Below are 110614 nucleotides of genomic sequence, written 5' to 3'. Positions count from 1 at the left end.
TGGTTTTAACGAGAAAACAATGAGAAAAATACTTGCTGCACTCCTAATTTCACTAATAACCGTAGGTGAATCCTTCGGAGCTCCCGTCAAAGAGATAAAAGTTGAGGGACTAAAGTGGACTAAAAAGCGGTTCGTTTTAAGGGAGCTCCTCTTAAAATCGGGAGATGAGTTCTCAGAGAAAAAGCTGAAGGAGTCTATAAGAAACCTGCTCAACACCCACCTGTTCTACAGGGTTGAACCGGTAGTCTTAAAGAAGGAAGAAGGCGTAGTCGTTGTCCTAAAGGTGAAGGAGAAATTTCCAATAGTTCCTCTTCCCAAACTTAGACTGAAGAGTAACGGCAGCTACCGAGCCGGCTTAGAGGTAAGAGACTATAACCTTTTAGGCATGGGACACAGACTCTACATAGGCTACGTAAAATGGTTCAAAACAGACAGCGAAAGCTACAGCTACTACACTTACTTTAACCTCTACCGGATAGTAAAAAACTCCATTAACATTTACGGTGGGGCAAGTTACTCGTCAAACAGAGAAGATTATATAGTAAACGGCACAAAAAAGGGAGAGTATAGAGTAAAGAGGAAGGAACTCCTATTAGGGACTCACCTCTACTTAGACAACAGGAAGATAAACCGTTTAAGCGTCGGAGTAAGGCCTATATTTACAGACTACTCATCCTTCCTCAAAGACAGGAAGATATACTACGGAGAGCTCTCCTACACAAAAGACTCCTCAACTGACATGGTCTACTACCAAGTGGGAAGCCGATTAACAGTCTCCCTTTCCCAGTCGCTTCCTCAGTTTTCAGACCTGACGACGGGAAACCTTAACGTCACCTACAAGAACTCTGTAAAGTTTGGAGACCAGAGAACGAGGATATACTCAGTCGGGTTCGGAACAAAACTTGGCTACTCAGGAGGGGGGTATCAGCTGACAGCCCCCATACCTGGATACAGCGCCGAGAGAATAACGGGAAAAAGGTTCTTCTTCGGAAGTTTCAGCCTGAGAAGGCCGGTAGTAGACAAGTCTGTTTACGTAAAGCCTACAATCATCTTAGGAGATGCTTTTAGGTGGTGGAAGCCGGACGACCTGCTGGTTTCAACGGGCATTGAGGTAACGGCGTTCTGGGTCAGGTTAGCTGATGGTATCATAAGGTTTAAACTTTTTAGAGGTATTGGACGGGGAGCAGATACGCAGAGCTCCCTTAAACTCACCTTCAGGTGGTAGAAATGAAAGTAGCTGTCGTCCAGTTCAAGTCCGTTTTGGGAGACTTTGAGAAAAACCTACAGAAAACTCTTGAGTTCTCACAGGAAGCAAAAAGTAAAGGTGCAGCGGTCTGCGTCTTTCCGGAGTTAAACCTTACAGGCTACAACGTATGGGACATAACCTTTGAGGTAGCACTCCCGTTAGACAGCCCCAAACTCTCACCTCTCCTTGAGATGAGCAGAGAGATTGACCTAATAGTAGGTTTAGTTGAGGAGAGTTCCCAGCACATCTTCTACAACAGCGCCCTCTACATCAGTCAGGGAAAAGTAAAACACGTCCACAGGAAGGTCTACCTTCCCACATACGGAATGTTTGACGAGGGAAGGTTCTTCGGCTATGGGAACCGTGTAGAAACCTTTGAGTCGGCTTTAGGAAGGAGCTCCATCCTTATCTGCGAAGACCTGTGGCACATGTCAACGGTCTACCTCTCTTTCGTTCAGGGAGCAAAATACCTATTTGCCCTCTCATCAAGCCCCGGAAGGGGATACAGGGAGAGGGGAATGTTTGGAAACGCCGAAGTCTGGATGAACATGGGGGAGTTCTACGCCAGAATGACCGGAAGTTACTTTATCTATGCCAACAGGGTAGGCTGTGAGGACGGATTTGTCTTCTCAGGAAAATCCTTAGTTGTAAACCCTTACGGTGAAATCATTGCAGAAGCCTCACCTTTTGAGGAGGAGTTCTTAGTAGTAGAGATAAAAGAGGAGCTCGTTAGGTCTGCAAGGGCGAACCTGCCCCTTTTAAGGGACGAAAGGCCTGAATTGGTAATTAAAAACCTCAGGAGAGTTTTAGATGAGGAGTAGGCTTGAGAGGGAGCTCCACATAAAAGACAAGGGTTTCATAGAAGAAACCCTAACCTACTTCATAAGGGAAGAAGTCCAAAAAGCCGGGTTTCAGAAAGTTGTCGTCGGTATTTCAGGAGGAGTAGACTCGGCACTTACAGCCTTTTTGGCGGTTAAAGCTTTAGGTAGAGAAAACGTAATAGGGATTTCAATGCCCTACAAAACCTCGTCAAGGAGATCCGTAGAAGACGCAAGATTAGTTGCAGAGAAGCTTCAGATAGAGTTTCACGAGATAGACATAACCCCCCAGATAGACGCCTACTTTCAACTGTTTCCCGACGCCGACAACGTCCGGCGGGGGAACAAAATGGCAAGGGAAAGGATGAGCATACTCTACGACTTTGCCCACTGGAAAAGAGCTTTAGTCATAGGAACGAGCAACAAAAGTGAGCTCCTCATCGGTTACTCAACCCGCTGGGGAGACAGCGCCCACGACATCAACCCGATAGGCGACCTCTACAAAACTCAAGTTTGGGAAATGGCTCAGTTTGTTGGAGTTCCTGAGAGAATAGTAAAGAAAAAACCCTCTGCCGACCTCTGGCCTGGTCAGACAGACGAGGGAGAGATAGGCCTCTCCTACCAAACACTTGACCAGATACTGATAGGATACGTTGACCTAAGGCTGAGAAGGGAAGAACTGATAGAGTGGGGATTTGAACCACAAGTTGTTGATAGAGTTTTAGCGCTCGTTAGAAACTCACAGTATAAGAGGAAACTGCCGATTGTGTGTAAAATTGCCCAGCGCACAGTTGATAAAGACTTCCTCTACCTGAGAGATTGGGGGCTGTAAATGGTTCAGGACTTTAAAGAGTTGGGAATTTTCGGAGCAATAGAGTTAAAAAAGAGAGGTGCAGACTTTGGAGACCTTTTCTTTGAGAGGCGGCTTACCTTTAGTGCCAAGTGTGAGGACAACAGAGTGGAAAACCTCAACTGCGGAATAGAAGTAGGAGTCGGAATCCGGTTTATAAAGAACTTTAAAACATTCTACGGGTTTACAAACAAGCTTACCGAAGCTTCTATCAGAGAGGTAATTGAAAGGCTTGCAGCAGCCTCAAAAAAAGAATACGAAGTGGTTTTAGACTTCACAGAGAAGGAGCTCCGCTACAGGGACATAGTAGAAGGAGAAGAGTTAAACACCTCCGTTAAGGAGAAGGTAGAGCTCCTTAAAAGGGCAAACGAAAAGGCAAGAAGCTACGGAGACAGGATAAAGCAGGTAACTGTAGTTCTAAGAGACCAGCTTCAAGAAATCTGCATAGTAAACACAGACGAAAAAATAGTTGAAGACGTAAGGCCGAGAGTTGTTTTCTACACCCTTGTAGTAGCCTCAGATGGGGTGGAGCTCCAAACCGGATACGAACCGGTAGGCCACCTCGGTAACTACTCCCTCTTTGAGAGAGTAACTCCTGAGGAGATAGCCTCTAAAGCGGCAGAAAGAGCCCTAAAGATGCTGAAGGCAAAACCGGCTCCTGCCGGAACCTTTACGGTTGTGATAAGCTCAGAAGCAGGCGGAACGATGATTCACGAGGCCGTTGGCCACGGACTTGAAGCTGACCTTGCAAACCAAGGGCTATCGGTTTACTCTGGAAAAATCGGAGAGAAGGTAGCCTCAGAGCTCATAACAGTTGTTGACAACGGCTATATGAAGGGGATGTATGGAAGCTCCGGCTACGACGACGAAGGAACCCCTACGGGAAAAAACGTTCTAATAGAAAAGGGAGTTCTAAAGGGCTACATGTATGACCTTACAGAGGCAATGAAAACCGGCAAAGGCCTTCCTACCGGAAACGGAAGGAGGCAGTCCTACAAGCACGTTCCCATTCCAAGAATGACAAACACCTACATAGCCCCCGGAGAAACCGACCCTAAGGAGATAATTGCAGATACGAAAGAGGGCATCCTAGTAGTAAAGATGGGAGGAGGACAGGTAAACACCGTTAACGGAGACTTCATATTTGAAGTCTCTGAAGGTTATCTGATTGAAAACGGAGAGGTTACAGAGCCCATAAGAGGAGTCTCCCTCATAGGAAACGGTCCCAAAGTTCTACAGGAGATAGACGCCGTCGGAAACGACCTGGGCTTCTCAATAGGAACTTGCGGAAAAGACGGTCAAGGCGTTCCCGTCTCAGACGGGCTACCTACCATAAGAATCCCCAAAATAACCGTAGGGGGAACAAGTTGAAACTAATAGCCCTGAAAAACGTTGATATAGAAGACCTCGGAACGTTTAGAGAGGCATTCAAAAGAAGAGGATTAGAGGTAGAGGAGCTGAAAGCTTACGAGGGAGAAATCCCTGAAACCGACAGGTTTGACATATTAGTGATTTTAGGCGGACCGATGGGAGTTTACGAAGAGGATAAGTATCCTTTTTTAAAAGAGGAAAAAGAGCTCATAAGGAAGTCTCTCTCCGAAGGGAAAAAAGTCTTAGGAATCTGTCTTGGAGCCCAGCTCATAGCAGATGTCTTAGGAGGAAAAGTTTACAGGGAAGAGTGGGGGAAAGAGATTGGCTGGAAACCGGTATACCCACAAGATCACTTAGAGATGATCTACAGAGACGAAATAAACGTATTCCACTGGCACGGGGACACTTTTGAACTTCCAGAGGGCGCCGTAAGAATGGCCTCGTCTGCAATGTATAAAAACCAAGCTTTTAGGGTTGGGAACCAAGCCGTTGGACTTCAGTTCCACCTTGAAGTTGAACCGGAAGGGATAGAAAGGTGGATTGACGCTTACAGGGAAGAGCTCTCTTCAGAAAACATATCCCCCGACGAGATAAGGTCAAAACCGGAAAACTGGAAGAAGCTGAAGATATACGGTGACGTCTTTGCTGAATACTTCCTGAAGTTATAATAGACAGGTTGACATCATACTAAATTCTAATAAGATAATGAAAGTCAAAATTTAAGGAGAGGTTTACTATGGCAAAAAGGGCTGCATTAGCTCTAACGCTTTTACTCCTTACAGCATCCTGCGGAACAGAAGAAAAAGCAGAGCCTGTGAAAGTTAAAACAGTAGAAGGAGTTAAAGTTGAACCTGCCCAAGTTATTTCGTTTATTAAAAGTGACACCTTCTCTGGAACTGTAATTCCAGACAAAGAAATCTTTCTATCTCCCAAAGTTGTCGGTTACCTGATAAAGGTCAACGTTGACGCCGGCGAAAGGGTCAAAAAAGGACAAGTCTTAGGGTTAATTGACAGCTCAGACATAAAACCGGACGTTGAAAAGGCGAAAGCCGGCCTTAAAGAGATAGCAGCCGCTCTTAAAGAACTTGATAGAGCTCTCTCAGAGGTTGAAGCGAGAAAACAGGCAGCAGAGGCCAACTACCGGTTAGCCGAGAAAACTTACATAAGGTTTAAAAACCTACTAAAGGCAGACGCCGTATCAAAACAGAAGTTTGACGAAGTTGAAGCCCAGTATAAAGCTGCAAAAGCAAACCTTGAGGCCGTAAAGGCAAAAGAAGAGCAAATCCTTGCGAAGAAAAAGGTTCTTCTGGCGAGGAAACAGCAGGTAGAGGCATCACTTAAAAAAGCAGAAGCTTTCCTGTCATACACTGAACTTCGCTCTCCGGTAGACGGAGTAGTTCTCCAGAAGCTGGTAGATAAAGGAAACCTCGTCTCTCCACAAACTCCCGTATTTAAGTTGGGCTCTTTCCCCCTCAAAGTAAGGGCGTTTATTGACGACACATACGCCGAAAAAGTAGAGAGAGGAACTACCGTTAAAGTAAAAGTTCAGGGAAGGGAATACACGGGAAAAGTTGTTGAGGTTGATAGGAGCTCTGACCCCGTAACCCACAAGTTTGGAGTTAAAGTTTTAGTAAAAGGACTAAACGCAATTCCCGGAACTTACGCCGTTGTTGAAATACCTTCGTTAAAAGGGGAATCCGTTGCCGTTCCCAAATCGGCCATTTACAGGGTCGGAGCAGTTGAATATGTTTTCGTCGTAAAGGACGGCACTGCACATCTAAGAATCGTTAAAACCGGAGAAGAGGTAGGAAACATGGTAATAGTCCTCTCCGGCCTTCATCCGGGAGAGAAGGTTGCAGTAACAAAAGTTGAAGACCTTGTAGACGGAGCAAGAGTAGAGGGGTAATGATGAAGAATGTCAACCTTGGAATAGCTGGGAACATAGCAAAGAGGTTTATCACCTCAAAGATAACGCCTCTTCTCCTCTTGGCCTCGATCCTTATAGGTGTTGCAGCTGCAATTCTCACCCCAAAAGAAGAAGACCCCCAGATAGTCGTTCCTATGGTTGACATATTCATTCCTTATCCGGGAGCTCCTGCAAAAGAGGTAGAGAGAAAAGTAACAACCCGCTTTGAGAAGCTCATCTGGGAAATAAAAGGGATAGACTACGTCTACTCCGTTACAAAACCGGGAATGTCCCTCATAATCGCCCGCTTTAAAGTGGGCGAAGACATGGAAGACTCCCTCGTTAAACTCTACAACAAACTCATGTCAAACATGGACAAACTTCCGCCGGGAGCTCTCCAGCCTTTAGTTAAACCGAAAGACATAAACGACGTTCCAATAGTTACCTTAACGGTATGGAGCGAAGACAAGACCCCCTATGAGCTGAGGGAAATTGCAAAGGAGCTTTGCCTCCAGCTAAAACAGATAGATAACGTCTCAAAAACCTGGATAATAGGAGGAGATACAAGACGATTTAAAGTAATCGTTGACAGAGACAAACTGAAAAACTACCACCTTTCTCTACTTCAAATAGCCCAAGCGATAAAATCTGCAAACGTCAAACTCAACGCTGGAACAATAACGGAAAACAACACAGAGTTCCCGGTTGAGGCTGGAGAGTTCATAAAAACGATAGACGACCTTAAAAACATAGTTGTAGGCGTTTATAGAGGAAAACCTATATACCTTAAAAACGTAGCAGAAGTAACAGACGCTCCTATAGACCCTGAAAACTACGTCTACATAGGCTTTGGTTCCTATTCAGAAGAGAAAGGAGTAAGTAAAGAGTTTATAAAAGAGCACGGGAACCAGTTCCCTGCCGTAACAGTAGCCGTAGCTAAGAAAAAAGGAACAAACGCAGTAACTGTAGCCCAAGAAATCCTTAAAAAGCTTAACGAGATAAAACCCCACATACTCCCTAAAGATGTCCATGTAACTGTAACGAGAAACTACGGAAAAACTGCAGAAGACAAGTTTGACGAGCTTATGTTCCACCTCGGAGTTGCCATCTTCGCAGTCGTTATTTTCATAGGCCTAACGTTAGGCGTAAAGGAAGCATTAGTAGTCTCTCTGGCAATCCCAACAACCCTTGCCCTTACCCTATTTATAGACCTCCTTACCGGTTACACACTTAACAGAGTTACCCTCTTTGCTCTTATTTTCACTTTAGGTTTACTTGTTGACGACGCCATCGTTGTTGTTGAAAACATCCACAGACACTTGAAGTTAAAAGAGATGCCTCCACTTCAGGCTGCCATTTACGCCGTTGCTGAAGTAGGTAACCCGACGATCCTGGCAACCTTTACCGTTATAGCTGCCCTCCTCCCCATGGCATTCGTTAGGGGTCTCATGGGTCCATACATGAGACCTATACCTGTTAACTCTTCTGTAGCCATGTTCTTCTCCCTCTTAGTAGCGTTTATCATCTCCCCTTGGGCAGCCTACTATCTACTGAGAAAAGAAGCTGAAAAGGAAGAGAAGAAGGTTGTTTTAGAGGAAACGAGAACTTACAAAATCTACAACAAACTCATCAGATCTCTACTTGACTCTGCACTTAAAAGGTGGGCATTCTTAGGAGTTATCCTCTTTTTGATGGTAGGCTCTGTCGCTCTATTCTTCACAAAAACTGTTGTCGTAAAGCTTTTACCTTTTGACAACAAAAGCGAATTCCAAGTTGTTGTAGATATGCCAGAAGGAACCTCTTTAGAGGAAACAGCAAGAGTAGTTAAGGCAATAACTAACTACATTCAGACAATACCGGAAGTAACAGACTACGAAGCCTACATAGGAACGGCTTCTCCTTTTGACTTTAACGGTCTTGTAAGACACTACTACTTAAGAAGGGGCGGAAACGTAGCAGACATAAGGATAAACCTAATAGACAAACATAAGAGAAAGAGACAGTCCCACGACATAGCAAAAGAGGAAAGGCCTAAAATAGAGGCTGTGGCAAGAGCCGTAAATCCAAACGCGAACGTTAAAATTGTAGAAGTTCCTCCAGGCCCTCCTGTTCTTGATACCTTAGTTGCAGAAATATACGGTAAAGACAACAGCGTAAGAAGGAGAATAGCCAAAGAGGTTGAAGAGGTATTCAAGAAAACCCCCGGTGTAGTTGACGTAGATACACTTGTAGATGCAGACCACTACAAGTATGAGGTTGTAGTAAATAGGAAGAAAGCGAGGGAATCGGGAGTTACCGAAGCTCAGATAGCACAAACTGTTAGGATTGCTCTTCAGGGAGCGACAGTATCCGTTGCCCATACCCTTCACGATTCCGATCCGGTTTCTATCTTTGTAAGACTTCCGAGAACCCAGAGGGACGATATCAACAAGATTTTAGACCTGACTGTAATGAACAATCAGGGTAAACTCGTTCCACTGAGAGAGTTGGTTGAAGTTAAAAAAGTCCTTGCAGATAAAACTATTTACCACAAAAACCTACATCCTGTTTCTTACGTGATTGGAGATGTGGCTGGAAAATACGAGGCCCCAATTTACCCAATTTTAGCGATAAACGACTACCTGAAAAAACATCCGCTACCGGACGGTTACAAGATTAAGTATAGCTTCATTCCTCCTTCAATACCGAAAACAGACTTTAAGCCGATGATGAAGTGGGACGGAGAGTGGCAGATAACCTACGAAACATTCAGGGATATGGGAGCAGCGTTTATAGTTGCACTAATCCTCATTTACCTACTCATCGTAGGTCAGTTCCAGTCGTTCGTTATACCGATGATAATCATGGCACCTATTCCTCTCACAATGATAGGAATAATCCCAGGACACTGGGTAATGAGCCAGATAATTGGAAAAACCGCTTACTTTACTGCTACATCTATGATTGGATTCATTGCCCTTGCAGGTATTGTAGTTAGGAACTCAATCATTCTGGTTGACTTTATTCTGATGAGGAAGAGGGAGGGAGCTCCCCTCAAAGACTCCATAATAGAGGCAGGAGCCGTAAGGTTTAGACCTATCGTTCTAACGGCAGCTGCAGCAATGGTTGGTTCTGCCGTTATCCTATTAGACCCAATATTCCAAGGTCTGGCAATATCCATACTCTTTGGCGTTTTTGCATCAACAACGCTAACCCTCGGAGTTATTCCTGTGCTATATTATATGATAGAGAAACGAAACTGGAAGAAAGAGTAGTTTAATAAAACTTTAATCAGCAAAAGAGTATAATAGCTTAAAATCAGGCTTAGGGAGGCATGAGATGAAAAATAAACTACTACTGCTAACTGCAGTGGGGGTGTTAACCTACGGCGGGATAGCCTCTGCTGACGTGTGTAAGGTTAAGCCGGAAGCTGAATCTGTAAAAAACCCTCTTCCTGTTAAATATCAAAAGCTCAAAAAGGAAAACGCGGAATTGAAGGCAAAACTACAGGAGTGCTGTTCTTCAAAAGCTCAGATTAAAGAAGAGATAGAAAACCTCAACGCTCAAATATCACAGCTTGAAACAGAAAAAGTCCAGCTCCAGAATAAGCTTAATCTCCTGCCCAGCAAGGAGAGTTTAGAAGCCCAAATTCAAGAGCTGGAAAATAGAGTAGGGAGGTAGGAAATGAGAAAATTAATAGCAGCTTTTTCAATAGCTCTCCTTGGAGGAATAGGCATAGCTCAAGCCTGTCCTACACCAACAGAGAAGTATGTTCTCTACTCTCCGGACTTTGCCTTCTATCCAGAATCCTTAATAAAGGCCTACAAAGAGGCTAAGAAGGAAAACCAAGAGTTAAAGGCAAAGCTTGAAGCGTGCCAGAAAGAGCTTACCCTGTTAAAGGCAAAAGAGAGTGAGTTGAAGGCTCGTTATGGGGAGCTCTCCCAAGAAGTCCAAAGATTAAAGGATCAGATAGCCGAAATAGAAGCCCTACAGAAAAGGCTTGAAGAGCTTAAAGCACAAGCAGAAGGAAAACTTTCTAAGTGTGAAGAGATGCTAAAAAGGTGGGAATCCCTTCCCAAGAGCTATACGGTTAAGAAGGGAGATACTCTTTGGGGCATCTCTTCAAAAGACTACATCTACGGAGATCCATGGCAGTGGCCACTTATCTACAAAGCCAACAGAGATAAGATTAAGAACCCTCACCTCATTTACCCTAAAGAAGTTCTCAAAATCCCAAGGGATATTAACTGTAAAGATATAATAGAGGCAAGGAAGAAGGCCCTTAAAACTCCACCACCTACAGGCGTTAAGCCTAAAAAGGTTGGTCCTGTTAAAGCTGAAGAAATTCCAAAGACAGCTACAGACTACTTCCTCTGCACACAGTGTTCAAAATAGCTTTTTCAGGGGGCTATCAGCCCCTTTCTTCTATTTATTTCTAAAATTCCAAAATGTTTTTAGCATTTCTATTTGGAGGGAGAGATGAGAGTAAAAGAGAGTCATGAACTGAGAATTCAAAAGGTTGTAACAAAAACAGGAGTTGAGCTTTGGAGAATTGTTGTTGCTCCCAACCACTTCTTCCTTGAACAGAACCCAAACAAATCCAGCAAGTATGGGGTTGCCTACAGACAGATAAAAGAAAAATACCCCGACTTTTACATGTTCTGGGAGATAAAAAACAACAAATATACAGGTAGACTCCTAACGGGAACATTCCTCGACAGGGATGACATTGATAAATTCATAGACTCCATACTCCAAAATGAGGAGTATAAGACCTACGAAGACGTTAGAGATGAGATAGTAAAGTAACAACATAGGGGACTCTTGCTTTTTTTAATCTAAAACATCTCTATTCTTCCCTGAATTCTTTGCTCTATAGAGTCTTTCGTCTGCAATCCTTATCAATTCATCTAATTCACCAGGAACAGAGATATCAGTAGGAAAGTCTGCTAAACCTGAGCTAAAAGTTACAGGTCTTCCTATTCCAAAATCTTCTCTAATTAACTTTTCCCTCATCCGCCTAATAGCCTTTACAGCTTCATTCTTTGTTGAAGATGGAAAAATTATAAGAATTTCTTCGCCGCCAAACCTTATAGGAATATCACTTCCTCTAACAGAACTCTTAACTATCTGACCAAATTTACGGAGAATCTCATCTCCTTTTTGATGACCATAAACATCGTTAATTGACTTAAAGTTATCAATGTCTAAAAGAGCTACAGTCAAAGGGAACTCCTGCCTTTTCCACAGAGGAATGTAGTTCTTCTCAACAACAAGGTTTAAATAGTTCCTGTTGTACAGGCCGGTAAGTGGATCGGTTATTGCAAGCTTTTTTATATATTCATTAAGGTGAGAAACCTCTTGAGTTAGCTTTACAATAAGCTCAGCTACACCTTTAAACTCCTTAACCTTAAAGCCCTGTAACTTTTTATCATGAGAAACAAAAATTCTATTAGGATCTTTTAGCTCATCAATAAAACTTTTAAGTTTATTAAAATCAACACTTATATCTATCCAAATTGAGGTTATAACAACAGCTGCAATAACAATGAAGAAAATAGCAATGAGAATAGATTCTAAAGTCCAGTAGTTCCTTACTTGATCAATGTAGCTTTTATCAAAAATGGCTAAAAAATAGCCTTTCTTTCTCCTCTCAAGGAATACAGATGCATACTCTTCATATATGGGAAAACAGACGATAATCTCTTTTTCAGTGTATAGAATTTCACTGTTAGAACAGCTATATTTTACTTGTAACTCTTCTGGATAGCAGTATTTTTTTTGTCCTAAAGAGAGACACATACCATTAAGTGAAGGAATATCTTCAACTGCCCTTCTCATACTCTCTTCAATCAGGTATCTATCGGGATAAATTTCAGTAATTAGCTTCAGATTTTCTGATAAAATAGAAGAAATTTGCTTTACATACATATTTTCAAACTCAAATGAAAGCTTGGCCGAGAAAAAGCTAGAAAGAGCAACGAAAAGTATCATGCTTAAAATTAAGAACAAATAGTTTAAAAAAAGAACTCTTTTAAAACTTTTCATCTTTCTCTACATGGACAGGGAAGTATTTTCTCCTTTGGTCTTTCCTCTTCTACTAAAAGAACTATATTCTGGGCCAGTTTATTAAAATCAATTTCATCTACATAGTCAAGGTTAAACTTAGAAAGGTCAGAAAGACCAGAAAAAACAAGTATTTTATTGTCTCTACAGAAGTTAATAAGTGTTACTAAGTTAATAAGCTTTAATAATTTTGGGTCTGGGAATACATAAACATACTTATACTGGAGGAGTTTACTAAATACCTCTAAAGGAGAGTTTTTAAAGGGAATTGGAACGAAGTGAGGTCCTTTAAGGTAGATACGAGCAATAGGGAGCATTTCATAACTAATAGGAACTGCAACTTTCCTTCTTTTTAAACAAAGACTCTTTAAGAACCTTTCATAAGTTCTCTCCGGCAGAGGGAAAATTCTTATTCCGTAGAAGTTCTCTTTCTTCTTGAGACTTAACTCTTCTGGAAAAAGGACAAAGGTGTAAACCCGCTTACACTCGTCGTTACTGCTTAATTCTTTAACAACTGCAGGAGTTCCTATTAGAACTTTTACACTACAGCTAGATTTTACAATTCTGTAGTGATGTTCTTTAAGGAGCTCCCTCACTTTTGACTCCACCATTTTTGCAGGCGGAATAGGATAGCTGTTAACTATACACACATCTGCAGCATGAACAGATATTTCCAATACAAAGACTAATAGGAATACCGCCACTCTAACCATAAGGTTCTCTCTACTCCCGGAACGCGACTTTCGTAGTATATCTTTTTATTCAGAAGGTTATTAACGGAAAGAGAAACTCTCTGACGTCTATCTATACTCCAAGAAAGGTTAAGGTTAAGCTCCCCGTATCTGGGTATATTTGAAGAAGCTTTTGAGTAAGCAACCAAAGAAATGTTTCCTGAAAGGGAATTTCCCATGTATGAAAGATCGGCTGTCAGCTTCTTCTTAGGAAAGTTAAAATACTCTCCAGAAATCCCTTCAACTCCAAAAACCCTTGCTCCTGAGAGCTCTAACTCACATTTATCGAAAAGGAGTTTTTTTAGGGTTAAAACTACTCCTCTAATCCTTACAGTTGAATCTGCATTGCTCCACTTATAAGTGGAAGGGGATACAGATTTTTTGTAGATAAAGTCTTTAAACCAGTAGACATATCCCATTCCAGAAATTGAGAACTTATCCCCTTTATACTCAAAAGAGGGCATAACAGAATCTGCTTTCTCCCCTTTTAGATTAGGGTTTCCCTCAAGAATGGGGTTATTCTTTACATACATCTCCTCAAAAGAGGGGATCCTTACAGCCCTACCTACATTTAACTTGAAGTTCCATCTGTCTATTTTCTTTAAAAGGGAAATAGAATAACTCCAGTAGTTCCCAACGTCGTTGTTCTTGTTCCACCTGCTGTTTAAAAGAACCGTATACGTATTAAGCTTTAGTAAATACTGAAAGTAAGGAGAGAAAGTAGTCCTTAAGTGGGGAGTTAAAATCTCCTCACTTTCAGGCAGTTTCCTCCCTTTTTTGTAGACTACAATTTTAGACGGGTCTTTCAAGTTAAAAGATGAAGGAAGGAAAGTTGAGTAGAGTTCCGTTCTGTAAAGGTCTGCCTCGTTATACTCTGCACCTAAAAAGAACTCCCCATAAGAGCCTAAATTTCCAGAGACTAAGATTCCAACTCCTGGGTTTTTGACGTAGCGTTTCTCAACAGCTTTAGGTTCAATACCCTTTAAAGGAGGAAGGTTCCTACAGATACTGTGGTTGAAGGGACAGAGGTTGTATCCCCTCTCTAAGAAGAAGTAGTTGTAGTTTGCAAAGAGGTCAACCCTATAGTTGCCGAAACGCTCTTTAAAACCGATCCTGTTTACAAAGCCTCTTCTGTCTGCATACGTATTTCCATCTGTTATCAGGTAGGTAAGCGTAAGGGGGAAGTGATGATCCCTGTCGACTCCGTAGCTTTTAAAGTAAAAACCTGAAGAGTGTTTAAGGTTAAGGTAGTAAACGGAGCTCTTTCTAAACGAGGAATAAGGAGCAGATTCTCCTAGAAAGTCTGTATATCCACGGTGGGGAGACCTCTCCTCAGAGTAGTTTAGAGAAAACAGACCGGAAAAACCATTTTTCTTAAAGCTTTTAAGGAAAGAAATGTATGAGTCATGGCCTGTGCTAATTGATGATTCAACGCTCAAAGACTTTTCACCTGGGGAGTAGGTAACAAGGTTAATAACGGCCAAAGAGGCGTTAAAGCCGTAAAGTGAAGTCATGGGGCCGTAAATAATCTCTACCTGCTTAACGTTTGAGAGGGAGAAAATATCGTCAACGCTAAAAGAGGAGCCGTTAGAAGGGTCTGAAACGGGCATACCGTCTACAAGGACTTGAACTTTTTCGGAAAAGTAGCTTTGTCGGAGTCCTAAAGCTCCAACGGCGTTTAGACCAAAGTAGCTCCTCCAGTAGTAGAACTCTGGAAGCCTATCAAGGAGCTCAAAAAGGTTCCTAACACCCCAGCGGTCTATCTGATCTCTCGTTATTACCCTCGTGTAACGGGGAACTTCTGAAAGGGGCAATCTCTCCTTCGTTGCAGAGAGAACCTGAAGCTCACGGCTGAGTAGGTAGTAGGAGTAGAGCTCCTGAGACGACGCTGCTATAGGAACCAAAAGAAATATCAAGAAGAACAGTAAAACCATTACCTCTCCAGCTTTAGGATATGACCGGCAACTTCGGGAATCTCACTTTCAAAAACTGTAAACATGTCTAAAAGGTAATTCCCGTCTTTTATCCTTCCAACCACCGGAGGGTAGAAACCCCTCATCTTCCTATCAATTTCTGAAGCTGAAAGCCCCTCTACTTTTACCTCCACACAGTAGGTCGGTAAAGTTTGAAGGGGGAGAGCTCCTCCTCCAACTTCACTCCTATCTTCTACTATTTTAGTACTTCCCTTAAAACCTTCCTTCTTAAGAATTCTAACGAGCTCCTTCGCCTTAAACTTAACCTGTTCCGGTTTCTGTGATAGAAGCTTCCAAACGGGGATCTCTTTGAAAGTCAAAGACTCGTCTAAGTAGTAAGCAAGAGTCGCCTCAAGAACAGCCAATGTCATTTTGTCTATACGGAGAGCCCTGTTAAGGGGATGCCTCTTTATCCTCTGAAGGAGTTCCTTCTTTCCCAAAATTATTCCCGCCTGGGCGCCTCCAAGGAGCTTATCTCCGCTAAAAGAGACAACGTCAACGCCGCTCCTCAGAACGTCCTGAACCGTAGGTTCGTAGGAAAGGCCAAGCTTCGTTACATCTATAAAACTGCCGCTTCCAAGGTCTTCGTAAACGTGAATTCCATACCTCCTGCCGATTTCAACGAGATCTTTCGTTGATACAGATTCGGTAAACCCCAAAACCTTGTAGTTGCTTGTGTGAACCTTCATAAGGAGAGCCGTATTCTCGTTTATGGCGTTCTCGTAGTCCCACAGGTGGGTCTTATTCGTCGTTCCAACTTCCCTGAGAATAGCTCCACTCTGCTCCATAACGTCGGGAATTCTGAAAGAACCTCCTATCTCTATGAGCTCTCCCCTTGAAACGACAACCTCTTTCCCTTTGGCAAGGGCAGAGAGAACTAGAAGAACAGCACCTGCATTGTTGTTAACAACGCAAACGTCTTCAGCACCTGTTAGCTCCTTCAAAACCCACTCAAGGTTTCTGTAACGAAGCCCCCTTCTACCCTCTTCAAGGTCGTATTCAAGGTTTGAGTATCCAGTAATTACCTCCTTTAAGTGATCTGCAACGGCAGGGGAGATGGGAGCTCTCCCCAAGTTCGTGTGAAGAACAACCCCTGTTGCATTTATGACCCTATGAAGCCTTGGCTTTAACAGAACCTGGAGTTCCTCTTTTACCTGTTCCTTTAACTCATCGTAGGAGAAGTCCTCTACTTTCCCCTGAGAGATGTCTCTCCTCAACCGGCCTAAAACTGAATCAACAGCCCTTTTGAGGAAGAAAAGGGGCTTCCCATCAAGGATCTCAAGGAGTTCTTTATCTTGAAGGAACCTGTCAACTTTTGGGATTTTACGGTAGAGCTCCCTCAAATTATCCCCCTGAGGAAAGAGCCGAGGGCAAAGATGGAGGCTTGAGAGATAAGCTCAGGGAACAGGCCGAAGATTATTAGGAAAAGAACGGTAACTGCAACCGCTCCAAACTCAAAGGGCTCAACCGGAGGAAGGACAGCTTCACCCTCTTTCATGAAGGCGTAAACAACAGGCCTTAGGTAGAAGTACAAGGAGATTACGCTGGCAATAAGAACTGCAACGGCAATTCCTACCTTACCAGCCTTAATTAGAGCAAAGAGGACGTAAAACTTAGCCCAGAAGCCAAAGAGAGGCGGAATTCCAGCTAAAGACATGAAAATAACGACCAGTGAAAGGGCAAGGAACGGAGACTTTCCGTAGAGGTTCCTCCAATCTGAAAGGTTCTCCCCTCTAAAGCCCTTTTCTGTTAGAAGGGATATAAAACCGAAAGCTGCAACCGTCATAAAGGCGTAGGCAAATAGGTAAAAGAGGACGGAGAAAACAGCAACGGCAGGAACGGAAACAAGAGCCGTTAGGACTACTCCAGTGTGGGAAATTGCAGAGTAGGCAAGCATTCTCTTAACGTTATCCTGACGGAGAGCTATAAGAGATCCCACAAACGCAGAAACAACGCCTACAACGGCAAAAACCTCTCCCCAATCCTGTGTAAAGGGTAGGAAAACCGGGTAAAAGAGCTTTAGGAGTGCAACAAAGGCGGCAACCTTAACGACGGCTCCCATAAAGAGAGTTGCAGGAGTGGGAGCTCCGTGGTAAACGTCAGGCGTCCAGCCGTGGAACGGAACGGCTCCGAGTTTAAACAGGAAACCCGAAATAACCAGCGCAAGGGAGAGGAGAACCGGAAAAGAAAGGTCGGAAATTGCTTTAGCCACCTCACCGTAAACTGTAGAACCTGAAAGGCCGTAGAGAACTGCAAAGCCGTAAACGATAACGGCAGCCCCTACAGAACCCATTATGAAGTATTTAAGGGCGGCCTCTTTCCCTCTGTAATCTTTCCTAAACAGTGCAGACATGATGTAGAGAGAGATAGACGTAACCTCTAACGATACAAAGAGAGTAGCAAGCTCGTTCGCAGAGACCATCAGCATTGCACCGAAAACGGCAAAGAGAAGGGTGTAGTAAAACTCAGCGATGTAATCAGTATCAAACTTTTTAAGGAAGCCGTAGCTAACAAAAACTGCAATGAGGGAAGAGAACAGAATTAAAATTTGAGAGAAACCCGTTAACAAATCTTTCTTTATAAAACCGTTAAAAGCTGTTTCCGGAACAAACGGAGAGGAGAAGACAACCAAGAAGACTGAAACAAATAAAACTAAAACAGAAAAGGTTGCGAAGAATCCGTTTTTTATCCGTTTGGGAAGAAGAAGGTCAACAAGTATCCCCAAAATAGCCGCAGAGAGTATAAAGAGTTCAGGAAAGAGTAGCTTTAAGTTTAGCTCCATTTAAACTCCCCCAAGAAGTGAAGCTGTATAGCCGTGAACAAACTTCAGTATAAACTCCGGGTTAAATCCCCACCATATAACGAGAACTGCCAAGAATCCAAGGGCTAAGAACTCTCTCAATTCAAGATCTTTAAATGAAAGAACTTTCGTCTCAAGGAAGAAGACGTTTCTATACATGTAGAGCATGTATGCTGCTCCGAAGATAACCCCGAGGGCCATCAGGTAGCCTACCCAGTGGGCTGCCCTGTATCCTCCTAAAACCGTTAGGAACTCCCCTATAAACGAGCTGGTTCCCGGAAGGCCTACAGACGCCATAGTAAAGAGCATTGCAAGTGTTGCAAGCTTCGGAGCAAAAGAGGCCAAACCTCCCATTCTTTCAACGCTCCTGGTGTGAAGCCTTTCGTAGATAGCCCCTACGATGAAGAAGAGGGCGGCAGAGACGAGGCCGTGGTTGAGCATCTGGAAAATCGCACCCTCAATTCCCTGAACGTTGAGGGAGAAAAGGCCAATCATGACGAAGCCCATGTGGGAAACGGAACTGTATGCAACTATCTTTTTAACGTCCTCCTGAACGAGAGCAACGAGGGCTGTATAGATAATGGCAACAACCCCAAGAACGAAAACGATTGGGGCGTAGAGCTTGTATGCGTCGGGGAAAAATGGAAGTGAAAACCTTAAGAATCCGTAAGTTCCCATTTTAAGGAGAACTCCGGCAAGAATAACACTGCCGGGAGTAGGAGCTTCAACGTGAGCATCTGGAAGCCAAGTGTGGAAAGGAAATACGGGAACTTTAACGGCAAAGGCAATGAAAAAAGCCCAGAAGAGCCATTTCTGGAGCTCCAGTGGTAGCTTTAACTGGGATAGTTCCCCAATGTCAAAGGTAAAGTGACCGGTAACAGAGCCGTAAACGATTACTAAAACAATCATTCCGACTAAGAGGAAGATGCTTCCAGCAAAAGTATAGATAAAGAACTTTAAGGCCGAGTAGATTCTCCTCTCACCTCCCCAAACACCGATTATGAGGCTCATAGGGATAAGCATCGCTTCCCAGAAGATGTAGAAGAGGAGAAGGTCTAAAGAGACGAAAACTCCTATCATTGCAGTTTCAAGAAGAAGCAGAAGGCCGTAGAAAAGCTTTTTCCTCCTGTCTATATACTTCCAGGCAGAAGGAACAGATATGAATGAGATGAGAGTCGTCATTATGAGCATTATGAGGCTGAGGCCGTCAACTCCGACCTTATACCTTATGGAAAAGCTTGGAAGCCACGAACCGTAGTCTATGAACTGGAAACCGCCCTTTGAGATGTTGTAGTTAAGGAGAATGTACAGTGATAGAAGAAAGGTTAAGCCGGTTGTGAAAAGGGCTATCCACTTTACCCTCTCCTCGCTCCTACAGAAGGCCACAAGGAGAGCTCCCAACAGCGGCAGAAGCAGTATAACGCTAACCATCTACACACCCCTAAAAGAGCAGTAAAAGTAAGATAACTGTAACAATACCTATACCGAAATAGGCAACGTAGTTGTTGACAACTCCCGTTTGAGTAAGCCTCAAAACCTCTCCACACCAAGAGGTAAGGTAGGCTACGCCGTTGACTACCCCGTCTATTACGAACCTGTCAAAGAAGGCGTAAACCTTTCCAAGGCCAAAGCCAAGACCTTTCACAAAGAGGAAGTTGTAAATCTCGTCAAAGTAGTACTTGTTGTAGAGAAGAAGGTAAACAGGCCTGATAACGGGATTTTTTGTAAAAACTTCTGGAGAAATTTTTCTCCAGTAGTAAACCAGTGCAGAGATGAAAAGACCCAGAAATGCAAGTGAAACGGTAATGGTTATGAGTAAGAGCTCTGTTGAATGTGGGAACTCTCTCACGTGGTTGGGAACAGAAGTCTTCAGAAACTCCTCAAACCAACCTCCGAAGAAACCTGCAAAAATGGAAGGAACTGCAAGGAAAATAAGAGGAACCGTCATAACGGCCGGAGATTCGTGAAGGTGCTTCATTTCACGGACGTCAAACCTCTCCTCGCCAAAGAAGACCATAAAGACCAACCTTCCCATGTAGAGGGCTGTAAGGAGAGCTCCGGCAACCAAGAAGAACCAGAAAAAGAGATGGCCGTTTGAAAAAGCAGAAGAGATGATTTTATCCTTGCTGAAAAACCCCGCAAAGGGTGGAATACCGACAAGTGCAAGTGTTCCTATGATAAAGCAAGTAGCCGTTATCTTCATGTACTTGTAAAGCCCACCCATCTTCCTTATGTCCTGCTCACCATTCATGGCGTGGATAACGTTTCCAGAACCCAAAAAGAGGAGAGCTTTAAAGAAAGCGTGGGTGAAAAGGTGAAACATTGCGTAAACGTAAGCTCCGACACCTAAGGCTGCAAACATATAGCCAAGCTGAGAGAGGGTTGAGTAGGCAAGAATTCTTTTAATGTCAAACTGGGTTAAGCCAACAGTTGCAGCTCCAAATGCGGTTATAACCCCTATAGCACCAACTAAGGGAAGGATATATCCACCGTCAAAGATGGGAGAACACCTTGCAACCATAAACACACCGGCAGCAACCATCGTGGCTGCGTGAATTAGTGCAGATATGGGCGTCGGACCTTCCATAGCGTCAGGAAGCCAGGTATGGAGAGGAAACTGGGCAGACTTACCAACTGCACCTCCTAAGAGGAGAAAGCTGATTAAAGAGAGGGTTGCAGCGCTTACCGTTCCAACCTGAGAGAAGACCTTGTGAAAGTCAAGGCTTCCAAAAACCCAGAAGACAGCAACGACGCCTAAAATAAACAGGAAATCGCCTATTCTGTTCATTATGAAGGCCTTTATTGCGGCGTCTGCAGCTCTCTTCCTCTTAAACCAGAAGCCGATTAATAGGTATGAAGAGAGACCAACGGCTTCCCAGCCGAAAAAAAGCTGAAGGAAGTTGGGAGAGAGGACTAAAACCAACATTGAGAAGGTAAAAAGGCCAAGGTAGGAGAAGAACCTGTCGTATCCCGGGTCGTCGTGCATGTAACCTATTGAGTACATGTGAACAAAGAAAGAGACAAAACAGACAACAACGATCATTATCGCCGTTAAAGAGTCTATGTAAGCCCCGAAGGTGGCAGAAAGAGCTCCGGATATTACCCAGTTAAACCAAGTTTCACTTATAACCGCCCCTTTCATCACCTTAAAGAGAACGTAGAAGGAAAGAAGAAGAGAAGTTCCGACGGTTACAAGGCCGAAGTAGTGGGAACGGCGTTTAAATGAACTCCAACCAAAGAGGACCCCAAAACCGGCAAGGAGAAAAGAGACTAAAGGCAGAACGGCTATTAAAAATCCCACTCCCATACTACCACCTCAAGACGGAGAAATCTTCAGTATTAACGCTCTTTCTATACCTGTAGAGGGCAACAACTATGGCAAGGCCAACGGCAGCCTCAGCCGCAGCAACGGCTAAAACGAAGAAGACAAAAACCTCTCCAAACAGGTTCCCGTGGAGTTTAGAAAAGCCAACGAGGAGAACGTTTGCACTGTTTAAGAGGAGCTCCAAAGAGAAGAAGAGGGATATCACGTTCTTCCTTACCACTACTCCGAAAAGCCCAACGGCAAATAAAAGCCCGCTTAAAACGAAAAAGTCAAAAGGTGTCATTCCTCCCTCCTTCCAACTGCAACTGCTCCGACGGTTGCCACGAGGAGAAGAACGGAGACAACCTCAAAGGGTAGAAGGAACCTGTAAAAGAGCGGTAGAGCTATCTCCTTAGCCCCCGAAATCTTTGCCGGAAGTGAGCCACCGTAAAACTTGTAACCTGCGTAGAGAACGGAAATAAAGAGGGCAAGAGAAACTGCTCCTCCGACGGTTAAAGAGAGAGCTCTAATAGGTTCTTTTCCGAAGCTCTTTAAGTCCATAGTCATAAGGGCAAACAGGTAAAGAACGACAATTGCCCCGCCGTAAACTATAACCTGAACTATACCTATAAACTCAGCTCCTGCTGTAAAGTAAACGGCACCGAGGGCTACAAAGGACGCAAGGAGAGAAACTCCTCCCTTAATAACGTTCCTATGGGTAACTGAAACAACGGCAAAGGCAACAGAAAGAGTTGCAAACAGGTAGAAGAAAACCTCCCTCATCTCCTCTTCCTCTCCCACTCCTGATAGTAGCGCCCCAACTCCATCAAGTCTTCCTTGTGAAGGATAAGTTTATCAACAGCATACTGTGAAAACTCGTAAACGTCGGTCATAACTATTGCATCCCTGGGGCAGGCCTCAACACACAAGCCGCAGAAGAGACATCTGGTCAAGTCTACGGTAAAGTCCACAAGCTCCTTCTTCCCGTCTTTACCCTCAGTCATCTCCATGTCTATAACATTACTCGGACACATCTCGGCACAGAGGTAGCAGGCTTCACACCTGTAAGTTCCGTCTGGGTTGAGCTTAAGGGCGTGAATTCCCCTAAATCGCTCTCTGGGAGGAACTTTCTCAAACGGGTAGTGTACTGTAACGGTGGGCTTAAACATTGTCTTCAGGGTTATTGACATACCTTTAAGCAGGTCAACCAAAGCAACTTTCTTCAAAACACCCATTCTTTACCCCACAAGTAGAGCTTCTGCCGCAGCAAGGAACAGGTTGAGTATGGATACGGGAAGAAGAACTTTCCACATAATAGAGAGCATCTGGTCAAACCTGTAACGGGGGAACGTAGCCCTTAACCAGAACGTCAGGAAGATAAAGAACGCAGCCTTACCCAAGTGATAAATGACGCCCAAAACCGGGTATTTGTCGGCAAAAGGACCTCTCCAGCCGCCAAGGAACAGAAGGGAAACCACTAAAGATAGGATAATAATATTGATGTATTCGCCGAAGAAGAAAGCAGCAAACCTCATCCCGGAATACTCCGTGTGGAAACCGCCGACGAGCTCACTCTCACCCTCTGGAAGGTCAAAAGGCGGTCTTCCTACCTCTGCAACCATAACGAAGAGGAATAGGAGAAAGGCTACAGGCTGGTAGAGGATTCCCCACCCATGTTGGGACTGCCACTTAACTATCTCGTTAAAGTCAAAACTTCCATACAGAATAACGGCAGCCATCAAGGCAAAACCCATAGGAAGTTCGTAGCCAAGGACTTGTGCTGCTGCCCTCATTCCGGCTAAGAAGGAATACTTGTCGTTTGACGAGTAACCTGCAAGTATCAGGGCGTAGATGGAGATTGCACTCATCGCCATAACAAAGAGAAGTCCAGACTTTATTGGAACTGCCTGAATAAATCCTATGGGAACGACCGAAGCTGCAAGAAGAGCAGCAAAGACGCTAAAAGACGGAGCAAACATAAAGATGAGCTTGTCTGCGCCTTTGGGAATAATATCTTCCTTGAAGATGAGTTTTACCGCGTCTGCCAAAGGCTGGAGGATACCGTGGAAGCCAACAACCATAGGTCCTGGTCTTTGCTGCATATGACCAAGAACTTTCCTCTCTAAGTAGGTAATCGGCGGAACAGCAACCAACATAAGGCCTACTATAAAAGCCATACTGAGAAGGTTAGCTATCACTTCTTAGGTCCTCCCCAGATGAAACAGGTTGTATCAACGAACTTCTTATTCATCTCTTTGAGCCTTTCAGCTATCACCTTAGCCATCTCCTCAAGGAGCTTTACGGCCAGCTTCGGGTCTTCTTCCTTTAGCTTCTCGTAGCCTTCACGGGTAAGAATGAGGGCATGGGTCTCTTTCTGGGCAACTCCTTTAGAGGAGTGGAACCGGTTGCTGAAGAATGAGAGCTCTCCCAGCGGCGTTCCTTCTTCACTAACTGCAACCTTAACGGGGTTTCCAAAGGGGTCTGGTCTGTAAAGGCCTACCCTTCCCTTAACTATGAAAAATATCTTGTCTCCCGGGTCTCCTTCCTCAAACAGAACTTCACCTTTAGGGTAGACTTTATAGTCAAGGTATTGGGATATCTCCTGAAGCTCTTTTTCAGTAAAACTCTCAAAGAGTGGAAACTGTTTTGCAAGTTCAACTTTTACCATCTAGGCCTCCGCTATCTGACATCTTATTCCTGTAAGGTTTGGAAACTGCCCTTTAAGGAGTTCCGAAACGTCCCTCGTAAACCTCTCAACCCTTAAAAGAACATGCCCCTTAGGAACTTTTTCGTCCTTTCTACAGGAGACGAGGAATTCCCTCTCTCCAACTTTCAGTTTCACCAATTCGGCTTTGGGAAAGTCTTCAGGGTTTAGAAGGAGAACCCTTTCTCCTGCAACTCTCATAACGTTTTCAGAATAGTAGCTCACAGAGTTCCAGCCCGTTCTGTTTAAGAGGACGGTTAAGAGGAGCTCTCCTTTACCCTTCTCAATGAGCCTCTGCCCTGGCTCGTTAACCCTTTCAACCTTTAGTTCCTTATTTACCGCAGGAGTAGTTCTAACAGGAAGTTGAGAGAGAGTATCGGTAAGTGAAAACTCTTTCTCTAAAACTGTTTTAACCTCAAGGGTTCCGTCTATACCGTCAACCGTTCCGTTCTTCTCAAGCCACACCTCTGTAGGGATAACAAGGTCTGCAAGGGAAATGTCTGGAGTGTAGAACGAAGTAAAGAGAACGGTAAACTCTGCCTTTGGGAGCTCCACTCCAGGAAAGTCCCTCTCAAGCTCTCCGTTGACGATAACGTTTACATCTCCGTCAAGCTCACTGGGATGCTTCAGTTTAAAGAGTTTTGTAACCCTTAACGAGTTTGCCTTTGGCGGAACTGCAACGACTTTACCACCGACGACCCTTTCTGAAAGGTAAGCTACAGTTTTCCCTATCTCTTCAGCCTCTGGAGAGAAGAAGGGAAGGCCTGCGACAACAAAGGTAACTTTTTTACCCCTTAGAGACTTTATAAAGGAGTCAACGTTTCTACTACCTGATGAATAGGAGGTATCAATCGTTCCGAGGATTACGTGTTTGAGGGTATCTATCACCTCTGTTTGGTCTACTAAAAGAGTTGAGAACGATACAGAATCAAGTTTTTTAGAGGGGAATACTCCAACCCTTAAAAGTCTTTTTCCTTTCTGAATTACTGAAAGCCTTAAAAGGTTTGAAACGACAGGGTTTATCTCCTCAATAAAGTCCCCAATAACAAAAACAACGTCTGCCTCGTAAATTGAAGAGAACTTGTCTGTTTCAGCTGTTCCTTTAACCTTCTCAAAGCCCTTCAGAAAACTGTAAAAACCTAAAGAGTCTGAGGTTACATTGCCTGTTCCGAAAACGGCTGCGACTTTTTCTAACTCTTCGTTTGTAAGGGAGCTCTCCACGAAGAGGTTTACCCTTTTACCTTCAGTCTTTTCTTTGAGAACCTGAACGGCCTCGTCAAGGGAAACTCTACGGAGCTCCCCGTTTACCCTTAAAAGGGGTTCTCTTAACCTTCTGTCCGAGTAGATAACGTCCCAGCCCCACTTACCCCTAATGCAGAGGTATCCCCTGTTGTGGCCGTCGTTTATTCCGATCCTTCCGACAGCCCTCTTTACCTTCCCGTGGTAGGAGTCTATCTCAACCTTACAGCCGGAGCCACAGAACAGGCAGGTAGTCCAAGTTTTATCCATCCTCCAAGGGCGGTCTTTATACTTAAATGCCCTGTCTAAGAGAGAACCTACAGGGCAAACGTCAACGCAGCTTCCGCAGTGCTCACAGCCACTCTCCACAAAGTCGCCGTTGAAGGGGGAGATGTAGGCCTTATAGCCTCTGTTTAGAATTCCCAAAACTCTGTTTCCCATGTTCTCGCCGCACATCCTTATACAGCGGCGGCACAAGATACACCTATCGTTGTCTATCTCAATGAGAGGCCCTTGAACGACGATGTCCTTCTCCCTTCTCGGCTCCCTGTAACGGGACTTCTTTGGGCCGTGGCGGAAGCCAGTCATCTGAAGTTCACACTCACCAGACTTGTCGCAGATAGGACACTCAAGTGTGTGGTTGTTGAGGATAAGCTCAATAACTCCGGCCCTTGCCCGCCTTACTCTTTCTGTATCTGTCTTTACAACCATGTCAGGCATGGCCTTAAGCGTGCAGGCGGTAACCAGGCGGGGAGCTCCCTCAACCTCAACCAAGCATACCCTACACGCCCCTTCGGGGCGGAGCTCTTTATGGTAGCAGAAAACGGGAATCGTTATTCCGTTCCTCTCTGCAACCTCTAAAACGGTCTCTCCCGGGTATGCTTCACACTCCTTTCCATCTATGACAATCTTGAAACTCTCCATCTACCCTCTCCTGTAAGGGCATCTTCCAAGCTTAATGTGGGTAAGGAACTCCTCTCTAAACTTCCTTACAGACGATGCAACCGGGTTGTGAGCCGCCATTCCAAGTCCGCAGAAAGAGTTCTCCATCGTCTCAGAAATAGAGAGGATTACGTCTAAGTCCTCTTCGCTCCCTTCCCCTTCCTCAATCCTCCTTACAATTCTCACCAGCCAGTCGGTCCCCTCCCTACAGGGGGTGCACTTACCGCAGGACTCGTGTCTAAAGAACTCTATAAGCCTTAAAGCAGCCTTAACTATACAGTCTGTTTCGTCTAAAACCATAACGGCTCCGGAACCAAGCATCGTTCCTGCCTTTGCAAGTGACGGAAAGTCCATAGGAACGTCCACTTCGTCAGCAGTTAGAACGGAGCTTGAAGCTCCACCTGGAAATACAGCTTTTAGCTTCCTGTCCTGAACTATCCCACCTGCATGCTCATAGATTATCTCCGAAAGAGGGGTACCCATTGGAAGCTCGTAAACTCCGGGTCTTTTCACTTTGCCGCTAACGGGGTAGAGTTTGGGACCGGGGCAGTCTGGAGAACCTATACCCGAATACCACTTTCCTCCCCTCTCAATTATGAGGGGAACGTTTGCAAGTGTCTCAACGTTATTAACTACTGTGGGCTTCCACAGGTAACCGGCATTTACCGGGAAGGGCGGCTTAATTCTGGGCTCTCCCCTCTTCCCTTCTAAGGATTCAATAAGAGCAGTCTCCTCACCGCAAATGTAGGCACCTGCACCGCTATGGACGTAGAGGTCAAAGGAGAAGTCCGTTCCGAGGATGTTTTCCCCTAAGAAACCCTTCTCGTAGGCCTCAGCTATTGCCCTCTCTAAAATTCTCTTTCCTATCGGGTATTCACCCCTTAAGTAGATATATCCGTAACGGCAACCAGTTGCATAGGCTCCAATTAACATCCCTTCAATGAGGGCATGGGGGTCTTTCTCTATGATTACTCTATCTTTAAAGGTACAGGGTTCACCTTCGTCGGCGTTGCAGACGAAGAACTTGGGCTCCTTAAGGTCTGCAGCCGCAAACTCCCACTTCATTCCCGTTGGAAAACCTGCACCACCGCGCCCCCTGAGGCCGCTGAGCTTAACCTCCTCTATAACATCCTCAGGGGACATCTCCTTTAAGACTTTCTTAAAGGCCTGATAACCGCCTCCCTTCAGGTAAACCTCTATCGTGTGGGAGTTCTCTTTATCAACGTTCCTAAGAAGCAGTTTCTCCATTCTAACCCTTCCAGCCGTATTTCTTGAGGATTTGGGGAATCTCTTCTAATGAAACGTTTGTATACCTGTCCTCGTTTACGGTTACGGCGGGAGCTCCGTCACAGAGCCCCATACACTCATACTCCTCTACTGTAAAGAGGCCGTCGGGAGTGGTTTCCCCTGGCTTTACCCCAAGGAGCCTACAGATTTCAGAGAGAACTTCCTCTCCACCCCTTAACATACACGAAAGGTTCGTGCAGACCCTTATGACGAACTTTCCCTTCTTCTCCGTGTGGAACATTGCATAAAACCTTGCAACCTCCTCAACCTCTACTAAAGGAACGGATAACTCTTGAGCAATAACTCTCATAATATCGTGGGTTATTGCCGGAAAGTTCTTCTCGGCTATCCAGAGGGCAGGAAGCAGGTAAGACTTCAACTCAGGGTATTTTCCACTCTCTTTTAGTCTCCTCAACTCTTCTCTGAACTCTTCAAGGGTCATCTATCAACCTCTCCCATGAGGGGATCTAAACTACCGATGATAGAGATAACGTCGGCAACGTAGTGGCCTTTGAGGAGCTCCGGTAGAATCGCAATGTTTATAAGTGAAGGTGGCCTAATCCTGAGTCTGTAGGGCTTGTTTGAACCGTCGCTAACTATGTAGTAACCCAACTCTCCCCTCGGCCCCTCAACAGCAGCGTAGACCTCACCCGAAGGGGGAGTTAAGCCGTGGATTACAAGCTCAAAGTGCTGAATTAGACCGACCATCGTATTGTAAACCTCTTCCTTGGGAGGAAGAATAACGGTAGTGTCCTCTATCTGAACAGGGCCTTCAGGCATCATCTCAAGGCACTGTTTTATTATCCTTACAGACTCCCTCATCTCGTCCATTCTAACCCTGTAACGGGCGTAGACGTCCCCTTCCTCGTAGACGGGCACATTGAAGTCTATTCGGTCGTAAACGCAGTAGGGGTAGTATTTCCTGACGTCGTAATCACAGCCTGCAGCCCTCAAGGTTGGCCCTGTAATTCCCCAGTTTATGGCAGTTTCTTTATCTATAACTCCTACTCCTTTAGTTCTTGAGATCCAGATTCTGTTTTCCGTTAAGAGGTCCTCATACTCGTTGAGCTTTTCGGGAAAAACCTCTAAGAATTCGTTGAGCTCGTCTAAAAACCTTTCAGTCGTATCGTAGGCGACTCCCCCGATTCTCATGTAGCCCGTGTGGAGCCTTCCTCCGGCAATTTCCTCAAACAGATCTAAAACCTTCTCCCTCTCCCTGAAGGCGTAGAGGAAGACGCTCATTGCTCCGAGCTCAAGGGCGTGAGTTCCGAGCCAGATAAGGTGGGAGGAGATACGGGTCAGCTCTGCCATTATGACCCTGAGGAACTGAGCCCTTTCGGGTATTTTGTCCTCTATTCCGAGGAGTTTCTCAACGGCAAGGACAAACCCCAGCTCATTTGTGTTGGCAGAAACGTAGTCAACCCTATCAAAGACGGGTAGTATCTGCATGTACTTCCTTGTCTCGGCTAACTTCTCAACTCCCCTGTGAACGTAACCGATTATGGCGTCTGAACCGACTATTTTCTCCCCTTTAAGCTCTAAAACGAGCCTCAAAACGCCGTGTGTAGACGGGTGCTGAGGTCCCATGTTTAGTATTAAGTCAACCTTTTCCCTCTCCATCAACTACTCCCAGTCCCAAACTTCACAGGGCTCTTCATAACCTTCAAGGGGAAAGTCTTTGCGCAAAGGGTAATACGGATACTTCTGAGGGAGGAGAAGTTTTCGGAGCTCCCTGCCAGAAAACTTTATACCGAACATCTCGTAAACTTCCCTCTCCGTCCACTCTGCAGTCTTCCACAGATCTAAAACTGTAGGAACTTCATCGTTTTCAGCCCAGCACTTTACCCTAAGGTTGTGTTTTAGTGGAATTGACCTTAAGTGGTAGACAACCTGAAAACGGGGATTGTGTTCAGGATAGTCAACGGCGGTAACGTCAACCAACATATCCATCTGAAACCGGTCATCGTATTTTAAAAACCCCATAAGCTCCTTTAGGGCAGATTTCTTAACAACTACTGTAACTTCACATCTAAAAACTCCTATCTCCTCTATCTTACCTCTAAAGTGCTCTTTTAAGAGTTTTATCAGACTTTCATCAATATACTTCATCACTCCTCACCCACTATTATGGGTCTGTCCCTTTTTATCTTCTCCTGGAGCATTATGAGTGCCTCGTAAAACGCCTCAGGCTTTGGAGCACAGCCGGGAACGTAAACGTCTACCGGAACTATACAGTCAAGTCCCCTTAGGGTTGAATAGGTCTGAAAGATGTTTCCGCTGATAGCACAGCTACCTATTGCTATTGCCCACTTGGGATCCGGCATCTGGTCCCAAAGCCTCTTTATAATGGGAGCCATCTTCCGGCTTATCGTTCCACACATAATCAAGAGGTCACACTGCCTCGGAGTGTTCCTAAAGATTACGCCAAACCTGTCAAAGTCGTAGCGGGAAGCAGCAGCTGCCATCATCTCTATCCCACAACAAGCAGTAGCAAAGGCTAAAGGCCATAGAGCTCCTTTCCTTCCCCAGTTTATTAAGTCCTGAAGTTTTGTAAGAAAAACGCCGTTCTTTACTCCCATTTGAGAGCTCCTTTAAAGATGGCGTAGACGAACCCGACTAAAAGAATTCCCACAAAGAGAAAAGCCTCAACTATGCCTAAAACTCCAAGCTCTCTAAAGGCAACAGCCCAAGGAAAGAGGAACACGGTTTCAAGGTCAAAAAGGAGAAAAACGAGGGCAACGATGTAGAAGAAGGCAAAGTAGTGGCCTGTTAAGGGTTTAATCTTAGGAATTCCACATTCGTAGGGCTCATACTTTTCTGGGTTGTTCCTGTCAATTTTTAAAAACCTGTTTGTTATAAGGTTAACATTTGGAACTAAAAGTGCCACGGCAAGAGCGACAAGAAAGAAGAGGAAGAGGACAACGTAGAGCTCCAATCGGCTACTCCTTATAGAGAAATTTTTAATATTTGCAAAACAGCAGAGCTATTGTAACAAATTTTTAACATTTGTAGAGCTCAGGGTCGTTAATCTCCATATACTGGCACCTACCCATTCTGTAGAGGTCGTTTCCGTGAACATCATTTACAACAAAGGCAGGAAAATCCTCAACTACAAGTCTTCTTACGGCCTCGGGTCCCAAATCCTCGTAGGCTATTACTTTTGCTTCCTTCACACACCTTGCAAGGTAAGCAGCTGCTCCACCAACAGCTCCAAAGTAAACTCCCTTATACTTAACTATTGCGTCAATTACCTCTTTACTCCTGGTTCCCTTCCCTATCATTCCCTTAAGGCCAACCTCTAAAAGCTTAGGAGCATAAGGATCCATCCTGTAGCTGGTCGTCGGTCCAACTGAACCTATAGGCCTTCCCGGTTTAGCAGGAGCAGGACCTGCGTAGTAGATTATCTGACCCTTTAGGTCAAAAGGCGGTTCCTCTCCCCTTTCAAGGGCTTCTACGATTCTCTTGTGGGCTGCGTCCCTTGCGGTATAGATAACTCCTGAAATAAGGACAAGGTCTCCTGCTTTTAAGTCCTCCCATACGGAGTCATCGGTTATTGGAGCAGTAATCCTTATTGCAGACATGCAAAACCTCCAATCCCTTATTTAGGCAAAGTATAACAAACGGAATAAATTTGCAGCGGGAAAAATTAGGAGGCACTAATGGTAAAGAGCGTAAGAAGGCTATCAGTTCTATTTATAGCTCTATTTATAGCTTTCTTATGTGGAGTGATTACAAATACGCTGTTTAAGATAGAGAAGCCTGCGGAAAGCTTTACTTCACCTTCACTCTACGAAGCTCCTTTTATAAAGCTTATAAGGTATCCTAGCCACATTAGTTTAAAGGGACTGCCCGTTGAGGAAAGGAAACAGAAGTTTATAGAGCTCCTAGTCCCCCTAATAAGAGAGGCAAACAGAGAAGTCCTTTCAGAGAGAAAATTTATACTGAAAGTAAAGAATAAGAAAGCGCTAACCGACAGCGAAAAGGCAGAACTTCAACACCTTATGAAAAAGTATAGGGCAAAAAGTATAGAGGAGCTCCTTTTAAAGGTTAACACAGTTCCAGCAAGCCTAATCTTAGCGCAGGGAGCCATTGAGAGCGGTTGGGGGACTTCAAGGTTTTTCACAGAGGCTAACAACATCTTCGGTATCTACTCGTTTAAAGGAACAAAGTGTCTAAAAGCGAAAAGATCAAAAGCTTGCCTTAAGGTTTATGACAACCTTTACAGCTCGGTAAAGGATTACATCTACAACCTCAACGTAGGATGGGCTTACAGGAAGTTTAGGGAGCTCCGGGCTAAAGGAGCAGATATCTATACACTTTTAGAGAGTTTAGAGCTATACTCAACGAAGAAAAAAGAATACGTGGGGCTTGTGAAAAATGTGGTTAAGAAGAATAATCTTGAGCGTTTTGACGAGCCTGAGCTTGCTTCAAACATCTGTAGCACAGGACAGTAACGGCTACGCCACAGTTTTTATCTTCCACAGGTTTGGAGATAACCGCTATCCCACCACCTCAGTAAGCATGGAAGACTTTAGAAGGGAGATGTTCTACCTGAAGAAAAATAGATATAACGTAATAAGCCTAAAAAAACTCTACCAGTTAATTGAAAAGAAAAAGCCCATTCCTCCTAAAACTGTTGTGATCACGATAGACGACGGCTATAAAACAACAATGAAAGCATACAGAATTCTCAAAGAGATGAACTTCCCCTTTACCGTTTTCCTCTACATGGAGGCCGTTGACAGCTATCCGGACTTCTTAACTAAAGAGCAAATAAAAGAACTGGAATCATCTGGCTTTGTCGACTTTGAGAACCACCTTTACAGCCATCCCAACTTAGCAAAGTGGAGACTTAAACTTACAAAAAAGGAATACATAGAGAAATTAACCAAGGAAAAGGAGTTATCAGAGAGAAAATTTGAGAAACTGTTTGGAAGAAAACCGGAATTTTTAGCCTTCCCATATGGAAACTACGACAAGATAAGCGTAAAGTTCTTTAAAGATAGTGGATACAAACTCCTTATGACACAGGACAGAGGAAACTACAACGGAAAAGGAATTTTAGTCCCCCGAATGGCCGTCGTCGGCAGTCAGTCAAGCTTTAGGAAGTTCGTTTCAGATCTAAACATTGAGCCGCTACCGGTAGTTAAACATGAGCCAGACTACGGAGTTTACTTGAAAGATACCGTCAAACCTGTTTTCTATATAGAAAACCCTGAGAAGTATAAAAACTGCTGGATATATACCACTAAAAACGGTTGGGTTAAAGGAATAAAGAAGGGAAACAGGGTAGAGAGCTCCAGTCAATTTAGGATTAAGAACTCAGCAACAAGAATTGGAATAAAGTGTTGGAACACAGAAACCAAACGGAAAGCGGAGTTCTTCTTCCTCCTCCTCCATTAGAATCATTAAAGAGATTTGAAAGATTAAGAAAATAAGGGGGCATAAAGCCCCCTGTTTAAGAAAGGATTTCGTCTATTGTAATAACCTCGCCAACCCTTCCTGTAATGTCAGGACCCGGTTTGAGGGTCTTCTTGCCAGGTCTCCAGTTTGCAGGGCAGGCTTCGTCTGGATGCTCGTAAACGTACTTCCAAGCGTCAAGCTGACGGAGTAGCTCGTTAACGTTCCTTCCAACAGGCGGGTTAAGAACTTCCTCTGCTACTATAACCCCGTCTGGATTGATGATGAACCTTCCCCTTCTGGCAATTCCTGCTTCCTCAATGTAGACGCCGTAAGTCCTTGAAACAGCTCCTGTTGGGTCTGCTCCAAGTAGGAACTTTACATCCTTCATCAGAGGCTCTACTTCACAGAAAATCTGGTGGCTGAAGACGGTATCCGTTGAGATAGCAAGAACTTCTGCTCCCCTTGCTTTTATCTCGTCATACTTAGCTGCGACCGCAGCTAACTCCGTTGGTCAGACGTAGGTAAAGTCTGCCGGGTAGAAGCAGAGAACTAAGAACTTACCCTCGTTGTTTGGAACGTAATCTGAAAGCTGAACATCCACATAAGCTTTCTTTACAGGGTCGTAAGCTTGCACCTTAAAATCGGGTGCTTTCTGACCTACAAGTGCCATCTCTTCCCTCCTTCAAATTGTTTTCACTAACTTCATTACTATATTAAAGTCTAAGTGTTTTAAGGGTCAACTATACTTTAAATTGAGGTTATCTATGTTAAAATTCTGGAAAATAGATGTAACAAAAGAGTGTCAGTTGATAAGTGCCGTAGCTTCTGTTACAGAGTCAAAAAAGAAAGCTAAAAGGCTTATAGACGAAGGTCTCGTCTCTGTCTCAGGAGTAAAAGAGCTCCGCTACAGACAGACTGTTAAAAGGGGAAAAAGCGTTGAGTTCTGTATAAATCCACTTCTCTTTAAGCCGAAAAAACCGGAGCTCCTTTACAGAAAAGACGGCATTTTAGTGGTCAACAAGCCTCCATTTATCAACAGCAACGTAGATAAGCCCAACCTTGAAGAGCTCCTCTGGAAAACTTACGGAAAAGGGGTTAAAGTTGTTCACAGACTTGATAAACAGACATCCGGGGCAATTGTAGCAGTTGAAACAAAAGAGTTGTTTGAAAAGTTTAAGGAGCTCTTTAGGAGAAAGCAAATTAAGAAGGAGTATTTACTTATAGTTCCATCAACTCCTAAATGGGATAGAAAGAAGATTGAGTTCAGACTTGACGGAAAAGAGGCAATAACCGAAGTTACCGTTCTAAAGCGGTTTAGGAAGGGAGCTCTCCTCCTTGCAGAAATTCCCACTGGAAGGAAACACCAGATAAGGAGACATCTGTCTAAAATAGGCATTCCTGTAGCTGGAGAGTTTCTATACTACAAAGGCCCCTACTCTTTCCCTTTTAACTTCTCTCCAAGGATACTCCTCCACAGCTACAGTCTGGAGTTTAAACACCCGGTTTCTGGGGAAATGTTAAAAGTAAAAGCCCCCCTTCCGGGGGACTTTAAGGAGTTTTTAGAATCTTTAGAGGAAATCCATTTTGACGTTAAAGAGCTAACGCTCTAAGAATATTGACAGGTCAATATCAAGACCGGAATTTCTCAGCTTCCTCAAGGCTTTAGACTCTATCTGCCTAATTCTCTCCCTCGTAACTTTTAACTCTTTACCTACCTGTTCCAATGTGTGTTCAGGGTAACCGTCTAAACCGAAGCGGAGCTTTATAACAAGAGCTTCCCTCTCGCTGAGCTGAGAGAGAAGCTGAGCAACTTTTTCCTGAAGGTCTTTCTTGATTACTTCGTACTCCGGAATGGGACTCTTTGTATCCTCTATAAAGTCCCTTAAAGTGCTGTCCTCATCGTCTCCTACTGGAGTTTCAAGGGAAACGGGCTCTTGAGCCAGCTGAAGGATAGAGCGGACTTTGCTTGACGGCATCTTTAAACGCTCTGCTATCTCTTCAGGTCTAGGCTCCCTACCCATTTCAAGAAACATCTGACGGGAGACTTTAATAACCTTGTTTATCGTCTCTATCATGTGAACAGGTATTCTTATCGTTCTGGCCTGATCTGCTATCGCCCTCGTTATGGCTTGCCTTATCCACCAAGTTGCGTAGGTGCTGAACTTATAACCTCTTCTATACTCAAACTTATCAACGGCCTTCATGAGGCCGATGTTTCCCTCCTGAATAAGGTCTAAGAAGTGGAGCCCCCTGTTTATATACTTTTTTGCTATACTGACAACAAGCCTAAGGTTTGAGCGAACCAAAATCTGCTTTGCTTCCTGAGAGTCCTTCTTGTAGAAGTGAATCTTCTCTGCCAACTTGTAAAAGGCATTTCTGGGCATCTTTATGGAATCAAGGGTCTGCTTGTAGGTCTGTTTCGTGTCCAAATACTTCTTAACCATCTTCCTTATTTCTCTGGTAGTGTAAGGGGAAGCGTCTATCTTTTCCCTTATCTCGTCATCGTCAAGGCGGCTACAGATCTCGTCAATGGGGATTCCAAGGAAAGAGAGCTTACCGCTCAGCTTCTGAATACTCTTCTCGCTTCGCTTTAAAACCGAGTATTTCCTGTAAATGTCCTCTGCAAGCCTTTCGTAAATAGAGTAAGAAAGGGGAAGCTGCCTCAGAAGACCGTTAATTTTTGCCCAAGTCTTTAAAAACTCCCTCTTAACCTCTTTATCCTTTTTGTTCCTCTGATACTGCTTCTGAAGCTTCTCAAGCGTGGGAAGGAGCTCCCTCAGCTCATCTACTATTGCAAAGAACTTTTTCCTCCTCTGACTCTCTCCTCCCTCGGCAAACTCATCCGGAGAACGCATAATGTCCCTTACTTTTAAATTACCGCTCTTAATCTTCTCCTCAACTTCCAAAACGTAGTCAAGAATAGCTCTGGTTTTAAGAAGGTACCTAACGAGGGCTTTTCTCCCGAGCTCAACTCTCTTTGCAAGGGCTATCTCCTCGTGACGTTTAAGGAGCGAAATATCGCTCATTTCCCTCAAGTAGAGCCTAATGGGGTCGTCGGAACGGGGAAGAGTATCGGGGGCTATAGTTATCTGGAGTTTAGAGAGGTCTACATGTGCCTCTCCCTCTTTTGGTATAATTTGGATGTCATACTCATCTAACTGGGTTATGAGCTCTTCTATCAGTTCTGGTGTGAGCACCTCCTCGTCAAGGTGCTCCATCAGTTCGTCAAAGGTGATGTAGCCCTTGTCCTTTCCCAAGGCTATGATCTCATCAAAGTTCAGCCGCTCCAAGGCCGCCTCCTTCTAATTTATGGTTTGGAGTTGCTCAACTATCTCAAAGTTTCCTTTTTTCAGCTCAAATATCAGCTTTTTCATCCCAACCCTTTCGTGGAAGTTCTCAGCTCTTTTTATCCTTCTCTCAAGCTCTTTCACAATAACTCTACAGACGTAACGGCGGAGCTCCTGCTCAGAAATCTCCATGAATAGAACGTCTGATATAAGGGAGGAGAGCTCCGGGTAGAGAGACTGTAGAGCTGTAACATCCCTCTCTCCGGTTTGGGAAATTAAGAAGTATAGCTTTGCCACTTTTTGAGAAACGAAAATGTTAGGGGAGATGTCTATCGGGAGTTCCATTCCTTCAAAGAGAGCTCTAAGGAAAGCCTTCTCGTAAATCGGAATTGGGTCTTCAGAGAGAAAAGTTTCCTCTCTCCTGCGGAACTTGGGAATCTGAGACCTTAACCAGGATTCATCTACTCCAAACTCGGCAGAGAGCCTTGAGAAATATTCCTTAAAGAGAAAAGGATTTTTTTCTCGGAGGTTGGCGACGGCAAGGGCAACCTGTTTGAGGAGCTCCGGCTGGTCAACGGAAGGGACAGACTTCACCGTTTTAACAGCCCACTCAATAAAGGGAACGGGAGATAAAAGGAGCTCCCTCAAAACTTCCGTAGAGTTCCTTACCATAGAGTCCGGGTCTTCACCTTCCGGCAGCTGAACGACAAGCGGTTCACATCCAAACTTATAGAGAAGCCCCGCAGCCCTTATTGTCGCCTTCCTACCTGCTGAATCACCGTCAAAAATGAGAATGGGAGACTGGGTATAACGTCTTAGGAACTTTACGTGGTTTTCCGTCAGGGAAGTTCCCATAGGAGCAACAGCTCCGTAGATACCTACCTTATAGAGGGAAATAACGTCAAAGTAACCCTCAACGATAATTGCCCTTCTCTCTTTGAGGATAAATTCCTTTGACTGGTAGAAACCGTAAAGGGTTGAATTCTTCTTAAAAAACGAACTTTCAGGGCTGTTGATATATTTAGGCTCCTGTCCCTCTTTAAGAGCTCTTCCTGCGAAGGCAACAACCTTACCAGACTGGTTAAATATGGGAATTATCAGTCTCTCCCTGAAAAACTCTTTGCCCTTTGAGCTCTTTAAACCTAACTGAACGAGTGCTTCACCTTTAACCTTAAGGTCTTTCAAGTAACCGGCAGGAGCATACCCCAAGAGGAATTTCTCTGCCGTTTTCCCGTCAACTCCCCTCTCAGTCAGGTAATCCTCAATCTCTTTTAAACAGCTGTGGAAATATTTGGCAGCCTTAAGGCCTGCTTCCTCTACCTCTAAAGCTGAACTGTCTTCTTCAAAGGCATCTTGAGGGAGCTCCACCCCTGCAATCTCTGCAACCCTCTTTACAGCCTCAAAGAAAGAGAGGTTTTCATACTGCTGAACGAAAGTTATTACGTTTCCACCTACACCGCAGCCGAAACACTTAAATATCTGCTTTTCAGGGCTTACAACGAAGGAAGGAGTCTTTTCAGGGTGGAAGGGGCACAGGGCGACGAAGTTCCTTCCGGACTGTTTAAGAGTTATGTAGTGTGATATGATATCTACGATGTCTACCTGTGACAGTAGCTCCTGAACGAAAGAGCGGGAGACCCTGGAGCTCCCCAATTATATCACCTCATTTTCTCTTTATATGGCCTTTCTAAAATTATTCGGGTAAAAAACAAAGTCAACTTTTTCTGTAGGAAACCAGAAGCAGAAGTGTTCCTATAAAAACCCCTACATCTGCAACGTTAAACGTGGGGTAGTGGTAGCTCCTAAAGTGAAAATCTATAAAGTCAATTACCCTTCCGTTAAAAATTCTCTCGTAGAGGTTACCTAAAGCACCTCCGGCTATAAGTCCTAAAGAGAGTGAAAGCTTGTAGTTCAAATCTTTTTTTCTGAAGACGTAGTAGAAAATGAAAACAACTACAGCTGCAGGAATAAACAGGAGAAACAGCTTTCTCACAACCTCATTTCCGCCGGAAAAGAGGCTAAAGGCTGCCCCTCTGTTCTCTGCGAGTCTCAGTGAAAAGAAACCGGGAATAACTGAAATCGGGTGGTGGAGCTCCTTAACAGCCCATACCTTCGTAACCCTGTCTAATAGGAAAGTTAAAAACAGTGTTAAAAGGAAAGTCCACCTCATTAAACCCTCGCAAACAGGAATGTTAAATCTGAAAGAAAGTGGAAGATAATGGAAGCTCCGATAGAGCCGCTCTTCTCATAAAGAAACCCCATAACCAAAGAGGGAAAGAAGACGATAAACCGTGAAGGGTCGTAGTAGACAAGGGCGTGTGCAATCCCAAAGAGGACGCTTGAGATAAGGTTGTTCTTAGTAAGAGGGCCGACGAGCTTCTCATTCTCAAAAACGGAGTAGAAAAACCCCCTAAAAAACGTCTCCTCTCCCACTGCAACATCAAGGTAAAAAGGAACTGCAGAAACTAACCTATCAAAGTCAAAGGGGAGCTTGTTGGGAGCTCCCAAGTAGTAAACGGGAAGGATAATCAGAGAAGCTCCCAATCCCCAAAGAATACCCCTTAAAAAGTTCCTGTATCCCAGGTCAAAAGGAGTTCTTCCAAACAGAAACATAGGGACTCCAACAAGGACAAGAGGAAGGAAAAGGCCTGTTAAGTTCGGGAAAAAACTAACGGAGACGGCAGTAAAGATGACAACTCCAAAGTATGCCCTGAAAAAAGAGCAAGATTTACAGTTAAGCATACTACTCCCTATCGTCTATAATTCAACTGTTACAAAATTATGCCAGGAGAGAGAAATGGCGACCTACTTCGTAAAAGTGTTTATAACTTACAGGAAAGGCGTTTTAGACCCTCAGGGAGTAGCCGTTGAAAAAGCTGCCCACCAGTTAGGGTTCACAAAGGTTAAGAACGTAAGAGTGGGTAAATACATAACGATGGAAATTGATGCAGAAACTCCCGACGAGGTAAAGAGGGAAATTGAAGAAATGGCTAAGAAGTTCTTAGTCAATCCGGTAATTGAGGAGTATACCTACGAAATTGAAGAGGTTGAAAGATGAAGTTCGGAATACCCGTTTACCCCGGAAGCAACTGCGATAGAGACGTAGGATGGGTGGTTGAAAAGGTTTTAGGCCACGAGGCCGTTTACCTGTGGCACGCCGAAAAAGACCTAAAGGGAGTTGACTGCGTTATAGTTCCCGGAGGTTTCTCCTACGGAGACTACCTAAGGGCTGGAGCAATGGCGAAGCTCTCCCCCGTTACAGAGGCCATCTGTGAGTTTGCAGAGAGAGGCGGCCTTGTTATGGGAATCTGTAACGGTTTTCAGATACTCCTTGAGGCAGGGCTACTTCCGGGAGCTATGCTTCCCAACAAAACCCTCTCGTTTATCTGTAAGTTTGTCCACCTAAGGGTAGAGAATAACCAAACGCCCTTTACTCACCTGTATAAAAAGGGAGAAGTCGTAAGAATCCCCATAGCCCACGCAGAGGGGAACTACACCTGCCCGTCGGAAACTTTAAAGGAGATAGAGGATAATGGGCAGGTTGTTGTCAGGTATTCCTCTCCGGAAGGGGAAGTTTCTGAAGAGTTTAACCCAAACGGTTCACTGAACAACATAGCAGGAATCTGTAACAAGAGAGGTAACGTCTTCGGCCTTATGCCCCACCCTGAGAGGGCTTCAGAGGTGATTTTAGGCTCCGTAGATGGCCTCAGAATGTTTCAGTCAATAGTTGAAAGCGTTGTAAGGGCTTAAAATGGAAGACCTTATAGTTGTAATCCCTGCAAGGATGGGCTCAACCCGACTTCCCGGGAAACCTCTTAGGGAGCTCTCCGGAAAACCCCTAATAGCGTGGGTTGTTGAAGCAGTTAAAAAGGTCGTTCCCAACGTTGCCGTTGCAACAGACAGTGAAGAGGTTGTAGAGGTCTCTGAGAGGGCAGGAGCAAAAGGGATTCTTACGCCATCGGAACTCCCCAGCGGAACCGACAGGGTCTACCACGCAGCAAAAAATTTACCCTTTAAATACATCATAAACGTTCAGGGAGACGAGCCTTTTATAAAGAGAGAACACATAGTCCCTGTATACGAAGGTTTAAAAAGAGGATATAAGTTTACAACCGTCGCAACTCCTTTTAAAAAGGCAAAAGAGGTAAAAGACCCGTCAAAGGTAAAGGTTGTTTTGGATAAAGAGGGGAGAGCTCTCTACTTCTCCCGCAGCCTCATCCCCTTTACGAGGGACGGAGAGATTAAGCCGGAAAACTATCTTAAACACATAGGAATATACGGTTTTACGAAAGAGTCTTTAAAAGAGTTTGTCAGCTGGGAAACGGGAAAACTGGAGAAACTTGAGAAATTGGAACAGCTGAGGATTTTGGAAAACGGCGGTGAGATTTTCGTCTCGGTTGTTGAACACGACAGCTTCGGAGTTGACACAGAAGAAGACCTTAAACTTGCCGAGAAATTGGTTAAGGGAGAGGTGTAGATGGCTTCAAAACTGATATTTGTAACCGGCGGAGTCCTTTCATCAATCGGAAAAGGCATAACGGCATCTTCAATCGGAACGCTCCTTGAGAGTAGAGGTTTAAAAGTAACAATCCAGAAGCTTGACCCTTACCTAAACGTTGATGCAGGAACGATGAACCCATACCAGCACGGAGAGGTCTACGTAACGGAGGACGGAGCTGAGACAGACCTTGACCTCGGCCACTACGAAAGGTTCACCTCTGCCACTATGAAGAGGATTAACAACGTCACCTCAGGGCAGATATACCAAGAGATAATCCAGAAGGAGAGGAAGGGAGAGTTCTTAGGAGGAACTGTTCAGGTTATCCCCCACGTTACGAACCTCATAAAGGAAAAGATAAGACAACTTATGTCTTCAGACGTTGACGTTGTTATAGTTGAAGTCGGAGGAACGGTCGGAGACATTGAGGGCTTACCCTTTTTAGAGGCCATAAGACAGCTTGGAACGGAAGTCGGAAAGAGCAACGCCATTTACATCCACGTAACTTACGTTCCATACGTTAAGGCTGCAGGGGAGCTGAAAACAAAACCTACACAGCACTCTGTTAAGGAGCTCCGGGCAATCGGTATCCAGCCCGACATAATTGTTTGCAGGGCTGAACGCTCAATCCCTTCATCAGTTAAGAGGAAAATCGCCCTCTTTGCAAACTTAAAAGAGCACGAAATAATAACGGCAAAAGACCTTCCAACCATCTATGAAGTTCCTTTAGTTCTCCGGAAGGAGAGAATTGACGATCTGATAATAGAGAAACTCCAACTCCCTGTAACCAGTGAACCAGACCTCTCTGACTGGAAGGAGGTCGTAAACAGAATTAAGAAACCTTCTCAGGGAAGCGTAAACGTTGCAGTTGTCGGGAAATACGTAGAGCTCCCCGATGCCTACAAAAGCATAATTGAGTCTTTTGTTCATTCTGGAGCGGCAAACGACGTCAAAGTTGAAATAAAGTGGGTAAACGCCGAGGAGTTAGAAAACAGAGAGAGAACTCCGGAGGAGCTCCTATCAGACGTTCACGGCATTTTAGTTCCCGGAGGGTTTGGAGAGAGGGGAGTTGAGGGAAAGATAAAGGCCATACAGTTTGCAAGGGAAAACAGAATTCCTTTCTTCGGCATCTGTTTAGGAATGCAGTGTGCTGTAATAGAGTTTGCTCGGAACGTTGCAGGCCTTGAAGGAGCCCACAGTGCAGAGTTTAGCTCAACAACTCCCTATCCCGTAATAGACTTGATGGAAGAACAAAAAGGGATAGAGGAGAAAGGGGGAACTATGAGGTTGGGGGCATACCCGTGTATTCTTAAAGAGGGGACTTTCAGCTACGAGGCTTACGGAAAACGAGAAATCTCAGAAAGGCACAGACACCGTTACGAGTTCAACAACAGGTTTAGAGAAACTTTAAAGAAGGCAGGGCTTGTAATAGCCGGGACCTCTCCAGACGGCAAGTTAGTTGAAATCGTAGAAATAAAGAACCATCCCTGGTTTGTTGCCGTTCAGTTTCACCCGGAGTTTAAGTCAAGGCCAAAAAGCCCCCACCCTCTCTTTGTAAACTTTGTGAAGGCGGCAAAAGAGTTAAAGGAAGAAGTTGAAGGTTAGGATACTTACACCTGAAGAGCTGACGACTATCGGAATAGGAGTTCCCCGGAAGGTCTACTTCCCCGAAAATTTAGGGGAGCTCCGCTCGCTCCTCAGAGAGAACTTTCCCATATTAGGAGGGGGATCAAACACAGTTCTCTCAGACAGCAAAACGCCTCTCATATCAACAGCCTTCCTAAACGAAATAAAGCTTGAAAACGGAAAAATAACGTTAGGGGCGGGGGTAAAACTCTCTCAAGTCCTAAAGCTTCAGCAAAGGAAAAAGTTTTCACTCTTTGAATTTTTAGCCGGAGTGCCGAGGGCTACCGTAGGAGGGTTGATTGCACAGAACGCAGGAGCTTTCGGCAGTGAAGTAAAGGATTTCCTTGAATCTGTTAGATACTTGGATAGAGAGACCGGAGAAGTTATAGAACTGACAGAAAAAGAGATAAAAAAACTGTTTAAATACAGAGAAACACCATTTCCGAAAATAGGAGCGGTTCTCTTTGCAACTTTCAGAATTAAACGCTGTGAAAATGTAAAAACGAGAATAGAGAAGTTTGTTAAACTAAGGCTCTCCAAACAGCCACATTTCTTTACAAAAACAGCAGGTTCAACGTTTAAAAACCCACCAAAAGACTCTGCCGGAAGGCTTTTAGATTTAGCAGGACTTAAAGGTTTCTCTGTAGGTAGAGTTTACTTTTCGGAGCTCCATGCAAACTTCACAGTAAACAGAGGAGGAGCAGAGTTCTCAGAGTTCTTAGAGTTAATAACCGTTGCAAGAGACAAGGTTAAAAGTCTATTTCAGGTTAAACTTGAACTTGAAGTTAGGATTCTTTAATATTAATATTTAGGTATGAATACTGTAATCATCAGTTCAAAAGACCCTATACTCAGGTTTGCAGTAGAGGAACTGAAAAAGCAAGCTCCTAAAGGTTTTGACTTTGCCCTTTTCTCTATTTCTCCCAACTACCCCTATCAGGACGTTCCTGCAACGATAGAGAAGGAGTTCGGAAGCCTAAACTACGTAGCTTTCACTTCATCTTCAGCTTTTGAGAACATAAGAGTAATAAACGACGGGATTGTAGGCTGCTTTTTTAAGTTCAGCAGTGCTAAAACGAAAGTTTGCACATTCGTAAAGAAGAACATCTCTAAAGAGAACAGGGAACAAACAGTAGAAGAGGTAAAGAAATACCTATCTCAGAAAAGCGACAATCTAAACATAATCATCGGAGACTTTATAGACGGAGAATTTCTCCTTCTCATTGAGGAGCTTGGGAAAGAACTCCTCAGAAACAGGCTGGGAGCTCCCCTTATGGGAGGTATCTTAGCAACGCCTTTAAAGGGAAATAAGAGGGAGAAGGGATACCTGTTCCACAAAGGCGCCGTAGTAGAAAATGGGTTCATAATAATAAGCTTTTCAAACTTAGACTTTCAGTATCAACTATCCTCTGGAGTTTTTAAAAAGGGACCTGTCTACACCGTTACAAAAACAGACGCTTTCAGGATATACGAACTCAACGGGAAATCAGCAGGATACCTTCCTAAAAGGCTACTTAAAGACATTAACCACTCAGATGAGAATCAGTTTCTACTCTGGTATACACCTTTTGGAATAGTTAACGAGGAAAACGAAATAGAAGCGCTGAGGTTAATAAGGGGCTTTTCGGACGACTACATAGAACTCTGGGGACCTGTAAAGGAGGGAGATAAGCTAAAACTCTCTATCGTTTTAAGCACAGAGTTAATAAGAGATGCTGAAGAGACGGTAAGAAAACTAAAGGAATCCTTCGGAATGGCCGACTTCTGCTTCAACTTTTCCTGCTTAGCCCGGAGGAAGATTTTAGAGCAGTTTGAAGGTGAAGAAAGAAAACTTTACGGAAGGCTCCTCAACGCTCCCCTCTTCGGTTTTTTTACCCACGGAGAGATAGCTGCGAAAAATGGAAGATTGAGAACACACAACCTGACATCTGTAACCGTAACTGTAAGGGAAAGGGATGGACTTTAAAGACAAAAAACTAAAACTCTTTCTCAACTACATAGAGGAGCTTAGAGACCAGTATGAGGAGCTCCTTGCTCAGAAAAGAAAGCTCCTTGTAGAGCTTGAGAAGAAAGCACTTTACGACCCATTAACAGGACTTTTCAACAGACACGCCCTTATAGGGTTCATCGCAAAAGAGATAGAGAGAATAAAGAGGGAAAAGGAAGAGAAGTTATTCATCATTTTCTTAGATTTAGACAACTTTAAGCAGGTTAACGACCTTTACGGCCACAAAAAGGGCGATATAGTTCTTAAACAGGTCGCTCAACTACTGAAAAAACACTTTAGAAAGTATGACATCGTTGCCAGATTTGGCGGAGACGAGTTTATGGTTGTCGTCAGGAACAGAGAAAAAGGAGAGGTAGAGAATATCCTTAGGAAACTGCAGGAGAGGATAGAGAAAATTTTTAAAAACTTTAAAATCTCTGTAAGCTACGGGATAACAGTTACTCCAGATGATGGAACAGATTTAGACAAACTAATAACATTAGCTGATAAAAGAATGTATAAGATGAAAGAGAAGAAAAAAAACACAGAAACTTGACAAATAATTACCCATGTCTATATTATTCAGCGTCTCAAGTGGGCCCGTAGCTCAGCTGGTAGAGCAACGGACTTTTAATCCGTAGGTCGGAGGTTCGAATCCTCCCGGGCTCACCATTAGCGTCCCCGTCGTCTAGCCAGGCCTAGGACACCGGCCTTTCACGCCGGCGACGCGGGTTCGAATCCCGCCGGGGACGCCAAACTGGGGCCGTAGCTCAGCTGGGAGAGCGTCAGGCTGGCAGTCTGAAGGTCGCGGGTTCGAATCCCGCCGGCTCCACCAATAGGGGCCCGTAGCTCAGTTGGTTAGAGCATCCGGCTCATAACCGGACGGTCGGTGGTTCGAGTCCACCCGGGCCCACCACTAATCCCTCCTTTCTCAATTCCAAACCGGAGAATAAAATGGCCGTGGAGCTCCTAAAAAAACTGATCTCCATCCCCTCTGTTTACGGAAACGAAAAAGAGATTGCCGACTTCTGTGAAGACCTCCTCTTAAAAGAAAAATATCTAGTTAAAAGAAACAGCAATACGCTGTTAGCCTATAAGGGTATAAACACCTCAAAACCTACCGTGGCGTTAGTAGGCCACTTAGATACAGTTCCCGGTGAAAACGACTACACAGGAAAACTGATTGACGGAAGGCTCTACGGCCTCGGTGCAAGCGATATGAAAGCTGGAGACGCGGTTATACTGAAGTTAGCACAGGATTTCTCAAAAGAAGAAAGCAGGTTTAACCCGATTTACATACTCTACGAAAAAGAGGAAGGGCCTTACGAAGAAAACGGCCTAAAACCTCTGTTTGAAAAACGGGAATTTAGAGAAATTTTAGAAAAAGTTAACTTCGCATTTGTTTTAGAGCCTACAGACAACGTCGTTCAGGTAGGCTGTTTAGGAGTTATCCACGCTTGGTTTAGGTTTACCGGAAAACGTGCCCACTCTGCAAGGCCTTGGGAAGGAGAAAACGCAATACACAAAGGGTGGAAGCTTTTAAGGGAGCTCTCTAAGCTGAAACCGAAACCCTACACAGTTAACGGCCTTACATACTACGAAGTTATGAACGCAACAATGACAGACTTTAAAGGTGGAAGGAACATAATTCCTGAGGAGTTCAGAGTTAACGTTAACTACAGGTTTTCCCCGACAAAATCGGTAGAGGAAGCAAAGAGCGACTTAGAAAAGCTAAAAAAACTGGTTGAAGCCGACAGACTTGAGTTTACAGACATCTCTCCCGCTGCAAGACCCTGTTTAGACAACCCGATTCTCTCTGAATTCGTTAACAGATTCAACGTAAAAGTTGAGACGAAACAGGCGTGGACGGACGTTGCTCAGCTATCGGCAAACGGGATAGACGCAGTAAATTTCGGTCCCGGTCAACCCTACCAAGCCCACCAGAAAAACGAATACGTAGAGGTTGACAAAGTAGAAGAGTGCTACAGAATGCTTAAAAACTTTCTCTCATATTAACCTTTCAAGGTCTGTAATTGTAAACTCACTGTGCTTTCTAAACTCTGCCCTCTCGTAGGGAAAGTCTGAACGGAAGTGTCCTCCTCTACTCTCTTCCCGCCTCATGGCGCTTACGGCTATGGCAAGGCCTAAGAGAGCTCCATTCCTCACTTCCCAAGGTGAAGAAGAAGAGGCAATCTCCGAAAGCTTATCTATGACCTTCGTCAATGACTGAGCACTCCTAACAATTCCTACGTTTTCCCACATAACACTTTTTATATCGTGGAGGGAGTAACTCTTCTCCACCTTCGGAGGAAAGGCCTCTTTTTTGATTCTGATTTCCTGAAAATCTAGGCGAAGATATCGCCAATCCCTGTACATTCCGTATGCCACACGGTTTCCAAAAACCAGACACTCTAAAAGCGAGTTGCTGGCGAGCCTATTAGCACCGTGAACTCCCGTGCAGGAAGCTTCCCCTACGGCAAATAATCCTTCTATAGATGTCCTGCCGAAAGTATCTACCTTAATTCCCCCTATGTAGTAGTGGGCAACGGGAGTTATAGGTATTAGGTCCTTCTTCGGGTCAAGTCCCTTCTCTTTCAGCTTCTTAACTATTGTGGGGAACCTCTCTTCAATGTCTATTCCCTTCTCCTCAATAGGCCTGAAGTCAAGGTAAACTTCACCGCCGGTTATCCTCTTCTGGCTCTCTATGGCTCTCGTAACAACGTCCCTCGGCGCCAACTCCCACAGGTGGTGGTAGTCTCCCATAAACCGGCGGCCAAACCTGTCTATGAGGAGAGCTCCTTCTCCTCTAACAGCCTCTGAGATGAGGAAACACTCTGAGTCGTCGCAAAAGGCAGTAGGGTGGAACTGAACGAACTCAAGGTCTTGAAGCGTTGCCCCGTACCTTAGGGCTATACCTATTCCGTCTCCCGTTGAGGTTGGAGGGTTTGTGTTCTTCAGGTATAGTCCGGCTGCCCCACCTGTAGCAATGGCCACTACCGGAGCGTAGAAAACTTTCAGTTTACCATCAACATTGGCCAGAACCCCGTAACATCTGTTGTTTTCTACGAGGAGCTCCCTCACCTGAGCCTTCTCAACAATAACTCCTCTGTAGTTCTCAAGAAGGGTTCTCTCAACCTCTTCACCAGTTTTATCCTTGTAGTAGACTATCCTCGCAACTGAGTGGGCTGCCTCCTTTGTAAACTTAAGGAGCCCCCTTCCATTGGTCTCAAAGCGGGCTCCCATCTTTATTAGATCTATAACCCTCTTAACTCCTTCCTCAACCAAAATCCTCGCCGTCTTAGGTTTAACAAGTCCTGCTCCAGCTCTCAAGGTGTCGTTAAAGTGGAGGTCCGGAGAGTCTTCCTTCGGAAGGGCTACGGCTATTCCCCCTTGGGCAAGGTTTGTGGAGCTCTCTTCAGGAGTTCCCTTGGTGAGGAGGCAGACGTTCAGACCTATCTCCTGGAGGGCTATTCCACAGGTCAAACCGGCTGCACCGCTGCCGACGACAACGGCATCGTAGGTTTCGGAAGGGAGCTCCAGAACGTCAAAATCGGTAAGGCTTTTCAAGTCAACCTCCCAAGCGAATAATGAAAGAGCCTTTTAACCCCATTCTTCTCAATTTCTCCCTGTAAAGAAGAGCTTTACTGTAAGTTCCAACAGGCCCTACAAGGACTCGGTAGTAGCCCTTCAAGTTTACAACTTTTGCCCTTAAGTTCAATCTCCTTGAAAGATTCCACCTATACCTGTAAGCGTTAAGTTTGTTTTTGAAAGCTCCCACCTGAACGTAAAAGTCTCCTGTAGCGGTGTTAACAGGCAAATAAGTGTGGTCAATCCTTTTTCCAAGGGCAATTATCTTTACCTTTGCCGTCCCCTTCTTTAACATTCCCAACTTTTTAGCAGCTGCGTAAGAGAGGTCTATTATCCTTCCGGGGACAAAAGGCCCCCTGTCGTTTACCTTCACAACAACGCTTCTGCCGTTCTCAAGGTTTATCACCTTAACGTAAGTCCCTAAAGGAAGGGTTTTATGGGCGGCGGTGAGCTTATACATGTTGTAGATCTCGCCGCTGGCAGTTCTACTTCCGTGAAATCCGGGACCATACCAGGAAGCTATTCCGACTTGAACAAAACCCTTTGAGCTCTTTCTTACACAGTAAGTCTTTCCGTCTACCCTGTAAGTATATTTACACTTTTTCTTGTAAACCTTTCCGGTATAAGCAGGGTAAACGACCAGAGGCCTTGAACCCCCGCAGCTAAAGAGAAAAAACACTGTGAATAAAAGACCTAACCATCTCATGGCAGTTAGATTTTAACCTAAGGAAACTATAAAATTGAAAAAACAAATCCGAAACGGAGGGAAAGAATGAGAGAACTCTCCTACCAGCAGGTCCTTGATGCCGTTAAAGATGCTGTGGAGATTGAACAGGATAGAGTAACGGTTAAAGACGAAGCCAAAGTTAAACAGGTTATTGACGACCTCATCTACACGGCCGTATTCGGCGAAGATAGGGCAAAAGAGCTCTCAAGGTGGCTCATAAGGGCAATCGCTTTAGATCTTGGAATCTTTCCTTCTTCAATCCACGACCTCTACACAAAAGGAATGGCAAACGAGGAAATTCCCTTCTGGTTTACAGTTCCTGCAATGAACATAAGGGGAATGACCTACGACGTTATGAGGCAGATATTTCAGGTTGCAGTTGAAAACAACGTAGGAGCCTTCATACTTGAGATTGCAAAGTCTGAAATTGGCTACACAGACCAAAGGCCTGCTGAGTATACGGCATGTGCCTTAGCAGCAGCAATAAAGGAGGGATTCAGAGGTCCCGTCTTTATTCAGGGAGACCACTTCCAGTTCAACGCAAAGAGCTACGCAGAAGACCCGGAAGCCGAGCTTGAGAAGATCAAAGCCCTTACAAAAGAGGCTATTGAAGCAGACTTCTACAACATAGACATAGACCCTTCAACGCTCGTTGACTACAGCAAACCGACACTTAAAGAACAGCAGTTCCACAACTACGTTAACACGGCAAAGATGACCGCCTACATAAGGGAGATTGAACCTGAAGGAGTTACCGTTTCCGTAGGGGGAGAGATAGGTCACATCGGCGGAAAGAACTCAACTCCGGAGGAGTTTGAGGCATTTATGGAAGGTTACTTGGAGGAGCTCCGTAAATACGGAGAAAACATTCCCCACATCAGCAAGATCTCCGTCCAGACAGGAACGGAGCACGGAGGCATTCCACTTCCCGACGGTAGAGTGGCAAAAGTTAAACTTGACTTCTCCGTCCTTGAGAAGATTGGAGATGTTGCCAGAAAGAAATACTCAATGGCAGGGGCCGTTCAACACGGTGCTTCAACCCTTCCAGACGAGCTGTTCCACAAGTTCCCCGAAGTTAAAACTGCAGAGATTCACCTTGCAACAGGGTTTCAGAACATCATATACGATCACCTACCAGAAGACTTTAAAAACAAAATCTACCAGTGGCTCAAAACAGAGCTGAAGAACGAGTGGAAAGAAGGCTGGACGGAACAGCAGTTTATCTACAAAACGAGGAAAAAAGCCTTCGGGAAGTTTAAAAAGGAGTTCTGGGATTTACCTGAAGAAGTTAAATCTCCAATGATGAAAGCTCTTAAAGAGAAGTTTCACTTCCTCTTTGACCAGCTTAAGGTTTTCAACACAAAGGAGATAGTAGAGAAATACGTTAAACCTGTGAAGATTTACAAGCCCAAACCGGAATAAATCCTTCAGCCCCCTCCATCGTGGAGGGGGATATTTCTGATTAAACAATTCTATGGAAACTCTCTTGAAAAAGAACCAGCCTTGTCAAGTTTAGTCCCGCAGACGTAGATAACACCTTCTTTACCTACTTTAGCCCAGTGTCTCGTTCCTGCCGGAACTCTCATCACGTCTCCCGGCTTTAGCGTTACAACTCCGCCTTCTGTCCCTATGTTTATCTCCCCCTCAAGAACCCACCTGACCTCATCGTAAGGGTGGGTATGCCAGTCGTAGAACGCTCCCGGAACATCTCTCCAGACGTAGAGGTTACCGTAGCCCATTTTACGGAGCTCTCTCAAAACTTCATCTCTGTCGGTAATTCCCCTCCTCTCTACCAAGACAGGCCTCCTTTCCAAAAATCTGAAACACTATAATAAGCAACAAACCAAGAAACGGGAGACCTTAATGCCGGAAGGATTGGTTGTAGAGAGGTCGGGACAGAAGATAACAGTTTACGTTCCAGAGGAAAGAAAGAACTACAGGGGTATACCCTTAGGAAAGGTAAAGAAGAAAGACAGGATTTACGCCGGAGACAGGGTTAAGGGAAAGGTTGTTGACAGCCAGACCTTTGCAATTGAGGAGATAGAGGAGAGGAAAAACTTACTAATTAGACCGCCGATATCAAACGTTGACAAGGCTGTAGTGGTTTCAACGATAAAGAACCCTCCTTTTCAGAACTTCCTCCTTGACAACCTGTTGGTCGTTTACGACCACCTTGGAGTTGAGCCGGTAGTTGTATTCAACAAGGTTGACCTGTTAAACGAGGAGGAGAGAAGGGAGCTTGAAAAGTGGAAGAGGATTTATGAAAACGCAGGTTATAGGGTTATAGAGACGAGCTCTGAAACGGGAGAGGGTCTTGATGAGTTAGGTAGGGAGCTCTCAGGAGTGGTTTCCATATTTGCAGGGCCTTCGGGAGTCGGTAAGAGCTCCCTCATATCCCGGCTGACAGGGGTAGAGCTCCAAACAGGAGAGGTGAGCAGGAAAACAGAAAGGGGAAGGAACACAACGAGGGAAGTAAGGCTAATTCCCTTCAAGGGAGGGTTTATAGGAGATGCCCCGGGGTTTTCAAGGGTTGAGGCCTTGAACTTTATGGATAGAGAGGAAGTTAGACTCCACTTCCCCGAGTTTCGAAAGTTCAGCTGTAAGTTCTCAAATTGTATGCACCTTGAAGAGACTGGCTGTGAAGTCAGAGAGGCCGTTCTTAGGGGAGAAATTCCCTGTGAAAGGTTTAAAAGCTACTTGAAGATGATTAAGGCCTTCGTCCCCTGGTTAAAAGAGACCTGCAGAGAGGGAGATTGATGAAAAAGGTAACTACGGCAACGTTTTTAGAAAAGAAGCAGAAGGGAGAGAAGATAACCGTTCTGACTGCCTACGACTACCTTACTGCAAAAATCGTAGACAGTGCCGGAGTTGACGCCATTTTAGTGGGAGATTCACTTGGAATGGTTGTTTTAGGATACCCTTCAACGGTTCCCGTAACTATGGAGGAGATGATCCACCACACGAAAGCGGTAGTCCGGGGAAGAGAGAGGGCAATGGTAATCTTTGACATGCCCTTCCTTTCCTACCAAACTGGAATAAGAGACGCAATTCTGAACGCCGGGAGAGCCCTAAAGGAAACCGGCTGCGACGCCGTAAAAATTGAGGGGGGGATAGAGCAGTCTGAAACGATAAGAGCCCTCGTTAACGCCGGAATTCCTGTAATGGGACACATAGGGCTTCAGCCACAGAGCGTTAACGTTTACGGCGGCTACAAACTGAGAGGAAAGAGCGAAGAGGAGAGGGAAAGACTGCTGAAAGACGCAAAGGCGGTTGAAGAGGCAGGAGCTTTTGCCGTCGTCCTTGAGAAAATCCCCTCAGAACTTGCAAAAAAGATAACGGAGAGCCTCTCAATACCGACGATAGGGATAGGGGCAGGTAGGTTCTGTGACGGTCAGGTTCTTGTTTTCCACGACATGGTAGGTCTTTTTGAAGACTTTAAGCCAAAGTTTGTAAAGCGGTATGCAGAGCTTGGAAAGGAGGCTAAGAGAGCCGTTAAGGAGTTTATAGAAGAGGTTAAAAAAGGAGAGTTCCCATCTGATGAGCACTCCTACTGAAATAATAAGAACAGAACAGGTCAGTAAACTCTACCCCGTTGAGAGAGGAACTTTCGGAAGGGTCAAAAGGTGGTTTAGGGCTCTAAACCGGGTAAGTGTAAAGCTCTTTCAGGGAGAGACATTAGGGCTAATTGGAGAGAGTGGAAGCGGAAAGACAACACTGGGGAAAATCATACTTGACATTGAGAAACCGTCGGAAGGTAAAGCCCTCTACAGAGGAAAGGATTTAAGAGAACTTAAAGGAGAAGCGTACAGACAATACAGGGTAAACGTTCAGACCGTTTTTCAAAACCCTCAGAGCTCCCTCAACCCCCGCTGGCGGATCTGGAAAATAGTAACGGAGGGGCTGAGGATAAACAACATCCTTAAGAGTAAAGAGGAACTGATAGAGAGAGGAAGGGAGCTCCTCTCTTTAGTCCACTTATCTGAAGAAACCCTGTTTAAGTATCCTCACCAGCTCTCGGGAGGTCAGAAACAGAGGGTAGCAATCGCCAGAGCTATTGCACTGAAACCGGAAGTAATAGTCGCAGACGAGCCTACGTCTGCCTTGGACGTCTCTGTTCAGGCTCAGATTGTAAACCTATTTTTGGAGCTCCAAAAGAAATTCTCAATCTCATACCTCTTCATCTCCCACTCAATCCCCGTTGTTGAGGCAGTAAGCGATAAGGTAGCTGTTATGTATAAGGGATACATCGTTGAAGAGGGGAAAACTGAAGAGGTTTTGGGAAAACCTGTACACCCTTACACGGAGCTCCTTCTTAACTCCCTTCCAGGAAAGAGGATTGAAGGGAAAGCTGCCGAACTTGTTGAAGCGTCAGAGTTTGCCGAGACAGGCTGCCCTTTCTACCCGAGATGCCCGAAGAGAAAGAAGGAGTGTCTGAACTTTAATGTAGAGCTGAGAAAAATAACGGAAACACACAGGGCTGCCTGTATTTTAATCTGACTTAATTAAAAAGAGGAGTGTAGCAGATAGTATAGACGTAAACTCTGTTAGCTCCGTAGCGCTTTAAAAGTCCGGCTACCTCGTTGACCGTCGCTCCGGTTGTAAAGACGTCGTCAAAAACGAGAACAGTTTTTCCGAAAATCTCTTTTCTAAACTCCGGTTTAACCTGAAAAACGCCTCGGACGTTCTCAGAGCGTTTTTTGAAAGAGAGGGTAAACTGTTTCTCAGGAGTGTAGGGTTTTTCAAGAAAGGGTGTATAGTGAACTTGTGCTCCTTTGAGTATTTCTTCGGTCTGGTTAAAGCCCCTCTCACGAAGGATTTCCCTTGAGACAGGAACGGGAACAACTAAGTCAACTTCAAGTTCTTTCAGAACTCCCAAAAGATGGTTAGAGATAGTCTTTCCTATGACCTCGGCAACAGGTTTTAGCCTACTGAACTTAAGCTCCCTTATGGCAAACTCAGGTAAGCCTCGGTAGAGAGTAAAGTAGAAAACGGAGTCAAAGTTAAAACGCCTCTGTTTCTCTAAACAGCGCTTGCAGATGCCAGGAGCTCCTGGTAAAAACTCCAAAGGGTGGCCGCAAACTGAACACCTCTCCTTGGTATAGGGAGTAAAGCCCTCCTCCCAACACTCCTTACAGGCTACAAAGTAGTGTTCTTTAAAGAGAAAACTTCCACAGACGCCGCAGAAGTTGGGGTAGAGAACGTCTAAGACAGCATTAACCAAGTTCTTCAGAGAACCTCTTAAACTCCTCAAAGAATTCTCCAAGCTCTCCCTTTAAGAAATTCTCAACCAGATGGGGAACCTCTTCAGAGCTCCCCTTTACAACCTCACTTCCTAAAAGAACCGCTTTCTTTGGAAGTTTCTGTTCTTTGGCGTAATCTTTAAAAATCTCTACGTAATCTTTTACTTCAATAGAGGCATCACCATCTCCTTTCAAACCTCTGTGTTCGTAAACCCTCAAGTAGAGAGAACTCTTTTCCAGTTGAGAGAGAATTTCAGAGAAAGCCGTAACTTCCAAGTTTGAGTATGAGTAATCAATGAGAACCACCGGCGGGAGGGAAGAGTCCTTGACCTTTTCAAGGAGCTCTTTCAAACTCTCAGGGGCCTTTTCCTCATCTGTTTCTAAAACGAAAAACGGTCTTAATCCTTCAAGCTCAACCCTTTCAAGCTCTTTAGTTTCAGTATCAAAGATGTTAAAGCCCCGTCTTCCTACCTTTGCCTCTCTCTTAGAGTGAAACTCGGTAGCCCCGGGGTAGGAGAAGACTCCCCCCTTTACATTTGAAACGTGATAGGTGTGAATGTGGCCACCGGCGTAGTAGGTGAAGTTTTCGGGGAGCTCCGAAACCGTAATCTCGTAGGCCATCTCGTAGGGTAAATACTGGTCTAAAGCCTGATGGAACATAAATACTGAAACTCCAGCCCTTTCAGCCTCCCGTGAAAACTCCTCAAAGAACTCCTTTTTCACTGCGGGAATGAGACTCTTGGGAAAATACCTGAAACCGGCAATAAACAGGTCTTTGTAGTATGTAGAACCAGCAGGATCTATAAACTCTATAAGCTCAAGGTCTGAAAGAACTTTCTGTGGAGAGAGAAACCCCTTTCTTAAAACCCTGTCGTGGTTTCCGGCTATTGCAACAACTTTTACCCCTCTTTTCTTTATCTCTGTAAAGAGCTTTATGGCCTGAGAAAGGGTTGCCATGTCTGGGTGGTAGCTCTCAAACAGGTCTCCCGTATGAATGATTAGCTCAGCTCCCCTTTCAGTAGCCTCATCAACGGCCTTTTTAAAGGCACGGAAAAAGTCCTCTCTTCTCCGAACTAACCTGTACTGGTTATACCCAAGGTGGCTGTCTGAAATGTGGGCAACCCTCAAGATTCCCTCCTACTGATACTCTACTATAACGACTCCTCCAAAAGCTCCAACCCTTACAATGTGGCCGTTTTCGTCCTTAAAGGTAACAACTCCAGTATGGCGCTTGTTCTGGCTCCTCTCAAACCAAACGTATCCATCTCCCCTATACTGGGCTACCAGCTTCCCACCGTTGTAAACTTTAACAACAAACTTTCCACCTTTAACCTTTAGAACCTGCTTTTCCATCTTCGTCTGAAATTTACAAGAACACCCTAAACCGGAAAGCAGAAAGGGAAGGAATGAAAGCAGAATTAACTTTCTCATAACTCCTCGTCCTTCAGCTCTTCAAGAACTTCTTTTAATTTGTTTATGAAAAATACGTTCTCCCTCATCGTTCCAACGGTAACCCTGATGTGGTCGGGAAAACCGTATCCGTCCATAGCTCTAACGATAACTCCTTTCCTCAAGAGCCTGTTGAACACTTCACGGCTCGGGTATCCCACCTTGACGAGGATAAAGTTTGCGTAAGTAGGGACGTATTCAAGTCCTAACTTCTCAAACTCGTTGTATAGGTATTTCTTCCCCTCTTCGTTTACGACCTGAGAGTGTTTTATGAACATCTTATCGTCTAAAGCAGCAGTTCCACCGACTTGGGCAGGCCTTGTAACGTTAAAGGGCTGCCTGATTCTGTTCATGTCCTGAATTATCTCCTCTCTGGCAACGGCGTAGCCTAAACGAAGTCCTGCAAGACCGTAAATCTTTGAGAAAGTTCGGGTTACGACAATGCTCTTCTCGTATATGTACTCAACGCCGTTCTCTATGTCAAATCCCGCCCCTACGGCATACTCGTAGTAGGCCTCATCTAAGACCAATAGAACATCGTCAGGAAAGTCCTTCAAGAAGGATTCAAACTCGGCTCTCGTAAAGGCCGTTCCGGTGGGGTTGTTGGGGTTTGCAAGGAAAACAACGGCAGTGTTCTCGTCTATTGCGTCAAGGTGGGCTTTTAAGTCCATGTAGTAGTTATCCTTAGCCTTAACGACCTTGTGGTCTGCTCCTGCAAGCTGAACAACTATCGGATAAACTGCAAAGGACTTCTCGCTGTAAACGGCGTTTAACCCCGGTCTTAAGTAAGCCCTTGAAACTATATCTAAAGCTTCGTTTGAACCAAGGCCGACAAAGAGGTTTTCAGGCTTTACTCCAAGGTGTTCTGAGAGCTTCTTCTTCAGGTAGTAAGAATTTCCGTCGGGATAGCGGTTGAGGTTTTTCAAGTCTTCAATTATTGCCCTAACGGCAGAAGGGCAGGGGCCTAAGGGGTTCTCGTTTGAGGCAAGTTTAACAATCTCCTTTAAGCCTAACTCTCTCTTTAACTCCTCTTCAGGTTTTCCCGGCTCGTAGACGTGGACTTTCTTTATGTGTTCTGGAAGTGAGAACATTAAGAACCTCCGGCTCTCTTTTTAGTGTGATTATAATTTTTTTTTAGGAGGGAAAAATGAGGGTTGAGTTTCAGTTAAAAGAGCTTATGCTGAAAAAGGGTTTAAAGCTTGCTACTGCAGAGAGCTGCACGGGGGGAATGGTTGCCGCAAGGATTGTGAACGTTCCTGGGAGCTCTGAGTACTTCATGGGCGGAGTTGTTGCCTACGATAACTCTGTAAAGATGAAGGTTTTAAGCGTTAGGGCTGAAACGCTCCTAAAGTATGGAGCTGTAAGCGAAGAGACTGCCAAAGAGATGGTTTTGGGGGTTAAGGAGCTCCTTGGAACGGAGTGCGGAATATCAACAACTGGGATAGCTGGGCCAACAGGGGGAACTCCTGAGAAACCAGAAGGTTTAACTTACATTGGAGTTTCAGTTGGAAACAGGGTTGAGGTCTTCAGGTTTATTTTTGAGGATGGGAACCCAGATCCCGTAAGGAGAAGGAACAACAGGCGCAGGAAGGCAGCAAAGAAGGCAATTCAGATCCTTGTAAAGATGTTAGAGGGTAAGATTTGAGAGCTCTTCTCATCTTAGGAAGCAACCTCGGAAACAGGCTTGAGAACCTAAAGAGGGCAGAAGAGCTGATTGAGAAGTTCTGTGGGAAGGTTTTAAAGAGGAGCTCCATAGTTGAAACGGCTCCATTTGGAGTCCTGAACCAGCCCTACTTTTTAAACTACGGGCTACTGGTGGAAACTCCCCACCCTCCGTTGGAGCTCCTTAAACTCCTAAAGTGGATTGAACAGAGGGTTGGAAGGTTTCCAACATTCAGATGGGGGCCGAGGGTAGTTGACGTTGACGTAGTTCTTTACGGAGAGGTGAAGATAGAAACCCCTGCCCTTACTGTTCCACACAGGGGGCTGAAGGACAGGGACTTCTTTAAAGATATAGCAAAGGAGCTCTTAGACGAGAGCTCCCTCCCTTTCCTTAACAGGTTTTAAGTCATCTAACCAGCCGGCCTTGGGCGTTAACAACCTCTTAAAGAGCTTACCTACCTTCTTCGGGTCTTTACACTGGTGGTACTTGAGGTAAATCTCGTTCTCTATTATTCCAACTATCTCAATCTTTCCGGTTTTATGGGACATTATAAACCTGAACCTCTTAGCGTGGCCGTCAAGCTTCTGCTTTGCCCTTTCAACTATCCAGTAGGCTTCTTTTAGGGGAACTTGGAAGTGGGATTTAACCCTCTTAACAGGCCTACACTGAAAAACGTAGTAGGGAATAACTCCGGCAGAGGTAATCTCTTTCATAAGCGTTGCAAGTGTTTCGGGGGCGTCATTAATACCCCTTAAAAGAACGGCCTGATTGCTTACAGGAACGCCGCTCCTTATAAGGGAGTCTACTGCCTTCCTTGCCTCTTCGGTAACCTCCTTAGGGTGGTTAAAGTGTGTGACTAAGTAAATCCTCCTTTCAGGGGTTGAATACTTTGAGAAAACCGCTAGGAGTTTCTTATCCTCGTAAATTCTCATAGGGTAGAAAACGGGAACTCTGCTTCCGAACCTTATGAACTTGAGGTGGGGGATTTTGGAGAGCTCCGAAAGGAAATACTCAATAACGTCTGTAGGTAGAACTAACGGGTCACCCCCTGAAATGAGGACGTTTGTAATCTCCGGGTGCTCCTTTATGTACTCTACTGCCTGGTCAAAGAGCTTTAGAGTCTCGTTTGTGGGAATTCCGACCAACCTCTTCCTGAAACAGTAGCGGCAGTAGCCTGCGCACCTGTTCGTAACCAGAAGCAGAGCAGTCTCCCTATACTTGTGCTGAAGCCCCGTTAAAACGGTGTTTTCCTTCTCACCGCTGGTATCGTAAGAGCCAGAAACATCAAGCTCAGCTACGCTCGGGAAGATTATCTTTTTAATGGGATCGTTTGGATCTTCCCAGTTGATTAGCTGGGCGTAGTATTCAGGAATAAACATAGGGTGTCTTTTAATCACCTTTTTGAGCTTTTCCTTCTCTTCTTTTGGAATGGAAACGTTAAAGGCCTTTTCTACCTCCTCAAGTGTAGAAAAGCCAGGAATTTGCATAGTAAATCTCCCCTATTTGGTTAAACTGAGTTTTGTTAGAAGTTAGAAAAGAAATTTCAGCTAACCTAAATCTAAAGCAGTTCAAGAGTTCCGTCAACTTTAAAGCGAACCGACTGAAACAACGTAAACGGGGAGTTCCTCTACCTTCAAATCAAGGAAGCGCTGAAGGTCAAAGTCGTAAAAAGCACCTATACCGCAAGCCCCAAGCCCTAAAGACTCGGCAGAGAGGTAGAGATTTTCGCCGAGAGCTCCTGCTTCTAAAACGGCTCCTCTGTATCGGCGGCAGGAGGAGTCTCTAAAGTCGTAGGTAAAGATTACGTTAACGTTTGCCCTTGAAACGAAATCCTGCCCTAAACAGAGGTAGGCCATTTCACCACTATAGTCTCCACTGTAAACAACAGTCAACTGGCTGTCTATAACCGTATAAATCCCGTCTGACATACCCTCCACGTTCTTTACTTGAATGTAGAAAGAGGTAAGCGGGAAACTCCAGTCTCCAGGGAAACAGAGGAGGGAAGACTCAACTAAGAATCTAAACTGGTCAAAAGTGATGCTCTTTCCAGTAAACTCCCTTCTTGAACGCCTCTTTAAGAGAACTTTACTGAGGGGAAGGGAGGAAACTTCAGGGAAGTAGTCTGGAGACTCAGGCAAGTTTCTGTAGAACTCACAAGTTCCAAGGTTCCCAAGAGCGTGAACCTCTTCAATCTCCTCGTAAGTAATCGGTTTTCTAACAACAGGAAGGCTCTCCGGGAAATTTTCAGGAGGGTTAAATTCCTCTCCCCAGAAGAGAGCAGGCCTTTGGGGAACAACGGCACAGAGGGAGAACTCACTCTTTCCGTCTAAACCTAAAAGAGCGTTGAGAAGAATGTCTTTAAATAGTGAAACGGCTGTAACCTCAAGGCCAACGCTCCTAAGGTACGCAACCCCGTTTCCCACCATGTGGCCAGCGTCTAAAAGGCAGTAACGGTAAGCCCTTGTTCTATACTTCCAGGCGCTCCTTGAGTAGATAGCCGTAACAACTGCAACGACGTTTGTCTCTAAAGACGAGCAAAGGGCGGTCTGTAGGCTTTTAAAGTAGTCACCCTCTGAAAGGAGCTCCAAAGAGTGGTCGTAGGGCTGATAGTGGTAGATGCCGTTTGGGAGCTCCGGGATGTCCCTAATAAAGAAGTAAAGCTCAAAGGGGTAGAGAGCTCCTGCAGAAGGGGTAGCCCTAAACCCAAACTTCTCCCCGTGGAAGTTCTCAACCTTTGTAATTCCGTTCATAGAAAAGGCAAGGTTTGAGAGCTCCTGAATGTCTAAGTTCTCGGGAGCTCCCTCAGAACAGAGCCTGTAGAGGGTGTCAACGGTTTCCTGAGTTAAAGCCTTAAAGGGTAAGAGCCTAAACCTTCTAACCCCTGTGTAAAACTTGTAAGGGTTTGGGTAGTTTGACCAGTCAAGGTAGTGGGGCCTCCTTACGCTCTCAAAGGTATGGGCTGTAGCCCTATGGTATTCAAGGCAGTTTTCCATCTTTTACCTCCGATTCAATTCTAACACAGGAGATAAATTAAAATTCTCTTTTAGAAAACTTGACACTAACTTTTACAAAACATAAATTGAAATTTAGTGAAATTAGAAATCGCGGAGGAGTGGAGATGAATTTACTTGAGTTAAGGGAAATTCAGGCTTTAAATACTCTGGTATTTGAAACCTTAGGACAGCCTGAGAAAGAGAGAGAGTTCAAGTTTAAGTCCCTCAAGAGGTGGGGTTTAGACCTCATTTTAGGAAAAAAGGGAGGAGAGGAGACTTATTTTGTCGCCGAATACGGGAAGAGGCAGAAGGGAGATGTCTACGAAGAGGGAGGAATTCAGTACGAGGTTAGCGAGGTTCTTGAGGAGCTCCCAAAGAACAAAAAGCTCTTTGCCCACATAGAGATGGAGAACGGTAGGGCTTACTTGGTAGGGGAGCTCCGAGAGGGAGACCACAACATAGAGATACTCAGGCTTCCTGCTGCATCACTTCTGCTTGCCTACTTCAAGAAACACAGGTTACACCACCTAATTGAGGCCTTAAGGAACGTCGGAACTGCAACGGAGCTTGTAAAACAGAGGGGACAGGAGGGAAAACCTTATCCTTTTGAGAAACTCCCCAACGTTGCAAGGCGTTTTCTCAGGGAAGCTAAAAAAGTTGAAAAAGAAGCAGGTTTCGGAAGGGTTGCCCTTGCCTACTTCGGGGAAAACAAAGACGGAGATGCCAGGTTTAGAGTCTCTTGGCTGCTGCCGACCATAGCGTTGTTTGAAATAGACATAGCAGAAAAAGCAGACAAGATACTGGCAGCCTTTAAATAGGAGGGAGAGAAATGGAGCTCTTAACCTGGTCGCCCGTTATCTTCTCAAGGAACGGCTTTCCCCGGGACGGTGAGGGTAAGCCCTTCCTCCCCGGAAACGCCGTAAGGGAAGCGATAACGAGTGCCGTTATCTACTACTACTTAAAAAAAGACAGAGAAGTTGAGAACCGGGTAAAGAATTACTTACTGAAGAGGGGATTAAAGGCAGATGAAGTTGTAGACAGGGTTAAGGAAATAATTCTTGATAAGTATCCCGTTCTTAACAGGCTTGAAGTCCCTGAAAGGCTTTACCTAACAAATGGAGAGCTTTACGAAACCAAAGCTGAAGTCTTTGACCTTAAAAAGTGGAAAGGAGTTGAAGAGTTCAGAGTTGAAGTTTTTAAGGGGATAGTAGAGCTCCCCATTTCTTCACCTCAAATAGACAAGATAAAGGCTGCAGGCCATTCCTTCTGTGAAGCTTTGGCAAAGATGGAAATGAAGATGTTAGGCGACCACCCGTTGGCCGAGAACTTCTACAAACCCTTACTGAACGAGATGAAAAGGTGGGAAATTCCCCTGCGGGTCGGTATGTGGACTGAGGTTAGGTTCAAGGGGCACTTACTCTTCTTCTGGAGGATAAAAGAGGTAAGGGACAAGCTCTTTGAGGAACTAAAGACAGACATAAGGCCTAAAAGAGTCATCTACCTACCCAGGGAAAAGTCCACGACAGGATGGTGTGAACTGAAGATATAAAACCCTAATTAAAGGAGGTGTCCATGGCTGTGAAGAGAGATGAAAAGAGGATGACAGACCTTACAAGGCAGCTCAGGAGCATCATCGCCCAGATTGAAGCCCTGAGGGTAGAGATTGCCCAGCTTGACGTTCTTGTAGGGGAGTACAGGCAGACAATCACAACCTTAAGGAACCTGAAAGACCTTGGGGCAGGTAAGGAGGTTCTCCTTCCGGTAGGAAGGATTGCTCAAGTGGGAGCAAAGCTTGAAGAGGTTGACAAGATCGTCATCAACATCGGAAGTGGAATTGCCGTAGAGCTCCCCTTTGACGAAGCCATCAAGCAGATTGAGAAGGAAATTGTTGCTGCATTAGCTCTGAGGGAAGCCCTTGAAAGAGCAATGGTAGAGCTCTACGAGAAGGTTGAGGAACTCTCCCAGAAAATAAGAGAACACGGCCACGCAGAGGCCGGGGAGGGAGAGAATGAAGGAGAAAAGGGAAAGAACAAATAAGGAACTGATTGAGTTCTTAGAGCGCCTTCCCGAAGGGAGGCGCATCTATCTTAATTTAGGTTCAGTTATGGTAGAGGTATCTAAGGAAGAGGCGTTAGAGTTTCTGAAAGAGAAAGAAGAAAGCGGGGAATAGACTGGGAGAGGGATAGGGGGTAAACCTATAAATCACAAAGGAGGGAAGAGATGAAAAGACCGGCAAGTATTCTCATTTTAATTTCCATCGTAGCCCTGATTCTCGGCTGGGGAATTGGAAGTTTCTTTACAGAGAGAACAGTTGCAAAACTTGTATCATCAATTCCAGCCTCTCCAATAATTGTTGATGCCCACTACAACACAGAAAAACACTCCATCACCTACTCAATTCTGAATCCGGGAGGAACTCCTATTACAATAGTTGACGAATCTTTCGTATTCACTCCCGGAAAGAACAGTCAAGAGAAAGCTTACATCGTTTCACACGTTCCCATTCATCAGGTTCTACCGCCCGGAGTTGTTACAAAAGTTGAGCTTAAGCTCAAGGCCGGAACTGAAAAGCTTCAGATTGGAGACGCAGTTTTAGCCACATTTACCTACATACACCCGCTCTCTTCAGACCTATACACAGTTGCCCATTCGTTTAAACAGGGAGTGGGTGGAAAAAACGTAGCTCAGAAGCAGAAGAAAAACGAAAAGGGAGGTAAGTAATGCAGCGGTTTCTGTGGTGGATAGCCTTCGGAATTTTTATAGCCGTAATCGTTTTAGGAATTTTCCTGTTTAGCCTCGTAATCGCAGCACATCCGGAGGCAGCAGCCTTTGTTATAGGATTCCTCGGATCTTGGCTCTTTGCAAACAGGCTGATATTTGGTTACGGTGGAATAGCAAACAGTGCTAAAGCCTTTTTAGACGGAGAAGTTCCAGACAAGTCTGAGATTGCACAGAAAGTAGCCAAAAGCCAAGAGGCCGTACAGCTCCAAAAGCTTGAGGATTTAAGCGTTGCAGCACTACTCTCTATGTGGTTAAGCTCTTTAGAACCGTTTAAGTATGCCTACTACATTGGGTTTTTCTTGGTGTTCCTCATCTCTATTCTATTTAAGCTTAACATTCTCTCCTCGCTGGTTGTTGGTCCAGTAGCCGAGGCAGTAACACTTGGGGCAGCAATTCCGACACTCTTGGTTTGGGGACTGGAGCTCCTTGCCAGCTACTACGTAGGTCAAGCTCTTGCAAAGGCCGTTAAAGAGGCTGAGGAAAAGACTTCAAAGTCAGGTTCAGAAAACGATCAAGAGTCTCAATAACTCTGAAACTTTTAAACTCTTGGGGAAGGACTAGTAGCCTTTCCCCTTTTCTTTTTGTGGTTAAATTTTCTGTGAAAACGTTAAAAGGGAGGAGAGATGGAGGACTTTATCAGCAGAAACTACAGGTACGACTTTTCAATGTGCAACGAGCCTGTAGAGTTGGTAGCAGACGACTACGACATGGCAGAGTTCTTTGAGAGGCTAATTGGACTTTTAGAGCCTGTAGCAGATGATGGGGAAAGAGTTGAGTGTCCCTACTGCGGAGCTCCCCTAATGGTCATTTACCCAGATAGGATAGAGGAGACGGAACAGGAAGTCTACTTGGGAGAGGAGGAAGAGCCCCTCGTAGACCTGATTGAAATGGTTGAGGAGCTCGTGAAGGAAAGGAAGTTTAGAACAGTTATTGACGCAAGGGAGCTCTACGGAGAGTGCAGAAAGTGCGGAAATACCTACGCAGCTTTAAGGTTTTTAGTTCCAACTACAAAAAACTTTGAGTCTGTTGATGAGCTCAGAGAGTTTTTATCAAGGGCAAAGAAAGAAGGAGATAAGGAGTACTACTTTAGGGAACTCCCAGACGTTGCATTCATAGGGGTAAGGTACCTTTACGACGGAGAAGAAGTTTGGGAAGTGGAAACGTTACCCTTTGCCTTTGACGAAAACATTGAATTCACCTGCGTATTCCAGAAACTCTACGACATGGTAATGGCGGAGGAGGTATGAAGAGGCTCCCCGTCGTTGCAATAGTTGGAAGGCCAAACGTTGGAAAATCATCGCTCTTTAACAGGCTCCTTGGAAAGAAGGTCGCAATAATTGACGACACTGCAGGAGTTACGAGAGACAGGATAGTCCAGGAGGCGGACTTAGACGACCATACAGTTCTCTTAGTTGATACAGGAGGAGTAGACACAACAGGAAGAGTTCACGAGTTTGCAAAGGAAACGACTGAACAGGCAAAGAGAGCTATGGAGGAAGCCGACGTCATAGTCTTCGTCGTTGACGGAAAGGAGGGGGTTACTCCTTTAGACGAAGAGGTTGCAAGGATACTAAGGAAGTGGGATAAGCCCGTAATCGTTGCAGTAAACAAGGTTGACGAACCGTTTATGGAAGACCTTATCTACGACTTCTACCGCTTGGGCTTTGATGAGGTCATTCCAATTTCTGCCATCCACAAGATTGGAATTCCGTCGCTTAAGGAAAAAATCATTGAGAAGCTCCCAGAGGAGTTAAAAGAGGCTGCAAGGAGAGAGCATGAGAAAAAGGAGAGGAGGGAAAAGGCTGAGAGGCTAATCTCAGGAGAGGAGGGGGAGGAGCTCCAAAAGCTCTCAGAAGACCTTGCAGCAGGGAAGGAGTACGAGATAGAGGAAGAGGAGAAGGAACCTATAAAGGTTGCCATAGTCGGAAGGCCGAACATGGGTAAGTCTACCCTCCTAAACGCCTTAGTAGGGGAGGAGAGGGCAATCGTAAGCGACGTTCCCGGAACGACGAGGGACGCGATAGACACATACGTGAAGATTGGAGACGACGAGTTTATCTTCATAGACACTGCAGGTATTAGGAGAAGGGGAAAGATAAAGGACATTGAGTACTACTCCTACCTAAGGGCTTTAGACGCAATAGACAGGGCAGACGTCGTCGTTCTCTTGGTTGACGCAGAGGAGGGGCCAACAGACAGGGACGCAAAGATTGCAGGAATAGCCCTTGAGAAGTTTAAGCCGATAATCATCACAGTTAACAAGATAGACAAGCTTAAGAGCGAAAAGGACTGGGAGAGGATTCACAGGGAACTTGATTTAACTTTTGACTTTATCCCTTACGCTCCAAGGGTTTTCATATCCGCAAAGGAGAGGAAGGGATTAAAGGAGCTCCTCAAGCAGATAAAGGACGTCTACAGACAGTACACGAAGAAAGTAAGGACTGGAGAGTTCAACAGAGTTCTCCAGAAACTTATGGAAATTCACCAACCACCGGTCTATAAGAATAAGATAGTGAAAATCTACTACGGAACACAGGTTAAGACCAAGCCGCCGACGTTCCTACTCTTCTCAAACTACCCAGAGGGAATACCGAAGTCCTTTAGGAGGTTCTTGGAGAACAGGCTAAGGGAGGCATTCGGATTTAACAAGATTCCAATTAGAATTGTCTTTAAGAAGAGGCAGTAGGAGGGAAGATGAAGGTATTGGGGATAAACGGCTCACACAGGAAAGGCTCTACTCTGATTCTCCTTGAGGAGACCTTTAAGGAGCTTGAAGAGTTTGATACTGAAATAATTTCCCTCTCAGACTATGTTTTAGAGTACTGTAAGGTCTGCAACGCCTGTAAGAGGAACGGGGGAATCTGTATCGTTAAGGACGGCTACGAGGAGATTGCCCAGAAGATGAAAGAGGCAGACGCAATAGTTGTTGGCTCTCCGGTCTACTTTGGCTCAATTACAGGAATGCTAAAGACCCTCTTTGACAGGTCAAGGACGCTAAGGGTTAACTGGGAGCTTAAGGACAAGGTATGTGCAGCCATTGTAGTTGGAGCTACAAAGCACGGCGGACAGGAACACACCCTCCAAACAATCCACGCTTGGGCGTTAATTCACGGGATGATTTTAGTTGCAGACTCAGACCCAACGGCACACTTCGGATGTGCGGCAGTTTCAAAACAGGTAGACGACCAGTTTGAAATTGACGAGTGGGGACTGAAAACTGCAAGAAGCGTAGGGAAGAGGGTAAGGGAAGTTTTAAACCTTATTAAAGGAAACCGTTGATAGTTTTGGGAACCAGCGGTTTTTTCTACAGGGAGTGGAAAGGGGTTTTCTACCCTGAAGGGCTGCCTATGGGCAGCTGGCTCTCTTTCTACGCCCGCCACTTCAACGGTTTGGAGGTAAACTCAACCTTTTACAGGCTTCCTGTTAAGTCTTCCATCAGGAACTACCGGAAAGTTTCCCTTAACTATGTTTTTAAACTTTACAGGGGAATAACCCACTACAGGGAGCTGACTGAGGAGAACGTTAAACCGTTTTTGATGGCTAAAGAAATCTTAGGGGAAAACCTCATTTGCCTCTTGGGACAGTTTCCGAAGAGCTTCCACTACAGCGAGGAAAACCTTGAGTTTCTAAACTCTTCTGTTGAAACCTTCAGAAAGGAGGGAATTAAATTAGCTGTTGAGCTGAGAAGTCCAACTTGGAAGGAAAACCTCAGCAGAGTTGAAACAACGGTTGTCTGCTCAGACTTCCCAAAAAGTTTAGGTTGGCTCAAAGAGTGTAAGGAAACTAAGGAACTCTCTTATTATAGGCTCCACGGGATGGAAAAACTCTACAGGAGCAGCTACACAGAAGAGGAGTTAGAGGAAGTTGCAAAGAGGGTAATAGGGAGCTTTGCAAGGGTAAAGTGCGTCTTTTTCAACAACACTGCCGGCGGAGCAGCAGTTGAGAACGCCCTTAAACTGATGGAACTATTGGGACTTAAGGGAGGAAAATAAGAATATTAAGAAGGAAATTAGAGTGATGGTAGCTCCAGAAGGGGCGTCTAACGTAAATGAAGCAATCATCCCAAAGAGGCCTGAAAGGACTCCAAAGACCACAGAGAGAAAGAAATACTGGGTGTAGCTCTTTGAGAGTTTAAACGCAGAGGCGGCAGGGACTACGAGGAGTGAGAAGACGAGGAGAGCTCCGACAGACTTTAGAGAGAAGGTAACGACAGAGGCAATGAGGAGGTTCATAAGAAACGTTATCAGCTCAACCCTGTACCCTGAGGCCTTTGCAATCTCAGAGCTAAAAGAAATTAAGTAGATTTCCCTCCAGAAGAAGGCAAGGAAGAGAGAGACAATCACGGAAAGGACAAACAAGGTTAATAGGTCTTTATCATCAACGGCAAGAGGGCTACCGAAAAGGTAAGAGAGAACAGAAGCTCCGTATGTGTTTGAAAGGCTCAAAAAAAGGACTGCCAGTGCCATACTGGTTGCAAAGAGAACTCCCATTCCAACGTCAAAGTGGAGCCCCTTTTGGCTCAAGAACCAGATGATAGAGGCGGCAATTAGTGTAAAGAGAAGCGCAGAGAGAAGAGGTGAAATTCCAACCAAGAAGCCAAAGGCAACTCCTGCAAAAGCAACGTGTGAAAGCCCAGCCCCTGCAAAGCTCATCTTCCTGAGAACCACGTAAGAGCCGACAGCAGAGCAGACAAATCCGCTTAAAAGAGAAGCAAGGAGGGCTCTAACTCCGAAATCGTAGCCCAAAAAGATGAGGGGATTTGAGAGCATCACTCCCCTTTCTCTTCTTTCTCTTTCAACTTCTTAAGGTATTCCTGGGCCTTCTTGTGCTTAACAACGTCTCCGGTTTTATAGTAGATTGCGTATTCTGCAATGTTCGTTGCGTGGTCTCCTACCCTCTCTAAGGATTTAACAACGAGAATCAATCTCACTGCTACGGCGCCGTTTTCCGGGTTCTTCTGAGAGATTTCTACAAGCTCTTCAAATAGTCTCTCGTAGAAGCTGTCAACTATGTCGTCCCTGTCTATAACCTCTTTTGCAAGTTCAACGTCTCCACGGAGTAGAGACATTACGGAATCCTTCAGCATCTCCGAAACGATTTTCAGCATTCTCGGGAGGTCAACGTAAGGTTTAATGGGAGGAACTTCAGCAAGCCTTATTGCCGTTTCACAGATATCTCTTGCAAGGTCTCCAACCCTTTCAAGGTCAACGATGCTCTTCAGGATTGATACAACGAACCTCAGGTCTGCAGCCTCTGGAGAGTAGAGGGCAAGGATACGAACGCACCTCTCCTCAATCTCAAGCTCTTTTAGGTCTATAAGCCTGTCAAACTGGTAAGTTGCCTTTGCTTTCTCAACGTCCCTCTCCATGAGGGATTCCATTGCGTCGTTGATTATTTTCTTGGCCATGTCGGCCATCTCAATAAAGCTCTTCTTAAGCTCATCAAGGTCTGCTATATAGCGCTCTATCATCTACCCCTCCGTTTGCCCATAAAGTGCAGAGATTAAAACATCTAAGGCCAATTCTACCCTTTCCTCCCTTAACACTTTCTTAAAAGTTGAGAGCTCTTTCAGAACCTCGTCGGCTAAAAGGAGGAGCTCCTCTAAACCCTCTGGCTCGTTTGCCCTGTAGTAAACGAGCCTTTTAAGAAAAGGAATCAGGTAGTTTTCAGCTACATAGAAGAAAACTTCCCTTTTCTCCTCTGGAACCGGCCTGTCAAGTAAGTTTTCAAGGTAGGCAAGTTTCCCCTCTTCAGGGTAACCGAGGAGTGAGTTTTTAACGGATGAAACGAACTCCTTTAGCTCTTCCTTCTTCGTCTTAACAGAAAATTCCCTGTTTAACTTCCACTGGGGAAGAATTCCCTCTATAAACTTTTCAGCCTCTTCCTGAAAGGGAAAAAGATCATCCTCTCTACCGAAGTTGCAGCAGCCCATTAAAGACTCTCCTCTTTTACCGGCCTTTTAAGGAGCTCCTCCATAACCTCCTTTGGCCTTTTGTCCCCGTAGATAATCTTATAGACAGCTTCAGAGATTGGCATATCTAAGGAGAGCTCCCTTGCTATCTGAACAACCGCTTTTACCGTGTAAACTCCCTCAACAACCTCTCTTCCTGCAAGCCTCTCACCTTTCGCAAGAGAAAGGCCAAACCGCCTGTTCCTTGAAAGGTCTCCAGTGCAGGTTAAAACAAGGTCTCCGAGCCCCGAAAGGCCGTAAAAGGTCTCCTCCTTAGCTCCAAGAACTCTCCCCAACCTCTTTATCTCGTGGAGCCCCCTCGTAATCAGGGCAGCCCTTGCGTTGTTCCCAAGTCCCATTCCGTCTGAGATGCCGGCGGCTATTGCTATGACGTTCTTTAGAGCTCCACCAAGCTCAACTCCTAAAACGTCTGAAGAGGCGTAAAGTCTGAAGGAAGAAGTGTTTAAAAGTTTTACCATTCTTAGAGCTCTCTCCGAACTCCCGTTTGCAACAACGGCAGCGGTAGGAAGACCTTTTGCAACCTCTTTTGCGAAAGTAGGGCCGGACAGGACGTAGTAGTTTTTGTCATCTCCAAATATCTCGCGGTAGCGCTGTGAGAGTGTTTTAAGGGACTCAACCTCTATTCCCTTACTTGCACAGATTAAGGGCTTACCTGAAAGGAGCTCCCTGTTTCCCTCCCAGAAGGAAGGAGTGAACTGAACGGGAATTACAGAGAAGATTAAATTTGCCGAGGAGAGAGCTCCCTCAACGCTGGTCGTTGCAGAAACAGAATTGGGATATTTAAATCCTTTAAGATAAACGGGATTTTCCCTATTCTCGTTTATTGAGGCTGCAACATCTTCCTCTCTGCACCACTGAACAACCTCAAAACCGCTTCTTCCAAAGTGGATAGAGAGAGCAGAACCCCAGCTGCCTGAACCTAAAACAGCTATTCTCACCTCTTCACCTCAACGAACCTGTCTCCTTCCCTCTTAAAGACTCCAGAAACCAAAACGCCCTTCTCTTTTAGGTAGGTTAGAAGTTCCTCTAAATCCTCTTCTCTAACTAAAACTCCAACTCCGCACCCCTCAAATATCTCGTCAGGAATGGGAACAGAAACGGCCTTAAACCCTTTCAAGTGCTTTTCAGCCTTCAGCCCCTCAGGAATTGAGGGGAAAGATATGCAGTATTCATACCTTCTAAACAGGCCGGTAGCCCTTAGAAAAAACTCCTTTGCGTGAAGTCTTACCCCCGTTGCAATAAAAAAGAGCTTCTCGCCTAAACTTTTAGCCTCAGCCATTCCTTTCCTCTTTAAGCTTTTTAAGGGCCAAAATTCCCTCGTAAAAAATCCAGAGGGCTAAAACTACCTGAATTATGGCAGCTATCCCTATAACAGTGAACTTCCACTTAACAAATAGCATAATTAGAGCCCAAACGGTAATAATGGCCATAAAGAATGAAGGAATTCCCGGAATAAACCAGTACTTCCCTTTTCCCGTCTTTATAAGCCAAACCATAACGACAAAGAGAGAAAGTGCAGCAATTAACTGGTTCGTTGCACCAAAGACAGGCCACAGGGCTTTCCAGACCGGTAGGACCTTCCCCGTTGCAGGGTCTTTATACTTCATGAAAACCAGAACCGCAGGGATGATAAGTGAAACTCCGGTAGCAACAAAACGGTTTGTTATACCTGTAAGCTCGGTAAAAACGTACCTTGCAAGCCTTGTTCCCGTATCTGTGCTCGTTAAAACGAACGACGAGAGGGCAAGCATTCCGAAGGCAACGCCTACGCTCTCGGGAATTCCTAAAACGGACATAAACCTGCCGACTCCCGTTCCGTAGATTGCAGCAACGTTCTTTTTGAGAACCTGAAACTCGGGAACGGTCAGAATCAGAACGAAGATAATTGACATAACCGCAACCAAACCTTCAAGGAGCATTGCACCGTAACCGACCGTAAGGGCATCCGTCTCTTTGTCAAGCTGTTTAGAGGTAGTTCCAGAGCCTACGAGTGAGTGGAATCCAGAAATTGAACCGCAGGCAATAACTACAAAAAGGAGTGGAATAAGTGGACCTATGTCGCTATTAAATCCCAAGAAAGCAGGAATGTGGGGCTGAAACTTACCAAAGGAGAGGAGTATTCCAAGGCCTGCTCCAAGAACTGCACCGTACAGGAGGAAGCTTGAGAGGTAGTCCCTTGGCTGGAGGAGTATCCAAACTGGGGTCACTGAAGCAACGGCAACGTAGATGAGGAGAATAGCGTTCCAAACGTTTGGCGGTAGGTTTATGGGGAAGAGCTGCCCAACGTAAACGGCAATGTAGACTAAAACTACGAATAATAGAGTTGCCCACTTTAACGGAAGGTTAAACCTATAAACGGAAATTCCAAAGAGAATTGCCAAAACTATGTAAATGACTGCAGATGTTGCAACTCCACCACCGATAGGAAGGAAAGAGACAACTTTTCCACCTTCAACTAAAGGAACCTTGGCGTTGAAGGTTATCTGAGCAACGTTTATGAAGACTGCAACGACGTAGAGGAGTGCTAACCAGATAAAGAGCTTAAAGAGGAAACCTGCCCTCTTTGAAAGGTATCTACCTCCTATTTCGGCAATTGACTTTGCCATGTTCCGAACAGAGGCTACGATTGAGCTCATGTCGTGAACGCCGCCTATGAAGACGTTCCCGATAAGAACCCAGAGGTAGGCAGGAAGCCATCCCCAGGAGGAAGCAGCGGTAATTGGACCAACGATAGGTCCTGCACCTGCAATTGAAGAGAAGTGATGCCCCAAGAGAACTGGAGCAGGGGCTGGAACGTAGTCAACACCGTCGTTTAACTCGTGGGCTGGAGTTTTGGCGTCCCTTTTCAGGCCAAAAACTTTATCCCTTAAGAACTTACCGTATGTGAAATAGGCAACCAGCAGAACGAGTGCAGCAAAAACAAAGAGGAGAGTAATCATTACTTCCCTCCGCCTTAATCCGCCTAAAGTTGAGTTAATTATCCTACAAAACGGCAGGAGTTTGAGAAGGGCTATTGGAGGGGAGCTCCCCTCCAATCAGTAAATCAGCAGTTTACGGGAACAATGTTTCTGTGAAGTCCCAACTTCTTCGGCTCAATACCAAGGGCTAAACCAACAAGCTGAGGAACGTGAAGAACAGGAATCTGGAAGTTTTCCCCGACCTCCTTCAGAGCTCTTCCCTGGTTTGCGTCAAGATTCATATGGCAGAGGGGACAAGGAGTTGTAATACAGTCTGCTCCGCGAGTTTTAGCGTCTAACAGGTTAAGCCCCGTCAACCTCATGCTCATCTTAGAGTTGGGCCAGAATGCGTGGAAACCGCAACACTCAAGTCTCCTCTCACCTTCAACCGGCTCCGCTCCAAGGGCCCTTATGATTTTCTCTAAAGACTGGGGGTTCTCTGATGGCTCAAAACCTAAAACATTTTCCGGCCTTACTGTGTGGCACCCGTAATATGGATAAACCTTTAACCCTGAAAGGGGTTTAACAACCTTTCCCTTTAGCCCTTCCTCTCCAAACTCTTCCAGCAAAACCCAGTGGAAGTGTTTAACGTCAACAGTTCCCCTATACTCAAGGCCCGCTTCTCTAAGGATTTCGTTTACCTCTTCCCTTAAATCGTCGTCATTGTCTAACAGGTACTTGGTCTTCCTTAGAACCAAAAGGCATGTGCTACAGACCGTTACTATGTCTAAACCTTCCCTCTCTGCGTAGGCCAGGTTCCTTGCGTTTACTGCAAGGTCAACCGCTTCCTTTACTTCCTCTAAAACACCTGCACCGCAACAGCTAAACTGGGGGAGCTCTATAAGCTCTATTCCAAGCTTCTCAGAAACTGCAACTGTTGACTCGTAGAGCTCCTTAGAAGCCCCCTTAGCGGCACAACCTGGATAAAAGGCGTATCTACCCATCATTCCACCTCCATAGCTGCCTTCATCACCTTAATTAGTGTTTCGTGCTCTGCAATCGGCTTCATAACCGGCGAGTGGGCTTTACCTTTAAGGATCATCTTAACTCCAACTGGAAGGTTCTCAAGAATCCCCTTAATTCCCTTCGTTCTCAACGGTAGAAGGACCTCATTAAGCATTCCAGACTCAAGCAAGGACTTGTAGAAGGCCATAACGTGTCTTGCTCCCGGGTTGTCCTTCAGGCCAACCTCTATTGAAAGTCCCCTGAGCTTCATAATCCCGTCAACAGGAGAAATGTGTTTGGGACAGACATCTGCACACTTGTTACATCTAACGCAAAACCACATGTCAAAAGCGTAGCCAACCTTAGACCTCTCTACCTTTAAGGCGTCCCTCGGGTCAACGGCAAACCTGTAAACCCTTGCAAGCTGGAAGGGACCACCGTAGTTCTCGTCAAGTTGAGTAGCAGTGCAGGAAGAGAAACATGAAGTGCACAGGATACAGTCTGTAAAGGAGTCAAACTTCTTAAGCTCCCTGGGATAGACTCTACTCTCCTCGTCTAAAGCCTCAGGAACAACCTCCGGATCTGGAATGAGCCAGGTCTTCATCTCTTTTAAAGGATCTAAAGGTCTATCCCAATCAACTATCAGGTCTCTGATAACTTCCATGTTATCTAAAGGCTCAAGGATCAGAGTGTCTGTCCCGAACTTATCAAGTTCATCAAAGACCTGAGTTTTACAGGCAAGCTTTGGAAAACTGTTGACTTTAACAGCACAGGAACCGCAGATAGCACTCCTACAGAAAGCTCTAAAGGAAAGGGTTGGGTCAAGGTTGTCCTTTATCTGCTGAAGGGCTTCAAGAATCGTCATTCCCTTTGAAACGGTTATTTTGAAGTCCTGGTAGTAGGGTTTTTCGTCCTTTTTTGGGTTAAAACGCTTTATCCTAAAAATTACCTCTCTCTTCTCCATTCTATCCCCCTTAGTACTTCCTCTCTTCAGGCTGGTACTTGGTTATCACTACTGGCTTCCAGGAGAGGCGGAGCTCCCCGTCCTCTCCCATCTCAACGATGGAGTGTTTGAGAAAGTTATCATCATCCCTCTTCGGGTAATCAGTCCTGTAGTGGGCTCCCCTACTCTCCTTCCTCTCTATCGCCGGTAGAACAATCGTTTCGGCAATGTCAACGAGGTTTAGGAACTCTAAGGTCTGCTGAAGGTTTGTGTTAAACGTTCTCTCAGTGTCGTAAACCTTGACGTGTTTAGCCCTCTCTTTAATCTCCCTAACCTTCTCAAGGGCCTCCTTCATCTTACTCTCTTCCCTAAAGATTCCGGCCCCGTAACTCATTACGTTACTGAGCTCGTTTCGGAGCTCTACCAGTTTCTCCTTACCGTCGTTTTTGAAGAGTGAGTTAATTCTTTCCTCTTCCCTTTTAACTTCAGACTCTTCAAACTGGGAAAAGCTCACCTCAGAAGCGTAGTTAACGGCATCTTCGCCGGCCAACTTCCCAAAAACAACTATGTCAAGTAGGGAATTACCGCCTAACCTGTTTGCCCCGTGGACGGAGATACATGCACACTCACCTGCAGCGTATAATCCCTTAATTGAAGTTCTTCCAAACTTATCGGCATCTATTCCACCCATCGAGTAGTGGGCTGTCGGCCTTACAGGAATAGGCTCCTCAATAGGGTCAACTCCTTCAAAGTCAATTGCAAGCTCCCTAATCTGAGGAAGCCTCTCAAGGATCTTTTTCCTTCCCAAGTGCCTTAAGTCCAAGTAGACGAACTCGTTACCCTCTTCGTCCTTAAACCCTCTTCCCTCCAATATCTCAGTCTCTATAGCCCTTGATACCATATCCCTCGGGGCAAGCTCCATCTTCTCGGGAGCATACCTCTTCATAAAACGCTCACCTTTATTGTTTATGAGGTACCCCCCTTCTCCTCTTGCACCTTCAGTAACTAAGATTCCAGTTCTCCTTAAGCCCGTTGGGTGAAACTGAACAAACTCCATGTCCTTCAGCGGAAGCCCTGCCCTCAGTGCTGCAGCAGTTCCGTCTCCGGTATTTCCGAGGGCATTAGAAGTTCTATTCCAGTAGACCCTTGCGTGCCCACCTGTTGCAAGGATTACTGCTTTAGCTTTAATTCCGTGAACCTCGCCGTTCCTTAAGTCCATCGCAACAACGCCGCTTACCCTCTCTCCGTTGTGGATTATTGAGAGGAGGAACCACTCGTTCAAGAACGTAACGTTGTTCCTCAAACACTGCTCGTAGAGGGTTTGAAGCATAACGTGGCCGGTTTTGTCTGCAGCGTAGCAGGTTCTTGGAAAAGAAGCTCCACCAAAAGGCCTCTGAGCTATCCTTCCATCCTCAAGTCTTGAAAACGGAAGCCCCATGTGCTCCATTTCCCTGATAATCTTCGGGGCCATACTACACATAAGCTCTACTGCATCTTGATCGGCTAAAAAGTCACTTCCTTTAACCGTATCGTAAGCGTGTTTCTCCGGGCTATCGGGAGCAACGTTTCCAAGGGCGGCATTAACACCTCCCTGAGCAGCTCCTGTGTGAGAACGGGTAGGAAAGACCTTTGAAAGGACAGCAACAGACAAGCCTTTTCTCTTACTGGTCTCAAGGGCAGCGTAAAGACCTGCACCTCCAGCCCCAACTATTAAAATGTCAAACTGAAGCATAGACCCTCCTGAAAGCTGAAGTTTCATTAATTTTTCTTTGAAACTTGATTAATTATAGAAAAGCCTTAAAAACAAAGTAGCAGAACTGTTAAGCAGCTCAATTTTAAAGTTTTGTAAAAATTTTGTAAAATTTTACTTAACCCGATTCTTTATAAAATGCGCATAATTTTATTCTTTGGAGGTCGTATTAATGGTTGAGCTTGACTACGACATAGTTATTGTAGGAGGCGGCGGAGCAGGGCTTTATGCAGCCCTCTGGGCAGCAGAAAACACTATTTTGAAAGTTGCCGTCATGACAAAAGTTTACCCTACCCGCTCCCATACTGGAGCAGCAGAAGGGGGAATAAACGCCGTTCTAACCCACTCAGTTGGAGACAGCCCAGAAGCCCATGCCTACGATACGGTGAAAGGTAGCGACTTCTTGGCCGACCAGGACGCAGTTGACATAATGTGCAAGATGGGAGCCGCAGTTATATACGACATAGCCCACAGAGGAGTTCCATTCTCAAGGAGGCCCGACGGAAGAATAGCCCAGAGGCCTTTTGGAGGAGCTTCTTTTCCAAGGACCTGCTATGCTGCAGATAAAACCGGCTTCTACATACTTCAGACCCTCTATGAACAGTGTCTGAAGAACAACGTTACGTTCCTGAACGAGTGGTTCCTCCTCTCAATAATCCATAACGGAGAGAGGGTTGAGGGAATAACCGCCTGGGACATAAAAAACGGAGGGGTTCACCTGATTAAAACGAAGGCTGTAATCCTTGCAACCGGAGGACACGCAAGGGTCTACTGGAATAGAACTTCTAATGCCCTTGGAAATACTGGAGACGGAACTGCTGCAGCACTGAGGGCAGGGCTACCCCTAAAGGACATGGAGTTTATTCAGTTCCACCCAACAGGCCTTGCAAAAACTGGAATTTTAGTTACTGAAGGTGCAAGAGGAGAAGGGGGTTACTTGAGAAATAAGGATGGAGAAAGGTTTATGAAACGGTATGCCCCCGAGAAGATGGAGCTTGCCCCGAGGGACATAGTGGCAAGGGCAATTCAGACAGAGATAGACGAAGGGAGAGGCTGCGGCCCTAACGGGGACTACATATGCTTAGACCTTACTCACCTTGGAGGAGAGAAGATAAACGAGAGACTTCCACAGACGAGGGAGCACGCAATACTCTACGAGGGAGTTGATCCTGTAAAGGAACCTATTCCAATTGCCCCAACTGCCCACTATTCAATGGGTGGGATTGACACTGACAGATTCGGAAGAACTCCTATAAAAGGACTTTACGCCGCAGGAGAGTGTGCCTGCATCTCCGTCCACGGAGCAAACAGGCTTGGAGGAAACTCACTGCTTGACGTTCTGGTCTACGGAAGGCTGACTGCTTTAGAGGCGGTTAAGTATGCAGATGAAGCTCCCGAAACGAACCCGTCTATGGCAAAGGCCAAAGATGACGAGAAGAGGATTTTAGAGCTTATGGAGGCTGACGGAAAGGAGAAGCTTGCCGACCTAAGAAGGAAGCTCGGAAACGTAATGATGAAACACTTCGGAGTCTTTAGGGAAGAGAAGAGTATGAAAGAAGGCCTTGAAAAATTGATGGAGATTAAGGAGAGGGCTAAACACGTTAAGGTTTACGATACGAGCAAGAAGTACAACACAGATCTCATTACGGCGTTAGAGTTTTTAAACCTTGTTGACTTGGCACCGGCAATAGCCGTTCCGGCAATAGAGAGGAAGGAAAGTAGGGGAGCTCACGCAAGGAAGGACTACCCGCAGAGGGACGACAAGAACTTCTTAAAACACTCGGTTGTTAAACTCAAAGAGGACGGAACGTACGAGCTCTCCTGGAAGCCAGTAGTAATAACCAAGTTCCCGCCAGAGGAAAGGAAGTATTAAGGAGGAGATGATGGAAACCGCTGTTTTACAGGTTTTTAGATACGACCCTGAAAAAGACCAGGCACCTTACTACAAAGAGTACGAGGTTCCCGTTGAAGGGACCCTTTTAAACGCTCTCCTCTACATAAAGGATAACATTGACCCAACGCTCGCCTTTAGGGCTTTCTGCAGAAGCGAAGTCTGCGGTTCATGTTCAATGAAGGTAAACGGAAAAACAAAACTTGCCTGTAAAACTCCAATGAAAGAGCTGGTAGAAACTTGGAAGGGAAAACCTCTAAGGATAGAACCCCTAAATCACATGAAGGTAATAAAGGACTTGGTTGTTGACATAGATAAACCGATAGAGAAGATGAAAACTCTCATCCCTTGGCTCGTTCCAGACCCGAGGGTCGTCCCAACAGACCCTATGCACGAGAGCATCATCTACCCAGAAGAAATGGAAGCTTACAAGGATCAGATCCACTGTATGCTTTGCTTCTCCTGTTACTCCGCCTGTGAAGCTGTAGCTGATAACGAGAGGTATAGAGGACCCTTTGCTTTTTCTAAAGCTTACAGGTTTCAGGTTGATAGAAGGGACATTGAGACGGCAAAAGAGAAAAGGATAAGGTATGCAATCTCAGGAGGGCTCTGGAGCTGCGTTCAGTGTCAGAAGTGTCTCTACGTCTGCCCTAAAGGTGTAAAACCTGCTGAGGATATACAGAACTTGAGAGGACAGGCGGTTAAGAAAGGGTTTACAGATAAGCCAGGAGCCAAAAAGCTCAAGCACTTTGTTGACTGGATTTACGCTACAGGTCAAATCAACAGGCTCTACCTTCCTGAAGAAGTCTACGGAAATAAAGAGGCAAGGGAGAAGCTCACGAAGGCTTACACAGAGATGGGCGTTGAGGTTTGGGAAGTTCCAAAGCCTACAAAGGGCCTAATGAAGTTCAGGGACATTTACCTTGAGATACTCTCTAAGGAAGATAAGGCCTTAGACCTTGATTTCTCACACGTAAGGAAGATCGACAGGATGGTCAGCGAAATATTTAAAGCCGATATCTGCACTATAGTTGATAAGGCTCACGAGGAAGGGAGGAGCTCCAAGGGGTTAATCTCCAAACTTAAAGGGCTCTTAGGAGGTAATAATGGTTAAAGTTGGTTTTTACCAGGGCTGTTGTTTTCAGGGGCAAGATGCCCACATGTTTGAGACGATGAAAGAAATGTTTAAGAAAATAGACGTTGACGTTGTCCTTTTAGAGGAAACTACCTGCTGCGGTGGGAACACGATTGACGAGGAGAACAGAAAGCTCTCTTACGCCATAAACGCAAGGAACATTGCCCTTGCGGAGAGAGAGGGTTTGGATATCCTTGTTTCCTGTAACACCTGCTACATGGTAATAGCAAAGGCCAAAAGGGCCTTGGATACGAACAAGAAGCTGAAGGAAGAGATTAACTCCCTCCTGAAGGAAGAGGGCTTAGAGTACAGGGGAACAAGTAGGGTTTTCCACCTACTTGATTTCTTCAGGGACGTTGTCGGCTACGAGAAGATAAGAAAGGCTGTAAAGAGGCCTTTAAAGGGCTGGAAGGTTGCCGCCTACTACGGCTGCCACGTACTCTACCCTAAAGAAATTGCCATTGACAATAGCGATAACCCATCTTCACTTCAGGAGATACTGAAGGCTTTAGGAGCAGAGGTTATTGACGACTACGAGGGGAAAGACGCCTGCTGCGGTTACCACTCCTTCTTTACAGATAAGTATATGACTCTAAAGAAGCTCAACAGAATTTTGGGAGGAGTTAAGAAGGTAGGTGCAGACATCGTTGCAACTCCTTGTCCACTATGTTTTAAATCCTTTGATATCTATCAGACAAACATGGAAAATCCACCAAATGTTCCCTCTTCTTTTCTCCCTGAGATTATGGCCTACGCTTTCGGTATAGATAAGGAAAAATCTGGACTTGCTCACCACCTCATTAAGGTTGAGAAGGAGTAGGAGGGAGTTCCTGCTCCCTTTACTCTGCCTTTTTGTTCTCCCTGTAATACCTGCAGAGGTCCTTCAGTGGGCATTTATCACACTCAGGATTTTTAGCTTTACAGATCTTTCTTCCGAGCCTTATGAAGTTGTAGTGGAGCTCCCTGTTAAACTCACCGTCAAAGTGTTCCTCCATAAACCGAGAGATTTCATCTAAACTCCAGCTCTCTGGGAAAACTCCCAACCTTTTTAAGACTCTCCTGCAGTGGGTGTCTATTGGAAAGGTGTTCTTACCAAAACCGAAGGTGAGGATAACCCTTGCAGTTTTTGAGCCGATGTAAGGAAACGACATTAGGTAGCTGATGGCCTCTTTTTCTGGGAGCTCCCTCAGTTTTTCCTCAACTTTTTCCCACATTGAAATCAAAGTTTTCAGAGCCTTTAACTTTTGGTTGAACATTCCACAGGGCTTGATTGCCAAAAGGAGCTCCTCACCACCTAACTTAGGAATTTTCAGAAGATTATTTCCGGTTAATTCTTTCAGGTTCTCAAGACACCTCTCTGCGTTTCTGTCGGTTGTGTTCTGGCTGAGGACTGTAAAGACAGCCTGTTCTAAACGAGTTCTGTTAGGTTTGTAGGGAGTTGGGAAGAGCTCCTTTAACCTTCTATAAATCTCTTCTATTAATTTAACCCTTTCCATCAGGTAAGACCGGCAATCCTCAGCGCGTTCTCAAGATCTTTTTGAAACTCTGGTTCTCCCCTTCTATTTCTGAGAAGATAGGCAGGGTGGAAGGTTGGAATGACGACTACCTCCCTACCTCCTATTTGAACCTTTTGCTCTTTCCCCCTAATTTTTGAAATTGGAGTCTTCTCCGGAAGGTTCAAAACTGTTCTTGCAGCAAAGGCTCCCAAGCAGAGAATAACCTCTGGAGAGATGAGCTCAATCTGTCTCTCTAAGAACGGATAGCAGGCGGCTATCTCGTCAGGAGCCGGATTTCTGTTTCCCGGAGGTCTGCACTTCACAACGTTGGTTATGTAAACCTTGTCCCTTGAGACTCCGTAGAGGTTTAGGAACCTCGTTAAAAGCTGACCAGCCCTCCCTACAAAAGGCCTTCCCTGAAGATCTTCCTGCTCTCCCGGAGCCTCCCCTACAAACATTAGGTTCGTACTTGGGTCACCTTCACCAAAAACGACATTGGTTCTGGTTTTACACAGCCTACACTTGCAGCACTTTTTCGCTTCCTCTTCAAGTTTTTTCAGTTCCTCTAAAGGGTTAACCTCAGCCATCTCAAGAACCTCTTTGGTTTTAGGAACTCTTACCTCTTCATAGCCTAAAAGGTTTAAAAACTCAACGAACTTTTTAAGCTCGTCCACTTAAAACCTCTTCCCTCAGTTCTCCGTCGTAAACCCAAGTAGTAGGTCCTTCAAGGTAGACATTTTTAAACTTCTCGTCAAAGTAGACCTTCAACCTTTCGCCAGTTGAAACCTCAACTTCAACGGGAGACTTTAAGCCGAAAACCTTAGCAGAAATTAGAGCAGAAGCTGTCGCCCCGGTTCCGCAGGCAAGAGTCTCTCCCTCAACCCCTCTTTCGTAAGTTCTTACGAGAACTTTGTTAAGCTGAACTTCAACGAAGTTTACGTTTGCTCCCCTTGGGACAAAGAGCTCCGAAAAGCGAATCTTCCTACCAACCTCGTTAACGTTAACGTCTTTCAACCTATCAACAAAGACTACAACATGAGGAACTCCGGTATCTATAAAGTGAACCGTTAAGCCGTTAAGTTTCAGGTTTAACTGAAGGTCTTTGGGAGGAGTAAGCTTTACTCTTACGTCCCTTCCTTTTACTTCAGCTTCAACAACTCCGGCCTCAGTCTCAACGGCCATCCTTTCGGGGGCAAGTCCCTCTTCGTAGGCAAAACGGGCAACGCACCTCATTCCGTTTCCACACATTTCTGCAGTTGAGCCATCGGAGTTGAAGAACCTCCACTTGAAGTTGGCAACGGAGGAATCCTCTATAAGGATAAGCCCGTCTGCGCCGACTCCAGTTCTCCTTGAACAGAGAATTCTTACAACCTGCTCCTGAGGAATACTGCCACAGAATTTGTCAAAACATCCGGAAAGGTTGTTGATTACGATAAAGTCGTTTCCCGTCCCCTGAATTTTTGAAAACTTTAACTTCACCTCGCTCTCCAAAACTATTCAATCTCTTCCCAAAGGCTTGGAAGAAGGAATCTTCTCAGCTTACCTATTCTCGTTCGAGGGAGCTCCCTGTCAACTATCTTAAACTCCTTAACCTTCTTGTAGGGCTGAAATCCCTTCATGAGCCTGTTCATCTCTTTCTTTATGAAGCTCCTAACGTCTTCAACTCCCTCTTCAACTAAGAGTTCAAAGTCCGGCCTAACAATGGCCTTTAACTTCCCCTCGTGGAAGAAGACTCCCACCTCTAAAATGTAGGGACTTTTAAGGAGCTCTATCTCAATGTCTTCTGGGTAAACGTTTTTTCCACTCTCAAGAACTATAACCTCTTTTGCTCTTCCAGTAATGTGGATAAAGCCTTCCTCGTCAAGGAAACCCAAATCTCCGGTGTGGAACCAGCCGTCCTTTATTACTTTTCCAGTCTCTTCCGGTTTATTGTAATACCCTTTCATAACGTTATCACCCTTTACAACTATCTCTCCCGAATCAATAACCCTTACTTCAACGCCGTCAACAGGAATCCCCGCAGTGCCTATCTTTTTCTTATCAGGTCTGTTTACGGAGATAAGGGGAGAGGTCTCTGTAAGGCCGTAACCTTCCAAAATGTTAAACCCCATTGCCTCCATATCTCTCCAAACCTCTTCACTGAGCTTTGCTCCACCGCTTATCATAAACCTCAAGTGTTGTCCGACTTTCCTGTGAACCTCAGAGAAGAACTTCTTCTTGACGGAACGGGGAACTCCCTTTCTGAAAGCCTTTAGAGCTCCCTCAACAAGTTTCCTCTTTAAAGTTGGAAGCTTCTTAATCTCAGCCATTATGTTATGGTGAATAACGTGATAGAGCTTTGGGACTCCAACCATTATGGTTACTCTCTGTTCGTTAACCGTTGAGAGGATATCTGTCGGAGTGAGCTTCTCTATAAAAACAAGAGGAAGCCTTAAGGTGATCGGAAGAACTGCCGTAGCCATTAGAGGATAGGTGTGGTGGAAGGGTAGTATGGCAACAAACCTGTCGTTTTCGTTTAAAAACCCTAAGTTCTCAACGGCTTTTATGTTGTGGTTAAGGTTCTTGAGGGTAAGCATTACCCCTTTTGGGTTTCCAGTTGTTCCGGATGTGTAGAGGATGAGGATAACGTCTTCCAAATCCCTCTTTTTAAAGGTTATCTTCCCTTCGCCTTTTAGGTCCTGGGAATCAACGTTTAAAATCTTAACGTGATAACCAAGTTTTGATACAGCCCTTTCCGCAACCTCTCTGTTCTTGCTATCGGTAACGAGAAATCTTGGCTGGGAGTCTTTCAGTATGTTAAAGAGCTCTTCCTCTGTTAGAAGGTAATCTACAGGAACCGCTATTCCGCCTAAGAAGAGAACTGCAAAGAGGGAGCTTATCCACTCAGGCCTGTTTTCCATAAAAATTACAACCCTATCTTCAAGAGAGAGCTCCCTCATTAAGTCCTGAATTTGGGAAATCTGACTTCCAAAATCTCTGTAAGTAAGAGGAATATACCTCCCTTCTTTCTTGTTTATCATTATCTCTCTGTCGGGAAGCTCCTGAACATTTTCAAAAACCCTCTCTAAGAACGTCTCCATTTTCTTTCCCTCAGATAAGGTCTATTATGTCTCTAATGTCCTTCTTACTGTCCTCAAGGATAAGACAGAGTTCTCTTGCATCCTTCTTTGAAACGTTTTTGGCAGTAGGAACCTTCAGAACTTTTACCTTTAGGAAACGGGTCAGCGTGTCAACCTCAATAACGTCCCCTTCCTTTACCTCTCTTGAAGGCTTAACAGATTGGCCGTTAACCTTAACAGCTCCCGAATCGCAGAGCTCCTTAGCTACGCTCCTCCTCTTTACCACCCTTGCTAACTTCAGGAACTGGTCTATTCTCAACTTTCTTCTCCTTCTTAAACTTTGAGGGTAAAGAGAATATCTGAAGAATAAGGGAAATAAAACCGGCAGCAAGAAAACCTGCAAAGAAAGAGAAAACTATAACGACAAACAGTTTCGTCTTAAACTCCCCTACAAAAGGAATAGTAACGACAACATCCTGAAAGTTCTGAAGTGCAAACAGGGTTACTCCAATTACGATTACTGCCACCAAAGTGGCATAGAAATTCTGCTTCAGAGTCATTTTAAACCTCTAAAAGGTTAAATAAAGAGAGGTTATTCCTACAACCATAAGACCCAAAACGACTGTTATTCCGTTTAACGCCATAGAAACCGCATGAAGTTTTAAAAATTTATCGTAGTAAGAACGGTCATTACTTCTGTAAAACTCGGCTTTTAAAATTCCCGCTTTTGGAACAATAACGAGGCCGTTTATAAAGTTAAAGATGTTCATACCGAGAAGCAGAAAGAGGTTTACCGAAGAGATAAGGGTCATACTATTTTTTGTAAGCAGGTAAAAGGAGATAAGAGAAAGAAGGCCAAATATGTAGCCTAAACCAAAATACTTGGGAAACACCGCTCCTGTATATTTACCCGCCTCTTCTTTACTCAAAACCTTAAAGGCAAGGGGAGCTCCGACGGCTGTGAAGAAAAAGAGAGCTCCCACCCAGAGTGAAACAGAATACAGGTAGAGAGACTTCAGTATTAAAAGCATTTCGTCTCCTCCGCTGAACTGGATAAGGATTTTATCCGAAAGGTTACAGGTCTGTCCACTTGAGGGTTATAACGTCAACGGGACAGTTCTCAACGCAGATTCCACACCCGTTACAGAGTTCAGGATACATAACAACGGCCTTATCCCCGCTCATTACAAAAACACCATTAGGACAGACGTCTAAACAGATACCACAACCGATACACTTTTCCTGGTCAATGTAGGGAATGACTTTCAAACACCCATCCTCATCTTAAAAGCTTTCACCGTGTTGTAGAGAAGCATCGTTATAGTCATAGGTCCAACCCCTCCGGGAACGGGGGTTATGGCTGACGCCTTCTCCTTTACAGCATCAAAGTCCACATCTCCAACTATCTTACCATTTACTCTGCTAATTCCGATGTCTATAACTACAGCCCCTTCCTTAACCATATCTGCCTTTATAAGGTGGGGAACTCCAGTTGCAACGCAAAGGATGTCGGCATGGCGGGTGTAGTGGGGGAGGTCTTGCGTATAGACGTGGCAGACAGAAACAGTAGCGTTTGCGTTAAGTAGCATGTTAGCAAGGGGTTTCCCTACAATGTTACTGTGGCCTACCATTACAGCGTTTTTTCCCTCTAAAGGAATGTTGTAGGCCTCAAAGAACTTCATAACCCCAGCCGGCGTGCAGGGCATCAAACCCTCATCGTAAAGCCCCAGTATACACTTTCCTACGTTTATCGGGTGAAACCCGTCAACATCTTTCTCTGGAGAGATGTAGTTGATAACCTCTCTACAGGAGAGGTGCTCTGGAAGGGGAAGCTGGACGATTATCCCGTCTACCTCAGTGTCTGCGTTGAGCTCTTTAACCACCTTGTTGAGCTCTTCTTGGGTTATGTTTGAGGGAAATCGTCTGTCTACAGAGTTTATCCCTACCTTCTCACAGGCCTTTATCTTGTTCCTAACGTATATCTCACTGGCAGGGTTATCACCTACAAGGACAACTGCCAAGGTGGGAACTCTCCCAAACCTCTCCTTTAGAACTTTAACTTCTTCTTTTAGCTCTCCCCTTATCCTCTCAGAGAGAGCTCTCCCGTCTAATATAACTGCCATCTTCCCCTCTCTCGTAAAAGTCGTAAATTCTCCTAAAACTTTTAACCTTCAGGTCATCTCCAATTTCAAAGAGAACGCCGCAGAACTGAATAAGTTCAGCCTTCTCAGGAACCTTAAACCTTACCGGCAGTTGCTTCACAAAACGGTCTATACCCTCCTTCGGCTCCATACCTATAACTGTGTTTGTTGCTCCAGCCATTCCGGCATCCGTGATGTAGAGAGTCCCTTTGGGAAGCAGCCTTAAATCGGCAGTTTGAACGTGTGTATGGGTTCCAAAGACTGCAGTTGCCCTGCCGTCAGCGTAGAAACCGAAAGCCTGCTTTTCAGAAGAGGCTTCACCGTGAAAGTCAACAACTACAACATCTGCTTCGTTTTCTGACAGCACAGAGTCAAAAACTCTAAAGGGGTTGTCTAAACACTCCATAAAAACACGACCCATTAGGTTAACAACTAAAACCTTTACCCCTTTTACCTCAAGTGTTATGAATCCCCTTCCGGGAGCTCCGGGTGGGTAGTTTGCAGGCCTTAAAATCGGGTACTTATCTATGAACTGGTATATCTCCTTCTTGTCAAAAGTGTGATTTCCTCCAGTTATAACGTCAACTCCGTAAGAGAGAAGCTTGTTGACTATCTTCTCCGTAAGGCCAAATCCCCCTGCTGCGTTCTCACCGTTCACTATACAGAGGTCAAACTCTCCCCTGTTCTCCTCAAGGAAGAGGTGGAGAGCTCTCCTACCCGGCCTTCCTACAACATCTCCAACAAACAGAACCTTCAGCACCCTGCTAACTCCTCGGCCAAGAGTTCAGACTGCTCCTTCAGGTTAAGGAGTGTATCTGTATTACAGATTAAGTAGTCTGCGTATTTTAACTTTTCCCTGTAGGAAAGTTGAAGGGAATCCCTTTTTAAAGCCCCTTTTAGACCGAACCGTTTGGCAGCCCTTAAAAGCCTCTGTCCCCTGTAGGCAAAAACGAGGATCAAAGCGTCAAAGTTTCTATGCCAGCCATACTCAACGGCCACTGCCGCTTCAACAAAAGCCACAGAGTCAGAATGTTTCAACTTTAAAGACTCTATTCTCTCAAGAATAAGGGGATGGAGTACTCCAGTAAGTTTTGAGAGTAAGTTGGGATTTGAGAAAACGATAGAAGCGAGCTTTTTTGTATCTATAAAGCCTGAACCTGTAAGGAGCTCTTTCCCGAAAACCTTAATCACTTCCTCTTTTGCCTCAGTTTGGAGGAGCTCCTTCCCTATCTCGTCGGCGTTATAAACAGGGAAACCTTTAAGTTTTAAGAACTTTGATAGTGTAGATTTCCCAGAACCTATGTTACCCGTTATCCCTAGTACCAACCCTACTACCCCTCTTTTTCCCGAGAAAGCTCTCAAATATCGGAATCAGTATAACCGCAAGGGGAACTGCAACGATAATCCCTAAAAACCCTCCCAAATACCCGCCTAAAAAGATAAACAGGAGAATAAGAATAGGGTTTACTCCTGTAGTCCTGCTCATAACAAGGGGATAAATGAGGTTTTCAAGTCCCACTTCCGTTAAAAAAACCGTTAGAACCCCTAAAACAGCCTCAACAGAACCGTTGTCAAAAACCGCAAGAAGAAGAGAAGGGAGAAGTCCGGAGAAAAATCCCACGTATGGAATCATATTTAAAACGCCAGAGATAAACCCGATAAGAAGTGAATACCTTATGCCCACAAAGTAGAGGCCAACGGCTATGTAGGTTCCAACAAATGTTGCCACTGCTATTTGACCCACAAGGTAGCTTGATAGGGAAGAGTGAACTTTATGAAGGAGTCGTTTAAGCTCGTCCTGGATGGATTCAGGTGAAAGGGAAATGTAGATGTCTAATATTTTTTTTGAATCTAAGAGAAAATAGTAAGTAAGAAAGGGAACAACAATCACATTGATTGCAACTGAGATAACGGAAAATACTCCTGAAAACAGTTTAGAAATTATGCTGCCAATAGGAAGCGTTCCCAATTTAGAGTAGATTTCTTGAAGAAATTCGGCTAAATTCTTTATTCTAAGTGGGTGGAAAATCGGCCAATGCTTACCAAAGTGGGAGTAAAAGAACGAATCTAATCTGTGGGCTAAAGTAGGAAGATAGTTAATAAAACTCTGAACCTGTTCAATTATCGTAGGTAAAACAACAAAAAGACCCACTAAGAAAATTAGAAACAGCGTTAAAATGGTAAGGATAGCAGAAATTCTTCTTTTCCTAGTTATTTGAAGGAAAAAGTCAAAGATAGGAAGAGATACATAGGCAAGAACAGAAGCAATAAAAAATGGAAGAAGCGCCGGTTTTAGTAGAAATAGTAAAAGCAACAGTATAAAAACCGTTGAAAACAGGTAAACTTCCGCCAGATACTTACTCACCGTTTAACTCTCTTATTCCTCTATAAGTGTAGTAAATAGCAGAAGCAACCGTAAAGGCCGCCGTCAGGTAGAAGAGAAGATAAAGATCCCCCAAACCAATAATACCGTAGTTTATCCTCACCAGAACAGCCAAAATAGTCAAGAACTGCAAAAACGCAGTAAACTTTCCAAGGAGGTTAGGCCTTATCCTGTCTAACTTCCCAAAGATGGAGAGGAGCCACCCGCCAAAAATAATTAGAAGGTCTCTACTCAAGACTATAACAGAAAGCCAAACCGGAATAAATTTTTGTGAAAACGAGAAGAGAATGTATCCCGAGTCTATCAGTGACTTGTCAGCAATCGGGTCAAGTATAACACCCAAAGTAGTTACCTGTTTCAGCCTTCTTGCGAGGAAACCGTCTAAAGCATCACTTAAAGAGGCAATGAGAAATATAAAAAGAGCTGCCTTGAATCTACCGTAAAAAACGGCCATAATGAAGACCGGAACCAAGAAAACCCGAAAGACAGTTATTATGTTAGGAACGTTTACCACGCCACCTCCGGAGGAGAGATGAATCCACTCTATTTAGAGAAACTAATTGTAAACTTTCTCAACGAGGATTTAGGAATAGCAGGGGACATTACAAGCAGAGCTCTCCCAAAAGTAAAGGGAAAGGCAAAGCTCATTACAAGGGAGAAGGGAGTTCTCTGCGGAGTAGAACCCTTTACCTTAACGTTTAAAACTGTTAACTCAGAAATCAAAGTAAATTGGCTAAAAAGGGAAGGTGAAGAGTTTGGTGAGAACGAGGTAGTCTGTCTGATTGAGGGGGAGCTCCCATCAATCCTCACAGCCGAAAGGACTGCCCTTAACCTGATTCAGCGGCTAAGCGGAATTGCAACAACAACGAGAAGGTTCGTTGAGGAGCTAAAAGGCTCCCACGTAAAACTTCTTGACACGAGGAAAACAACTCCGGGACTGAGAATGCTTGAGAAACACGCAACGAAGGTGGGGGGAGCTCTCAACCACCGGTTAGGACTTTACGACGCAGTAATGGTAAAGGATAACCACATCAGAGCCTTCGGCGGAGTTAAATCGGCAGTTGTATCAGTTTCAAAAGAGGTGCCCGTTACAACAAAGATTGAAGTTGAGGTAGAGAACTGGGAACAACTTGAGAGAGCTCTTGAAGTAATTGATTTAATTGACATAGTAATGCTGGATAACTGGCCGTTAGAGGAAGTAAAAGAAGCAGCCTTAACGCTTAAAAGAGCAAAATCAAGTGTAAAAGTTGAACTCTCTGGCGGTATAACCCTTGAGAAGCTGAAAAACATCAGGGAACTGCCTGTGGACTTCGTATCTACAAGTAAAATAGTAACCGCGGCAAGCTGGATAGACTTTAGTTTGGAGGTGGAGTGAACCTTACAACTTTAAACGTTTTAGACGGTCTGATAATCATCATAGTAGGCTGGAACTTAATAAGAGGCTTTAACAAGGGTTTCGTTGAGGAGGTACTCTCCATCATAGGCATTATCTTTAGTATTTACGCTGCATACATATTTGCCCCACAGGTTACGAAACTACTGATCAAAAGGCCAGACCAAACAACCGTAATACTTTCAGGAATTTCCATATTTGCCATCCTTTTCGTAGTATCAAAGTATGTAGCATTCCACATAAACAGAAAGATAAACAAAACACCATTAGGAATTTTCAACAACATACTGGGATTTTTCTTTGGAATCATAAGGGGTTGGCTTATTGCCTCCGTTGCCGTCTTCTTGGTGGCTGTGTTAACGCCAGACGGCTACTTAATAAAGAAGAGTTCCCTTGGCGGGATAGCAGTTCCGGTTGTAGACAGGTTGATTAAATTTGCTCCTGTGAGGGAGGATGACCCCCTTGTAAAAAGGTGGAGGAAGGCAGAAACTTACCTTAGAAAGAACTTTACTCTAAACAAGTATTTCAGGCTTTGAAAAGTAGTAGCCCTGACCAAAGTCAACGTCTAAGAACATGAGCTCGTCAACCAGCTTCTCGTTCTCTACGAACTCAGCTATCGTTTTAAGGTTTAAAGCGTGGGCCATACTGTTAATAGCCTTAACAACGCTCTTGGCCTTTGGGGATTCAGAGATCTTCTTAACGTAGCTTCCGTCAATCTTTAAACTGTCAACAGGTATTGCATCAACAAAATCTATGAGCTTAGAGAAGGAGGAGTAACCGGTTCCAAAGTCGTCTATTGAGACCGGCACGTCAACCTCGCTAACGAAATCAATTAGGGTTTCAAAGTTCCCAACTGCTGCCTGCTCGGTTATCTCAATTCCTATCTTCAACCCTTTACTCTTTACCTCAGAGATAGACTCAACAATTTTCCCTTTAGCTCCAGGGTTCTTAACAGTAAGAAGAGAGAGGTTAACGTAGATTGGCTTTCCAAGTGAGAGGAAGGCTTCTACATTTTCCGCTATCTTTCCAAAGACCAGAGTATCAAGGATGTGTATTAACCTGAACTCGTAGAAAAGGTCTATTACCTGGTAGGCAGGAATTATTCTATCTTGGTCTACAAAACGGGAAAGGACCTCGTAGTGATGAACCTCTCCAGACCTAAGGTCGCGGATTCCTTGAACTGCCAACTTCACGTAGCCGTTTTTTGTAATATCTTTAATAAAGTTAATCAACTTTGAAAAAGACCTAACTCTTCCCTGAAGTGAGAAGTCACTGAAATCAAAAACCTTAAATCTTCCTTCTATTTTAACGCTCCTCAGGACGAACTTTATGAGGGTTAGTAAGTCATCTTTCTTCATGGGAAAGCCCTTATCGACCTTAAGGACAAAACCGTTGAGCTTAATAGGAACAGGCAGGGTTGAAAACCTTAAGGAGAGAGCTGAATTAAGGAAATCAAAGGCTTTCTTAAACCTATCAACAATCTCCTCATCTGAACTTTCTCCCTTCCTGAAGAAAGCTGCTACTACTCCAAAGGGACATTTAAAGACTGCAAAGTCCTTTCCACTTTCTCTTTTAAACTTCCCCTCCAGGTAGTCAAGTAAAAACTCAAAAATCTCATCGCCCACAGAGTAACCTAAAGTCTTGTTTATAAACGAGATATCCTTCGGGTCCAGAATGAAGAGGTAGAAAGGCTCCTTAACCTCATCAACTAAGAACTCTACGACCTCATCAAGAGTTATACTCTTCCTGTGCTCATCAACAGATTTAACTACATTAAAGAACCTGAAAAGGAGAACGTAGATGTCTAAGAGGACGAGGTAGGCTGGAAGGTATCTCCTGGCCATCAGGTAGGAGGTATACGAAATGAGGTCTGAGTGTATCTTCCTGTGGAGCTCTTCTGAGAGGGAACAGAGGTTGAGCTTTTTACAGGATAGCCTGTAAGCATTGCTTTGTAAAACTTTGTTTAGAGGGCAAATTCCCTCGTCAAGGTTCTTTAGGTCTGGGAACTTACCGTTGAAGGAGCTCTCCAAAACCTCAAAAGTCCAGTTTACACCCTTTAAATAATCCTCCTTTGGAAACTTCAGGTAGAAGAACTCCTTCTTTACCTTTATAGACTCCTTTATGTATCCCCTTGAAAGGAGGTTGGGAAAGTCGTAGAAGAAGTTAAGAACCTCTGAGTCAAATGAAGGAGGGAACTTCTCAGAGTGAAAGTAGAGGAGAATCTTGGAAGTCAGGGAAGAGAGGGCATCTATGATGAAGGAGATTTCAATACCCCGTCTATAGAAGAATACCCCAAGCTTTTCCACTCTTCTTTCAAACTCTTTCCTATTCTCCCTGTAGCTTTTAACCAGTGCCTCAAACTCTCCAACCAACGAATCACAGAACTCTTCAAGGCTCTCCTTTACCCCAATCAGTTTTTGGATGTGCTTTGGAAGACTTTCAACGTAGGAGTTACAGAAGAGTTTAAACAGGTTATTAAAGTCTACAACCATAAAACTCTCCTACAAAAAAAGGGGGCCCCCCCATTCAAAAATTCTAATCTAATCAACTTTTACTATAACTAAATTCCAACGTTAGACATGTACTTAATCAGGTCTGCAAGCCTGTTTGAGTAACCCCACTCGTTGTCGTACCAGGCAATTACTTTAACCAAGTTACCGTTTATAACGTCTGTGCTTAAACCGTCAACAATAGATGAATGTGGATTACCGAGGTAGTCTATAGAAACGAGAGGTTCCTCTGAGTAATTAAGGATACCTTTAAGCTCTCCCTCTGCTGCCTCTTTGAGAGCTCTATTTACCTCATCTACTGTAACCTCTTTCTCTACAACACACACAAAGTCAATGAGTGATACGTCTGGGGTAGGAACCCTTATAGAGATACCGTTGAACTTACCTTTAAGCTCAGGAATAACAAGGCCAACAGCCTTTGCAGCACCAGTAGTTGTTGGAACCATTGAAACTGCAGCAGCCCTTGCCCTTCTCAGATCTTTGTGTGGAGCATCTAAGAGTCTCTGATCCATAGTGTAGGAGTGAACAGTTGTTAAGAACCCGGAAACGATGCCGAAATTTTCAAGGAGAACCTTTGCAACCGGAGCCAAACAGTTAGTTGTACAGGAAGCGTTTGAAACGATTCTGTGGTTTTCGGGGTCGTAGTCTTCGTGGTTTACACCCATAACTATTGTTATGTCCGGCTCCTTGGCAGGTGCAGAGATAACAACCCTTTTCGCTCCTGCCTTAAGGTGTTTAGAAGCCCCTTCTCTATCCCTGAAACGGCCTGTTGCCTCAAGGACAATGTCAACTTCTAAATCTTTCCAAGGGAGCTCCTCCGGATTCGGGTCGGCATAAACCTTTATCCTCTTACCGTCAACGACCAACTCGTCGCCGTCGGCGTAAACCTCAGCGCCAAACTTACCGTGGACAGAATCATACTTAAGCAGATGGGCAAGGGTCTTCGCATCTGTAAGGTCGTTGATAGCAACAACCTCAACGTCTGGGTCTGAGTGAACAATCCGGTAAAAACTCCTTCCAATCCTGCCAAAACCGTTAATGGCTACCTTTACAGACATAACTCCTCCCTGAAGGTCTTTTTTACTTTCCTAATGATAAACTATTAAACCAGACCTCTCAAAGGGAGCTGAACTTGAACCGGCTACTTATAGGTTTAACTGTATTCCTCTTTTTATTCCTGCTTGTCTTTGCATCATTTGCCCTAAACGAGAGGAGAAAGAGGATAAAACTCCTCAAAAGGCTTAGAGAAAAAGGAAGAACCGAAAAAAAGCAGCCACCAATTGATAGATCAAAACTACTTGCCAGAGCTCTCAGCCTCATAAAAGAGGGAATCGTAATAATGGATCCTTATGGAAGAATTATATTTACCAACCGGTTTGCCAGAGAGCTCCTCGGAATAGACGAAAAAGACATAGGGAAGTTCTTCTACCAGGCAATCAAAGATTTTGACGTAGTCTCAATGATAAACGAAGCATTTAACGACAGCTACAGAATCTGGCAGGAGAAGAAGATAAAGGACAAGTTTGTTCAGGTAATATTCGGCTCAGACATGGACGAGAAAGTCCTACTCCTTATAGACCAGACCCCGATGAAAAAGTATGAAACACTAAAAAAGGATTTTATAGCCAACGCCTCCCACGAGCTTAAAACTCCCTTAGCGGCAATGAAAATATCACTTGAAACACTTGAGGAAACCTGCAAAGAAAACCCCAAAGCCCTGAAATACATATCTAAAGCTCAAGAACGGGTTAACTACATGGAGCAGCTCATAGAAGATCTGATAACCCTATCACTGTTAGAAAGCACCAACCTAACGTTAAAGTTGAAAAAAGTAAAGTTGTTGCCCCTCGTAAAAGAGATAATTAACAACGTATCAGAAGTCCTTTCCCAGAAAAGAATTCAGCTCACAATAAGAATTCCAGAGAATGCAGAAACGTGTGCAGACGAAAAGCTCCTTCACGCCATATTAAAGAACTTGATAGATAACGCAATAAAGTACAACAGAGAAGGAGGAAGGATAGAGCTCTCCTTCCGCCAGCTGAAAAACGAGGACGAAATAAAGGTGTGTGATACAGGATACGGGATACCAAAATCACACCTTCCCTTCATATTTGAAAGATTCTACAGAGTAGAACGATCAAGATCAAGGAGGTCAGGAGGAACGGGCTTGGGTCTTTCAATTGTCAAACTGGCAACCGAGAAATTGGGAGGGAAAGTAGAGGTTGAAAGCTGTGAAGGTGAAGGAACATGCTTTTCTATATACTTACCAAACAGGTGTGATATTATTACCTCCGACCTTTGAGATTGGGGGAAAAATGAGAAGTATTCTAATTGCCTTACTGCTGCTCCTCTCTCTATTCCAGTTCTCTTACGGCGCTCAGGAAAAGGTTGAAAAGGTAGTTGTAATAGGTAACGAAAGTATCCCAACAAGTACAATCCTCTACTACATATCAGAAAAACCGGGGAAGCCTTTCTCCCCAAAATTGGTGGCTCAGGACATCAAGCGGCTGTTCAAATTAGGATACTTTGAAAACATATCAGTTGACGTAAAAGAGGGAAAAAATGGCGTCATTCTAAGGTATTTCGTCAAGGAAAAACCGATAATAACAGACGTAGTTTTTAAGGGAAACTCCAAAATTTCCTCTAAGAAGCTTAAAGAGGAGTTAGGATTAGTAACTGAAGAAGGAGAAGAGACAAAGCTAAAAAAACCACTTGATTATAAGTATTTAGATACCCTTACCAAGAAAATTGAGGAGGTTTACGCTAAAAAAGGATACCCTGGAACAAGAGCCTACTACACAATAGATAGAGTATCTCCTACAAAGGCAGTCGTTACATTTGTAATAAATGAAGGGAAAAAGGCAGAAGTGTGTAACATTGAAGTTAAGGGAAATAAGGCCATAAGCTCCGGAGACATAGAAGATGTCTTAGTTACAAAACCAAAATCAATCCTCCACCTCAGGTTTAGCGCTCCCCTCTCTCAGGAAAACCTTCAGGAAGACATAAAGAGAATCGAAGAACTTTATAAAGAAAAAGGTTACTTAGACGTTGTAGTAGGTCAGCCGAAAGTTGAATTAGAGAAAGACTCCTGCTATAAAGTAGTTTACAGAATTATCAAAGAGGGAAAGCCCTATAAGTTCGGCAAAATAGAGTTTATAGGCAACAAACTCTTCAGCTCAAAGGACTTCTTAAAACTTGAGAAGAAAATAAGGCTAGGTAAGAGGTTCAACCAGAAGTTAGTTAACGAACTAACAAGGAAAATTATCAGAAAGTACGGAGAGTTAGGTTTTATCTTTGCAAACGCAATTCCTGAAGTGAAAGTCCACCCTGAAACTCACACTGCAGACGTCATCTTTCACATCTACGAAGGAGAGAGAGCCTACGTCCGCTGGATAAGGATAAACGGAAACATATCAACCCGGGACAGAACAATAAGGAGGGAGTTAGACCTATACGAAACTGGAATATTTAACACTTTAAGGCTTGAAAGGTCTATAAGGAGGCTTTTTAATACAGGATACTTTGAAAACGTTGATGTTAAACCGAAAATTGTTGAAGGAACGAACAAAGTAGATGTAAACGTTAACGTTAAAGAGAGGTTAACAGGTGTATTCTCTGTAGGTGCCGGCTACAGTTCCGTTTCAAAGCTTGTGGGAATGGTAAGTGTTTCTAAAGGTAACCTGTTTGGAACCGGAGACTCAGGTTCAGTAAACCTTCAGTTCGGTTCAAGAGTTCTTGACTTCTACATCAACTACAACCACAAGTGGTGGCTGGACAAACCACAAACCCTCTCTCTCAGCCTATTTAACAACAGGTATGAATACTTCACCTACACAAGTAAGAAAACCGGTTTTTCAACGATGGTTTCAAGACGACTCTGGGAAGACTGGAAAGTTGGAGCCGGTTACCTCATTGAGAGGGATAAGATTACAGATATAGATGAGGATGCTCCAGATATCCTCAAAGAGGAAGAAGGAACAGAAACGATAGGGATGGCAACGGCGTTTATCTCAAGAGATTTAAGGGATAACAGGTTCTTGCCTCACAAAGGAGACTTCTTCAAAGTAACAACTCAGTTGGCCGGAAACTTCTTAGGTGGAGATAAAGAGTTCTACAAAGTTATCGGAGAGTACGCTTACTACTTCAATTTCAACGAACTACCGATAGATATTGAACTACCGTTTATAGCATCTGTCCACGCAAAAGTTGGATACGCAGACGCCTTTGGAAGCACAAGTAGACTACCGATAGACTACAGGTTCTACGTAGGAGGAGATACAACCGTTAGAGGATTCCGCTGGGGTGAAGCAGGACCAAAGGACAAGAACGGAGACCCCGAAGGTGCAAACAGGGAGCTCATCTTCAACTTTGAGTTGGGATACGATGTTACCAAGATGCTGAGGCTCATTGGATTTGTTGACGTTGGTGGAGGCTGGTGGGACGAATACAAGTTGGGAGATATGAGGAAGTCTGCAGGTATTGGACTAAGAGTTCTAACTCCGATGGGACCAATTAGGTTAGACCTTGGCTGGAAACTTGACAGGAAGAGCGGAGAGAGCTCTTCTGAGTGGCACTTTGGAATGGGAAGCTACTTCTAAACAAACGGAGGTTTTAGATGAGAAAAGCGTTTATCGGAGCAGTTATTTCGGCAGCCTTGATAACGGGTATTTCAACGCCCTCTCTATCTGCTGAGAAGAAAAACCAACAGGTGTTTACTGTTTACTACGTTGACATGCAAAAGATAATTAACGAGTCTGTCAAAGGGAAACAGGCAAAAACCCTCATAGAGAACAGAATCTCCCAGGCGAAAAAGAAAATTAAACAGATACAAAATGAGATTGATCAGATAAAACAGAAACTACAGAGTCCAGTTATAAGCAAAGAAGAGAAATCCAAACTTGAAGATCAGCTCCAGCAGAAGATAAGGGACCTTCAACGTTACCAGCAGGATGCCCAAATTGAGATAATGAACCTTGAAAAGAAGTATACGATGGAGCTCATTCAGGAAGTTGTAAAGCTTATTCAGAACTACCAGAAAGAGAAAAACATTCCGATGATCGTTGACGCAAGAGAAGCTGGAATTATTGCTGCTTCTCCTAAGTATGACTTAACGGATACGATAATAAAACTCTACAACCAGCAGGCCGGGAAATGAAGTTAGGCGAAATAGCTGAACTTATCGGCTGCAAAGTCGTTGGTGATGAAAACGTAGAGATAACTGGAGTTTCAGAAATTCACAGAGCAGAAGAAGGAGAAATTACGTTCCTAACGAATCCAAAATACAGGAAGTTCTTAAAGGAAACAAAAGCTTCTGCAATTTTGACGGGAGTTCCCCTTAAAGATCTCAAAACTCCTCAGCTTATATGTGACGAGCCCTACGTCGCCTTTGCAAAACTCCTTGAGATATTCTACCCGGAGGAGCTCCCCGAACCGGGCATCTGTCTAAACGCAAAAATTGAGGAAGGGGTTGAGATAGGAGAGAACTGCTATGTCGGAAACGGCGTCCACATATCAAGGGGAACAAAGGTAGGAAACAACGTTTACATATTCCCAGGAACTTTTATAGGAAGGAACTGCGAAATAGGCGACAACACAGTTATTTTCTCCAACGTCTCAATCTACGACAGAGTAAAAATCGGTAGGTTTGTAAGGATCCATTCAGGGGCAGTAATAGGTTCTGACGGGTTTGGATACGCCTTCAGCAAAAGGGAGATGAAAATACACAAAATCCCTCAGGTAGGTAGAGTTGTAATAGAAGACTTTGTTGAGATAGGGGCAAACACAACCGTAGACAGGGGAACCCTCGGAGATACAGTAATTGGGGAGGGAACAAAGATAGACAACTTGGTTCAGATAGGACACAACGTAAAGATTGGAAAATACTGCTTTATCGTCTCTCAGGTAGGAATCTCAGGAAGCACGAAAATTGGAGATTTCGTCACCTTAGCCGGAAAGGTGGGAGTTGCCGGCCACATTGAGATAGGAAATAACATAACCGTTGCTGCAAAGTCTGGTATTACAAAGAGTTTAAAAGAACCAGGAACATACGCAGGATTTCCAGCAAGGCCTTATAGAGAGTGGAGAAAAGTTCAAGCGTTGGTCGATAGGCTCCCGGAAATCTACGAGAAGATTAAGGGTCTTATCTTAAAAGGAGGATAGAATGGAATACCACGTTAAAGATTTATCACTTGCAGACCTTGGAAAGAACAGGATTGAGTGGGCAGAAATGGACATGCCCGTTTTGAGAAGAGAGATAAGGAAAAGGTTTATAGAGGAGAAACCTTTAAAGGGAATAAGAATAGGAGCCTGCCTTCACGTTACGACAGAAACTGCAAACCTGATGAGGACGTTAAAAGAAGGAGGAGCTGAGGTTTACCTCTGTGCTTCTAACCCCCTCTCAACACAAGACGACGTTGCAGCAGCCTTAGTTAAGCACTACGACATTCCTGTCTTTGCAATAAAGGGAGAGGATGAAGAAACCTACTACATGCACATTGAGGAAGTTTTAAAGAGAAAGCCCCACATAACCATGGACGACGGAGCAGACCTAATCTCAACCCTTCACATGAAGCATCAGGAGTTAATTGAGAACGTAATTGGAGGAACTGAGGAGACAACGACAGGAGTTATAAGGCTGAGAGCTATGGCAAAAGAGGGAGCTCTCCGCTACCCCGTAATAGCCGTAAACGAAGCAATGACGAAGCACCTTTTTGACAACCGCTACGGAACCGGACAGTCAACAATAGATGGAATCTTAAGGGCAACAAACAGGCTCATTGCAGGTTCGGTCTTCGTGGTTGCAGGTTACGGCTGGTGCGGAAAGGGCGTTGCAATGAGAGCAAAGGGAATGGGAGCAGAGGTAATAGTTACAGAGGTTGACCCGATAAAGGCCATTGAGGCCAGAATGGACGGTTACAGGGTAATGCCTATGGAGAAGGCTGCGGAGATAGGAGACATATTCTGCACCGTAACTGGAAATATCCACGTAATAAGGAAAGAACACTTTGAGAAAATGAAAGACGGGGCAATAGTCTGTAATTCCGGCCACTTCAACGTTGAAATAGACATACCGGCCTTAGAGGAGATGGCCGTTGAGAAGAGAAGGGTAAGGCCTTTCGTTGACGAGTATAAATTGGCAGATGGTAGGAAAATCTACCTTTTGGCTGAAGGGAGACTTGTAAACCTTGCTGCAGCAGAGGGACACCCAGCTTCCGTTATGGACATGAGCTTTGCAAACCAAGCACTCTCAGCCGAATACCTTGTAAAGGAAGGTAAAAACTTAAAGCCCAACGTTTACGTAGTTCCTGAACATCTTGACAGGAAGGTTGCAGAGCTAAAACTCAAGGCTATGGGAATAGAGATAGACGAGTTAACACCTGAACAGGTAGAGTACCTCAACTCTTGGGAAATGGGAACTTAGGGGGAGCCCTCCCCCTTTACCTTTTCTAAAACCTCTTTGAGGGTCTGAAGAACTACTGGAGTTTTTATCTTCTCGTATATGTCCTTAGCCCTCTTCTCATCGTAAACGTGAACAAGCTCGTTCCTAAGAGTTATCAACCTTGCCAACGTAGGTTCGTAATCCTCCTTTAAAACCCCCTCTTTAATCAGCTCCCTAAAACAGCTCCTTGGAGAGTTACACTCACAAAAACTCCTTCACGCACTTCCACATAGATTCATAGGTGTACTCAAACCTCTTCGTCGTTATCTCAACAATAAACTCCTCTCTAAAGAAGTCTAAAAGGGAAGGGTTCTCAACTACCTCTGTGAACTTTTTAAGAGCTCTCTCAAACCTCTCACAAGCTCTTCTAAACTTTTCCAAAAAAGCCCCTCCTCAAGAACCTTTTTAAGGAACTTCCTATCCCTAACCCTCTCAAGGTTAACTATATCAACTTCCCTTAAGATGGGAAGTTCCTCAACGGCGTCGTAGAGTTTTAGAAAGTCCAAATCTGAAAGGCCGGGAGAGTAGACTGCAACGTCTATGTCTGAGGTTCTTGAGAACCTGTCTGACAGGATAGAGCCGAAGAAGATAATTAGAGAGTTTTCAGGGAGAACCCTCTCAAGGGCCCTCCCCACCATTTCCATATACTCCTGCTTTGAATACTTTTTAAGCTTCAAGTTTTATCCTTTCTTAGTTTTTGCCGGGCGGACTTCTCCAGTTTTAGGGTCGTATTCAATCCTTGGGAAGAGAATTCCCCCTTTCTCAACCTCTCTTCCAGGCTCTGTTCCTCCCCACTTCTCAAACTCAGAGGAGCAGAGCTCCTCAACTCTTTTGTCAAGCTTTAAGAGGTCTGCCATCTTTTGGGCAGATTCTGGCATGTATGGGTAAACAAAAGCAGTTATGAACCTTAAAGACTCAACCATGTTGTAGAGAACTCTGTCAAGCTCCTCTTTTCCCTCTTTGTTGAGCTGCCAGGGAGATCTTCTGTCTATGTAGTAATTGACAAAACTTACAAACTGCCAGATTTCGTCCAACGCCCTGGTAAGTTCAGCCCTTGGGATGAGCTCCTTCAGCGTTTCAAGGGTTGTAAGGGCTTTGTTCTTCAGCTTAACGTCAAGCTCTTCCTCAACCCCCTTAGGCTCAGGAACGACGCTCTTCCTGTACTTTTTAAGCATTGAGAGCGTCCTGTTAAACAGGTTACCAAGATCGTTTGCAAGCTCGCCGTTTATCCTGGCAACGAGCTTCTCGTATGAAAAGTCCCCGTCTAAACCAAAAGAGACTTCCCTAAACAGGAAGAATCTAACTTGGTCTACACCAAACTTTTCAACAAGCTGGAACGGGTCAACAACGTTCCCCTTAGACTTACTCATCTTCTCGCCTTCAACTGTCCACCAGCCGTGGGCGAATACCCTTTTTGGAACAGGCAGTCCGGCAGACATAAGAAAAGCAGGCCAATAGACGGCGTGGAACCTGAGAATGTCCTTTCCAACAAGGTGCAGATCTGCAGGCCAGTAACGGTTTAACCGCTCGGTGTCGTCTGGGTAGCCAACTGCCGAGAGGTAGTTTGTAAGGGCATCAAACCAGACGTAGATAACGTGTTTTTCGTTTATGGGAACGGGAATCCCCCAAGTAAAGCTCGTCCTTGAGATTGAGAGGTCTTTAAGACCTTGCTTAACGAAGTTTATTACTTCGTTTCTCCTAAACTCTGGAACTATGAAGTCTGGGTTTTTCTCGTAGAGCTCTAAAAGCTTGTCCTGATACTTACTGAGCCTGAAGAAGTAGCTCTCCTCCTTAACCCGAACAACTTCCCTCTTACAAACGGGACAGAGTTTCCCCTCTAAGAGGTCTTTCTCAGTGTAGTAGGCTTCACAGGGAATACAGTACCAACCCTCGTACTCGCCTAAGTAGATGTCTCCCTTCTTGTAACACTCCATAAAGATATGTTGAACGGCCTTTACGTGGTAAGGGTCTGTCGTCCTTATAAAGTGGTCGTAGGAAATGTTGAGTTTCTTCCAGAGCTCCTTAAACACAGGAACAAGAGAGTCAACGAACTCCTTCGGGGACATTCCCCTCTTTTCTGCTGCTTGCTGTATCTTCTGTCCGTGCTCGTCGGTTCCCGTTAAGAAGAAAACGTCTTTCCCGAGGAACCTGTTAAAACGGGCAACGATGTCTGCAGCAGTTGTCGTGTAGGCGTGCCCCAAGTGGGGTTTATCGTTAACGTAGTAGATTGGCGTTGTTACGTAGAATTTATTACTCAAGGCTTCCTCCCTTTAGACTGGGACGTTAAACTCCCTTAGAACTTCGTTAAGTGACGTTTTCTTATCGGTTGACTCTTTCCTCTTTCCAATTATCAGTGCACAGGGAATGTGATACTCTCCGGCAGGGAACTTCTTAACCCTCGTTCCCGGTATAACGACGCTTCTTGCAGGGACTCTTCCTCTATACTCAACAGGCTCGTCTCCGGTAACGTCAATAATCCTTGTTGAGGCAGTTATAACAACTCCTGCTCCGAGAACTGCCTCCTCCTCAATAATGGCTCCTTCAACGATGATGCACCTTGAACCGATAAAACAGTTGTCCTCAATAATTACAGGAGTTGCATTTGGTGGCTCTAAAACCCCACCGATTCCGACTCCACCTGAAAGGTGGACGTTCCTACCAATCTGGGCACAGGAGCCAACAGTTGCCCACGTGTCAACCATCGTCCCTGAGCCTACGTAAGCTCCGATGTTTACGTAAGAGGGCATAAGGATTGCACCGCTCTCTATAAAAGAACCGTAACGGGCAGTTGCAGGGGGAACAACGCGAACTCCAAGCTTCTCCCAACCTTTTTTCAAAGGAATCTTGTCGTAGTACTCAAAAGGTCCAACTTCCATAACCTTCATCTCAGAAATGGGGAAAAAGAGGAGAATAGCCTTCTTAACCCAATCGTTAACTTTCCAGTTTCCTACGCTAATCCTCTCGGCAACCCTTACCTTTCCCTTGTCAAGAAGGTCAATTACCTCTCTCACGGCCTCTTTGTACCTGTTATTCTTGAGGAGCTCCCTATTCTCCCACGCCTCCTCAATCATCCTTTTAAGCTGCTCCATTCCATAACCTCCCTGCAGTTTGTGAAGATTATCTTACAAAATTCAAAACTTGAAAAAACTTACCGATAATAGAAACTGGTAACCCGATTCTGGAGGAAGCTTTGATAGGAAAAATAGGGAATTCTCTTCCCTACTTGGATTTTGCCAACTACTCTCCAAGCGTTAACAGCCAGAGGAAGGAGTTACTCTCCCTTATCAGTAAAATGCCGGAGGAGATGAGAAAGAAAGCTTTAACTGAAATTAAGGCACTCTTTGCCCTCTCAAAAGCCCAAGAGGTTACTTACCAAACTATAATGACGCTGCTGAACTCTCTTAACCAGAACGCGGAGGGGAGCTCTATCAGCATATACGCTTAAAGGTTAAACTCAGCATATACAGGAGCGTGGTCTGAAGGGAGAAGACTTCCCTTCTTCTTTCTCGCCTCATAGTCTATATCACAGCTAATGCAGACGTCTAAAAGGGGTTTCGTTACAAAGATGTAGTCTATCCTTAATCCTCTGTGTCTTGAAAACGCTCCAGTCTCTATGTCAAACCAACTAAACTTCTGAACCTGCGGTTTTTTCTCCCTGAAAAGGTCGTATAGTCCAAAGGAAAGTAAATCCTCCAAGGCTTCTCGCTCGTCTTCCATAAAACCAGGCCTTCCCCTCCAAACGGTCGGGTCGTAAACGTCAATTTCTGAGCGGGCAACGTTAAAATCCCCCAAAACTATCAGAGGCTTTGAAGGAGAAAAGTTCTCGTTGAGGAAAACCTTCAGCTTAGTAAGGAAGTAGATTTTGTAGGCGTGTCTCTCTGTCCCTTTCTCTCCGCCCCTTGGAATGTAAATGTTTACAAGCGAAAAGTTTTCATAGTAAGCAGTTATCAACCTCTTTTCGTCGTCCTCTCCGTCAGGCCAGCCCTTAACTACCTTTTTAGGCTCCTCTTTTGAACAGACGGCAACTCCGTTGTAGGCCTTCTGGCCGTAAACGCTACAGTTATAACCTGCCTCTTTAAAGGCAGAAAACGGGTAGAGCTCCTCCTCGGTTTTTATCTCCTGCATCCCAAGGTAATCTACCAAATTTCCTTTAAGCCAATTAAGGACAAGGGGATAGCGAACTCTTATTGAATTGACGTTCCAGGTGGCAACTCTCATTACTTGAGACCTTTAAAGTTGTTTGCGAGGAGAACCCCGGCAGCCTCAATCTCAACCGCTATCCTGTCAAGTTTTTTATTAAAGATGTTATACATAACCACAGCAGGAATGGCCACCACTAAACCTAAGATCGTTGTAAGGAGAGCTTCAGCTACTCCTGCCGAGAGCTGCTGAGGGCTTCCTATTGCTCCCCCACCGGTTAAAACTCCAAATATTTTCACCATTCCAAGAACAGTTCCCAAAAGACCTAAAAGGGGCGAAATCGCCGCAGTTGTTGCAAGAAAGGGCATTCCCCTTTCAAGGTCTGAGAAACGCCTCCTTGCACTTACCTCAAAGGCGTGAAGAAAGTTCTCCCTCGTCGGCTCTCCAAGATTTTTAATAGTATCAAGGATTATCAGGGATAAGAAGCTCTTTCTCCTCTTACAGAGCTCCACAGCATCTCCCAAGTTCCCCTGCCTGAGGAAGTCAAGGAGAAGTTTTAAGTCATCCTTAGGGATTAAACGGTTCATCCTCAGAGTAATCAGCTTCTCTATAATTACCGCCAGAGCAACAACCGAAACGGCAAAAATCAGATAACCGACAACTCCTGCCTTCTGGAGAATTTCAAATCCCTCCATTACTCAAAAGCCTCTTGTGGTATTTTTCTTGCAAAAATCAGATAGGCCGTGTGTGCCGGCATCCTGTCTTCAGGTCTGAACCTGTCTGGAACGGTTTTATACTTTCTCAGTAGAATCTCTAAGACTTCTAAATCTATAAAGGGCATCTCCTCAATTTTCTTTAAAGTTTGTATTACCTGGTTAGCTGTAGGAACTAAAATACCCAAAAACCTTCCCGTTTTCAAAGCCCCGTAAGCCTTATCAAGGTAAAGCCAAGGTTCCCTTACGTCTAAAAAGAGAGCATCAGCTACTTCTCTCTCTTCAAATCCTTCAGAAATATCCCTATGTTTAACCTCAACCCTTGATTCAAGCCCGACCTTTCTCAGGTTTGAAAGGGCATTCTTTATAAACTCCTCCCTCTTCTCGTAGCTGATAACTTTACCTTTATCTCCAACAGCCTGAGCAAACACAGCGGTGAGAGCTCCACTTCCTATACCGCTCTCAATCACAGTATCTCCTGGTTTAACGTCAAGCTTTAAGAGTATGTAAGCTGCATCCTTTGGGTAAACAATCTGGGTTAATCTGTTGAGTTTAAACATAATAAACTCGTAAAGGGTACAGGGAAGAAGAAGGTAAGGATGCCCTTTATGGGTTTTAATAAGTGAACCGTAAGGCTTTCCTACAAGCTCTAAAAGCTCTATCTCGCCCTTTTCCGTGTTAAACTTACCTTTAGTTAGCGAAAGGTTCAGAAAATACCTCTTATTCTTCTCCAAATCCAGCAAAATAACCGTATCTGTCTCTTTAACTATCTCCATTTTTCCTCTTTTCCGAGAGCTTAACGATGAGTAACGTTTGACCTTTAAAAGCTACGTTGTATCTCAATCTATTTACCCGTTTTATCAGCTCAGGAGGTACTCCAAAACGGCGCGCTATTGTTGACAGCTTTTCCTTCTTTTTAGGAACGTAGACGTACATGTTTGAACTTTTCACATACTTCAGAACGGCGTAGTTTCCAATTAACGAAGCTGGCAGGTATACAGAATATCCCCTAGGAATGATTCCTCTCCTAAACTGTCTGTTAAAAGGTTTTAAGACTGAATAAGGAACCTTTAAAGCTCTTGCAATCCTGTAAAGTCTTGTTCTTGAAGCAACTTTTACGGTTACAAGCCTGTTCTCCGGCGCCTTTTTAAGAATACTGGAAGACTTAACAACAGAGAGGACTGCGTAGAATTTTGGAACGTATTCAAGAGTCTCATTCGGAAGTTTTGTTAAATCCCAAAACTGGTCAGCTCCGAGCTTCTCAAGTCGCTTTTTTATCGTTCCAGGACCTGCGTTGTAGGCGGCTATAGCAAGATCCCATCGGTGGAAGATGGAGTGGAGCTCCTTTAAATACTTAGCAGCAGCAACTGTAGACTTAACAACGTCAAACCTCTCATCTATAAACCAGTTCACCTTAAGTCCAAGCCTTCTGGCAGTTCCAGGCATCAGCTGCCAAAGGCCAGCAGCTCCAGCTTTTGAGACGGCTGAAGGATTACCGTTACTCTCAACGATTGCAAGGAGGGAGAGCTCTTCAGGAAGCCCTTCCCTCCTAAATATCTCTCTAACGGTTGGGTAAAAGAGCTTAAACGAGTTTACCTGAGAGAGAAGCTTAACCCTGTTCCACCTGTTCTTGTAGTAAGAGAGCCAAAACTGGAAAGAAGGTTTATCCCAAGGTATATCAAGAAGAGTATTACAGGAAGTATAAGAAAAGGAGCAGGAAGAGAGAAGTGAAGACTCCCTTTCAACAACACTCTTTAGATCTCCCCCGTAGGCCGGAAAGGTAAAGAGCAGGAAGAGGGAGAGGAACTTACGCATTATTCATAACCTCTTCCGGCATGTCAAAGTTAGAGTAAACTTCCTGAACGTCGTCAAGGTCTTCAAGAGCCTCAAGGAGTTTAAGAACTTTCAGGGCTGTTTCTCCCTCAACCTTAGTGGTTGTTGTCGGAATGAGGTCAAGCTTTGCCTCTTCAACCTCTACTCCTGCATCTATTAGGCCTTTACGAACAGTCTCAAGGTCTGAGGGCTGAGTATAAACAACGAACTTACCGTCCTCAGTAACGATATCTTCAGCTCCAGCATCAAGTGCTGCAAGCATTACAGTCTCTTCGTCATAACTATCTGCAGGAATAACAATAACTCCTTTTCTCTCAAACATCCAAGAAACACATCCAGAAGTTCCAAGGTTTCCGCCGTGTTTTGAGAAGGCGTGTCTCACTTCTGCAGCTGTTCTGTTCCTGTTGTCGGTTAAACACTTAACGATTATTGCAACTCCGCCGGGACCGTAACCTTCGTAAGTAACCTCTTCAAACGACTCTCCAGCTATCTCTCCAGTTCCCCTCTTTATAGCCCTCTCTATGTTCTCCTTCGGCATGTTGAACTTACGGGCTTTCTCTATTGCCGCTCTAAGCCTCGGGTTGGTTTCAGGGTCGCCTCCCCCCTCTCTTGCTGCAACTGTTATCTCCCTTGCAAGTTTCGTAAAGATTTTTCCCCTTTTGGCGTCTTGAGCTGCCTTTTTATGACGAATGTTTGCCCATTTGGAATGACCGGCCATTGTTCAACCTCCCTAATCAGATTACTGGCGGAGAATATAGACTCTTTCCCTTACGGTTCAACGCCGGTAAAGACAAGCTTTGCGTGTTTTACACCTTTAAGGGACGTTATCCGGTCTGCAAGCTCCTTAATCTCCTTTACCTTTCCCTTAACGGCAACTATCTCTAAACAGTGGTGGTGGTCTATGTGAATGTGCATCGTTGAAATTATGTTATCAAGGTAGCTGTGCTCTGTTTCCGTAATCTTCTCGGCAAGCTCTTTCTGGTGGTGGTCGTAAACGATCGTTAAAGTCCCAAATGCAAAACTCTCGGGCTTTAAATCCTTCTCTATAAGGGCTGAACGTATTAGGTCTCTAACGGCTTCGGAGCGGTTAACGTAACCTTTCTCCTCTATGAAGGAATCAAACTTCTCAAGAAGCTTCTCATCTATTGAAACTGTAAAACGAACTATCCTTCCCAAGGCTTAAACCTCTTAAACGATCTTATTTTAAAGTTTACACCAAGCCTCTCGGCAAACTCCTCAAAGGATTTTCTGTTAAATCCCGGGTAGTCTACGGCAGTAATTACAACGTTGAATCCCTTCTCTTTGGCATTTTTGATAAACGAGAGGAGCTCCTCCCAGCTTCCCTCTCCAAATTTCGGACGAACTACCCTGTAATATTCTTCCGGAGTTGAAGCGTTAACACTTATGCTGAAGGTATCCACCAAACCTTTCAGTTCGTCTAAAACGTTCTTGTTTCCCGTTATCAGATAGGCAAGCCCACAGGTATCTACTCTTATGGGAACCTCCTTAGAAAACTTTTTTATCCACTGGGCAACTTTTTTCAGAACCTCATACCTCTCAAAAGGCTCACCGTAACCGCAGAAAACGATTTCACTGTAAACCCTCGGATTCTTTATCCTATACATGTATTCCTCAGCTATCGGCTCCCTGCTGAGGTTGAGGTGGTAGCCCAGTATGTAGTTCTCAGTTCCTCTAAAACAGAACTTACAGTTACAGGGACACTTGGTTGTAAGGTTTATGTAGAGCTTATTACCTACCTGATATGCAAGCCTCTCTTTCCTCTCCTCTTGAGTCAGAGGAAGGCTAAAGAGCCTTTTTGCGTTAACGGTTGTTATCCTGTCTACATCTTTAAAAGAAAGCCCTAAAACTCTGGCAACGGTCATTGCCACGTAGGCCACGTATGGGGGCTTATTCCTTTTACCGCGAACCGGTTGAGGAGCAAGATAAGGGGAATCCGTTTCTATCAACAACCTTGAAGATGGAACGTATTTAAGAGTTTCCCTAAGCCCTTCGTTTTTAGGGTATGTAACGGGGCCTGCGTAAGAGATAAAAAGGCCTGCATCTAAAGCAGCCTCTAAAAGTTCCTTCTCTCCACTGAAACAGTGAATAACTCCCTTGACGCCTTCAAAGTGTTTCTTTATAAACTCCGCCATCTCCTTAGCAGCACTCCGAGTGTGAATTATTACAGGTAAGTTTAACTCCTTAGCTGCTTCTACCTGCATCAGGAAGATTTCATACTGCTTCTCTTTCGGAGAGAGGTTCCTGTAGAAGTCAAGCCCCATCTCTCCAAGGGCTACAACTTTGGGGCTTTTGGCAAGTTCAATTAGTCTGTCGTAATCCTTTTCTGAGTACTCTTTCGCCTCGTGGGGGTGAATACCGACAGAAGCGTAGATATTTTTTCCCTGTTGAGCAACGAATATCGCCCTTTTACTGTCTTCAAGGTCACACCCAACGGTAATAACGGCGTCTAACTTTTCCTCACACTCTTTTACAACCTGGTTCCTGTCCTCATCAAACTGCGGAAAGTGAAGGTGGGCATGGGTATCTATCAATTCTTCCTCCACTTAAGAACCGAGTCAAAACCGGCTGAGCGGAGCTCCTTCTGGATAACCCTCGCCTGATGAAGGGAATCAAAGTAGCCTACGATAACCTTTACGTATCTACTCTCAAAGATTGTTTTAGACTGGAACCCTTTCTCGTTAAGTTCCTTGGCCAACTTAATGGCATTTGCCTTATTCTTAAAGACACCAACCTGAAGGTAGTACTTCTTTGTATTGGAGGTTTTCTCCTTTACCTGAGACATTTTCTTAGCAACTTCCTGCGTTTTTAATTTACTCTCCTTCACAATTTTCTCAGTAGCTAAAACGGTTTCAGTCTTTTTTTCCTGTTTGTTTTCAACCGTCTCAGCAGACTTCTCCTGAGGCTTTACTTCTTCTTTTTTAGGAACTTCCTGCTGGGTAGCTTTCTGCTCTACTGTTTCAGTTCCCTTTTCAGAGGAAGCTTCCTTTTGAGAAGTCTCAGGTTGACCTACAACCTTCTCCTCAACAGGCTCAGGCCTTGAAACGGGAGTTATCCTTGAAAGGGTCTTTATGAGCTGCCTCTTCTGAATCTCACAGACCTTTTTCTCCTCTTCAATACCTGACCCCTTCCCCACGTAGTATCCAACTCCATAGGCAAAAGCAAGAAGAACTGCAGTAATAACGGCAATAATGACTTGAACCCTCCTCTCTCCTTCCATTACATCCTCCTTGGAGCTTTAACGTTTAATATACCAAGACCGACCTCAAGGGTTTTCCTCACCCCCTCAACCAGGTAGAGACGGGCTGAGGAGAGCTCCCTGTTCCCCTCATCAACTACCCTGTGCTTGTTGTAGAAACGGTGAAGGGCAGAGGCCAACTCTATGAGATAGTAGGTTAACCTGTGGGGCTCTCTCTTTAGGGCAGCCTGCTGAAGCTCATACTTGAGGCTGTAGCACCTAAGTATAAGCTCTCTCTCCTCTTCTGTGTTTAATAGGTTTAAGTGTTCGGCCGAAGGCTTAAAGCCTCTCTCTTCGGCTTTATCCAAAACGCTGCAGAGCCTTGCGTGGGCATACTGAACGTAGTATACGGGGTTTTCACTCTTCGTTGAGATTGCAAGGTCTAAGTCAAAGTCTAAAGGGGTATCGTGGCGCTTTAAAAAGAAGAAGAAACGGACGGCATCAACCCCAACCTGATCTATGAGCCACTTAAGAGGAATAAAGTTCCCCTTCCTCTTTGACATCTTTATCTCTTCACCGTTCCTGAACAGTTTTACAAGCTGTATCAGGATAATCTCCAACCAGTCCGGGTCTTTACCGAGGGCGGCAATGGCGGCCTTAACCCTCTGGATGTAGCCGTGGTGGTCTGCTCCCCAGATGTCTATACCCCTATCGTAACCCCTTTCTATCTTGTTGTAGTGGTAGGCTATGTCTGAAGCAAAGTAGGTGTACTCACCGTTTGACCTGAGCACAACTCTATCTTTGTCGTCTCCGAAAAGGGTGGTTTTGAGCCAAAGAGCTCCCTCCTTCTCGTAGATATAACCCTTTTCTCCCAAGATTTTAAGAACTTTTTCAACCTCTCCTTTTTCGTAGAGCTCCCTCTCACTAAACCAGTTGTCAAACTCTACCCGGAGCTCCTTCAAGTCCTCCTGAATCCACTTTAAAAGCTCCTCTTTTCCGAACTCTGCAGCTATCTCAACTGCCTTGTCCTCTGGGAGCCCTAGAAGGTCTGGCTTCAGCTCAAGGAGTTTCTCGGCAAGTTCCTTTATGTAGTTCCTGCCCCATATCTCAACTTCGCCGGAGTAGGCATCTTCAGGAAGGGTAACCTTCTCTCCCTTAAGCTCTTTTGCCCGAAGGTAAATGGAAAGGCCTAAGAGCTTTATCTGCCTTCCGGCATCGTTAATGTAGAACTCCCTCTCAGGTCTATACCCGGTCAGCTTCATAACCCTGTAAAGGACGTCACCGACAACAGCTCCCCTTCCGTGACCAACGTGTAAAGGCCCCGTAGGGTTTGCAGAAACGTATTCAAGGAGAACTTTTTTCCCTTTTCCGATATCTGAAACGTAGAAATTGGTCTCAACAACGGACTTCAATACTTCAGCGTAAAAAGACTGGGAAAGCTTAAAGTTTATAAACCCTCCACCGGCAACCTCTACGCTCTCAAAGTCTTCTATTCCTTTCAAAACCCTTACTATCTCTTCAGCCACAGACCTTGGAGACTGCCCCACTGATTTTGCAAGAAGGAAAGCAACGTTTGTTGCAATATCACCAAACTCTTTCCTCTTAGGCTTTTCAAAAGATGCCCTTTCAACGTTGGCTACAACATCATCTCCGTAAACCTTTCTTACCGCCTCTGTCACTCTCTCTTTAACAAACTCTTTCATCCCTACCGCCTTTTCTTCTAAAAAGTTTCGGCCTGAATTATATTTCAACTCTGATAAAATAGAGCCACTTTTAAGAGGAGGAATCCTATGGGCAGTAAAGACTACAAAGAGACACTCAACCTTCCAAAGACAGAATTCCCTATGAGGGGAAACTTACCCAAGAAAGAACCTGAACTACTCGAGAAGTGGATTAAGATCGAACTATACAGAAAGTTAATAGAAGAACATAAGTGTGACGAGCAGTTCATTCTCCACGACGGACCACCTTACGCCAACGGCCACATCCACATAGGCCACGCTCTAAACAAAATACTGAAGGACATAGTTGTTAAGTCAAAAGCTATGCAGGGCTACCAGACACCTTTCGTTCCCGGGTGGGACTGCCACGGTTTACCTATTGAGAGAGCAGTCTTTAAGAAGATAAAGAAGAGGAAAGACGAAGTTGACCCGTTAGAAGTGAGAAAACTCTGCAGAGAATATGCCCAGCAGTGGGTAAATACTCAAAGGGAAGAGTTTATAAGGTTAGGGGTTTTAGGTGACTGGGAGAACCCTTATATAA

General features: G+C 44.7%; 122 protein-coding genes, 3 tRNA genes and 1 other RNA gene (2 of these 126 cut by a window edge). 54 read left to right on the top strand and 72 right to left on the bottom strand.

Going from position 1 to position 110614, the window contains the following annotated elements:
* The 11 genes from ACZ424_RS01240 to ACZ424_RS01190 form a co-directional block, all read left to right on the top strand.
* A protein-coding gene (locus ACZ424_RS01240) for a DUF2905 domain-containing protein (protein WP_464904704.1) crosses the window boundary here: on the top strand, positions 1-23 show its 3' end. The gene continues 217 nt to the left of window position 1, outside the view; the window shows 23 of its 240 coding nt (coding positions 218-240); its start codon lies beyond the left edge, outside the window; the stop codon is at positions 21-23.
* Complete coding sequence (locus tag ACZ424_RS01235) at positions 20-1225, top strand: POTRA domain-containing protein (RefSeq protein WP_464904703.1); 1206 nt, start codon at positions 20-22, stop codon at positions 1223-1225. The genes ACZ424_RS01240 and ACZ424_RS01235 overlap by 4 nt, the downstream gene beginning before the upstream one ends.
* A gap of 2 nt (positions 1226-1227) precedes the next feature.
* A complete protein-coding gene (locus tag ACZ424_RS01230; RefSeq protein ID WP_464904702.1) occupies positions 1228-2067 on the top strand; it encodes a nitrilase-related carbon-nitrogen hydrolase in 840 nt (279 codons plus the stop codon).
* Positions 2057-2896 (top strand): NAD+ synthase, encoded by an 840-nt coding sequence (locus ACZ424_RS01225; protein ID WP_464904701.1) that lies wholly within the window; start codon positions 2057-2059, stop codon positions 2894-2896. Before ACZ424_RS01230 ends, ACZ424_RS01225 begins: the two co-directional genes overlap by 11 nt.
* Positions 2897-4285, top strand: a complete 1389-nt coding sequence (locus ACZ424_RS01220; protein WP_464904700.1) for a TldD/PmbA family protein — start codon at positions 2897-2899, stop codon at positions 4283-4285.
* Positions 4282-4953: a glutamine amidotransferase-related protein gene (locus ACZ424_RS01215; RefSeq protein WP_464904699.1), complete on the top strand. Its 672-nt coding sequence runs from the start codon at positions 4282-4284 to the stop codon at positions 4951-4953. The genes ACZ424_RS01220 and ACZ424_RS01215 overlap by 4 nt, the downstream gene beginning before the upstream one ends.
* A gap of 68 nt (positions 4954-5021) precedes the next feature.
* Positions 5022-6191, top strand: a complete 1170-nt coding sequence (locus tag ACZ424_RS01210) for an efflux RND transporter periplasmic adaptor subunit (RefSeq protein ID WP_464904698.1) — start codon at positions 5022-5024, stop codon at positions 6189-6191.
* Positions 6191-9445 carry an efflux RND transporter permease subunit gene (locus ACZ424_RS01205; protein WP_464904697.1) on the top strand — a complete coding sequence of 1085 codons (3255 nt, stop codon included), beginning with the start codon at positions 6191-6193 and terminating at the stop codon, positions 9443-9445. Before ACZ424_RS01210 ends, ACZ424_RS01205 begins: the two co-directional genes overlap by 1 nt.
* A gap of 64 nt (positions 9446-9509) precedes the next feature.
* A complete protein-coding gene (locus ACZ424_RS01200) occupies positions 9510-9851 on the top strand; it encodes a hypothetical protein (RefSeq protein WP_464904696.1) in 342 nt (113 codons plus the stop codon).
* A gap of 3 nt (positions 9852-9854) precedes the next feature.
* Positions 9855-10565, top strand: a complete 711-nt coding sequence (locus ACZ424_RS01195) for a LysM peptidoglycan-binding domain-containing protein (RefSeq protein WP_464904695.1) — start codon at positions 9855-9857, stop codon at positions 10563-10565.
* 84 nt (positions 10566-10649) lie between these two features.
* Positions 10650-10979, top strand: coding sequence for a DUF7132 family protein (locus ACZ424_RS01190; protein ID WP_464904694.1), 330 nt, complete (start codon positions 10650-10652; stop codon positions 10977-10979).
* A gap of 24 nt (positions 10980-11003) precedes the next feature.
* Here the strand turns inward: ACZ424_RS01190 and ACZ424_RS01185 are convergent, their stop codons facing one another.
* The 20 genes from ACZ424_RS01185 to ACZ424_RS01090 form a co-directional block, all read right to left on the bottom strand.
* Positions 11004-12218: a GGDEF domain-containing protein gene (locus ACZ424_RS01185; protein WP_464904693.1), complete on the bottom strand. Its 1215-nt coding sequence runs from the start codon at positions 12216-12218 to the stop codon at positions 11004-11006.
* Entirely contained in the window at positions 12215-12949 is a 735-nt protein-coding gene (locus tag ACZ424_RS01180; RefSeq protein ID WP_464904692.1) for a hypothetical protein, read from the bottom strand. The genes ACZ424_RS01185 and ACZ424_RS01180 overlap by 4 nt, the downstream gene beginning before the upstream one ends.
* Positions 12922-14901: a TonB-dependent receptor plug domain-containing protein gene (locus tag ACZ424_RS01175; RefSeq protein ID WP_464904691.1), complete on the bottom strand. Its 1980-nt coding sequence runs from the start codon at positions 14899-14901 to the stop codon at positions 12922-12924. The genes ACZ424_RS01180 and ACZ424_RS01175 overlap by 28 nt, the downstream gene beginning before the upstream one ends.
* Positions 14901-16283 (bottom strand): L-seryl-tRNA(Sec) selenium transferase, encoded by a 1383-nt coding sequence (gene selA, locus ACZ424_RS01170; RefSeq protein WP_464904690.1) that lies wholly within the window; start codon positions 16281-16283, stop codon positions 14901-14903. Before selA ends, ACZ424_RS01175 begins: the two co-directional genes overlap by 1 nt.
* Complete coding sequence (locus ACZ424_RS01165) at positions 16280-17722, bottom strand: NADH-quinone oxidoreductase subunit N (RefSeq protein WP_464904689.1); 1443 nt, start codon at positions 17720-17722, stop codon at positions 16280-16282. The genes selA and ACZ424_RS01165 overlap by 4 nt, the downstream gene beginning before the upstream one ends.
* Positions 17723-19171: a complex I subunit 4 family protein gene (locus ACZ424_RS01160; protein WP_464904688.1), complete on the bottom strand. Its 1449-nt coding sequence runs from the start codon at positions 19169-19171 to the stop codon at positions 17723-17725. It lies immediately after the preceding gene.
* A 10-nt stretch (positions 19172-19181) separates the two neighbouring features.
* Positions 19182-21047, bottom strand: a complete 1866-nt coding sequence (gene nuoL / locus ACZ424_RS01155) for an NADH-quinone oxidoreductase subunit L (protein WP_464904687.1) — start codon at positions 21045-21047, stop codon at positions 19182-19184.
* A gap of 1 nt (position 21048) precedes the next feature.
* Complete coding sequence (nuoK, locus tag ACZ424_RS01150; RefSeq protein ID WP_464904686.1) at positions 21049-21348, bottom strand: NADH-quinone oxidoreductase subunit NuoK; 300 nt, start codon at positions 21346-21348, stop codon at positions 21049-21051.
* Positions 21345-21827 carry an NADH-quinone oxidoreductase subunit J family protein gene (locus ACZ424_RS01145; protein ID WP_464904685.1) on the bottom strand — a complete coding sequence of 161 codons (483 nt, stop codon included), beginning with the start codon at positions 21825-21827 and terminating at the stop codon, positions 21345-21347. Before ACZ424_RS01145 ends, nuoK begins: the two co-directional genes overlap by 4 nt.
* Positions 21824-22279, bottom strand: coding sequence for an NADH-quinone oxidoreductase subunit NuoI (gene nuoI / locus ACZ424_RS01140; protein WP_464904684.1), 456 nt, complete (start codon positions 22277-22279; stop codon positions 21824-21826). The genes ACZ424_RS01145 and nuoI overlap by 4 nt, the downstream gene beginning before the upstream one ends.
* Positions 22280-22282: 3 nt before the next feature.
* A complete protein-coding gene (gene nuoH, locus ACZ424_RS01135; RefSeq protein ID WP_464904683.1) occupies positions 22283-23242 on the bottom strand; it encodes an NADH-quinone oxidoreductase subunit NuoH in 960 nt (319 codons plus the stop codon).
* Positions 23239-23712, bottom strand: a complete 474-nt coding sequence (locus tag ACZ424_RS01130) for a Crp/Fnr family transcriptional regulator (protein ID WP_464904682.1) — start codon at positions 23710-23712, stop codon at positions 23239-23241. The genes nuoH and ACZ424_RS01130 overlap by 4 nt, the downstream gene beginning before the upstream one ends.
* Complete coding sequence (locus ACZ424_RS01125; RefSeq protein WP_464904681.1) at positions 23713-25911, bottom strand: 2Fe-2S iron-sulfur cluster-binding protein; 2199 nt, start codon at positions 25909-25911, stop codon at positions 23713-23715.
* Positions 25912-27177, bottom strand: a complete 1266-nt coding sequence (nuoF, locus tag ACZ424_RS01120) for an NADH-quinone oxidoreductase subunit NuoF (RefSeq protein WP_464904680.1) — start codon at positions 27175-27177, stop codon at positions 25912-25914. It abuts the gene before it with no gap.
* A gap of 1 nt (position 27178) precedes the next feature.
* Positions 27179-27658: an NADH-quinone oxidoreductase subunit NuoE family protein gene (locus ACZ424_RS01115; RefSeq protein WP_464904679.1), complete on the bottom strand. Its 480-nt coding sequence runs from the start codon at positions 27656-27658 to the stop codon at positions 27179-27181.
* Positions 27655-28836, bottom strand: coding sequence for an NADH dehydrogenase (quinone) subunit D (gene nuoD, locus ACZ424_RS01110; RefSeq protein ID WP_464904678.1), 1182 nt, complete (start codon positions 28834-28836; stop codon positions 27655-27657). The genes ACZ424_RS01115 and nuoD overlap by 4 nt, the downstream gene beginning before the upstream one ends.
* Before the next feature lie 3 nt (positions 28837-28839).
* Positions 28840-29325, bottom strand: coding sequence for an NADH-quinone oxidoreductase subunit C (locus ACZ424_RS01105; RefSeq protein WP_464904677.1), 486 nt, complete (start codon positions 29323-29325; stop codon positions 28840-28842).
* Positions 29325-29795 (bottom strand): NADH-quinone oxidoreductase subunit B, encoded by a 471-nt coding sequence (locus ACZ424_RS01100; protein WP_464904676.1) that lies wholly within the window; start codon positions 29793-29795, stop codon positions 29325-29327. The genes ACZ424_RS01105 and ACZ424_RS01100 overlap by 1 nt, the downstream gene beginning before the upstream one ends.
* Complete coding sequence (locus ACZ424_RS01095) at positions 29786-30151, bottom strand: NADH-quinone oxidoreductase subunit A (protein WP_464904675.1); 366 nt, start codon at positions 30149-30151, stop codon at positions 29786-29788. The genes ACZ424_RS01100 and ACZ424_RS01095 overlap by 10 nt, the downstream gene beginning before the upstream one ends.
* 64 nt (positions 30152-30215) lie before the next feature.
* Entirely contained in the window at positions 30216-30797 is a 582-nt protein-coding gene (locus tag ACZ424_RS01090) for a Fe-S-containing hydro-lyase (RefSeq protein WP_464904674.1), read from the bottom strand.
* 78 nt (positions 30798-30875) lie between these two features.
* On the opposite strand from ACZ424_RS01090, the gene ACZ424_RS01085 reads away from it, so the two are divergent.
* Positions 30876-31670 (top strand): glucosaminidase domain-containing protein, encoded by a 795-nt coding sequence (locus tag ACZ424_RS01085; RefSeq protein ID WP_464904673.1) that lies wholly within the window; start codon positions 30876-30878, stop codon positions 31668-31670.
* Positions 31615-32619 carry a polysaccharide deacetylase family protein gene (locus tag ACZ424_RS01080; RefSeq protein WP_464904672.1) on the top strand — a complete coding sequence of 335 codons (1005 nt, stop codon included), beginning with the start codon at positions 31615-31617 and terminating at the stop codon, positions 32617-32619. The genes ACZ424_RS01085 and ACZ424_RS01080 overlap by 56 nt, the downstream gene beginning before the upstream one ends.
* Positions 32620-32674: 55 nt before the next feature.
* Here ACZ424_RS01080 and ACZ424_RS01075 read toward each other — a convergent pair whose 3' ends face one another.
* Positions 32675-33289: a peroxiredoxin gene (locus tag ACZ424_RS01075; RefSeq protein WP_464904671.1), complete on the bottom strand. Its 615-nt coding sequence runs from the start codon at positions 33287-33289 to the stop codon at positions 32675-32677.
* Positions 33290-33383: 94 nt separating this feature from the next.
* Between ACZ424_RS01075 and ACZ424_RS01070 the strand changes: the two genes are divergently transcribed.
* On the top strand, positions 33384-34229 hold the full coding sequence (locus ACZ424_RS01070) for an RluA family pseudouridine synthase (RefSeq protein WP_464904670.1): 846 nt from the start codon (positions 33384-33386) through the stop codon (positions 34227-34229).
* On the opposite strand, the gene rpoD is transcribed toward ACZ424_RS01070, so the two are convergent.
* The 4 genes from rpoD to ACZ424_RS01050 all read right to left on the bottom strand — a co-directional run bounded on the left by rpoD (position 34218) and on the right by ACZ424_RS01050 (position 38648).
* Positions 34218-35909, bottom strand: coding sequence for an RNA polymerase sigma factor RpoD (gene rpoD, locus ACZ424_RS01065; RefSeq protein WP_464904669.1), 1692 nt, complete (start codon positions 35907-35909; stop codon positions 34218-34220). The two genes, ACZ424_RS01070 and rpoD, sit on opposite strands and share 12 nt — an antisense overlap.
* A gap of 12 nt (positions 35910-35921) precedes the next feature.
* Positions 35922-37559, bottom strand: a complete 1638-nt coding sequence (dnaG, locus tag ACZ424_RS01060) for a DNA primase (RefSeq protein ID WP_464904668.1) — start codon at positions 37557-37559, stop codon at positions 35922-35924.
* A gap of 61 nt (positions 37560-37620) precedes the next feature.
* Positions 37621-38076, bottom strand: coding sequence for a signal peptidase II (gene lspA, locus ACZ424_RS01055; RefSeq protein WP_464904667.1), 456 nt, complete (start codon positions 38074-38076; stop codon positions 37621-37623).
* The gene (locus ACZ424_RS01050; protein ID WP_464904666.1) at positions 38076-38648 is read right to left on the bottom strand and encodes a CPBP family glutamic-type intramembrane protease; all 573 of its coding nucleotides are present in this window, start codon (positions 38646-38648) and stop codon (positions 38076-38078) included. The genes lspA and ACZ424_RS01050 overlap by 1 nt, the downstream gene beginning before the upstream one ends.
* Positions 38649-38703: 55 nt before the next feature.
* Here ACZ424_RS01050 and purS point away from each other — a divergent pair, with 55 nt between their 5' ends.
* The 12 genes from purS to dapE all read left to right on the top strand — a co-directional run bounded on the left by purS (position 38704) and on the right by dapE (position 46033).
* Positions 38704-38964, top strand: a complete 261-nt coding sequence (gene purS, locus ACZ424_RS01045; RefSeq protein ID WP_464904665.1) for a phosphoribosylformylglycinamidine synthase subunit PurS — start codon at positions 38704-38706, stop codon at positions 38962-38964.
* Positions 38961-39656, top strand: a complete 696-nt coding sequence (gene purQ / locus ACZ424_RS01040) for a phosphoribosylformylglycinamidine synthase subunit PurQ (protein ID WP_464904664.1) — start codon at positions 38961-38963, stop codon at positions 39654-39656. Before purS ends, purQ begins: the two co-directional genes overlap by 4 nt.
* A gap of 1 nt (position 39657) precedes the next feature.
* On the top strand, positions 39658-40383 hold the full coding sequence (kdsB, locus tag ACZ424_RS01035) for a 3-deoxy-manno-octulosonate cytidylyltransferase (protein WP_464904663.1): 726 nt from the start codon (positions 39658-39660) through the stop codon (positions 40381-40383).
* Complete coding sequence (locus ACZ424_RS01030; protein WP_464904662.1) at positions 40384-42009, top strand: CTP synthase; 1626 nt, start codon at positions 40384-40386, stop codon at positions 42007-42009.
* Complete coding sequence (gene murB / locus ACZ424_RS01025) at positions 41999-42829, top strand: UDP-N-acetylmuramate dehydrogenase (RefSeq protein WP_464904661.1); 831 nt, start codon at positions 41999-42001, stop codon at positions 42827-42829. The genes ACZ424_RS01030 and murB overlap by 11 nt, the downstream gene beginning before the upstream one ends.
* Positions 42830-42844: 15 nt before the next feature.
* Complete coding sequence (locus ACZ424_RS01020; RefSeq protein ID WP_464904660.1) at positions 42845-43996, top strand: FIST signal transduction protein; 1152 nt, start codon at positions 42845-42847, stop codon at positions 43994-43996.
* On the top strand, positions 43986-44573 hold the full coding sequence (locus tag ACZ424_RS01015) for a GGDEF domain-containing protein (RefSeq protein WP_464904659.1): 588 nt from the start codon (positions 43986-43988) through the stop codon (positions 44571-44573). The genes ACZ424_RS01020 and ACZ424_RS01015 overlap by 11 nt, the downstream gene beginning before the upstream one ends.
* A 40-nt stretch (positions 44574-44613) precedes the next feature.
* Positions 44614-44689: transfer RNA gene (locus ACZ424_RS01010), tRNA-Lys, on the top strand.
* 5 nt (positions 44690-44694) lie between these two features.
* A tRNA-Glu gene (locus tag ACZ424_RS01005) sits at positions 44695-44772 on the top strand.
* Positions 44773-44776: 4 nt separating this feature from the next.
* Positions 44777-44852, top strand: a transfer-messenger RNA (tmRNA) gene (gene ssrA / locus ACZ424_RS01000).
* A gap of 4 nt (positions 44853-44856) precedes the next feature.
* Positions 44857-44933 (top strand) — tRNA-Ile (locus ACZ424_RS00995).
* A 38-nt stretch (positions 44934-44971) separates the two neighbouring features.
* A complete protein-coding gene (gene dapE, locus ACZ424_RS00990; RefSeq protein ID WP_464904658.1) occupies positions 44972-46033 on the top strand; it encodes a succinyl-diaminopimelate desuccinylase in 1062 nt (353 codons plus the stop codon).
* On the opposite strand, the gene nadB is transcribed toward dapE, so the two are convergent.
* Complete coding sequence (gene nadB / locus ACZ424_RS00985) at positions 46025-47584, bottom strand: L-aspartate oxidase (RefSeq protein WP_464904657.1); 1560 nt, start codon at positions 47582-47584, stop codon at positions 46025-46027. The genes dapE and nadB overlap by 9 nt on opposite strands.
* A 1-nt stretch (position 47585) precedes the next feature.
* Positions 47586-48284 (bottom strand): septal ring lytic transglycosylase RlpA family protein, encoded by a 699-nt coding sequence (locus ACZ424_RS00980; protein WP_464904656.1) that lies wholly within the window; start codon positions 48282-48284, stop codon positions 47586-47588.
* 93 nt (positions 48285-48377) lie between these two features.
* Between ACZ424_RS00980 and ACZ424_RS00975 the strand changes: the two genes are divergently transcribed.
* Positions 48378-49754, top strand: coding sequence for a class II fructose-bisphosphate aldolase (locus ACZ424_RS00975; protein WP_464904655.1), 1377 nt, complete (start codon positions 48378-48380; stop codon positions 49752-49754).
* 50 nt (positions 49755-49804) lie between these two features.
* On the opposite strand, the gene ACZ424_RS00970 is transcribed toward ACZ424_RS00975, so the two are convergent.
* A complete protein-coding gene (locus ACZ424_RS00970) occupies positions 49805-50128 on the bottom strand; it encodes a cupin domain-containing protein (RefSeq protein WP_464904654.1) in 324 nt (107 codons plus the stop codon).
* 67 nt (positions 50129-50195) lie between these two features.
* On the opposite strand from ACZ424_RS00970, the gene rsgA reads away from it, so the two are divergent.
* The 3 genes from rsgA to ACZ424_RS00955 are packed head-to-tail and all read left to right on the top strand — an operon-like array spanning position 50196 to position 52829.
* Complete coding sequence (gene rsgA, locus ACZ424_RS00965; RefSeq protein ID WP_464904653.1) at positions 50196-51089, top strand: ribosome small subunit-dependent GTPase A; 894 nt, start codon at positions 50196-50198, stop codon at positions 51087-51089.
* Positions 51089-51886 (top strand): 3-methyl-2-oxobutanoate hydroxymethyltransferase, encoded by a 798-nt coding sequence (panB, locus tag ACZ424_RS00960; RefSeq protein ID WP_464904652.1) that lies wholly within the window; start codon positions 51089-51091, stop codon positions 51884-51886. Before rsgA ends, panB begins: the two co-directional genes overlap by 1 nt.
* On the top strand, positions 51870-52829 hold the full coding sequence (locus ACZ424_RS00955) for an oligopeptide/dipeptide ABC transporter ATP-binding protein (RefSeq protein ID WP_464904651.1): 960 nt from the start codon (positions 51870-51872) through the stop codon (positions 52827-52829). Before panB ends, ACZ424_RS00955 begins: the two co-directional genes overlap by 17 nt.
* A gap of 1 nt (position 52830) precedes the next feature.
* Here ACZ424_RS00955 and ACZ424_RS00950 read toward each other — a convergent pair whose 3' ends face one another.
* Genes ACZ424_RS00950 through hisC form a run of 4 tightly spaced genes read right to left on the bottom strand, consistent with a single transcriptional unit; the run spans position 52831 to position 56112 of the window.
* On the bottom strand, positions 52831-53583 hold the full coding sequence (locus ACZ424_RS00950; protein ID WP_464904650.1) for a double zinc ribbon domain-containing protein: 753 nt from the start codon (positions 53581-53583) through the stop codon (positions 52831-52833).
* Positions 53546-54700: a metallophosphoesterase family protein gene (locus tag ACZ424_RS00945; protein WP_464904649.1), complete on the bottom strand. Its 1155-nt coding sequence runs from the start codon at positions 54698-54700 to the stop codon at positions 53546-53548. Before ACZ424_RS00945 ends, ACZ424_RS00950 begins: the two co-directional genes overlap by 38 nt.
* A 9-nt stretch (positions 54701-54709) precedes the next feature.
* A complete protein-coding gene (locus tag ACZ424_RS00940) occupies positions 54710-55003 on the bottom strand; it encodes a hypothetical protein (RefSeq protein WP_464904648.1) in 294 nt (97 codons plus the stop codon).
* Positions 55000-56112, bottom strand: coding sequence for a histidinol-phosphate transaminase (hisC, locus tag ACZ424_RS00935; RefSeq protein ID WP_464904647.1), 1113 nt, complete (start codon positions 56110-56112; stop codon positions 55000-55002). Before hisC ends, ACZ424_RS00940 begins: the two co-directional genes overlap by 4 nt.
* A gap of 56 nt (positions 56113-56168) precedes the next feature.
* Here hisC and ACZ424_RS00930 point away from each other — a divergent pair, with 56 nt between their 5' ends.
* Together ACZ424_RS00930 and folK are read left to right on the top strand one after the other, a co-directional pair.
* Complete coding sequence (locus ACZ424_RS00930) at positions 56169-56666, top strand: CinA family protein (protein WP_464904646.1); 498 nt, start codon at positions 56169-56171, stop codon at positions 56664-56666.
* Complete coding sequence (gene folK / locus ACZ424_RS00925; RefSeq protein WP_464904645.1) at positions 56663-57088, top strand: 2-amino-4-hydroxy-6-hydroxymethyldihydropteridine diphosphokinase; 426 nt, start codon at positions 56663-56665, stop codon at positions 57086-57088. The genes ACZ424_RS00930 and folK overlap by 4 nt, the downstream gene beginning before the upstream one ends.
* On the opposite strand, the gene ACZ424_RS00920 is transcribed toward folK, so the two are convergent.
* A complete protein-coding gene (locus ACZ424_RS00920) occupies positions 57050-58171 on the bottom strand; it encodes a KamA family radical SAM protein (protein WP_464904644.1) in 1122 nt (373 codons plus the stop codon). The genes folK and ACZ424_RS00920 overlap by 39 nt on opposite strands.
* A 99-nt stretch (positions 58172-58270) precedes the next feature.
* Positions 58271-59677, bottom strand: a complete 1407-nt coding sequence (locus tag ACZ424_RS00915; RefSeq protein WP_464904643.1) for a SagB/ThcOx family dehydrogenase — start codon at positions 59675-59677, stop codon at positions 58271-58273.
* 125 nt (positions 59678-59802) lie between these two features.
* Here ACZ424_RS00915 and ACZ424_RS00910 point away from each other — a divergent pair, with 125 nt between their 5' ends.
* The 10 genes from ACZ424_RS00910 (at position 59803) to ACZ424_RS00865 (ending at position 66450) form a co-directional block, all read left to right on the top strand.
* Entirely contained in the window at positions 59803-60495 is a 693-nt protein-coding gene (locus ACZ424_RS00910) for a TIGR00703 family protein (RefSeq protein ID WP_464904642.1), read from the top strand.
* Between the two features lie 11 nt (positions 60496-60506).
* The gene (locus ACZ424_RS00905) at positions 60507-61226 is read left to right on the top strand and encodes a hypothetical protein (protein ID WP_464904641.1); all 720 of its coding nucleotides are present in this window, start codon (positions 60507-60509) and stop codon (positions 61224-61226) included.
* 23 nt (positions 61227-61249) lie between these two features.
* Positions 61250-61714, top strand: a complete 465-nt coding sequence (gene pfdA / locus ACZ424_RS00900) for a prefoldin subunit alpha (protein ID WP_464904640.1) — start codon at positions 61250-61252, stop codon at positions 61712-61714.
* Positions 61686-61847: a prefoldin subunit gene (locus ACZ424_RS00895; RefSeq protein WP_464904639.1), complete on the top strand. Its 162-nt coding sequence runs from the start codon at positions 61686-61688 to the stop codon at positions 61845-61847. The genes pfdA and ACZ424_RS00895 overlap by 29 nt, the downstream gene beginning before the upstream one ends.
* Positions 61848-61897: 50 nt before the next feature.
* A complete protein-coding gene (locus tag ACZ424_RS00890) occupies positions 61898-62398 on the top strand; it encodes a hypothetical protein (protein ID WP_464904638.1) in 501 nt (166 codons plus the stop codon).
* Positions 62398-62985, top strand: coding sequence for a hypothetical protein (locus ACZ424_RS00885; protein WP_464904637.1), 588 nt, complete (start codon positions 62398-62400; stop codon positions 62983-62985). The genes ACZ424_RS00890 and ACZ424_RS00885 overlap by 1 nt, the downstream gene beginning before the upstream one ends.
* A gap of 96 nt (positions 62986-63081) precedes the next feature.
* Positions 63082-63705 carry a hypothetical protein gene (locus ACZ424_RS00880; protein ID WP_464904636.1) on the top strand — a complete coding sequence of 208 codons (624 nt, stop codon included), beginning with the start codon at positions 63082-63084 and terminating at the stop codon, positions 63703-63705.
* A complete protein-coding gene (gene der / locus ACZ424_RS00875) occupies positions 63702-65144 on the top strand; it encodes a ribosome biogenesis GTPase Der (RefSeq protein ID WP_464904635.1) in 1443 nt (480 codons plus the stop codon). Before ACZ424_RS00880 ends, der begins: the two co-directional genes overlap by 4 nt.
* An 8-nt stretch (positions 65145-65152) precedes the next feature.
* Positions 65153-65737 (top strand): flavodoxin family protein, encoded by a 585-nt coding sequence (locus tag ACZ424_RS00870; RefSeq protein ID WP_464904634.1) that lies wholly within the window; start codon positions 65153-65155, stop codon positions 65735-65737.
* Positions 65734-66450, top strand: a complete 717-nt coding sequence (locus tag ACZ424_RS00865) for a DUF72 domain-containing protein (RefSeq protein ID WP_464904633.1) — start codon at positions 65734-65736, stop codon at positions 66448-66450. The genes ACZ424_RS00870 and ACZ424_RS00865 overlap by 4 nt, the downstream gene beginning before the upstream one ends.
* Here the strand turns inward: ACZ424_RS00865 and ACZ424_RS00860 are convergent.
* The 9 genes from ACZ424_RS00860 to sdhA form a co-directional block, all read right to left on the bottom strand.
* Positions 66424-67227, bottom strand: a complete 804-nt coding sequence (locus ACZ424_RS00860; protein WP_464904632.1) for a metal ABC transporter permease — start codon at positions 67225-67227, stop codon at positions 66424-66426. The genes ACZ424_RS00865 and ACZ424_RS00860 overlap by 27 nt on opposite strands.
* A complete protein-coding gene (gene phoU / locus ACZ424_RS00855) occupies positions 67227-67928 on the bottom strand; it encodes a phosphate signaling complex protein PhoU (protein WP_464904631.1) in 702 nt (233 codons plus the stop codon). Before phoU ends, ACZ424_RS00860 begins: the two co-directional genes overlap by 1 nt.
* Positions 67929-68390, bottom strand: coding sequence for a hypothetical protein (locus ACZ424_RS00850; RefSeq protein WP_464904630.1), 462 nt, complete (start codon positions 68388-68390; stop codon positions 67929-67931).
* The gene (locus ACZ424_RS00845) at positions 68390-69367 is read right to left on the bottom strand and encodes an NAD(P)H-dependent glycerol-3-phosphate dehydrogenase (RefSeq protein ID WP_464904629.1); all 978 of its coding nucleotides are present in this window, start codon (positions 69365-69367) and stop codon (positions 68390-68392) included. Before ACZ424_RS00845 ends, ACZ424_RS00850 begins: the two co-directional genes overlap by 1 nt.
* Positions 69364-69708 (bottom strand): putative Se/S carrier protein, encoded by a 345-nt coding sequence (locus ACZ424_RS00840; protein ID WP_464904628.1) that lies wholly within the window; start codon positions 69706-69708, stop codon positions 69364-69366. Before ACZ424_RS00840 ends, ACZ424_RS00845 begins: the two co-directional genes overlap by 4 nt.
* Complete coding sequence (locus ACZ424_RS00835) at positions 69701-71368, bottom strand: carbon starvation CstA family protein (protein WP_464904627.1); 1668 nt, start codon at positions 71366-71368, stop codon at positions 69701-69703. Before ACZ424_RS00835 ends, ACZ424_RS00840 begins: the two co-directional genes overlap by 8 nt.
* A 104-nt stretch (positions 71369-71472) precedes the next feature.
* A complete protein-coding gene (locus tag ACZ424_RS00830; RefSeq protein ID WP_464905230.1) occupies positions 71473-72330 on the bottom strand; it encodes a CoB--CoM heterodisulfide reductase iron-sulfur subunit B family protein in 858 nt (285 codons plus the stop codon).
* Positions 72330-73295 carry a succinate dehydrogenase/fumarate reductase iron-sulfur subunit gene (locus ACZ424_RS00825; RefSeq protein WP_464904626.1) on the bottom strand — a complete coding sequence of 322 codons (966 nt, stop codon included), beginning with the start codon at positions 73293-73295 and terminating at the stop codon, positions 72330-72332. The genes ACZ424_RS00830 and ACZ424_RS00825 overlap by 1 nt, the downstream gene beginning before the upstream one ends.
* A gap of 10 nt (positions 73296-73305) precedes the next feature.
* Complete coding sequence (gene sdhA / locus ACZ424_RS00820; RefSeq protein WP_464904625.1) at positions 73306-75006, bottom strand: succinate dehydrogenase flavoprotein subunit; 1701 nt, start codon at positions 75004-75006, stop codon at positions 73306-73308.
* Positions 75007-75196: 190 nt separating this feature from the next.
* Here sdhA and ACZ424_RS00815 point away from each other — a divergent pair, with 190 nt between their 5' ends.
* The 3 genes from ACZ424_RS00815 to ACZ424_RS00805 are packed head-to-tail and all read left to right on the top strand — an operon-like array spanning position 75197 to position 78870.
* Positions 75197-76897, top strand: coding sequence for an FAD-binding protein (locus ACZ424_RS00815; protein ID WP_464904624.1), 1701 nt, complete (start codon positions 75197-75199; stop codon positions 76895-76897).
* 10 nt (positions 76898-76907) lie between these two features.
* Entirely contained in the window at positions 76908-78029 is a 1122-nt protein-coding gene (locus ACZ424_RS00810; RefSeq protein ID WP_464904623.1) for a succinate dehydrogenase/fumarate reductase iron-sulfur subunit, read from the top strand.
* Positions 78022-78870 carry a CoB--CoM heterodisulfide reductase iron-sulfur subunit B family protein gene (locus ACZ424_RS00805; protein ID WP_464904622.1) on the top strand — a complete coding sequence of 283 codons (849 nt, stop codon included), beginning with the start codon at positions 78022-78024 and terminating at the stop codon, positions 78868-78870. The genes ACZ424_RS00810 and ACZ424_RS00805 overlap by 8 nt, the downstream gene beginning before the upstream one ends.
* A 19-nt stretch (positions 78871-78889) precedes the next feature.
* Here the strand turns inward: ACZ424_RS00805 and ACZ424_RS00800 are convergent, their stop codons facing one another.
* The 13 genes from ACZ424_RS00800 to pgsA are packed head-to-tail and all read right to left on the bottom strand — an operon-like array spanning position 78890 to position 87643.
* The gene (locus ACZ424_RS00800; RefSeq protein ID WP_464904621.1) at positions 78890-79546 is read right to left on the bottom strand and encodes an endonuclease III domain-containing protein; all 657 of its coding nucleotides are present in this window, start codon (positions 79544-79546) and stop codon (positions 78890-78892) included.
* Positions 79546-80220, bottom strand: coding sequence for a uracil-DNA glycosylase (locus ACZ424_RS00795; protein ID WP_464904620.1), 675 nt, complete (start codon positions 80218-80220; stop codon positions 79546-79548). Before ACZ424_RS00795 ends, ACZ424_RS00800 begins: the two co-directional genes overlap by 1 nt.
* Positions 80207-81025: a diaminopimelate epimerase gene (dapF, locus tag ACZ424_RS00790; protein WP_464904619.1), complete on the bottom strand. Its 819-nt coding sequence runs from the start codon at positions 81023-81025 to the stop codon at positions 80207-80209. The genes ACZ424_RS00795 and dapF overlap by 14 nt, the downstream gene beginning before the upstream one ends.
* Before the next feature lie 14 nt (positions 81026-81039).
* Positions 81040-82626 (bottom strand): AMP-dependent synthetase/ligase, encoded by a 1587-nt coding sequence (locus ACZ424_RS00785; protein ID WP_464904618.1) that lies wholly within the window; start codon positions 82624-82626, stop codon positions 81040-81042.
* 10 nt (positions 82627-82636) lie between these two features.
* Positions 82637-82924 (bottom strand): RNA-binding S4 domain-containing protein, encoded by a 288-nt coding sequence (locus ACZ424_RS00780; protein ID WP_464904617.1) that lies wholly within the window; start codon positions 82922-82924, stop codon positions 82637-82639.
* Positions 82866-83165 (bottom strand): lipopolysaccharide assembly protein LapA domain-containing protein, encoded by a 300-nt coding sequence (locus ACZ424_RS00775; RefSeq protein ID WP_464904616.1) that lies wholly within the window; start codon positions 83163-83165, stop codon positions 82866-82868. The genes ACZ424_RS00780 and ACZ424_RS00775 overlap by 59 nt, the downstream gene beginning before the upstream one ends.
* 9 nt (positions 83166-83174) lie before the next feature.
* Positions 83175-83636, bottom strand: coding sequence for a DUF4149 domain-containing protein (locus ACZ424_RS00770; protein WP_464904615.1), 462 nt, complete (start codon positions 83634-83636; stop codon positions 83175-83177).
* Between the two features lie 43 nt (positions 83637-83679).
* On the bottom strand, positions 83680-83874 hold the full coding sequence (locus tag ACZ424_RS00765) for an ATP-binding protein (RefSeq protein ID WP_464904614.1): 195 nt from the start codon (positions 83872-83874) through the stop codon (positions 83680-83682).
* The gene (gene folD, locus ACZ424_RS00760) at positions 83871-84728 is read right to left on the bottom strand and encodes a bifunctional methylenetetrahydrofolate dehydrogenase/methenyltetrahydrofolate cyclohydrolase FolD (RefSeq protein WP_464904613.1); all 858 of its coding nucleotides are present in this window, start codon (positions 84726-84728) and stop codon (positions 83871-83873) included. The genes ACZ424_RS00765 and folD overlap by 4 nt, the downstream gene beginning before the upstream one ends.
* Positions 84694-85506, bottom strand: coding sequence for a TIGR00282 family metallophosphoesterase (locus ACZ424_RS00755; protein ID WP_464904612.1), 813 nt, complete (start codon positions 85504-85506; stop codon positions 84694-84696). Before ACZ424_RS00755 ends, folD begins: the two co-directional genes overlap by 35 nt.
* Positions 85500-86072 carry a dephospho-CoA kinase gene (coaE, locus tag ACZ424_RS00750; RefSeq protein ID WP_464904611.1) on the bottom strand — a complete coding sequence of 191 codons (573 nt, stop codon included), beginning with the start codon at positions 86070-86072 and terminating at the stop codon, positions 85500-85502. The genes ACZ424_RS00755 and coaE overlap by 7 nt, the downstream gene beginning before the upstream one ends.
* On the bottom strand, positions 86050-87111 hold the full coding sequence (locus tag ACZ424_RS00745) for an AI-2E family transporter (RefSeq protein ID WP_464904610.1): 1062 nt from the start codon (positions 87109-87111) through the stop codon (positions 86050-86052). Before ACZ424_RS00745 ends, coaE begins: the two co-directional genes overlap by 23 nt.
* Positions 87104-87643, bottom strand: a complete 540-nt coding sequence (pgsA, locus tag ACZ424_RS00740; protein ID WP_464904609.1) for a CDP-diacylglycerol--glycerol-3-phosphate 3-phosphatidyltransferase — start codon at positions 87641-87643, stop codon at positions 87104-87106. Before pgsA ends, ACZ424_RS00745 begins: the two co-directional genes overlap by 8 nt.
* Before the next feature lie 18 nt (positions 87644-87661).
* Between pgsA and nadC the strand changes: the two genes are divergently transcribed.
* Both nadC and ACZ424_RS00730 read left to right on the top strand, forming a co-directional pair.
* Positions 87662-88504 (top strand): carboxylating nicotinate-nucleotide diphosphorylase, encoded by an 843-nt coding sequence (gene nadC / locus ACZ424_RS00735; RefSeq protein ID WP_464904608.1) that lies wholly within the window; start codon positions 87662-87664, stop codon positions 88502-88504.
* Positions 88501-89058 carry a CvpA family protein gene (locus ACZ424_RS00730; RefSeq protein WP_464904607.1) on the top strand — a complete coding sequence of 186 codons (558 nt, stop codon included), beginning with the start codon at positions 88501-88503 and terminating at the stop codon, positions 89056-89058. Before nadC ends, ACZ424_RS00730 begins: the two co-directional genes overlap by 4 nt.
* On the opposite strand, the gene ACZ424_RS00725 is transcribed toward ACZ424_RS00730, so the two are convergent.
* Together ACZ424_RS00725 and gap are read right to left on the bottom strand one after the other, a co-directional pair.
* A complete protein-coding gene (locus tag ACZ424_RS00725) occupies positions 89035-91014 on the bottom strand; it encodes an EAL domain-containing protein (protein WP_464904606.1) in 1980 nt (659 codons plus the stop codon). The genes ACZ424_RS00730 and ACZ424_RS00725 overlap by 24 nt on opposite strands.
* A gap of 68 nt (positions 91015-91082) precedes the next feature.
* On the bottom strand, positions 91083-92090 hold the full coding sequence (gene gap, locus ACZ424_RS00720) for a type I glyceraldehyde-3-phosphate dehydrogenase (RefSeq protein WP_464904605.1): 1008 nt from the start codon (positions 92088-92090) through the stop codon (positions 91083-91085).
* Between the two features lie 74 nt (positions 92091-92164).
* On the opposite strand from gap, the gene ACZ424_RS00715 reads away from it, so the two are divergent.
* From ACZ424_RS00715 to ahcY, 5 genes are read left to right on the top strand one after another with little or no spacing between them, the layout of a single operon-like run.
* The gene (locus ACZ424_RS00715; RefSeq protein WP_464904604.1) at positions 92165-93334 is read left to right on the top strand and encodes a sensor histidine kinase; all 1170 of its coding nucleotides are present in this window, start codon (positions 92165-92167) and stop codon (positions 93332-93334) included.
* A gap of 13 nt (positions 93335-93347) precedes the next feature.
* On the top strand, positions 93348-95630 hold the full coding sequence (gene bamA / locus ACZ424_RS00710; protein ID WP_464904603.1) for an outer membrane protein assembly factor BamA: 2283 nt from the start codon (positions 93348-93350) through the stop codon (positions 95628-95630).
* A 17-nt stretch (positions 95631-95647) separates the two neighbouring features.
* On the top strand, positions 95648-96187 hold the full coding sequence (locus ACZ424_RS00705; protein WP_464904602.1) for an OmpH/Skp family outer membrane protein: 540 nt from the start codon (positions 95648-95650) through the stop codon (positions 96185-96187).
* Positions 96184-97191: a UDP-3-O-(3-hydroxymyristoyl)glucosamine N-acyltransferase gene (gene lpxD, locus ACZ424_RS00700; protein WP_464904601.1), complete on the top strand. Its 1008-nt coding sequence runs from the start codon at positions 96184-96186 to the stop codon at positions 97189-97191. Before ACZ424_RS00705 ends, lpxD begins: the two co-directional genes overlap by 4 nt.
* A gap of 1 nt (position 97192) precedes the next feature.
* Positions 97193-98452 carry an adenosylhomocysteinase gene (ahcY, locus tag ACZ424_RS00695; protein WP_464904600.1) on the top strand — a complete coding sequence of 420 codons (1260 nt, stop codon included), beginning with the start codon at positions 97193-97195 and terminating at the stop codon, positions 98450-98452.
* Here ahcY and ACZ424_RS00690 read toward each other — a convergent pair.
* The 5 genes from ACZ424_RS00690 to ACZ424_RS00670 all read right to left on the bottom strand — a co-directional run bounded on the left by ACZ424_RS00690 (position 98449) and on the right by ACZ424_RS00670 (position 101559).
* Positions 98449-98598, bottom strand: coding sequence for a hypothetical protein (locus tag ACZ424_RS00690; protein ID WP_464904599.1), 150 nt, complete (start codon positions 98596-98598; stop codon positions 98449-98451). The two genes, ahcY and ACZ424_RS00690, sit on opposite strands and share 4 nt — an antisense overlap.
* A 73-nt stretch (positions 98599-98671) precedes the next feature.
* Entirely contained in the window at positions 98672-98851 is a 180-nt protein-coding gene (locus tag ACZ424_RS00685) for a hypothetical protein (RefSeq protein WP_464904598.1), read from the bottom strand.
* Positions 98788-99147 (bottom strand): nucleotidyltransferase family protein, encoded by a 360-nt coding sequence (locus ACZ424_RS00680; RefSeq protein WP_464904597.1) that lies wholly within the window; start codon positions 99145-99147, stop codon positions 98788-98790. Before ACZ424_RS00680 ends, ACZ424_RS00685 begins: the two co-directional genes overlap by 64 nt.
* A gap of 3 nt (positions 99148-99150) precedes the next feature.
* Positions 99151-100728 carry a methionine--tRNA ligase gene (gene metG, locus ACZ424_RS00675; RefSeq protein WP_464904596.1) on the bottom strand — a complete coding sequence of 526 codons (1578 nt, stop codon included), beginning with the start codon at positions 100726-100728 and terminating at the stop codon, positions 99151-99153.
* A gap of 12 nt (positions 100729-100740) precedes the next feature.
* Positions 100741-101559, bottom strand: coding sequence for a 2,3,4,5-tetrahydropyridine-2,6-dicarboxylate N-succinyltransferase (locus ACZ424_RS00670; RefSeq protein WP_464904595.1), 819 nt, complete (start codon positions 101557-101559; stop codon positions 100741-100743).
* Positions 101560-101660: 101 nt separating this feature from the next.
* Between ACZ424_RS00670 and ACZ424_RS00665 the strand changes: the two genes are divergently transcribed.
* Positions 101661-101915, top strand: coding sequence for a hypothetical protein (locus ACZ424_RS00665; protein WP_464904594.1), 255 nt, complete (start codon positions 101661-101663; stop codon positions 101913-101915).
* Here the strand turns inward: ACZ424_RS00665 and xth are convergent.
* Genes xth through argS form a run of 9 tightly spaced genes read right to left on the bottom strand, consistent with a single transcriptional unit; the run spans position 101912 to position 110055 of the window.
* Positions 101912-102688 (bottom strand): exodeoxyribonuclease III, encoded by a 777-nt coding sequence (gene xth / locus ACZ424_RS00660; protein WP_464904593.1) that lies wholly within the window; start codon positions 102686-102688, stop codon positions 101912-101914. The genes ACZ424_RS00665 and xth overlap by 4 nt on opposite strands.
* Positions 102688-103305 (bottom strand): MotA/TolQ/ExbB proton channel family protein, encoded by a 618-nt coding sequence (locus tag ACZ424_RS00655; RefSeq protein ID WP_464904592.1) that lies wholly within the window; start codon positions 103303-103305, stop codon positions 102688-102690. The genes xth and ACZ424_RS00655 overlap by 1 nt, the downstream gene beginning before the upstream one ends.
* Entirely contained in the window at positions 103305-104099 is a 795-nt protein-coding gene (locus ACZ424_RS00650) for a tRNA (adenine-N1)-methyltransferase (RefSeq protein ID WP_464904591.1), read from the bottom strand. The genes ACZ424_RS00655 and ACZ424_RS00650 overlap by 1 nt, the downstream gene beginning before the upstream one ends.
* A complete protein-coding gene (locus ACZ424_RS00645) occupies positions 104086-105138 on the bottom strand; it encodes a lytic transglycosylase domain-containing protein (protein ID WP_464904590.1) in 1053 nt (350 codons plus the stop codon). Before ACZ424_RS00645 ends, ACZ424_RS00650 begins: the two co-directional genes overlap by 14 nt.
* Positions 105131-105874 carry a YebC/PmpR family DNA-binding transcriptional regulator gene (locus ACZ424_RS00640; RefSeq protein ID WP_464904589.1) on the bottom strand — a complete coding sequence of 248 codons (744 nt, stop codon included), beginning with the start codon at positions 105872-105874 and terminating at the stop codon, positions 105131-105133. The genes ACZ424_RS00645 and ACZ424_RS00640 overlap by 8 nt, the downstream gene beginning before the upstream one ends.
* 50 nt (positions 105875-105924) lie before the next feature.
* Positions 105925-106332, bottom strand: coding sequence for a nickel-responsive transcriptional regulator NikR (gene nikR, locus ACZ424_RS00635; RefSeq protein WP_464904588.1), 408 nt, complete (start codon positions 106330-106332; stop codon positions 105925-105927).
* Positions 106320-107708: a YchF/TatD family DNA exonuclease gene (locus ACZ424_RS00630; RefSeq protein ID WP_464904587.1), complete on the bottom strand. Its 1389-nt coding sequence runs from the start codon at positions 107706-107708 to the stop codon at positions 106320-106322. Before ACZ424_RS00630 ends, nikR begins: the two co-directional genes overlap by 13 nt.
* Positions 107705-108394 (bottom strand): SPOR domain-containing protein, encoded by a 690-nt coding sequence (locus ACZ424_RS00625; RefSeq protein ID WP_464904586.1) that lies wholly within the window; start codon positions 108392-108394, stop codon positions 107705-107707. Before ACZ424_RS00625 ends, ACZ424_RS00630 begins: the two co-directional genes overlap by 4 nt.
* The gene (gene argS, locus ACZ424_RS00620) at positions 108394-110055 is read right to left on the bottom strand and encodes an arginine--tRNA ligase (protein ID WP_464904585.1); all 1662 of its coding nucleotides are present in this window, start codon (positions 110053-110055) and stop codon (positions 108394-108396) included. Before argS ends, ACZ424_RS00625 begins: the two co-directional genes overlap by 1 nt.
* An 87-nt stretch (positions 110056-110142) precedes the next feature.
* Here argS and ileS point away from each other — a divergent pair, with 87 nt between their 5' ends.
* Positions 110143-110614, top strand: partial view of an isoleucine--tRNA ligase gene (ileS, locus tag ACZ424_RS00615; RefSeq protein ID WP_464904584.1) — the start only. The gene runs 2318 nt beyond the window's last position; only the first 472 of its 2790 coding nucleotides appear in the window; it begins with the start codon at positions 110143-110145; the stop codon falls past the right edge of the window.

This window comes from Thermovibrio ruber, from assembly GCF_055380895.1.
The sequence above is the reverse complement of the archived record's forward strand: the minus strand, read 5'-3'. Positions and strand labels throughout refer to the sequence as shown.

Excerpts from the sequence above, each read along its gene's own strand:
- ACZ424_RS01235 (WP_464904703.1), top strand. The coding sequence starts at position 20 with ATGAGAAAAATACTTGCTGCACTCCTAATTTCACTAATAACCGTAGGT.
- ACZ424_RS01230 (WP_464904702.1), top strand. The coding sequence starts at position 1,228 with ATGAAAGTAGCTGTCGTCCAGTTCAAGTCCGTTTTGGGAGACTTTGAG.
- ACZ424_RS01225 (WP_464904701.1), top strand. The coding sequence starts at position 2,057 with ATGAGGAGTAGGCTTGAGAGGGAGCTCCACATAAAAGACAAGGGTTTC.
- ACZ424_RS01220 (WP_464904700.1), top strand. The coding sequence starts at position 2,897 with ATGGTTCAGGACTTTAAAGAGTTGGGAATTTTCGGAGCAATAGAGTTA.
- ACZ424_RS01210 (WP_464904698.1), top strand. The coding sequence starts at position 5,022 with ATGGCAAAAAGGGCTGCATTAGCTCTAACGCTTTTACTCCTTACAGCA.
- ACZ424_RS01205 (WP_464904697.1), top strand. The coding sequence starts at position 6,191 with ATGATGAAGAATGTCAACCTTGGAATAGCTGGGAACATAGCAAAGAGG.
- ACZ424_RS01200 (WP_464904696.1), top strand. The coding sequence starts at position 9,510 with ATGAAAAATAAACTACTACTGCTAACTGCAGTGGGGGTGTTAACCTAC.
- ACZ424_RS01195 (WP_464904695.1), top strand. The coding sequence starts at position 9,855 with ATGAGAAAATTAATAGCAGCTTTTTCAATAGCTCTCCTTGGAGGAATA.
- ACZ424_RS01190 (WP_464904694.1), top strand. The coding sequence starts at position 10,650 with ATGAGAGTAAAAGAGAGTCATGAACTGAGAATTCAAAAGGTTGTAACA.
- ACZ424_RS01185 (WP_464904693.1), bottom strand. The coding sequence starts at position 12,218 with ATGAAAAGTTTTAAAAGAGTTCTTTTTTTAAACTATTTGTTCTTAATT.
- ACZ424_RS01180 (WP_464904692.1), bottom strand. The coding sequence starts at position 12,949 with ATGGTTAGAGTGGCGGTATTCCTATTAGTCTTTGTATTGGAAATATCT.
- ACZ424_RS01175 (WP_464904691.1), bottom strand. The coding sequence starts at position 14,901 with ATGGTTTTACTGTTCTTCTTGATATTTCTTTTGGTTCCTATAGCAGCG.
- ACZ424_RS01165 (WP_464904689.1), bottom strand. The coding sequence starts at position 17,722 with ATGGAGCTAAACTTAAAGCTACTCTTTCCTGAACTCTTTATACTCTCT.
- ACZ424_RS01160 (WP_464904688.1), bottom strand. The coding sequence starts at position 19,171 with ATGGTTAGCGTTATACTGCTTCTGCCGCTGTTGGGAGCTCTCCTTGTG.
- nuoL (WP_464904687.1), bottom strand. The coding sequence starts at position 21,047 with ATGGGAGTGGGATTTTTAATAGCCGTTCTGCCTTTAGTCTCTTTTCTC.
- nuoK (WP_464904686.1), bottom strand. The coding sequence starts at position 21,348 with ATGACACCTTTTGACTTTTTCGTTTTAAGCGGGCTTTTATTTGCCGTT.
- ACZ424_RS01145 (WP_464904685.1), bottom strand. The coding sequence starts at position 21,827 with ATGAGGGAGGTTTTCTTCTACCTGTTTGCAACTCTTTCTGTTGCCTTT.
- nuoI (WP_464904684.1), bottom strand. The coding sequence starts at position 22,279 with ATGGGTGTTTTGAAGAAAGTTGCTTTGGTTGACCTGCTTAAAGGTATG.
- ACZ424_RS01130 (WP_464904682.1), bottom strand. The coding sequence starts at position 23,712 with ATGGTAAAAGTTGAACTTGCAAAACAGTTTCCACTCTTTGAGAGTTTT.
- ACZ424_RS01125 (WP_464904681.1), bottom strand. The coding sequence starts at position 25,911 with ATGGAGAGTTTCAAGATTGTCATAGATGGAAAGGAGTGTGAAGCATAC.
- nuoF (WP_464904680.1), bottom strand. The coding sequence starts at position 27,177 with ATGGAGAAACTGCTTCTTAGGAACGTTGATAAAGAGAACTCCCACACG.
- ACZ424_RS01115 (WP_464904679.1), bottom strand. The coding sequence starts at position 27,658 with ATGACCCTTGAAGAGTTCAGAGAAGAGTTGAGGAGACTAAAAGAGAGT.
- nuoD (WP_464904678.1), bottom strand. The coding sequence starts at position 28,836 with ATGGAGAGGGAAAAGGTTGACTTAATACTAAACATGGGACCTCAGCAC.
- ACZ424_RS01105 (WP_464904677.1), bottom strand. The coding sequence starts at position 29,325 with ATGAAGTATATTGATGAAAGTCTGATAAAACTCTTAAAAGAGCACTTT.
- ACZ424_RS01100 (WP_464904676.1), bottom strand. The coding sequence starts at position 29,795 with ATGGGAGTAAAGAACGGCGTTTTTCTTACAAAACTTCAGGACTTAATA.
- ACZ424_RS01090 (WP_464904674.1), bottom strand. The coding sequence starts at position 30,797 with ATGTCTGCAATAAGGATTACTGCTCCAATAACCGATGACTCCGTATGG.
- ACZ424_RS01085 (WP_464904673.1), top strand. The coding sequence starts at position 30,876 with ATGGTAAAGAGCGTAAGAAGGCTATCAGTTCTATTTATAGCTCTATTT.
- ACZ424_RS01070 (WP_464904670.1), top strand. The coding sequence starts at position 33,384 with ATGTTAAAATTCTGGAAAATAGATGTAACAAAAGAGTGTCAGTTGATA.
- lspA (WP_464904667.1), bottom strand. The coding sequence starts at position 38,076 with ATGAGGTGGACTTTCCTTTTAACACTGTTTTTAACTTTCCTATTAGAC.
- ACZ424_RS01050 (WP_464904666.1), bottom strand. The coding sequence starts at position 38,648 with ATGCTTAACTGTAAATCTTGCTCTTTTTTCAGGGCATACTTTGGAGTT.
- purS (WP_464904665.1), top strand. The coding sequence starts at position 38,704 with ATGGCGACCTACTTCGTAAAAGTGTTTATAACTTACAGGAAAGGCGTT.
- purQ (WP_464904664.1), top strand. The coding sequence starts at position 38,961 with ATGAAGTTCGGAATACCCGTTTACCCCGGAAGCAACTGCGATAGAGAC.
- kdsB (WP_464904663.1), top strand. The coding sequence starts at position 39,658 with ATGGAAGACCTTATAGTTGTAATCCCTGCAAGGATGGGCTCAACCCGA.
- ACZ424_RS01030 (WP_464904662.1), top strand. The coding sequence starts at position 40,384 with ATGGCTTCAAAACTGATATTTGTAACCGGCGGAGTCCTTTCATCAATC.
- ACZ424_RS01020 (WP_464904660.1), top strand. The coding sequence starts at position 42,845 with ATGAATACTGTAATCATCAGTTCAAAAGACCCTATACTCAGGTTTGCA.
- ACZ424_RS01015 (WP_464904659.1), top strand. The coding sequence starts at position 43,986 with ATGGACTTTAAAGACAAAAAACTAAAACTCTTTCTCAACTACATAGAG.
- dapE (WP_464904658.1), top strand. The coding sequence starts at position 44,972 with ATGGCCGTGGAGCTCCTAAAAAAACTGATCTCCATCCCCTCTGTTTAC.
- ACZ424_RS00975 (WP_464904655.1), top strand. The coding sequence starts at position 48,378 with ATGAGAGAACTCTCCTACCAGCAGGTCCTTGATGCCGTTAAAGATGCT.
- rsgA (WP_464904653.1), top strand. The coding sequence starts at position 50,196 with ATGCCGGAAGGATTGGTTGTAGAGAGGTCGGGACAGAAGATAACAGTT.
- panB (WP_464904652.1), top strand. The coding sequence starts at position 51,089 with ATGAAAAAGGTAACTACGGCAACGTTTTTAGAAAAGAAGCAGAAGGGA.
- ACZ424_RS00955 (WP_464904651.1), top strand. The coding sequence starts at position 51,870 with ATGAGCACTCCTACTGAAATAATAAGAACAGAACAGGTCAGTAAACTC.
- ACZ424_RS00940 (WP_464904648.1), bottom strand. The coding sequence starts at position 55,003 with ATGAGAAAGTTAATTCTGCTTTCATTCCTTCCCTTTCTGCTTTCCGGT.
- hisC (WP_464904647.1), bottom strand. The coding sequence starts at position 56,112 with ATGTTCTCACTTCCAGAACACATAAAGAAAGTCCACGTCTACGAGCCG.
- ACZ424_RS00930 (WP_464904646.1), top strand. The coding sequence starts at position 56,169 with ATGAGGGTTGAGTTTCAGTTAAAAGAGCTTATGCTGAAAAAGGGTTTA.
- ACZ424_RS00920 (WP_464904644.1), bottom strand. The coding sequence starts at position 58,171 with ATGCAAATTCCTGGCTTTTCTACACTTGAGGAGGTAGAAAAGGCCTTT.
- ACZ424_RS00915 (WP_464904643.1), bottom strand. The coding sequence starts at position 59,677 with ATGGAAAACTGCCTTGAATACCATAGGGCTACAGCCCATACCTTTGAG.
- ACZ424_RS00910 (WP_464904642.1), top strand. The coding sequence starts at position 59,803 with ATGAATTTACTTGAGTTAAGGGAAATTCAGGCTTTAAATACTCTGGTA.
- ACZ424_RS00905 (WP_464904641.1), top strand. The coding sequence starts at position 60,507 with ATGGAGCTCTTAACCTGGTCGCCCGTTATCTTCTCAAGGAACGGCTTT.
- pfdA (WP_464904640.1), top strand. The coding sequence starts at position 61,250 with ATGGCTGTGAAGAGAGATGAAAAGAGGATGACAGACCTTACAAGGCAG.
- ACZ424_RS00895 (WP_464904639.1), top strand. The coding sequence starts at position 61,686 with ATGAAGGAGAAAAGGGAAAGAACAAATAAGGAACTGATTGAGTTCTTA.
- ACZ424_RS00890 (WP_464904638.1), top strand. The coding sequence starts at position 61,898 with ATGAAAAGACCGGCAAGTATTCTCATTTTAATTTCCATCGTAGCCCTG.
- ACZ424_RS00885 (WP_464904637.1), top strand. The coding sequence starts at position 62,398 with ATGCAGCGGTTTCTGTGGTGGATAGCCTTCGGAATTTTTATAGCCGTA.
- ACZ424_RS00880 (WP_464904636.1), top strand. The coding sequence starts at position 63,082 with ATGGAGGACTTTATCAGCAGAAACTACAGGTACGACTTTTCAATGTGC.
- der (WP_464904635.1), top strand. The coding sequence starts at position 63,702 with ATGAAGAGGCTCCCCGTCGTTGCAATAGTTGGAAGGCCAAACGTTGGA.
- ACZ424_RS00870 (WP_464904634.1), top strand. The coding sequence starts at position 65,153 with ATGAAGGTATTGGGGATAAACGGCTCACACAGGAAAGGCTCTACTCTG.
- ACZ424_RS00860 (WP_464904632.1), bottom strand. The coding sequence starts at position 67,227 with ATGCTCTCAAATCCCCTCATCTTTTTGGGCTACGATTTCGGAGTTAGA.
- phoU (WP_464904631.1), bottom strand. The coding sequence starts at position 67,928 with ATGATAGAGCGCTATATAGCAGACCTTGATGAGCTTAAGAAGAGCTTT.
- ACZ424_RS00850 (WP_464904630.1), bottom strand. The coding sequence starts at position 68,390 with ATGGGCTGCTGCAACTTCGGTAGAGAGGATGATCTTTTTCCCTTTCAG.
- ACZ424_RS00840 (WP_464904628.1), bottom strand. The coding sequence starts at position 69,708 with ATGGCTGAGGCTAAAAGTTTAGGCGAGAAGCTCTTTTTTATTGCAACG.
- ACZ424_RS00835 (WP_464904627.1), bottom strand. The coding sequence starts at position 71,368 with ATGATTACTCTCCTCTTTGTTTTTGCTGCACTCGTTCTGCTGGTTGCC.
- ACZ424_RS00830 (WP_464905230.1), bottom strand. The coding sequence starts at position 72,330 with ATGGGTAGATACGCCTTTTATCCAGGTTGTGCCGCTAAGGGGGCTTCT.
- ACZ424_RS00825 (WP_464904626.1), bottom strand. The coding sequence starts at position 73,295 with ATGGAGAAGAGAGAGGTAATTTTTAGGATAAAGCGTTTTAACCCAAAA.
- sdhA (WP_464904625.1), bottom strand. The coding sequence starts at position 75,006 with ATGCTTCAGTTTGACATTTTAATAGTTGGGGCTGGAGGTGCAGGTCTT.
- ACZ424_RS00815 (WP_464904624.1), top strand. The coding sequence starts at position 75,197 with ATGGTTGAGCTTGACTACGACATAGTTATTGTAGGAGGCGGCGGAGCA.
- ACZ424_RS00810 (WP_464904623.1), top strand. The coding sequence starts at position 76,908 with ATGGAAACCGCTGTTTTACAGGTTTTTAGATACGACCCTGAAAAAGAC.
- ACZ424_RS00805 (WP_464904622.1), top strand. The coding sequence starts at position 78,022 with ATGGTTAAAGTTGGTTTTTACCAGGGCTGTTGTTTTCAGGGGCAAGAT.
- ACZ424_RS00800 (WP_464904621.1), bottom strand. The coding sequence starts at position 79,546 with ATGGAAAGGGTTAAATTAATAGAAGAGATTTATAGAAGGTTAAAGGAG.
- ACZ424_RS00785 (WP_464904618.1), bottom strand. The coding sequence starts at position 82,626 with ATGGAGACGTTCTTAGAGAGGGTTTTTGAAAATGTTCAGGAGCTTCCC.
- ACZ424_RS00775 (WP_464904616.1), bottom strand. The coding sequence starts at position 83,165 with ATGACTCTGAAGCAGAATTTCTATGCCACTTTGGTGGCAGTAATCGTA.
- ACZ424_RS00770 (WP_464904615.1), bottom strand. The coding sequence starts at position 83,636 with ATGCTTTTAATACTGAAGTCTCTCTACCTGTATTCTGTTTCACTCTGG.
- folD (WP_464904613.1), bottom strand. The coding sequence starts at position 84,728 with ATGGCAGTTATATTAGACGGGAGAGCTCTCTCTGAGAGGATAAGGGGA.
- nadC (WP_464904608.1), top strand. The coding sequence starts at position 87,662 with ATGAATCCACTCTATTTAGAGAAACTAATTGTAAACTTTCTCAACGAG.
- ACZ424_RS00725 (WP_464904606.1), bottom strand. The coding sequence starts at position 91,014 with ATGGTTGTAGACTTTAATAACCTGTTTAAACTCTTCTGTAACTCCTAC.
- gap (WP_464904605.1), bottom strand. The coding sequence starts at position 92,090 with ATGTCTGTAAAGGTAGCCATTAACGGTTTTGGCAGGATTGGAAGGAGT.
- bamA (WP_464904603.1), top strand. The coding sequence starts at position 93,348 with ATGAGAAGTATTCTAATTGCCTTACTGCTGCTCCTCTCTCTATTCCAG.
- ACZ424_RS00705 (WP_464904602.1), top strand. The coding sequence starts at position 95,648 with ATGAGAAAAGCGTTTATCGGAGCAGTTATTTCGGCAGCCTTGATAACG.
- lpxD (WP_464904601.1), top strand. The coding sequence starts at position 96,184 with ATGAAGTTAGGCGAAATAGCTGAACTTATCGGCTGCAAAGTCGTTGGT.
- ahcY (WP_464904600.1), top strand. The coding sequence starts at position 97,193 with ATGGAATACCACGTTAAAGATTTATCACTTGCAGACCTTGGAAAGAAC.
- ACZ424_RS00670 (WP_464904595.1), bottom strand. The coding sequence starts at position 101,559 with ATGGAGCAGCTTAAAAGGATGATTGAGGAGGCGTGGGAGAATAGGGAG.
- xth (WP_464904593.1), bottom strand. The coding sequence starts at position 102,688 with ATGAGAGTTGCCACCTGGAACGTCAATTCAATAAGAGTTCGCTATCCC.
- ACZ424_RS00655 (WP_464904592.1), bottom strand. The coding sequence starts at position 103,305 with ATGGAGGGATTTGAAATTCTCCAGAAGGCAGGAGTTGTCGGTTATCTG.
- ACZ424_RS00650 (WP_464904591.1), bottom strand. The coding sequence starts at position 104,099 with ATGGAGATAGTTAAAGAGACAGATACGGTTATTTTGCTGGATTTGGAG.
- ACZ424_RS00645 (WP_464904590.1), bottom strand. The coding sequence starts at position 105,138 with ATGCGTAAGTTCCTCTCCCTCTTCCTGCTCTTTACCTTTCCGGCCTAC.
- ACZ424_RS00640 (WP_464904589.1), bottom strand. The coding sequence starts at position 105,874 with ATGGCCGGTCATTCCAAATGGGCAAACATTCGTCATAAAAAGGCAGCT.
- ACZ424_RS00625 (WP_464904586.1), bottom strand. The coding sequence starts at position 108,394 with ATGGAAGGAGAGAGGAGGGTTCAAGTCATTATTGCCGTTATTACTGCA.
- argS (WP_464904585.1), bottom strand. The coding sequence starts at position 110,055 with ATGAAAGAGTTTGTTAAAGAGAGAGTGACAGAGGCGGTAAGAAAGGTT.